We start from the raw sequence: 113,378 nt of genomic DNA, 5'->3' as shown, positions 1-113,378 counted from the left end.
CTCCCGGCTCGTGCCGGGCCGGATCGTGGGACAGCCCGACAAGAGCCAGGTCCTCGCCGAGGAGTGGTACGCCAACCACGGCGTCGAGCTCGTCGCCGACCAGCGCACGGGCCGGGTCCTGTACGCGGCCATCGGCCCCCGCAAGACACTGCGCGCGCCCGGCGAGGACAAGGACGCGGCGGTGCTCCTGGACAGCCGGAAGATCGCCTTCACCCCGGCCACGCAGCGCGGTCAGGTGGCGCTGGCGGAGGACGACAACGACCGGCTCACACTGCTCGGCACGACGCTGCCGCTGGTGGCGGGTGGTCTTGGCGTGCTGCTCGTGGCGGCAGGGCTCGTGTTCGTCGTACGGGGCAGGGGTGGCAGGCCGGAGCCGGAAGGGTCGGAGCGTCCGGATCCCGATACGTCCCCGACGACCCTGGAAACGTCCACGATGTGACGGTACGTCAGTCGAATACGGACCGAAACTTGTCACGCGGGTGAGTAGCCGCATCGAACAGCGGGGCGAAAACTGTCCCTCCCCACCCCGTGCACAAGCTCCGCACAGCCTCGGCACCGTACCTCCCAGTACACCCAAGTACGCCTGAACACCCGCGTACGCCCGACGAGTTGGAGCACCCATGCCCCAGCACGTGCCCCTCCCGCTGCGCGCCACGGCCCCACCCGGCGCGCGGCATCCGCGACACGACCCCCCACACCCGCGCCGCATCGTGTTCCTCGCCCACCGCGACCTCGGCAATCCGGCCGCGGGCGGCTCCGAGCTCCTGGTCGACCGGCTCGCCGAAGGGCTGACCCGCCAGGGCCACCAGGTGACGCTGCTGTGCGGCGGCCCGGCGGCCTACCGCGACTACCGGGTCGTCTCCGCCGGCGGCGAGCACGCCCACTACCTGCGGGCGCGCTCGGCCTTCACCCGCCAGGTCGGCGACTGCGATCTGCTCGTCGAGGTCTGCAACGGGATGCCGTACCTGGCCCCGCTGTGGCACCGCGGCCCCACGATCTGCCTGGTCAACCACGTCCACACGGACCTGTGGCGGATGCGACTGCGCGGACCGCTCGCGCCCGCCGCCCACCTCGGCCGAAGACTTGAGCACTGGGCGCTCTCCGGGGCCCAGCGCCGCAATCTGCTCGTGGCCGTCTCGCCGTCGACGGCGCACGCGCTGCACGCCATCGGCGTGGACCAGGACCGGATCCGCCTCGTGCCGAACGGCGTCGAGGAGCCGGGCCCGGCCGCGGACCGCTCCCCCGACCCGATGTTCCTGGCGATGGGCCGGCTCGTCGAGTACAAGCGGATCGACCTGCTGCTGCGCCTGTGGGAACGGGTGCGTCCGGTGACGGGCGGCCGGCTCGTGATCGTCGGGGACGGCCCCGAGGCGTCGCGGCTTCGCCAACTGGCGGGCGAGGGAGTCGAGTTCACGGGACATGTCTCCGAGGCCGAGAAGCACCGGCTGCTCTGCGAGGCCTGGCTGCTGCTGCATCCCTCCGCGGTCGAGGGCTGGGGCCTGGTCATCACCGAGGCGGCGGCGCGCGGCACACCGGCGGTCGGCTTCGACGTGCCCGGCGTGCGCGACTCCGTCGAGGACGGCGCCACCGGACTGCTCGCGCGCGGCGAGTCGGCCTTCGCGGCGGCCTGGTGCACGCTCACCCTGTCCGGGCACCGCCGCGAGCTGATGGGCAAGGCGGCCCAGGAGCGGGCCGCGGGCTACCGCTGGGCGCACACGGTGCGGCAGTTCTCCGCGGTGGCGGCGGAGGCGGTGGGGGCCCGTGTCTGAGCCCCGGCGCCCGAGGGGCCGCACACGATGACGGCGGAGAGCGTGCGTGCCAGACGTCGCCGGGCGGACGGGAGTCCGGCGACGGGGCCCGGGGAGGTCCGTGGGCGAGCCGGCTTCAGGGATCCGTCGCCGGCCCGCTCGCTCGCGCTCTTCCGGGCGTTCCTGCGCGAGCAGCGCGACCCCGAGACGTGCTACGCGCTGCTCGCACGGGACGCCGCCGACCAGGTGGAGGCGTACGGGAAGGTGGCCGGGAAGGTCGTCGTGGACGTGGGCGGCGGCAGCGGGCACTTCACGCGCGAGTTCCGGGCGCGCGGCGCGCAGGCCCTCCTCTTCGAGCCGGACACCACCGAGCTCGGCCAGGATCCGCCGGCCGGCACGGTGGTCGCGGACGGCTATCTGCTGCCGCTGCCCGACGCGTCGGCGGACGTCACGTTCTCCTCGAACGTCCTGGAGCACGTCGCCGACCGCGACACGTTCGTGAGCGAGCTGGTCCGGGTCACCCGGCCCGGCGGCCTGGTCTACATCGCGTTCACCAACTGGCTCTCCCCGTGGGGCGGTCACGAGTGGGCGCCCTGGCACTATCTGGGCGCCGACCGCGCGCAGGCTCGCTACCGGCGGCGTACCGGCCGCGCGCCCAAGCACACCCTCGGCGAGAACCTCTTCGCCCATCACATCGGCCCCACCCTGCGCCATGTGCGCGCCCGCGACGACGTGTCGGTCGTCGCGGCGCGCTCCCGCTACTGGCCGTTCCTCGCGCAAGCGGTCACGCGGGTCCCCGGCGTGCGCGAGTTCGCCACCTGGAACCTCCTCCTCATCCTCAGGCGGTGTGCCCCATGACGACCATGGTCCAGGCTCCACCCGCCGCGGCGACGCACCCGGAGCCCGAGCCGGCTCCGCGTACGCGCCGCTGGCTGTTCGCGTTCTGGGCCGTGTTGTTCGTCGCGTTCTGCGCGGCGTCGCCGGGTCGTGCGACGTTCGAGACGAAGCTCGGCGTCTCGCAGGACCCCTGGAAGTTCCTCGGTGACCTCGGGGAGCTGTGGCACGACAGAGCCGGCTTCGGCGGGATCTCCGACCAGTACATCGGCTACGCGTTCCCGATGCTGCCGTACTACGGCCTGACCGACCTGCTGCAGGTCCCGGCGTGGCTGGCCGAGCGGCTGTGGATGTCGATCGTCGTGACCGTCGCCTTCTGGGGCGCCCTGCGCCTCGCCGAGCGCCTCGGCGTCGGCACCTCGGGCAGCCGGCTGCTCGGCGCGGTGGCGTACGCGCTGTGGCCGACGTTCACGATCGTCGTCGGCTCGACGTCGGCGGCGGCGCTGCCGGGCGCGTTCCTGCCGTGGGTGCTGCTCCCGCTCACCAACCCCCGTACGACGGCCCGCATTTCGGCGACCCGCTCGGCGCTCCTCATCCCGTTCATGGGCGGCGTGAACGCGTCGTCGACTCTGGCGTCCCTGCTTCCCGTGGGCCTGTATCTGCTCTCCCGGCCACCGTCCGTCCGCAAGCGCCGCCAGATCGCGTGGTGGCTCCCCTCCGTGGTCCTGGCGACGGCCTGGTGGACGATCCCGCTCGTCCTGCTCGGCATCCACGGCGAGAACTTCCTTCCCTTCGTGGAGAGTTCGCAGACCACGACGGAGACCATGTCCGCGACGGAGACGCTGCGCGGATCCGGGAACTGGGTGGCGTATCTGCACCTGGGCGACGCCTGGCTGCCCGCCGGCTGGGCCGTGGCGACGTCGGTGGTCGTCATCGTCTGTTCGGCGCTCGCCGCCGCGCTCGGCCTCGCCGGCCTGGCGCGCCGCGACATCCCGGAGCGCCGCTGGCTGCTGCTCACGGTGATGGCGGCGGTCCTCATCACCCTTGCGGGGTACGGGGGTTCGCTCGGCGCACCCTTCCACGACACGGTGCGGTCGTGGCTGGACGGGGGCCTCGCCCCGTTCCGCAACGTCTACAAGTTCCAGACGGGCCTGGCACTGGCCCTCGTGCTCGGCATCGTCCATCTCGTGGGCGTGGCGGCGAATCCGCGCGGCGCCCGCCCGGTGCGCGGGAGGCGGTACGCCACGCTGATCGCCGCGATCCTCATCGTGCCGGGCCTCGCCTGGCCGTACCTCAACGGCTCGATCCTGCAACCGGGTTCGTTCCAGAAGCTCCCCACCTACTGGGAGACGACGGCCCACTGGCTGAAGAAGTACTCGCCGGACTCCCGCGCCCTCGTCGTCCCCGCGACCGCCCACGGCATCTACACCTGGGGCTCCCCCATCGACCAGCCGCTCGACGTGCTCGCCGACTCCCGCTGGGCGCAGCGCGACTACGTCCCGTTCGGCACGCCCGGCAACCGGCGCGCCATGGACGCCGTCGAACAGGCCCTGATGAGCGGCACCCAAGTACCGGGTCTCCAGGACTACTTGAGCCGCTCGGGCCTGCACTACGTGGTGGTCCGCGGCGACCTCGACCCCGACCAGCTCGGCTACGTCCCCACGGCCACGGTCAAGCGCACGCTGACCGAGTCGGGCTATGAACGGGTGACCGGGTTCGGCCCCCAGGTCACGGGCGGCCGCATCGCCGAGAAGACGCCGGTCCAGATCGAGGGCCTCTACCCGCGCAGCCGCGCCGTCGAGATCTACGGGCCGCGCGACGCCTCCGACCGTCCGGGCCAGGCGGGCCTGCTCCCGGTCGGGAACACGGCGGAGGTCAGCGGCGGCCCCGAGGCGCTGCTCCGGCTCTCCTCCGACCCGTCCTTCCTGAACCGCCCCGCCGTCCTGACCGGCGACAACCACCCGGGCATCGGCAACCCCGCCCTGCGGATCGCCGCCGACGGCCTGCGCCGCGCGGACACCCGCTTCGGCCTGGTCAACACCAACACCTCGTACCCGTACACACCGACGGAACGCAACAGCCCGAACGCCTCCGAGAACCCGGGCGAGCCGCCGAAGCAGATCCTCCCGACCGACGGCGTCACCCACCAGACGACGGCCGACATCCAGGGGGCCCGCTCGGTCACGGCGTCCTCCAGCGGCAACTGGCTGCTGCACCTCCCCCAGTTCGACCCGGTCAACGCCTTCGACAAGGACCCCGACACGGCGTGGGCGGAGGGCGCCCCGGACTCCGCCAAGGGCGAATGGGCGCGCATCGACTTCTCCCGGCCGACGCGGATCCCCGCCACGATCCGCCTGACCCCGCTGCCGCAGGACAACGTGCGGGCGGCCCCGACCCGCGTACGTATCGAGACGGACAAGGGCTCGACGACGGCCAACATCCAGCCGAACGGCAAACGCCAAGACATCAAGTCCCCTGCGGGTACGGCGAATTGGCTGCGCGTGACGATCCTCGACACGCAGCGCGCCCGCCCCGGACTGACCGGCGCCGGATTCACGTCCATCGACATCCCCGGCGTCCGGGCGACCCGCGCGCTGCGCCTCCCGGCCGACTCCGAGCGGGCCGACCAGTACTCCTTCCACCGCGCCACGAGCGACGGCGGCCTCACCCTCACCGACACCGAGCGCGCCCTGAACCGCGTCTTCACGACGACGGGCGAGTCCACGTACGGCTTCGAGGCGAAGGCCGCCCCCACGCCAGGACCCGCGCTCGACAAGCTCCTCTACGACCTGGCCCCCGACCAGCGCCGCAAGATGACGGCGAGCGCGGACTCCACGGCCGAGCTCGGCCTGAACACCACGCCCCGCAACCTCACCGACGGCGATCTGACGACGGCCTGGATCGCGGGCGACGACCCCACGATCCACCTGCGCTGGCCGGACAAGCAGCCCGTCTCCACCCTCGTCCTCGCCGGGGCCGGCGGCCTCACCACCCGCCCCGAGAAGATCGAGATCAGCAGCCCGGACGGCGCGGCGGTCGCCGGCGTCGACGAGAACGGAGTGGCCCGCTTCGACCCCATCACCACGAACCGCCTCGACATCACCATCACGAAGGCGGCCCCGCTCAAGGTCCACAACCCGGTCGCCGACAAGGACCTGCAACTCCCCGTGGGCCTGACCGAGGCCTACATCCCGACCCTCGACGCCTACCGCGTCGAACAGCCCACGCCCGAGCGCAGGTTCAGCCTCCCCTGCGGCAAGGGCCCGACGGTGACGATCGACGGCACCCGCCACCGCACCTCCGCGAGCGGCACCCTGCGCGCCCTGACGGAACGCCGCCCGGTCACAGTGAAGCCGTGCGGCGACGCCCTGGACCTCCCCGCCGGCCCGCACACCCTGAAGACCTCACCCTCCGGCCCCCTCTCCCTCACGGACATCACCCTCACGAACACGACGGCCACCACGGAGGCGGCGCCCACCGTCCGCGGGCTCACGATCCGCGACTGGCTCGGCGACCGCCGCGAAGTACGGGTCGCCGCGGGCGAGGCGACGTACCTGACCATGTACGAGAACGCCAACGACGGCTGGGAGGCCACCCTCGACGGCAAGAAGCTGTCCTCGCTGCGCCTCGACGGCTGGCAGCAGGCGTGGCTGATCCCCGGCGGAGCGAGCGGCACGGTCAAGCTCTCCTACGCCCCGGCCGGCACGTACGATATCGGCCTGTTCGCGTCCGGCGCGGCGATCCTGGCGCTCGGCACGCTGTGCCTGTGGCGCAGGCGGGACACGGAACAGACACCCCCCGCGCCCCCGCCACCCCCCGGCTGGATCATCGGCACGGCCCTCCTCACGGCCATCGGCATCGTGATCGCGGGCCCCTGGGCAGCCCTGGTCCCGGCCCTCGCCCTCCTCGCCTGGAAACGCCACGCACTCCTGGTGCCGATCGCGTTCGCGGCGATGGCGGCGGCGGGCGCCGTGGCGGCGACGGGAGCGGGCGAGCCGGTCCGGGAGGGCGCGGGCGCCTACAGCACAGCAGCCCAACTCCTGGCGCTGCTGGCCCTGTTCGCGGCACTGGTGACCACAAAATCAGCCCCGCCGGCGTTTGAGGCGCGGGGTCCGGGGCAGAGCCCCGCGTCCGCAACCCCTCGGGGCGAAGCCCCACCGACGGGACGGGAAGGGGAGGAAGGGGCGACTCCCCCGGACCACACCCCCAAGCAACCACCCACCGGGAGCGCACCATGACCGCCCTGGACCGCCCCACCCGAGGCAACCGGACCACCCGGATCCCGTTCCCCACGGTCGACGAAGTCTCCCGTCACTGCCTCCAGGACCGCGAACCGGAAACCGTCCACATAGAGATCCACCTCACCGGCACCCTCGACCCCACCCGCCTCAGCCACGCCTTCACCGAAGCCCTGCACCGCCACCCCCGGATCCTCATGCGCGAGGCCCCCCGCCGCTGGTACAGCAGCCGCTACGAGTGGGAACTGACACCGGCCCCGGACACCCCGCCCGTCTCCGTCCCCGCCCGCACTCCGGACGCCCTGCACCGGGCACGCACCCGCTCCCTCGCCGAGGCCCCACCGCTCGACGCGTCCCCACCCGTACGCCTGGAAGCGGTGGAGGACCCGCTCACACACACCACCGTGCTGTTCCTCACCATCAACCACACGGCCCTCGACGGCCCCGCCTGCCTGCGCGTCATCGCCACCGCGGCGGAACTGTACGGAGGCCGCGACAACTCCCCACCCCCCGGCGGCGCACCGCAACCACCTCCCCCGCCACCGGAGGCCCAGCCGTCCCCCTGGTCCCGCCCCGCCCGCGTGGCGACCGGCACCCCGGAACCCCGCCCCGGCAACGGCCTCCTGGTCACCGAGCTCTCCGTGCCCCGCCGCCCCAAGGGCGCCCCGTACACGGTCAACGACCAGCTGATGGTGGCCACGGCCCGCACCATCGCCGACTGGAACGAGGAGCACGGCACCCACCACACCCGCCGCCCCCTGCGCGTCACCATGCCGGTGGACGACCGTCCCCGCGACACGACGATGCCCATCGGCAACGGCACCCGCCTGGTGGAAGTCGCCCTCACCCCGGCCGAGTTGAGGTTGCCGACCGCCGACCTCCTGCGCCTCACCGCCACCCGTACCGCCGCCCTGAAGTCCGAGCCACGCCCCCAACTCGGCCACGGCGCCGCCCTGTTGACCAGCCCGTACGCCCCGGTCGCCTGGCGCGCCGCCGCCACCCGCGCCCTGCGCGCGGCGGCGGCCCCGTGGACGTCGACCACCTTGCTCAGCAACATCGGCCGCGTCCCGTACCCGCTGGACTTCGGCGACGGCGGCCGGGCCCGCGCCGTCTGGTTCTCCGCCCCGGCCCGTATGCCGCGCGGCCTCACCTTCACGACGGCGTCCACGGCAGGCCGGCTCCACCTGGCCCTGCGCTGGTCCCGCACCCTGCTCGGCCCCGGCGACGGGGCCCGCCTGCGCGACCTGTTCGAGCAGCACCTCCACGCGACGCAGGAGGAGGCACCATGACCACGCACCCCGAACTCGTGGCTTCACCAAGGGACTTGAGGGACTTCTACGAGAACCCGGCCGTCCCGGTGGCCTCCGGCACCCCCCGCACCCGCCGCCAGGCCCGCATCCTCGCCACCGCCCTGTCCGGCACCCGTAACGCGACCGTCCTGGACATCGGCTGCGGCGACGGCACGGCCGCGGCCACCACAGCCCTCCTCCTCCCCGGAGCCGCCGGCCACCGCCTCATCGGCATCGACTGGTCCCAGGACGCGCTGCGGCGCGCGGCCCGCCGCGTCCCCCGCGTCGTACGCGGCGAACTCACGGGCCACGGGCTGCCGTTCGCGGAAGCGTCCGCCGACGCGGTCCTGCTCTCCGAGGTCGTCGAGCACCTCGTCGACCCCGACGCGGCGCTCGACGAGATCCGCCGCGTCCTGCGCCCGGGCGGCCACCTGATGCTGTCCACCCCGAACCTGGCCGCCTGGTACAACCGGGCGCTGCTCCTCGCCGGAGTGCAGCCCGTCTTCTCGGAGGTCAGCCTGCGCGCGATCCACGGAAGGCCGGGCACCGAGGTCGTGGGCCATCTGCGCCTCTACACGCCGCGCGCCCTGAAGGAGTTCGTCGCCGCGTCGGGCTTCGATGTCGTACGCCTCGCGGGGGCACCGTTCCACGGAGTGCCCCGCCCGCTCCGCCCCCTCGACCGGCTCGCCTGCGCGGCCCCGTCCCTCGCCTCGATCCTTCTCCTGCACGCGCGAAGGACGTGAGGGGCGATGCCCGCCGTGGCATGGGGAGTCGGCGCGGCACTGCTCGCCAACACGCTCTACAGCGTCGGCTTCGTCCTGGAGAAACGTGCCCTCACCAGCCTGCCCGAAGTGAGCGTGCGCCGCCCCGCCCATCTCCTGCGCCAGGTGGTGACGAGCCCGCTGTGGCTGGCCGGATCCATCGCCCTGGCCTCCGGCTTCGGCGCCCAGCTCGCCGTCTACCGAACGCTTCCCATCGCCGCGGCCCAGGGCATCTTCGTCTCCGGCCTGGTGCTGCTCCTGCTCCTGTCGGCCCGGCTCCTCGGCGAACACACCTCGGGCCGCGAGCGCTACGCCATCGCCGCGATCCTGGCGGCGCTGCTCATGGTGGTGCTCTCGCTCCAGCAGGACGCCAACGCGGTGGGGCACACCTCCCCCGCACCCCTCATCCTCCTGGTGTGCGTGCCGTCACTGGCGGCGGGCCTGTCCCTGTACGCCGCCGCGGAGCGCCGCGCGCGGCACCGCCACCGGCTCCCGACCACAGGCGTCGAGTACGGGGTCGCGGTGGGCCTGCTCTACGGGGTCAGCTCGCTCGCCATCAAAGGCGTGTCGGGCGTTCTCCCGGACATCCCGGCCCTGTTCGCCTCCCCGTACCCGTATCTGCTGATGTGCACGGGCGCGTTCGGGCTCGTCATGTCGCAGGCGGCCCTGCAACGCTGCCGCGCCTCGCTGATCGTCCCGGTGTGCACCACGGTGACCTGCCTGTTCACGGCGGTCCTCGGCACGCTCGCGTTCGGCGAGTCGCTCCCCCACGAGCCGGTGCGCCTGACGCTGCGCGTGACGGGCACGGCCCTCGCCGTCGCCGTGCTCCTCCTGATGCCGAAACACGACGCCCCCACACAACCCGACCAGGAACCAAGGGAGTTGCTCCCGAATGAACCCTGACGACCCGCTGCTCAAGCTCCTCGCCTGCCCGCTCGACAAGGGCCCGCTGCTCCTGCTGCCCACGCCGGAAGGGGACGCGGGCGACTGCCTCTACAACCCCCGGCTGCACCGCCGCTACCCCATCGTCGACGGCATCCCGCAGCTCCTCCCTTCGTCCGGCGAACAGGTCCCAGAGGGCGAGCACGAGCAGCTCCTGCAACGGGCAGAGCAGGCGAAACGGGCGCTCCCATGACGACCATCGCCGCCCGCATCGCGCCCTGGCTGCCCGCCCGGCTGACCGCGGCGACGGCCCGCGCCCTGTACCCGCGCTTCGAGCCCGAGCTGACCCGGCTCGCCGACATGCTGCCCGCCGGCGGTTCCTGCGGCACGGCGGTGGACGTCGGCGGCTGGTACGGCCCGTGGACCCACCGCCTCGCCGGCCCGGCCCGCCGCGTGATCACCCTCGAACCGGTCCCGCACCTGGCCCGGGTGCTCGCCGCGTCCGCGCCGGCGAACGTGCGGGTCGTCCGGGCGGCCGCCAGCGACCGCCCCGGCACGGCCCCGCTGTGGCAGCCGCCGCACGACGAGCGCGGCGAACGCGGGGTGTCCTCGCTCGTCCGCCGCGACGACCTGCACGCGCCGACCGGCCGCACGGTCCCCTGCGTCACGCTCGACGAACTCGCGCTCCACGAGGTCGACTTCATCAAGGTCGACGTGGACGGGGCGGAGCTCCGGGTGCTGCGCGGCGCCCGCGCCCTGCTCGCCCACGACCGACCCGCCCTCTTCATCGAGCTGGAGACCCGCATCCAGCCGATCGCCCCGGTCGTCGACCATCTGCGCGCCCAGGGCTACGAAGGCTGGGTCCTGCCGTCCGCCGGCGCCGACACCGACTGGCTGCCCCTGCCCTCCTACGATCTGGCGGACCATCAGCGCGGCACCGCCCACATCGCCTCGCAGGGCCTGCTGCGCCGGGCCCTCACCCCGTCCGGGCGCCGCCCGCGGTACGTGAACTCGGTCCTGTTCCTGCCGGACGGGCGGGCCCCCGGCGGCGTACGCCACCATGGAACGCATGCCCGCACGCCCCGCTGACCCCTTCACCCCGCTGGACTTCCAACTGGTCCTGCTGCGCCGCATGGCCGACCACAACCCGGAACTGGTGGAGACCGCCCGCGCCGACCTCGGCGTCTCCGTCGCCGAGATGCGGGAGGCGAACCGCCGCTGGCAGGCGAAGCTGCACTCCCGCCACCCGCGGGCGGCGGTCTCCCGCTACCGGTCCGTGCTCGGCGCCCCGGAGCGCACCCTGCTCCGCAAGGTCGGCGACCTGGAGTGCGAGGCGCTGCTGTGGCCGGTGCCGCTCTGGCCCGACCTGCGCTTCGAGGTGCTGCTCGCCCCCACGGGCGGGATCTGGAACGAGTGGCTGATCCGCACCCCCGGCACCCCGGGCCCACCCCTGCGCACCCTCGCCGACCTGACGCCCTGGTCCTGCACGGTGGACGAGGCGGCCCGCGCCTTCGCCCCGGCCCGCCCCCTCGAAGGCTCGGCGCCCACCCGCTGGGGCCTGGCGTTCCGCGCCCCGGACGAGGCGGGAACGCCCCGCGAGGTGCGGGCGGAGTTCACGTGGGGGCTGCTCCAGCGCTGGTACGAGGCGTAGAAGCAGCCAAGAAGATAAACGAACGCCAAAAGCGAACAGGGGCGCAGTTGTTCCCTTGAACAGGTGATCGTCGCCCAGAAGTTTGCGCCGCGAGCCCGCGACGAACGATGCTTACGGAGCGCAAGCAACGGGCTGCAGACCGTAGCGACCGCATCGCGATGCACATCTCAAGTCCCAAGTCCCCTATGCACTTTGCATCACCAATGCACTTTGCATCATCGCTAGGAGAACGCGTCACATGAACGTCATCACCGACATCGTCGCCGGCCTCGCCCACTTCCTCGGCTGGCTGGTGTAGCACCGTCGGACACCGAAGCGGCGCCGTCTCCCACGTCCCACGGGAGGCGGCGCCCCGGTGTTTGTGGACCGCTCCAGACCCGCCCGGCCTACTCCAGCGAGCGACCTCCCGCGCGCGACCGCAGGATGCCAGAAGGGTCGCCGCCCGGCGAGCCCACCACGGTCCGCGCTCTCGGGAGGATCTGCCATGACCGCCAGTCTGGAGCAGCTGCGCCGCTGCCACTTCGCCGTCGATCTGGGTGCCGCGCGCACCCGCGTGTACGTGAAGGGCGCGGGCCTCGTCGTCGATGAACCGAGCGCGGCGGCGGTCAACACCCGCACCGGCGCGCTGATCGCGGTCGGCGAGTTCGCCGAGAAGATGACAGGCCGCACCCCGCACTACATCCGCGTCGTGCGCCCCGTCTCCGGCGGCACGGTCGTCGACATCGAGATGGCCCAGCGGATGCTGCGCCACCTGCTCGGCGACAAGCTCCGCCGCACCCTTCGCCGCAAGCCCCGCCTTCGCGCGGCGGCCGCCATCCCGCACGACGCGGACCCGCTGGCCCAGCGCGCGGCCGTCGAGACCCTCATCGGCCTCGGGGCCCGCCGCGTGGAGCTGGTCGACACCCTGATCGCCGCCGCGGTCGGCTGCGGCCTCCCGGTGGAGCAGCCCGAGGCCACGATGATCATCGTCTGCGGCGCGGCCACCACCCAGATCGCGGTCCTCTCGCTCGGCTCGATCGTGACGGCCGCCCGCATCCCCGTCGGCGGCGACGCCATCGACCACGCCGTCGTCCAGCACCTGCGCCAGCACCACGCGCTGATGCTGCCCTCCCAGTCCGTACGCCCCCTGCAGGTCGCCCTGAGCGGCAACGGCCTCACCCCGCAGGGCCCGGAGCAGACCGAGATCCACGGCCGCGACGTGGCAACGGGCCTGGCCCGCTCGGTGCACGTGGACACGGCCGCCGTCCGCAGCGCGATCCACACCCCGCTGACCGCCGTCCTCGACGGCATCGGCAGGGTGCTGCGCGACTGCCCGCCCGACCTGGTCGCCGACCTCGCGGAACGCGGCATCATGATGGTCGGCGGCTCCGCCCTGCTGCCGGGGCTCGACCAGATGCTGCGGGCCGCGACGGGCGTCCCGGTGCACATCGCCGAACGCCCCGACGTGTGCGCGGTGCGGGGCCTCGGCGAGATGCTGGAGGGCCGGATCCAGCCAATGGCCCTGAACCCGCTGGCCGACTGACCGAAACACCGAATGGCCCGTCACGGCTTCCGTGACGGGCCATCAGCTTGCGTACGAGCCGGTCGCATCGTTTCTGCGCCACGTACATGCGGTGGGGCGGGTGGGACTCGAACCCACGGCCGACGGATTATGAGTCCGCTGCTCTAACCGGCTGAGCTACCGCCCCGTTTCGGCGTGGCGCGTACAAGTGTGCGCGCCGTCTGCCGCAGCATAGCCGCTCATACGATCTCCTGCCTCGGATGGTCCGGCTCTGCACGACCATGAGGACTCCCCTGTCGCGCCGGTGGTTCCACCGGGCAAGAAAAAGCCCTCCGGAGCGGACTCCGGAGGGACTTGTTCACAGCTCTCCCGACTGGACTCGAACCAGTAACCTGCCGATTAACAGTCGGCTGCTCTGCCAATTGAGCTACGAGAGACCGAGCTCCCCCGACTGGACTCGAACCAGTAACCTGCCGGTTAACAGCCGACTGCTCTGCCAATTGAGCTACAGGGGAATGACCTCGTTGCGTCGAACGAACCCACCTGGGTACTCGCCAGGCGGCGTGCGCTCGCTGCGACACATACATTAGCGCAAGGAGGGGGGTGCTCCGCCAATCGGTACCCCTCAGGTGATCAACAAGTTCCACGATGACCGCACCGACCACGAAGCCTCGCTACGGAAAGGGTGGCCGACCATGCGCTATCGGCTCACATTCATCACCGGTCTGGCCCTGGGATACGTGCTGGGCACGCGGGCCGGCCGGGAGCGTTACGAGAAGCTGAAGAAGTCCGCGCGGGAGATCGCCCAGAACCCGGCCGTGCGCAATACGGCGGAGACGGCGGCGCAGCAGACGCGGAACGTCGCGGGCAAGGCCTTCCACTCGGTGAGCGAGAAGGTCGAGAGCAAGGTCCCGGACTCGGTCGCGGGCCGGGTGCGCACGCTGCGCGAGCGCGGCGGCCCCGCCGACGCCGCGGGGACGGACGACTGGGGCACCAGCAACACCTGACGGCACGGAAGCGTCCGGCGGTACGGCAGAATTTAGTCATGGGGATAGTCGCCGGGCTGGACAGTTCGCCCGAATTTACGCGCATAGTCGTTTGTGACGCCGACACCGGGGCCGTGCTGCGGCAGGGGTACGCCCCGCACCCGCTGGAGGCACCGGAAGGCGGCGGACGGCCGTCCGACGTGGATCCCCAGGCGTGGCTCCTCTCACTCGGCGAGGCCGCCGGCGGTGGGCTGCTGGAGAGCGTGCAGGCCATCGGGGTCTCCGCGCAGCAGAACACCGTGGTGCCGCTGGACGCGCAGGGCAACACCGTGCGCCCGGCCCTGGTCGGCGGGGACAAGCGGGCGCAGGTCGCGGCCGCGGACCTGGTCGACCGGCTCGGCTCGCGCGAGGCGTGGGCCGAGGCCGTGGGCACCGTGCCGCAGGCGGCGCTGCCGGTGACCAAGCTGCGCTGGCTGGCGCGGAGCGAGCCGGAGAACGCCGAGCAGGTGGCCGCCCTGATGCAGGCGCACGACTGGCTGGTGTGGCAGCTCCTCGGCCGGCCCGCGCGCCGCACCACCGACCGCGGCGGGGCCTCCAGCACCGGGTACTGGTCGGCGGCGAGCGCCGCGTGGCGGCCCGATCTGGTGGAGCTGGCGCTCGGGCACCAGGTGGCGCTGCCGGAGGTGATCGGCCCCGGCGAGGCGGCCGGGCGGACCCCGGAGGGCCTGGTCATCTCGGCCGGGACCGGGGAGACGATGGCCGCCGCGTTCGGCCTCGGCGTGCAGTCCGGGGACGCCGTGGTCTCGCTCGGGGCCTCGGGCTCCGTGATGGCCGTGCACCATGAGGCGCTCGTGGACGCGAGCGGCTCCATCACCTCGCTCGCCGACGCGACCGGAATGCACCTCCCGGTGGTCCATACGTCGAACGCGGTACGGGCGTTGCGGGGCACGGTCGAGATGCTGGGGCTCGACGGAGGCCTGGAGGAGCTGTCCGAGCTGGCCATGAAGTCGACGCCGGGCGCCCACGGACTCGTACTCCTGCCCTATCTGGAGGGCGAGAAGACGCCGAATCTGCCGCACACCGCGGGGACGCTGAGCGGGCTGAGAAGAGAGTCCATGAAGCCGGAGCATCTGGCGCGGGCGTCCTTCGAGGGCATGTTGTGCGGGCTCGCCGACGCCATGGACGTGCTGCGCGGCCGTGGCGTGGAGATCCGGCGGGTGTTCCTGCTGGGCGCCGCCTCCGAGTTGCACGCCGTGCAGAGCGTGGCGCCGGCCGTGTTCGGCGCGCAGGTCGTGGTGCCGCAGGCCGCGGACTACGCGGCGATCGGCGCGGCGCGACAGGCCGCGTGGGCGCTGAACGGGCAGCTGCCGCAGTGGCAGGGGGCGGCCGCGCAGGTCTTCGAGGCGGGCGACGAGCTGCCGGTGGGCAAGGCGGTGCGGCAGCAGTACCGGGCCGTGCGGGACCAGATCCACCCCGGCGCGTTCGCCTGAGGGACCCGGCCTCCCGGCGTTCCGGAAGCTCCGGGTCCGCCGATCCTTTGGGTGCTCTTGGTTAATTCGGTTGAGGTAACGCGGGTGGAGTGTTCGACGATGGGGGTCCATGCGTCGCCGTTTCGGCGACGGCGCGGATCGATCCCCCTCCCCGAACACCGCTCCGCCCACTACCGCCGACCACCGAGAGACCGAGCGTGCTCATACAACTTCTGCGGGCCTACCTCAGTCCGTACAAGAAACCCATCGGGCTACTGGTCCTGCTGCAGTTCCTGCAGACCTGCGCCTCGCTGTACCTGCCCACCCTGAACGCCGACATCATTGACAACGGTGTCGTGAACGGCGACACCGGCTACATCCTGGAGTTCGGCGCCCTGATGCTGGGCGTCACCGTCGCCCAGGTCGTCTGCAACACCGGCGCCGTCTACTTCGGCGCGCGGACCGCCGCGGCGGTCGGCCGGGACCTGCGGGCGGGGATATTCGACCGCGTGCAGTCCTTCTCGGCCCGCGAGGTCGGCCAGTTCGGCGCCCCTTCGCTGATCACCCGCACCACGAACGACGTGCAGCAGGTCCAGATGCTGGCCCTGATGACGTTCACGCTGGTGGCCTCGGCGCCGATCATGTGTGTCGGCGGCGTCGTGATGGCGCTCGGCCTGGACGTGCCGCTGTCGGGCGTGCTGCTCGCCGTGCTGCCCGTCATGGCGATCGTCCTGTCGCTGATCATCCGTAAGATGCGGCCGCTGTTCCGGTCCATGCAGACCAAGCTGGACACGGTGAACCGGGTGCTGCGCGAGCAGATCACCGGCAACCGCGTGATCCGTGCCTTCGTCCGCGACGACTTCGAGAAGGACCGGTTCGGAGCCGCGAACCGGGACCTGACGAACGTATCGGTCGCCACCGGCCGGATCATGGCACTGATGTTCCCGTTCGTGATGACGATCGTGAACGTCGCGTCGATCGCCGTGGTCTGGTTCGGCGCCCACCGCATCGACAGCGGCGGCATGCAGATCGGTGACCTGACCGCGTTCCTCGCGTATCTGATGCAGATCGTGATGAGCGTGATGATGGCCACGTTCATGTTCATGATGATGCCGCGCGCCGAGGTGTGCGCCGAGCGCATCCAGGAAGTGCTCGGCACCGATTCGAGTGTCGTGCCGCCGCGGCCCGAGGCGTCGGTGCGTGAACTGCGCCGCCACGGCCACCTGGAGCTGCGGGGCGCCGACTTCGGCTACCCGGGCGCCGAGGAGCCCATCCTGCGCGGCATCGACATCACGGCCCGCCCCGGTGAGACCACCGCGATCATCGGTTCGACCGGCAGCGGCAAGTCGACGCTGCTCGGCCTCGTACCGCGCCTGTACGACACCACGGCCGGGACGGTCTACGTGGACGGCGAGGACGTCCGCGGGATCGACCCGGCGCTGATGGCGAAGACGGTCGGGCTCGTACCGCAGAAGCCCTACCTGTTCTCCGGCACCGTCGCCACGAACCTGCGCTACGGCAATCCGGACGCCACCGACGACGAGCTGTGGCACGCGCTGGAAGTGGCGCAGGCCAAGGGGTTCGTCGGCAAGCTGGAGGGCGGGCTCGACGCACCCATCACCCAGGGCGGCACCAACGTCTCCGGCGGTCAGCGCCAGCGCCTCGCCATCGCGCGCACGCTCGTGCAGCGGCCGGAGATCTACCTCTTCGACGACTCGTTCTCCGCGCTCGACTACGCGACCGACGCGGCGCTGCGCCGGGCGCTCGGAGAGGAGACGAGCGATGCCACCGTGGTGATCGTGGCCCAGCGGGTCGCGACGATCCGCGACGCCGACACGATCATCGTGCTCGACGAGGGCCGCGTCGTCGGCACCGGACGCCATCACGAGCTGATGGCCGACAACGAGACGTACCGGGAGATCGTTCTCTCCCAGCTGACGGAAGCGGAGGCCGCCTGATGAGTGGGCCCATGGGGAGAATGGCGGCCGGTGCGCCCGGTTCGCGTTCGATGGACTTCAAGGGGTCCGGCAAGCGGCTCCTGAAGCGGCTCGCCGCACACCGCACGGCGGTCACCGGGGTGCTCGTCTCCGTCGTGATCAGCGTCGGCCTCTCGGTCGTCGGCCCGAAGATCCTCGGGCACGCCACCGACCTGCTGTTCGGCGGGATCATCGGCGGGCGGATGCCGGCCGGGCAGACCAAGGAACAGGTCATCGAGGGCCTGCGGGCCAAGGGCGACGGCGGGATGGCCGACATGCTCGGCAGCGTCGACTTCACACCCGGCCAGGGCGTCGACTTCACCGCGATCGGCGAGGTGCTGCTGCTCGGCCTCGCCGTGTTCGCGGTCGCCGGTCTGACGATGATGATCGGCACGCGGCTCGCCAACCGGACGATCAACCTGGCCGTGGGGCAGCTCCGCGCCGAGCTGCAGGACAAGCTGTCGCGGCTGCCGCTGTCGTACTACGACAAGCAGAAGCGCGGCGAGGTGCTGAGCCGGGCGACCAACGACATGGACAACCTCGGGCAGACGCTCCAGCAGACGATGGGGCAGATGCTCAATTCGCTGCTGACCGTCATCGGCGTGCTCGCGATGATGTTCTGGATCTCCTGGCTGCTCGCGCTGGTCGCCCTGGTGACGGTGCCGCTGTCGGTGTTCGTCGCGGCGAAGGTCGGCAAGCGTTCGCAGCCGCAGTTCGTGCAGCAGTGGCGGGCGACCGGCGCGCTGAACGCGCACATCGAGGAGATGTACACCGGCCACAACCTGGTGAAGGTGTTCGGCCGTCAGAAGGAGTCGGCGGAACTGTTCGCCGAGCAGAACGACGCACTGTACGACGCGTCGTTCAAGGCGCAGTTCAACAGCGGCATCATGCAGCCGCTGATGTTCTTCATCTCGAACCTGAACTATGTGCTGGTGGCCGTCGTGGGCGGCCTGCGGGTGGCCAGCGGCTCGCTGTCCATCGGTGACGTCCAGGCCTTCATCCAGTACTCGCGCCAGTTCTCGATGCCGCTGACGCAGGTCGCGTCGATGGCGAACCTGGTGCAGTCGGGTGTAGCCACGGCCGAGCGGGTCTTCGAACTGCTCGACGCCGAGGAGCAGTCGGCGGAGCCCGTGCCCGGCGAGAAGCCGGATCACCTGCGCGGGCACGTCGAGTTCGAGCACGTGGCCTTCCGCTACGAGAAGGACACCCCGCTCATCGAGGACCTGTCGCTGACGGCGGACCCCGGTCACACGGTGGCGATCGTCGGGCCGACCGGCGCGGGCAAGACCACCCTCGTCAATCTGCTCCTTCGGTTCTACGAGGTCACGGGCGGGCGCATCACGCTCGACGGCGTCGACATCGCGAAGATGTCGCGGGAGGAGTTGCGCGCCGGGATCGGCATGGTGCTCCAGGACACCTGGCTGTTCGGCGGGACCATCGCGGAGAACATCGCGTACGGCGCCCCGAAGGACGTCACCCGCGAGGAGATCGAGGAGGCGGCGAAGGCCGCGCACGCCGACCGGTTCATCCGGACGCTGCCCGACGGGTACGACACGGTGCTCGACGACGAGGGCACGGGGGTCAGCGCCGGTGAGAAGCAGCTCATCACCATCGCGCGGGCGTTCCTGTCGGATCCGGTGATCCTGGTGCTCGACGAGGCGACCTCCTCCGTCGACACCCGGACCGAGGTGCTGATCCAGAAGGCGATGGCGAGGCTCGCCGCGGGGCGTACGTCGTTCGTGATCGCGCATCGGCTTTCGACGATTCGCGATGCGGACACGATCCTCGTGATGGAGAGCGGGGCGATCGTCGAGCAGGGCTCGCACGAGGCGCTGGTCTCCGACGGTGGGGCGTATCAGCGGTTGTACGAGGCGCAGTTCGCGCAGGCGGTCGCGGAGGTGGACTGAATCTCTTGCCCCGCCGGCGTTGCGGTCTCGGGGCTCTGCCCCGGACCCCGCGCCTCAAACGCCGGCGGGGCTTGAATCGCTAGTCCAGGTAACCCCTCAACTGGTCCGCGAACGCGTGGTCGCGGAGTTTGTTCAGGGTTTTGGATTCGATCTGGCGGATGCGTTCGCGTGTGACGCCGAAGATGCGGCCGATCTCCTCCAGGGTGCGCGGGCGGCCGTCCGCGAGGCCGTAGCGGAGCTGGACCACCTTGCGTTCGCGCTCGCCGAGGGTGGAGAGGACCGCCTCCAGGTGTTCCCTGAGCAGGAGGAACGCCGCCGATTCCACGGGGCTCGTGGCGTCGCCGTCCTCGATGAGGTCGCCGAGCGCCACGTCGTCCTCCTCGCCGACGGGGGCGTGGAGGGACACCGGCTCCTGGGCGAGGCGCAGCACTTCGCTGACTCGCTCGTGCGGCAGGTCGAGGTGGGCGCCGACCTCCTCGGGGGTCGGCTCGTAGCCGCGCTCCTGGAGCATGCGGCGCTGGACGCGGACGACGCGGTTGATCAACTCGACGACGTGGACCGGGACCCGGATGGTCCGTGCCTGGTCGGCGAGGGCGCGGCTCATGGCCTGGCGGATCCACCAGGTCGCGTACGTCGAGAACTTGTAGCCACGGGCGTAGTCGAACTTCTCGACCGCGCGGATCAGGCCGAGATTGCCCTCCTGGACCAGGTCGAGCATGGTCAGACCACGGCCCACGTACCGCTTGGCGACGGAGACGACCAGGCGCAGGTTCGCCTCGATGAGGCGGCGCTTGGCCATCCGGCCCATGACCACCAACTTGTCGAGGTCCAGGGCCAGTTGCGAGTCGAGGTCGGGCGCGTGGGCGAGCTTCTCCTCGGCGAACAGACCCGCCTCGACGCGCCGCGCGAGATCCACTTCCTCGGCCGCGGTGAGCAGCGGAATCCGGCCGATCTCGCGCAGGTACTGACGGAACAGGTCCGAGGACGGACTGCCGCTGTCGGCACGGGCGGCGCGCACCCGCTCGGGCGGGTCCACGGACCCCTGGGAGCCGGCCGGTTCCTCCGGCTCGGCCTCGGGATGGTGCCCGACGCGGCTCTGCGTCGGCACCGAGGCCAGCACGTCGCCCTGCGGCACGGCACCCTTGGGCGCGGCTTCGGGGTCGGCGAGGGCCTGCGCTGTGCTGTCGCTCTGGGTGAGGGTCTGGGTCTGCACGGGGGCGACCTCCAAAGTGATCGCATCTGAGGCGTGCGGCCGGGGGGCGGGAACGACGGCCTCGCCGCTGTCCGTCCCGTACACGATGAGCGGAACCGCGGGGGTGTCGGACCCGTTGTCCGGGCTCCGGCCGCGCTCCGAGGACTCAGGCACCGCAATCCAGTGTGGAGTACGACACAGTGCCGCCACGAGGGGCGTGCGTTGACTTTTTGAGTCCAGTGCGTGACCGCGCGGTTACCGTGCTGGACGGTTACCCGCCCTTCCCCGATCCGAACGCGACCAAACACCCGGGGCTCCGCCCCGGACCCCGCGCCTCAAACGCCGGCGGGGCTTGATAGATCAAGCCCCGCCGGCGATTGACAGCTCTACCCCCTGCGTCGATCGAGCAGCATCTTTCAAGCCCCTGCGGCGATTGAGCAGCGGGGTCCGGGGCAGAGCCCCGTGGCCGAGGGACGGCGCGGCTACAGGGCTTCCGCGCCCCGCTCGTGGAGCGCTTGGCCGTACTGCTGGAGCACCCACAACTCGTTCTGTACCGCGGCCAGTTGGTGAGGGTCGCCGCCCGCGCCGAGGCGGGTGAGCGTGCCCTGGACGTCACGGATGCGGCGGTCGACGGCGCGCTTGCGCACGGTCACCAGCTGCTCCCCCGCGTACGCCTCGTCGACGGTCTTGCGGCGGATGGCCTCGACGGCGAGCTCCGTGACCATCGCCCGCACCGCGTCGTCGGGCGCCGCCGCGCGCACCGCGATCAGGTACTCCTGCGGGTCGTGGACGCCCTGCTCGGCGCCGCCCGCGTCCATGATGGCCTGGCGGACGGCGGCATACGGGTCGGCCGTGAACTCGTCGACGCCGTACGCGTCGAAGGCCGGGGACACCAACTGTGGGTACTGCAGCGCGAGTTTGAGCAGTTCGCGTTCGGTCGTGAACACCGGGTTGCGCAGGGTGAGCGCCGGTCCGCCGAAGGGGCGGGCCGAGGCGGCGGGGCCGGCCTGCGGACCACCGCGCCCGGCGGCGGGCGCGGGCCCGCGGCCACCGCGCTCGCGGGCCCAGCGGGCGAGCTGCCCCACCCGCTTGACCACGAACTGGGTGTCGAGGATGCCGAGCATGCCGGCGAGCTGGACCGCGACCTCGTGCTGCGAGGCGCTGTTCTTGATGCGGGCGACGACGGGTGCCGCCTCGTCGAGCGCGGAGGCGCGGCCCGCCGGGGTCTCCAGGTCGTAGCGGCTCACGATCTGGCGGAGGGCGAACTCGAAGAGCGGCGTGCGGGGTTCGACCAGGTCCGAGACCGCGTCGTCGCCCTTGGCGAGGCGCAGGTCGCACGGGTCCATGTTGTCCGGCGCGATCGCGATGTACGTCTCGGCGGCGAACTTCTGGTCGTCCTCGAAAGCGCGCAGGGCGGCCTTCTGGCCCGCCGCGTCGCCGTCGAAGGTGAAGATCACGCGCGCCGAGCCGTTGTCCATGAGGAGCCGGCGGAGGATCTTGATGTGGTCGCCGCCGAACGCCGTGCCACAGGTGGCGACGGCGGTGGTGACGCCGGCCAGGTGGCAGGCCATCACGTCCGTGTACCCCTCGACGACGACCGCGCGGGAGGACTTGGCGATGTCCTTCTTCGCGAGATCGATCCCGTACAGGACCTGCGACTTGCGGTAGATCGGCGTCTCGGGCGTGTTCAGGTACTTCGGTCCGTTGTCGTCCTCGCGCAGACGGCGGGCGCCGAAGCCGACGACGTCGCCGCCGATGTCGCGGATCGGCCACATGAGCCGTCCGCGGAAACGGTCGATGGGGCCGCGGTTACCCTCCTGCGAGAGGCCGGAGAGCAGGATCTCCTTGTCGCTGAAGCCCTTGCCGCGCAGGAAGCGGGTGAGGTGCTCCCAGCCCGCCGGGCTGTACCCGACGCCGAAGTGCTGGGCCGCCGCCTGGTCGAAGCCGCGCTCGGCAAGGAACTTGCGGCCGATCTCGGCCTCGGGTGACTCCAGCTGGTCGACGTAGAACTGCGCGGCGACCTTGTGCGCCTCGACCAGGCGGATGCGCTCGCCGCGCTGGTGGGTGGGGTTGTACCCGCCCTCCTCGTAGCGCAGCGTGATGCCCGCCTGACCGGCGAGGCGCTCCACCACTTCGGAGAAGGAGAGGTGGTCGACCTTCATCACGAATGTGATGGTGTCGCCGCCCTCCTGGCAGCCGAAGCAGTGGAACAGGCCCTTACTCGGGCTGACCTGGAAGGACGGGGACTTCTCGTCGTGGAACGGGCACAGACCCTTGAGGTTTCCGCCGCCCGCGTTGCGCAGCTGCAGGTACTCGGAGACCACGGCGTCGATCGGGACCGCGTCCCGAACCGCCTTCACGTCCTCGTCATTGATCCTGCCTGCCACGCGGCAAGTCTACGGGGACGGACTGACAGTCCCATCACGGCTCCAGAAGATCACTCAGCGGGACCGAGGGGTCCGAGAGGCGCTCGACGCCGGGCTTCGCCCCTGACCTGATCAGCCGCTGGATCGGCTCCGTGACGTCCCACACATTCACGTTCATCCCCGCGAGGACCTGCCCGTCCTTCAGCCAGAACGCGATGAACTCGCGCTTGCCCGCGTCCCCGCGCAGCACCACCTGGTCGTACGAGCCCGGGGGCGCCCAGCCCGAGTACTCCAGGCCCAGGTCGTACTGGTCGGAGAAGAAGTACGGCACGCGGTCGTAGGAGACGTCCTTGCCGAGCATGGCGCGGGCCGCGGCCGGCCCGCCGTTCAGCGCGTTCGCCCAGTGTTCGACGCGCAGCCGGTCGTCGAAGAGCGGGTGCTGGACCGCCGCCACGTCGCCCGCGGCGTAGATGTCGGGGTCGGAGGTGCGCAGCGTCGCGTCCACGGCGATGCCGCCGCCGTGCGCCCGGTCGGCGAGGTCGAGGCCCGCCGCCTCGGCGAGCGCGGTGCGCGGGGCGGCGCCGATCGCGGCCAGCACGTCGTGCGCCGGGTGCTCCTCGCCGTCGTCGGTGAGGGCGGCGAGGACCATGCCGTCCTGGCCGGTGATCTCGGTGAGCCTGGCGCCGAAGTGGAAGCGGACGCCGTGGTCGCCGTGCAGCTCGGCGAAGATCTGGCCGAGCTCGGGACCGAGCACGGAGTGCAGCGGCGTCGCCTCGGGCTCGACGATGGTGACCTCCGCGCCGTACTCACGGGCGGTCGCCGCGACCTCCAGGCCGATCCAGCCGGCGCCGGCGATCACCAGGTGTCCGTTGTCCCTGCCGAGCGAGGCCAGCACGCCCTTCAGTCGCTCGGCGTGGGCGAGGCGGCGCAGGTGGTGGACGCCCGCGAGGTGCGTGCCGGGGATGTCGAGGCGGCGCGGCTCAGCGCCGGTGGCGAGCAGCAGCTTGTCGTAGCGGACGACGGTGCCCTCGCCGAGCCGCACCGTCTTGTCCGCGCGGTCGATCGTGGTGACCGTCTGCCCGAGGTGCAGCTCGATGTCGTTGCTCGCGTACCAGGCCGGTTCGTGGACGAAGACGCTGTCGCGCTCCTCCTTGCCCTGGAGGTAGCCCTTCGACAAGGGCGGCCGTTCGTACGGGTGGTCCCGTTCGTCACCGATGAGGATCACCCGGCCGGTGAAGCCCTCCGCGCGAAGTGTCTCGGCGGTCTTGGCTCCGGCGAGCCCTCCCCCGACGATGACGAACGTCTGGTCCGCGTCGACCACTTGATGCCTCCTCATTGCCATGCCGTCATATGCGAGCGTCCCGCACGCAGCGTAATGCGGGAAGGGGGCGTGGCCCGATCAGGGCATCTTTTCGTCACGCCCAGTGGTCGCGTCTCCTTCCCGATGATGCCCGCCGCCGGTAAGCCGCGCGTGAAGTGAGCGGGCCGAGGCGTCGGTCAGCGAGGCGATCTGGTCGACGATCACCCGCTTCTTCGCGCGGTCGTCGGGCGCGGTGTCGAACAGGGCGCGGAACTGCGGGTCGAGTCCTTCGGGCGCGCGGGAGGTCAGCGCCTGCGCCAACTCGGCGACCACGATGCGCTGATCGGCCCGGAGCCGCTCCTGCTGGGGGCGCTGCATCACATACCGGTCGGCGACCGCCTTGAGCACCGCGCACTCGTACCGGGCGGCGCGCGGCACCACGAGCTCCGCCGCGTAGCGTGTCAAACGGCCCGATCCGTGTCTCGCGCGTGTCGCGCCCTCGGCGGCGAGGCAGAGACGCCCGATGAGCTGGCTGGTCGCGTCCTTGAGCCGGGCCTGGGCGACCGCCGTCCCGTCGTAGCCGTGCGGCCACCACTCCTGGTCGAGGAGGCGGTCGAGGGCGGCGGAGAGCTCGGCGGGATCCGTGCCCTCGGGGACGTAGCGCCCGATGGCGACCGCGAAGATGTCGGCGCGCTCGGGCTCGGCGTGCAGCACGTTCGGGTCCAAGTGGCCCGCGTGCAGGCCGTCTTCGAGGTCGTGCACGGAGTACGCCACGTCGTCCGACCAGTCCATGACCTGTGCCTCGAAGCAGGTGCGGTGGCCGGGTGACGTCCTTCTGATCCAGTCGAAGACCGGCCGGTCGTCCTCGTAGACCCCGAATTTGTGCGACTCGGGGTCGCTGGGGTGCTCGCCGCGCCCCCACGGGTACTTCGTCGCGGCGTCGAGCGCCGCCCGTGTCAGGTTCAGGCCCACGCTGGTCAGCTCGCCGGAACTGTCGTCGCGCACGAAGCGCTTGGGCTCGATGCGGGTGAGCAGGCGCAGCGACTGGGCGTTGCCCTCGAAGCCGCCGCAGTCCTGCGCCACCTCGTTGAGCGCCTGTTCGCCGTTGTGCCCGAAGGGCGGGTGGCCCAGGTCGTGCGAGAGGCAGGCGGTCTCGACGAGGTCGGGGTCGCAGCCGAGCGCGGCGCCCAACTCCCGCCCCACCTGGGCGCATTCGAGGGAGTGCGTGAGCCGGGTGCGCGGGCTCGCGTCCCAGTGCCTGCTGCGGGTGCCCGGCGTGACGACCTGCGTCTTGCCCGCGAGGCGGCGCAGCGCCGACGAGTGCAGCACCCTGGCGCGGTCGCGCTGGAACGCCGTGCGCCCCGGGCGCTTGTCGGGCTCGGGGGCCCAGCGCTCGGCCGCCGCCTCGTCGTACGTGTCGCTGCCTACGCTGTCTTCCATGGCCCGACAGTACGGGCGACCACCGACAACCGGGGCCCTGGACGGCTCAGACGGACGCGGTCCGCGCCATCGTGTCCGCCTCTGTGGCGTACGCCGTCGTGGCCGGCGCCCGGTCGTAGCGGTGCAGGACGAGGCGGGCCAGGGACGGGTGGGTGCCGAGCGGGGCGGCGGCGATGCCGGGCGCGGCCGCGGCGGTCTCCGTGGCGAAGCGGCCGGGGGCGGTGAAGTACGAGGCGACGGCGATCCGGTCGCGGCCGTGTGCGGCGAGGGACCGGGCGGCGGTGGCGACGTCGGGGGCGGTGGCGGAGGCGTATCCGGGGACGACGGGGACGCCGAGGCGGTCGGCGAGGAGACCGGCGGCGGCACGAATGTCCTGGGCGGCGCGGGGGTCGCGGGAGCCGGCGGCGGCGAGGACGACTCCGCTGCGGCGGCGGTCCCGGTCGGTGGCCCGCTCCGGCCAGCCGGCCTCGACGAGCCGGTCGTGGAGGGCCTCGACGAGCAGCGGGTGCGGGCCGAGGGGGTCGGCGACGCGGGTGAGCAGGTGTTCGGCGGCGTCGGCGGCCCGCGGCAGGTCGTGCTTGACGTGGTGGCCGCGGGAGAGGAGCAGCGGCACGAGAACGGCGCGGCCGGCGGGAAGCGCGGCGAGGGTGTCGCTCAGCAGCGGCTCGTTGAGTTCGATGTGGCCGAGGCGGACGGTGAGGCCGGGGCGTCGCTCGCGTATCCGCTCGACGAGTTCGGAGACGGTGGCCAGGGCCCGTGGGTCGCGGCTGCCGTGCGCCACGAGCACCAGGGCGGGCGGCTGCCGGCGCCCGTACCCGCGCAGCGGGGACACGTGGCTGAGCCTGCTGCCGAGCTGGTCGCTGATCATGGTGAGGAGTCCCGCCGTGCCGACTGTGTGATCCAGGTAGGTCGTGCCGTGGTCCATGGGGCCGTACGACTCGTCCGTCATGAACAGATCGTGCCGGGCGGGGGTTGCCGGGCTGTTGCGTAGCGGTGACGACTGGTTGCCGGGGGTTCACGGGGCGGGCCGGGGCCCGGTGAGCGCGCCCCGGCCGTGCGGTGTACCGGCACCGTGGCCGACGCCTGCCGTCATCGTTGCGCGGCACCGGGGTGCCGCCTTGCCCACCCTGCCGCCCAAGGCGGCAGATTGCCCAAGGCGGTGGCGGCCACATCAAGCCCCTGCGGCGATTGAGCAGGCCTTTCAAGCCCCGCACTTTCGACGAGAGCCAGCGGGGTCCGGGGCAGAGCCCCGATCTTTCCAGCCCCGCCGGCGTTTGAGGCGCGGGGTCCGGGGCGGAGCCCCGAGGCGTGGGCGGCGGGGGCGTGAACCGTCCGGGTGGCGGAGGCGTCTTAGGGCGCGCCCGTACGCGACCGACTGCCCAGGGGGCCCAGATGCATCTGCCACGCACCCGGAGGGCCCAGCGCAGGGCCGTGCAAACAGCCATGGCCACCTGCGTACTGGCCTTGCTGCCGGCGACCTGGCTGCACCTGTCCACCGGGGACCGGCTGCGTACAGTCGAAAACGCCCCGCCCACCGACGTAGCCGTCGTATTCGGCGCAGGCCTCTGGAACGGCGAACCCTCCCCGTACCTGGCCCACCGCCTCGACGCCGCAGCGGAGCTGTACCGCGCCGGAAAGGTCCACGTCCTCCTCGTCACGGGCGACAACAGCCGCGAGGAGTACGACGAACCGGACGCCATGCGCGCGTACCTGACCCGCCACGGGGTACCGTCCCGGGCCGTCGTCAGCGACTACGCGGGCTTCGACACCTGGGACTCCTGCGTCCGCGCGAAGAAGATCTTCGGCGTCGACCGGGCCGTACTGGTCACCCAGGACTTCCACGCGCGGCGCGCGGTGGCGCTGTGCGAGGCCGCGGGCGTCTCCTCGTACGGGGTCGGGGTCGCCGAACCGCACGACGTGACCTGGTACGCGGGCGGGGCGCGCGAGACGCTCGCGGCGGGGAAGGCGGCGCTCGACGTGGCAGTGCGCCCGGATCCGCACTTCCTGGGGCCCGAGGAGAAGGGCGTGCGCGAGGCCCTGGCCGCGACCTCACGCCGTCCGTAGGACGGCCGGGAGATGCTCGTTCCGGCTACGTAACCTCCAGGCGCGCCGACCGGCAACACACCCGCCGCACCCTCAAGTGCATGCTCAACACCACGGCGACGCCCACCCACTGCCCGTACTGCGCCCTGCAGTGCGGCATGAACGTGCTGCCCGGCAGCGAGGCCCCCACGGTCGAGGGCCGCGCGGACTTCCCGGTCAACCAGGGTGCGCTGTGCGGCAAGGGGCAGAGCGCCGCGTCCGTGCTCTCCTCCCAGGTGCGGCTCACGGAGCCGCTCGTGCGCAGCCCCGTCACCGGTGAGCTGACACCCGCCTCCTGGGAGGAGGCTCTTGACAGGGTCGCGGACGGGCTGGCACGCGCGCGTGCCGGACACGGAGCGGACGCCTGCGGCGTGTTCGGCGGTGGCGGCCTGACGAACGAGAAGGCGTACGCGCTCGGCAAGTTCGCCCGCATCGTGCTCGGCACGTCGCAGATCGACTACAACGGCCGGTTCTGCATGTCGTCGGCGGCGGCCGCCGGGCAGAAGGCCTTCGGCCTGGACCGGGGGCTGCCGTTCCCGCTGGAGGACATTCCGCGTACCGGATGCGTGATCCTGGTCGGCTCGAACCTCGCCGAGACCATGCCGCCCGCACTGCGGTACCTCTCGGAACTCAAGGCCAACGGCGGCACGTTGATCGTGATCGACCCCCGCCGCACCCGCACCGCGGACCAGGCGGACCTGCACCTGGCACCCCGCCCCGGCACGGACCTGGCGCTCGCGCTCGGGATGCTGCACCTGGTGGTGGCGGACGGCCGCGTGGACGAGGAGTACGTACGGGAGCGTACGCAGGGCTGGGCGGAGGCCCGGTCGGCGGTGATGGCGCACTGGCCGGAGCACGTGGAGCGGGTCACGGGTGTGCCGGTGCCCCAACTGCGCGAGGCGGTCCGCATGTTCACGGCCGCCGAGCGGGCGATGGTCCTCACCGCGCGCGGGCCCGAGCAGCAGTCCAAGGGCACGGACACGGTGGGCGCGTGGATCAACCTGGCGCTCGCGACCGGCCGGCCGGGCCGCCCGTTCTCCGGCTACGGGTGTCTGACCGGCCAGGGCAACGGGCAGGGCGGCCGCGAACACGGCCAGAAGGCGGACCAGCTGCCCGGCTACCGCAAGCTCACGGATCCGGCGGCCCGGGCGCATGTGGCGGAGGTCTGGGGTGTGGAGCCGGACGCGCTGCCCGGTCCGGGACGGTCGGCGTACGAGCTGCTGGACGCGCTGGGCGGTGACATCAGGGCGCTGCTGCTGATGGGCTCGAATCCGGTGGTCTCCGCGCCGCGGGCGGCGCATGTCGAGTCCCGGATCCGCTCGCTCGACTTCCTGGCCGTCGCCGATGTCGTCCTCTCCGAGACCGCCGAACTGGCCGATGTGGTCCTGCCGGTGACGCAGTGGGCCGAGGAGACCGGCACGGTGACGAATCTGGAGGGAAGGGTGCTGCTGCGGCAGCGCGCCCTGACACCCCCTTCGGGGGTGCGTACGGATCTGTACGTGCTGCAGGAGCTGGCGGCTCGGCTCGCGCCCGGCCTGGAGAAGGGTTTCCCGACGGACGCGCGGGAGGTGTTCGACGAGTTGCGGCGGGCGTCGGCGGGCGGGCCCGCGGACTACTCCGGCATCAGCTACGACCGGCTGGCCGAGGGCGAGGGCGTCTTCTGGCCGTGGTCCTCGGACGACGCGGCCGCCGACGCCGACGGCACCGGTACGCCGCGGCTCTTCCTCGAACGGTTCGCCACGGAGGACGGGCGGGCGCGGTTCGTGCCCGTGTCGCACCGGCCCGCGGCGGAGGAGCCGGATGCGGAGTATCCGCTGTATCTGACGACGGGGCGGGTCGTGGCCCAGTACCAGTCCGGGGCCCAGACGCGGCGCGTGCCGGAGCTCAACAAGGCGGCTCCCGAGGCATTCGTGGAGCTGCATCCGCGGTTGGCCGGGCGGCTCGGGATCACGCAGGGCGACGCGGTCGCGGTGACGTCGCGCCGCGGCCGGGTCGAGGCCCCGGCCCGCGTCACCTCCACGATCCGGCCGGACACCCTCTTCATGCCGTTCCACTGGCCGGGGGCGGGGCGGGCCAACACGCTGACGAACCCGGCCCTCGACCCGACGTCCCGCATGCCGGAATTCAAGGTGTGCGCGGTACGGGTGGAGCGGGTCAAGTAAGCCCCTCCGGCGTTTGAGGAGGCGGGGTCCGGGGCGGAGCCCCGATCTTTTGAGCCCCGCCGGCGTTTGAGGCGCGGGACCTGGTCACCCCTGGCCACTCCTTCACAGCTCCGACACCGTGGATCCATGGACTCCGCTTGTCATGGCCCCCTAAAACTGAATCAGTGTCAGGAATTTGCCGGTCGCCTCACCGTCCCCACGGAGCCGCCTGATGAGACCCGTACGGACCATCACCACCCTGGCCACCCTCCTCGCCGCCACCCTCGCCCTCGCCCCCGCCGCGACGGCGGCCCCCGCCTCCGCCGAGGCCACCTCGGTACGGGACGTGATCACCGACCCCGACGGGGCCCGGCACATCCGCTACGACCGTACGTACGGCCAACTCCCCGTCCTCGGCGGAGACTTCGTCGTCCACGAGGCGGCGGACGGCACGTACGAGGGCACCGACCGCGCCGTCCCCGGCAGCGTCTCCGTCCCCAGCACCACACCCCGCCTCTCCGCTCCCAAGGCCGCGGACCTCGCCACGACGCTCCTGCGGGACGTCAACCCCGGCACTCTGCTCCGCAGCCTCAAGGCCAAGCCGCAGCTCGTCGTGGACGCGCTGCACGGCAGCCCCAAGCTGGCCTGGCGGACGACGGCCGCGGCGAAGGACCCACTCGGCAACCCCACGGCCCGTACGGTCCTCACCGACGCCACCACCGGCGCGACGATCGACTCCTGGAACAGCCTCGAAAGCGCCACGGGCGACGGCCGATCCCTCTACTCCGGCACCGTCCCCCTCACCACCACCCGCGCCTCCTCCGGCGGCTACCAGCTGAACGACGCCACTCGCGGCAACACCTACACCGGCGACGCGGGCAACAAGACCGACACCTGCGTCCTCGGCATCTGCCTGGAGCGCGCCCCCGCCAAGGTCTACACGGACGCCGACAACCACTGGGGCACCGGAAAGGCGGCGGACCGGAGCACGGCCGCCGTGGACGCCCAGTACGGCACGGACCAGACCTGGGACTACTACAAGGACGTCCACGGCCGAATAGGCATAGCCGACGACGGCAAGGGCTCGTACAACCGCGTCCACTACGGGAAGGACTACAACAACGCCTTCTGGGACGACAACTGCTTCTGCATGACGTACGGGGACGGCGACGGCAAGACGTTCGGCCCGCTGGTCGCCCTCGACGTCACGGGCCACGAGATGTCCCACGGCGTGACCTCGTCCACCGCGGCCCTCACCTACTCCGGCGAGTCCGGCGGCCTCAACGAAGCCACCTCGGACATCTTCGGCACGCTCGTCGAGTTCCACGCGAACAACGCCTCCGACCCCGGCGACTGGCTCATCGGCGAGAAGATCGTCAAGCCCGGAGCGGACGGAAAGACCTCGGCCCTGCGCTACATGGACAAGCCGAGCCGGGACGGGAAGTCGGCGGACTGCTGGAACAAGAACGTCGCCGGCCTCGACGTGCACTACTCCTCCGGCGTCGCGAACCACTTCGCGTATCTGCTCGCGGAGGGCAGCGGCCCGAAGACGGTCGGCGGCGTCCGGAACGACAGCCCCACGTGCGACAAGTCGAAGCTCGCCGGGATCGGCAAGGAGAAGCTCGGCAAGATCTGGTACCGGGCGCTGACCGTCTACATGACGTCGTCGACGGACTACAAGGGCGCGCGCACGGCGACGCTGAAGGCGGCCAAGGACCTGTACGGGTCGGGCGGCAAGGAGTACGCGGCGGTGGCGGCCACCTGGTCGGCGGTGTCCGTGAACTGATGGGGCATCACTCGCGTGCCAGCTCCGTCACCCGGTCGCACGCCTCCCCGCTCTCCTTGGGCACTTTCCGGCGGGCACGCCGGTGACCTGCTGGAACGTACCCGTCGGACCGTCAGGAAAGGGGCTTTGGCAGGCCTCCTGACGTCACATCAGGAGGCGGCCCGCCGCAACTGGTACTTGTCTCGACCTTGGCAGGGCGCGCCCGACGCCCGCGAAGGAGCTTGGACGATGCGCGTGCGCAGGGGCATGGGCCGACCGCTGGCCGCGGCGGCGTTCCTCACCACCGCGGCCGCCACGGCAGTACTCGCCGTCGGCGCCCCCGCGACCGCCGCGCAGGGGGGCCTGGAGGTCTACCCGGCGACGGCCTCCCCGGGCGACCGGGTCACGGTGGACACCACCGCGTGCGCCGCGAGCGACACGGCGACGGGTGACGCCAGCGCGGTCGGCGCGGGCACGTTCACGCTGGCGCCGGACACGGGCGCCCCGGCCGCGCCGAACGCCACGGGGCGGTTCCGGGTCCCGGTGTCCGCGCAGCCGGGGACGTACGAGATCGTCGCGAGGTGCGCGGGCGGTCCCGAGGTGACGGGTGACCTCATCGTCTCCGTGACCGGCTCGGGCGCGTCCGTGGCCCAGCTTCCCAAGGGCCACGTGGACACGGGCGTCGGTGGCGCACTCGGTCCCGAACCGACGCGGACTTCGACGGGAGTGGCGGCACTTGCGCTGGCCGCGGCGGGCGGCACGTGGCTGCTGCACCGCAGGGCACGCGGCGACCGTCTCTGAACCTGGGGCAGCTCCCCCGCATCCCCGCCCGCCCCTCGAAGATCTGCGAGGCCCCCCAACCCCATGCGCAATCCCGAGCGCCCCGGCATGCGCATTCGCGCCACGAACCGCTTGAACGCCGCCATGGGAGCGACCACCGCCCTGGCCCTCGCCGCCGGCGCCTGGCTCCTGGCCGGCGGGACGGAGGGTCACCCGCCGCCCCAGCCGTCCGCCGCGCAGGCCCACGTCGACCGGGCACGCGAAGCGCCCGCCGCCGCTCCCCTGGCCCCGTCCCCGCCGGACCGCGTCCGCATCCCGTCGATCGGGGTGGACGCCCCGCTGATGGGCCTCGCCCTGACCCGCTCCGGCAGCCTCGACGTACCTCCGGCCGACCGGAAGAACCTCGCGGGCTGGTACGAGTCGGGCACCAAGCCCGGCGAGACGGGTACGGCGGTGGTCGCGGGCCACGTCGACAACGCGCGCGGCCCGTCCGTCTTCTACGCCCTGGGCTCCCTGAAGCGCGGCCGCACCATCGAGGTGGCGCGGCGGGACGGTTCGGTGGCGGTGTTCACGGTGGACGCGGTCGAGGTCTACGACGCGCAACACTTCCCCGACACAAAGGTCTACGGCACGTCCCGCCGCCCCGAACTCCGGGTGATCACGTGCGGCGGCCCGTACTCCCGCAAGACGGGCTACCAGGGGAACGTGGTCGTGTTCGCCCACCTCACCGGAAGCCGCCCTTAGCCCTCAACCGGTGAACAGTCCCTGGGCCTCCGACACATGCACGGCCCGCTCGGCCCATACCGTCAACTGGTCGCCGTCCGTGCACGCCATCACGCGTTCACGAACGTCGTCGGGCACGGGAATGCCCCGCCACTCCAGAATCCGCAGGGTCATCTCGGCCCGATCCTCGATGCGGCCTTCCTCTCGGCCTTCCTCTCGGCCTTCCTCGCGCCCCTCTTCGCGCAGGCCCTCGGCGACGGGGTTCCGGAAGAAGTAGTTCTTCGTTGCCATCAGGTTCCTCCAGATGTCTCTCGCCTGCTTGCTTGCCAGACCCGACTCCACGAACTGCGCGAACATCGCCGCACTGTCGGGGTCGATGGTGTCCAGGACCCGCGCGAGCATGTCCAGTATGTCAGCGCAGCGCTTGCCGCGGGCGTGGACGATCGCCGAGAAGACGGCGAGCGACGGGTCCTCCATCGCCTGCTTCTCGTCCGTGATCAACGGGACGTTGTCGGGCCCGAGGACCAGCGGACGCACCACGGCCGTCGGGAACTCGGACAGGCCCAGCCGGATGGGCTGCGCCGCCCAACGCGCCGTCGCACGGCTCTGCGTGAGCACGAACAGCACGGGCTGCAACTGGTACTTCGCGTACAGGTGGGCCACGTAGTAGGCCCAACTCGCGGGCTTCTTCTCGTCCTTCTTGCCCTGCGCCTCATAGGCGAACAGGAAGTTGCCCTCATCGGTGTCCACCCGCATCAGGGTGTCCACTCTGCGCTCCACCGGATCGATCTCGGTGAGGTCCGTATCGAGTACCGCGATGTCACGCGCCTCCGGAAACGGCACGTGGAACAGGCGCTGGAAGTTGCGCACCATCATCGCCGTTTCCTTGCGGAAAAAGTGGTGCATCGTCTCGTGCGAGGAGCTGACCATCGTTACGCCGCCGCCAGTTCGCACCACACGTACTTGCCCCGGTTCGCCCCGTGCCCCAGCGGGTGCCAGCCCCACCCATCGGCGCAGGCCCGTACGAGCACGAGGCCCCGCCCCTCCTCCGCCTCGGCACCCGACGCGTTCGCTCCCGGTGGCTCCGGTGGCTCGGGGTCGGTGTCCCACGCACCGAGGCGCAGCACCCCGCCCGCGCAGCGCAACCGCAACGCCGCCGGCCCCTTCGTGTGCCGCACGGCGTTGCCGACCAGCTCGGCGACGAGCAGCTCCGCGACATCCGCCAGGCGGATCAGGCCGTGCATGGTGAGGATCAGTCGCAGGGTGCGGCGGCAGATCGGTACGGCGCGGGGGTCGTTGGGGATGTAGAGGCTGTACTCCCACGGTTCGGTTTCGGGCATGGGGCATCAACTCCGTTGAGATGGGGCGGGTTGGTGTACGGCGGGCGGTGGCATGCCGCGTCCGCCATGGCAGGTCAGAGCGGTGCGCTTCCGACTCCGCTGCGATTCACAGCGTGTACGTTGCGTCACTGACGGTAGAGCTTAGATTTAAGGTCCCGCAAGCCAGTCACGTAATGTCCCCCTGAACGGGTTGCCCTGACGGGCGAGTTGGATCGAGGAGCGGCGATGGGTACCAAGCGCGAACCGACAGCACGGCAGTTGCGACTCGCGGTCGAATTGCGCCGTCTCCGCGACGCCGCGGACCTCAGCGCACGGGAGGCCGCGGCCCTGCTCGGCGTGAACTCCGTTCAGATCAGCCAGATCGAGGCAGGCACCTCAGGCGTGAGCGACCAGCGCCTGAGGAGCCTCGCGGCGCACTACTCCTGCACGGACGGCAAGTTCGTCGACGCGCTCGCCGCCATGGCCACCGACCGGACGCGCGGCTGGTGGGAGGAGTACCGGGGCCTGCTACCCACAGCCTTCCTTGACCTGTCTGAGCTGGAACACCACGCCGCCTACCGGTGGGACGTCGACTTCCTGCACGTCCCCGGCCTCCTCCAGACAGAGGCTTACTCACGGGCGCTCTTCGCACGCCGGGTCCCAGAACTTCCCGAGGCGGACGTCGAGTTGCGTGTGCGGCATCGAATGCAGAGGCGCACCGTCATCGAAGCCGTGCACGCCACCCCCTACGAAGTCCTCGTCCACGAGGCAGCTCTGCGGATCCGGGTCGGTGGTCGCGCCACCTCGCGGGCCCAACTCGCACAGATCCTGGAGCTCTCCGCAGAAGACCACGTCACCGTACGAGTCATCCCCTTCGATCTGGACGAATTCGCCGACATCACAGCCGACATGGTCTACGCGGGAGGCCCCGTCCCGAAGCTGGACACAGTGGTGCGCGATGGCCCCCATGGCGCAATCTTCGTGGATTGCGAAGCGCAACTGGGCGTCTTCCGAACACTCTTCCGTAGAGTGGAGGCGGTATCACTCACCCATGAGCGGTCGCGCGACTTGATCCACCGCCTGGCCAAGGAACTGTGAGGCATCCCGTGAACACCCCCAATACCTGGCGGAAGTCCTCCTATTCAGGAAGCGGCGACGGGAACGCCTGCGTGGAAATCGCGGACGCCCCCACCCACATCTCCATCCGCGATTCCAAAGATCCGGCCCGAGGCGCCCTCACCTTCCCCACGGGCGCCTTCGCCACCTTCGTCGACGCCCTCAAGAGCCGCGACCGCGCCGTGCCCAAAGACCTGTGAGGCACACCGTGACTGTTCCCGACAACTGGCGGAAGTCGTCCTACTCCGGCGGCGGCGACGGCAACAACTGCGTGGAGATCGCCGACCTCCACCCCCGCGTAGCGATACGCGACTCCAAGGCCCCCACCCGCGGCGCGCTCACCTTCCCCGCCCCCGCGTTCACCGCGTTCGTGGCCGCGCTCACGCCACCCACTGCTCGTACGCCATCTTGACCACCAGCGCGCACACCACCGTCAGCAGCACCACCCGTACGAATCCCGCTCCCCGCTTGAGGGCCGTATGCGCGCCCACCATGCCGCCCGCCAGGTTGAACACCGCCATCAGACCCGCGAGTTGCCAGTACACCTGACCCTTCCAGGCGAACATCGCCAATGCCCCGGCGTTGGTGCAACAGTTGACGATCTTCGCCGTGGCGGAGGCCGTCACCAGGTCCAGGTGGAGGATCGCGGTCAGGGCGAGGACGAGGAACGTGCCGGTGCCCGGGCCGATCAGGCCGTCGTAGAAGCCGATACCGAGGCCGGCGAAGCCGATCGCCGCCCAGATCCGGCGGGGCGAGGCCGGGACGGCGGTCGGCGCCGTGCCGAACGACGGGCGGAAGATCACGAACGCGCCCACCGCCACCAGCACCACCATCACGACCGGTTTGAGGACCTCCGTGCTCATGCCCGTCGCGAGCAGCGCCCCGCCGGTCGACCCGATGAGGGCGGCCGTGCCGATGCGCACCGCGAGGCGTACGTCGACGGGGGCCTTGCGGGCGTACGTGACGGCCGCGCCGGTCGTGCCGACGATGGCGACCGCCTTGTTCGTGCCGAGGGCGTGGCCCGCCGCTGCGGAGTTCGGTAGACCGAGGAGGAGGGCCGGGAGCAGGAGCAGTCCGCCGCCGCCCACCACCGCGTCGACCCAGCCCGCCGCGAGCGCGGCGATACACAGCACGACGACGGTGGTCAGGGATATGTCAGGCATGATCGGGACTCTACGGATCCGCCGCCTGCACGGCCCACGGCCCCCTGGAAGGCTGAGGTTGATCTGAGGGTTCCGTACCGGTATGTGGGACGGACCGGTCCGGAGCCGGGGGCGCCGCCGGGGCGACCGTCAGCGCGAGGCACGTAGCGACCAGGGCGCTGGCCGAGGCGAGCCCGGCCATGGCCCTGCGGCGGGCCTGGATCGTGGGGGCGTGTGCGGTGCGGGTGGGTCTGGTGTGGCGGCCCATGAGGGGTGTCTTCTCTTCTCCGAAATCCGAAATCAGAAAGGTGCGGGGCACGGTCAGTACGTGAAGGACTCCGCGTGGATGCGGGTCTCGGGGACGCCCGCCCTCACCAACGCAGCCGTCGCCGTCTCCGTCATCCCGGGCGGTCCGCACAAGTACACGTCGTGGGCGGCGAGTTCGGGCACCAGGGCGCGCAGCGACTGCGGGGCGAGCGGATCGAAGGACGTGCCGGAGGAGCCGAGGAGGTAGTGCAGGGACGCGCCCCGACTCCGCGCGATGGACTCCAACTCGTCGCGGAGCACCAGGTGTTCGGTGCTGCTCGCGCGGTAGAGGAGCGTGATGTCCCCCGGGTCGCCGGGCAGCGTCTCGAACAGGGCCCGCAGGGGTGTGATGCCCACTCCCCCGGCCAGCAGCAGCACCTTCCGCCGCGTACGGCGGTGCGCCGTGAGCGCGCCGAACGGGCCGGTCGCGACCACCCGTACCCCAGGACGCAGCCTCCGCACCCTGCGCGTGTGGTCGCCGACCGCCTTCACTGTGATCCGGACGTGGTCCCCGTCGACCGGCGCCGACAGGGAGAAGGGGAGCGCCGTGTGCCACAGCCGCCGCGTCAGGAACCGCCAGCGGAAGAACTGGCCCGGTTCCGCGCGCAGCCGCCCCAGGTCGGTGCCGCGCATCAGGACCGAGGCGACGCCGGGGCCCTCCTGCCGTACGTCGACGATCCGCAGCCGGTGCCGCAGCGCCTGCCGCACCGGCACGACCAGCCGGTACCAGACCAGCAGTACGGCGACGGTGGCGTGCAGCAGTGACCACAGCCCGAGACCGAGCGGACCGGACGCGATGTCGGGGCCCGCGAGCTGGTGCGCGAAGGCCAGCGCCGCGGCGACGTACGTCAGCAGGTGCAGCCCCCGCCACGTGCCGTGCCCGACGCGGCGGCGGACCGCGCGGGCGCTGCTCACGCCGACCGCGGCGAACAGCGCGGTGCCGGCCGCCGCGGCGGCGAGCGCCGGGTAGCCGAGCAGCTCGGCGACGGTGCCGAACAGGTCGGTTCCGGTGTGCGCCGCGTAACCGCACAGGGCGAGCAGGACGTGGGCGGCGCACAGGGTGAGGACGTGGCGGCCGCCCCGCGCGTGGTGGCGCGCGAGCCGGTCGGCGCCGATGCCGTGCTCGACGGCGGGCACCCGCGCCATGAAGAAGAGCATGACCAGGATCCCGTACCCGGCGAGCAGGCCGGTGAGGTGGGCGCCGGTCGTGAACAGCGCGTCGATCCGGGCCGACGGGCGGATCTGCGCCATCCACAGCGCGGTCACGAGCAGCGCGCCCGCACGGATCCCGGTCCGCAGCTGGTACGGGGTGAGCCGGGCGGGCGCGGCGGGCCGTACGCGGGGTGCCCTGCGGGGGCGCGGAGGGATCGGTGGCGCCTTGCGGCGCGGCTCGGTCTGTCTGCGGTAGGCCGACAGTGCGGGGTGGCGGGGAAGTTCGGAATCGGCGGCCTGGATCGTCACGCCCGCACACTAGGCTCAAGCGAGGCTGGATTTCGGCTGGTCAGGGGCCTCTCGCCGATCCTTAAGGCTCCCTTGAGGACAACCTGAACACGGATTAAGCGCCAGCCGTCGGGCCCGCCCTCACCCAGGCGTCGGCCGGGCCGAAACTCCCCGCGGAGGCCGCGACGGCCCCGGCCCCGATGCCGTCGCCGCCGAGGACGCCACCCGACACCGTCCCCCGCCCGCCCACCCGTTACCGTCACACGCCCGGAGGGCCCGGGCTTCACCGGACGCCCACCCGCCCCTCACACCGGCTCACCGCGCACGCTGAGCCCACCGTTCCTCACGGGAAACCATCGGGACGCCACCGGGAAACACCCGCCCCGCAGTCTGCGAAGCATGACCGCACCGTACGAGCACGACGACGCCACGACCGGCCAGGGCCCCGGCCCCGGCCGCGTCGTCGTCATCGGCACCGGCCTCGCCGGCACCCGTATCGCCCACCGCCTGGGCGAGCGGGCCACGCTGATCGGCGAGGAGACGCACGCCCCGTACAACCGCGTGCTGCTCGCCGAGGTGCTGGCCGGGACGTACGCCCCCGAGGTCATCGAGCTGCCCCGCGCCACAGGACCGCACCTGCGCACCCGCGCCGTCCGGATCGACCGCGAGCGGCGGCTCGTGCAGTGCGAGAACGGGGACGAGGTCGGATACGACACCCTCGTCCTCGCCACCGGCTCGAACCCCGTACTGCCTCCGCTGCGCGGACTGTTCGCGCCGGACGCCACCGAACTGCCGGGCGGCGTCCACGCGTTCCGCACGATGGACGACTGCCTGGCGCTGACCGAGGCCGTCACCGATGGCACCCGCGCCGTCGTCATCGGCGGCGGCCTCCTCGGTGTCTCGGCGGCCCGCGCGCTCGCCCGGCGCGGCGCGCAGGTCGTCCTCACCCAGCAGTCCGAGCGCCTCATGGAGCGCCAGCTCGACCCGCGCTCCTCCGAACTCGTCCGCCGCCACCTCACCGCGCTCGGCGTGGAGATCCACACCGAGTGCCGGGTGCGCGGCGTCGGCGTCGTCGACGGACACGTACGCCGCGTCGAGCTGCACGACGGGTACGTGCTCGGCACCGACGTCACCGTCCTCGCCTGCGGGGTCCGGCCGCGCACCGGTCTCGCGCAGGCCGCCGGGCTCGACGTCCGCAAGGGGATCGTCGTCGACGACGCGCTGCGCACCAGCGACCCGCACATCCGCGCGGTCGGCGACTGCGCCCAGCACGCCGGCACCGTCTACGGTCTCGCGACGCCCGCCCTGGAGCAGGCCGACGCGCTCGCCGACGTCCTCACCGGCAGCGAGGACGCCGCGTACACCGGCACCCGCACCCTGACCCGGCTCACCCTGCCGCACGAGGCGGGACCGCTGGACCTCGCCGCGTTCGGCGAGACGGAGGCACTGCCCGGCGACGACGTCGTACAGCTCGCCGACGCCACCCGCGGCACGTACCGGAAGGTCGTCGTGCGCGGCGACCGTCTTGTCGGCGGGGTGCTCGTCGGGGAACTGGCCACGGTCGGCGCGCTCGCACACGCCTGGGAGTCCAACGAATCACTGCCCGCCGACGACGCTGTCGGCGCGCCTCTGCTGCACCTGCTCACCCACGACGGAGGCCTCTGACATGGCGACCTCAATGCCCACCCTCGTACTCGTCGGCCACGGCATGGTCGGGCAGCGTTTCCTCGAAGCCGCCGCCGAGCGCGGGCTCACCGGGACGCACCGAGTGGTCGTCCTGTGCGAGGAGCCGCGTCCCGCCTACGACCGCGTGCACCTCACCTCGTACTTCTCGGGCACCACACCCGAGGAACTCTCCATGACGGACCCGGAGTTCATCGAGAAGCACGGCATCGAGCTGTACGTCGGCGATCCCGCCGTGGTCGTCGACCGCGAGTCCCGTGTCGTGCACGCCCGCTCCGGGCTCAAGGTCCCCTACGACACGCTGGTGCTGGCCACCGGCTCGTACCCCTTCGTCCCGCCGGTGCCCGGCAAGGACGCGACCGGCTGCTTCGTGTACCGGACGATCGAGGACCTGTACGCGATCGAGGAGTACGCCAAGAACAACGCGACAGTCGGCGCCGTCGTCGGCGGCGGGCTCCTCGGCCTTGAGGCCGCGGGCGCGCTGCAGGGTCTCGGACTCGCCACGCACATCGTCGAGTTCGCGCCGCGGCTGATGCCGGTGCAGGTCGACGAGGGCGGCGGCGCGGCCCTGCTGCGGACCATCTCCGACATGGGACTCGACGTGCACACCGGCGTCGGCACCCAGGAGGTCGTCACGGACGCCGAGGACGCCGTGCGCGGCATGAAGCTGTCGGACGGCAGCGAACTCGCCACCGACCTCGTCGTCTTCTCCGCCGGCGTCCGCCCCCGCGACCAGCTCGCCCGCGACATGGGCCTCACGGTCGGCGAGCGCGGCGGCATCACCGTCGACGAGCGGTGCCGCACCAGCGACCCGGACGTCTTCGCGATCGGCGAGTGCGCGCAGGCCTCGGACGGGCGGGTGTACGGACTGGTGGCCCCCGGCTACGAGATGGCGCTCACGGTCGCCGACACCATCGCCGAACAGGACGCGTCCTTCACCGGCGCCGACCTCTCCACCAAGCTGAAGCTGCTCGGCGTCGACGTCGCCTCGTTCGGCGACGCGCACGGCGCCACCGACGGCTGCCTCGACGTCGTCTACTCGGACTCGCGCTCGGGCACGTACAAGAAGCTCGTGATCGGCGGCGAGGGCGAGATCCTCGGAGGCATCCTCGTCGGCGACGCGGAGGCCTACGGGACGCTGCGCGCGCTCACCGGGACCGTACCGCCGATCGCTCCCGAGCAGCTGGTCCTCCCGGCCGGTGCCGGCGCGCCCGCCCAGCTCGGCCCGGAGGCGCTGCCCGACGACGCCGTCATCTGCTCCTGCCACAACGTGACCAAGGGCGCGATCTGCGAGCACACCTCGCTGCCCGAGGTGAAGAAGTGCACCAAGGCCGGTACGGGCTGCGGGAGTTGCGTCAAGCTCATCGGCCAGCTCCTGCCGAAGTCCGGTGACGACGGGCTGTGCGGCTGCTTCAAGCACACGCGCTCGGAGCTGTACGAGATCGTGCGCGTCAAGCGGATCACGACGTACGCGCAACTCCTCGACGAGCACGGCCGGGAGGGCGCGCGCGGCGGCGAGGGCTGCGAGATCTGCAAGCCGACCGTCGGCTCGATCATCGCCTCGCTCGCCCCGTCGATCGGCGCGGACGGCTACGTCCTGGAAGGCGAGCAGGCGGCGCTCCAGGACACCAACGACCACTTCCTCGCCAACCTCCAGAAGAACGGCTCGTACTCGGTCGTGCCCCGGATCCCCGGCGGCGAGATCACGCCCGAGAAGCTCATCGTGATCGGCGAGGTGGCGCGCGACTTCGGCCTCTACACGAAGATCACAGGTGGCCAGCGCATCGACCTCTTCGGCGCGCGGGTCGACCAACTGCCCATGATCTGGGCCCGGTTGGTCGACGCCGGCTTCGAGTCCGGGCACGCGTACGGCAAGTCTTTGCGCACCGTGAAGTCGTGCGTCGGGCAGACCTGGTGCCGCTACGGGGTGCAGGACTCGGTCAAGATGGCCATCGACCTGGAACTGCGCTACCGGGGCCTGCGCTCGCCGCACAAGCTGAAGTCGGCGGTCTCCGGGTGCGCCCGGGAGTGCGCGGAGGCCCAGTCGAAGGACTTCGGCGTCATCGCCACCGCCAACGGCTGGAACCTGTACGTGGGCGGCAACGGTGGCATGACACCTCGTCACGCCGACCTGCTGGCCCAGGACTTGAGCGACGCGGAGCTGGTCCGCCTGATCGACCGGTTCCTGATGTTCTACATCCGCACCGCCGACCGCCTGGAGCGCACCTCGGTCTGGCTGGACCGGATCGACGGTGGCCTCGACCACGTACGGGACGTCGTCGTGCACGACTCGCTCGGCATCTGCGACGAGCTGGAGGCGCTGATGCGCGAGCACGTCGCGCACTACCGCGACGAGTGGTCGGAGACCATCAACGACCCCGAGCGCCTGTCCCGCTTCGTCTCCTTCGTGAACGCCCCCGACACCCCGGACCCGACGGTCCGCTTCATGCCCGAGCGCGACCAGATCAAGCCCGAGCTGCCGCTGATTCCCCTGGCCTCCATGGAAGGACTGGCTGTCCGATGACCATCGCCCCTGAACTGACCACCCTCGTACAACTCGACGTGGACGGCGAGCTGGTGGCCGTGTGCGAACCGTCCCGCCTGAGCTCGGGGCGCGGGGTCGCCGTCCTGCTCCCCGACGGCCGACAGGCCGCGGTCTTCATGGACCGCACGGGCCACGTCTACGCGATCGACAACACCGACCCGTTCACCGGGGCGTCCGTGCTCTCGCGCGGGCTGCTGGGCTCGGCGGAGGGGCGGCCGTTCGTCGCCTCGCCCCTGCTGAAGCAGCGGTTCGACCTGGAGACCGGGCGGTGCCTGGACGACGACGGGGTCGCCGTCAGGACGTACGCGGCGCGTTGAGACTGGCAGTGACATCAGTCACAGAGAAAACACAGGGATAGAGAGCAACTTTCACAATCCGTCCGTATTTCATCCCCAGTAAGCGCAGAACACCGCTCACACCCGGACAGAAAGCCCCGCACGGGCGCCCTCGAACCGCCTTAGGATCTCGGCCTCAGCGCTTACACGCGCCTTACTCCGATCCGAACAGAGGGCGTCCCGTGCAGATCCGTCAGATTCTCGCGACAGCCGCAGTCGCCGCCGTGACCGCTCCGGTGGCGCTGCTGTCCGTCTCTCCGGCGTACGCCGGGACCAGCTCCACCGTGCAGAGCCAGGAGCAGTCCTCCATAGCCGAGTTGAAGCAGGCCGTGAAGGAGGCGAAGAAGGCGTACAAGGCGGCGCTGGCCGCCAAGGACGAGCTGATCCAGGAGCTCAAGGACACCGAGCTTCCGACGAATCCGGTCAAGGCCGCCCTCGACAGCGCGCAGAAGGCGGCCGACGAGGCCGCGACGGTGAAGACCACCGCGGACGAGGCCGTCAAGACGGCGCAGGCGAAGCTGGACGCGCTCAAGGCCGACGAAGCCGCCACCGCCGAGGAGAAGGACGCGGCCCAGAAGGCGCTGGACCAGGCCACCACCGCCGCGACGGACGCCGACGCCACCAAGACGGACGCCGACGCCAAGCTCACCAAGGCCACCGAGGCCTACAACAACCTCCGGATCGGCATCACGAAGAAGATCTCCCAGGCCGACAATGACATCGAGGCCGCCCGCACCGCGCTGAAGACCGCCAAGAAGGCCCTCGCCGACGCGAAGGACGAGGAGCCCGGCCCGGTCGACCCCGCGGACCCCGGCTGCACGGACGGCACCGACCTCAAGGCGAGCCTCTCCGGACTGCCCTCCAAGATCGCCGCCGGCTCCTCGGTCGACTTCAAGCTGCGCCTGACCAACACCACGAAGAAGACCCTCGACGAGGTGCTGCCCTTCGTGGCCGTGGGCGCGGTCGACAAGAGCGGCGAGAAGGACATCTCCAGCAAGCTGCACCTCAAGTCCAAGCAGGACGGCGCCTGGAAGACCGTCGACCAGGAGAGCTACGCGGGCGAGTTCACCAACGTGAAGGCCGGTGCGCACGTCGACCTGCCGCTGCGCCTGACGATCGACCGCTCCACGCCGGCCGGCTACGGCGCCAGCCTCGCCGTGGGCGAGTACTTCAACCAGGACGAGAGCTGCGGCACGAGCGACCTCGCCGTGTACGAGTTCACGATCAACCCGGTCGGCGCCGGCAACTCCGACACCCCCGCCGGTGAGGGCAACAAGCCCAAGCCGCAGGGCAGCGCCTCCCCCGTGGCGAACTCCGGCTCGGGCAACGGCTCCGCCGACACGGACGGCTCCCTCGCCACCACCGGCTCCTCCTCCGCCCTGCCGACGATCGGCCTCGCGGGCGGCGCCGCCGTGCTGCTCGGCGCCGGCGCGGTGTACGTGGTGCGCCGCCGCAAGGCCGACGCCAACAGCTGAGGCCTGCACCACCGATGACCGACGGCGGACCCGCGCCCCTGCTGGAGGGGGCGCCGGTCCGCCGTCTTCATCGACCCTGTCGGCCGGCCGTCCTCAGCGGTCGAGCCGGTCGAGCGCCTTGAAGTCCACACCGGTCAGCTGCTCCGACGCGGCCCACAGCCGCTCCCCCGCCGCGTCGTCGACCGTCCACGACGCCCGCCAGGACTTGACGGGGGCACCGCGCCACATCGCCACGCGCGGGCCGTAGAAGTCGTCGGGGCGCACATCCGTGGCCGTGGCCGCGCGCAGCGTCGGCAGTGCCCCGACTGCTGCGGGCTGCCCGAAGAACCGGTTGCCGACCTCGTAGAACCGCTCCATGCCCTTGCGGCCCTCCATCTGGGCGCTGCGCGCCTGCAACTCCGTGGCCGCGTAACCGGGGTGCGCGGCGGCCGCCACCAGGTCCGCGTCCGCCGCTCGTACCCGCCGCGCCAGCTCGTGCACGAACAGCAGGTTGGCCGTCTTGGACCGCCCGTAGGCGACCCAACGCCCGTACTTCCGCTCGCTGTTGAGGTCGGCGATGTCGATGTTGGCCAGGGCGTGCAGCCCGCTGGAGACGGAGACGACGCGGGGCGCGGGCGCCGCGAGCAGGGCCGGCAGCAGCAGCCCGGTGAGCGCGAAGTGCCCCAGGTGGTTCACGCCGAACTGGGTCTCGAAGCCGTCAGCGGTGCGGCCGTACGGGAGGGCCATCACGCCCGCGTTGTTGACCAGGAGGTCGAGCGGGCTGTCCTGGCGGGCCTCGGCGAAGGCCCGTACGGAGGCGAGGTCCCCGAGGTCGAGCGGCGCGAACTCGGCCCGCGCTCCGGGGACTTCGGCCGTGAGGCGGTCCAGGGCCGCGGTGCCGCGCGGCTCGCTGCGGCAGGCCAGCACCACGTGGGCGCCCGCGCGGGCCAGTTCGCGTGCGGTGACGTAGCCGATGCCGGTATTGGCTCCGGTGACCACCGCCGTACGGCCCTGCTGGTCGGGGATGTCGGTCGCGCTCCAGCCGCTCATGGGTCGGCTCTCCTTCGGGGGGACGTCGCCTGTGGGGGATGTGGGGGATGTTGGAGTTACCGAAGGGTACGCACCCGTGGAAAAGGGCGGCACCCCCCGCACAGGGGTGCCGCCCTTTCCTGGATACGTAGACGTGGATACGCAGACGTGACTGCGCGGACGTGACTACGTGGATACCGGGGCCGCCGCGAATCGGTGAGGGTCGGGGACTCGCGGCGGCCCCGGAGTTCAGAGCCCGTCAAAGGGGCTCGGGCCGCCGGTCAGCGGTGGTCGCTGCCCGCCGAAGTGGACGCCGCTCGGCCCGCCTCCAGGCGGGCGACCGGGATACGGAACGGGGAGCAGGAGACGTAGTCGAGCCCGACCTCGTGGAAGAAGTGGACCGACTCCGGGTCGCCGCCGTGCTCGCCGCAGACGCCGAGCTTGAGGTCGGGCCGCGTGGCACGGCCCGCCTCGACGGCGGACTTCACGAGCGAGCCGACGCCGTCCTTGTCGATCGTCTCGAACGGCGACACCCCGAAGATGCCCTTCTCCAGGTACGCCGTGAAGAAGCTCGCCTCCACGTCGTCGCGGCTGAAGCCCCAGACCGTCTGCGTGAGGTCGTTGGTGCCGAAGGAGAAGAACTGCGCCGCCTCGGCGATCTGCCCGGCCGTGAGGGCGGCGCGGGGCAGCTCGATCATGGTGCCGATGGCGAGCTTCAGCTTGACGCCGTGGCTCTCCTCGACCTCCGCGATGACCTGGTCGGCCTCCTCGCGGACGATCTCCAGCTCCTGGACGGTGCCGACGAGCGGGATCATGATCTCGGCGCGCGGGTCGCCCTTGGCGTTCTTGCGCTCCGCCGCGGCCTCGGCGATGGCGCGGACCTGCATGGTGAACAGGCCGGGGATGACGAGGCCGAGACGGACACCGCGCAGACCCAGCATCGGGTTCTGCTCGTGCAGCCGGTGCACGGCCTGGAGCAGGCGCAGGTCGTTCTCGTTGTTGTCCTTGCGGGACTCGGCGAGCGCGACGCGCACCGACAGCTCGGTGATGTCGGGGAGGAACTCGTGCAGCGGCGGGTCGAGCAGGCGGACGGTGACCGGGAGGCCGTCCATCGCCTCGAAGAGCTCGACGAAGTCCTGCTTCTGGAGCGGCAGGAGCTGCTTCAGGGACTCCTCGCGCTCGGCGTCCGTGTCGGCGAGGATCAGCTTCTCGACCAGCTCGCGCCGGTCGCCGAGGAACATGTGCTCGGTGCGGCACAGGCCGATGCCCTGCGCGCCGAAGCGGCGGGCGCGCAGCGCGTCCTCGGCGTTGTCGGCGTTGGCCCGTACGCGCAGGCGGCGTACTCGGTCCGCGTAGGCCATGATCCGGTGCACGGCGCCCACGAGTTCGTCGGCGTCGTCGGCGCCGGCGTGCATCCGGCCTTCGAAGTACTCGACGACCGGGGAGGGCACGACGGGCACCTCGCCGAGGTAGACCTTGCCGGTGGAGCCGTCGATGGAGACGACGTCGCCCTCCTCGACGACGGTCTCGCCGATGGTCATCCGGCGGCGCTTGGTGTCGACTTCGAGGTCCTCGGCGCCACACACGCACGTCTTGCCCATGCCGCGCGCGACGACGGCGGCGTGCGAGGTCTTGCCGCCGCGACTCGTCAGGATGCCCTCGCAGGCGATCATGCCGTCGAGGTCGTCGGGGTTGGTCTCGCGGCGGATCAGGATGACCTTCTCGCCGGAGCGCGACCACTTGATGGCGGTGTACGAGTCGAAGACCGCCTTGCCGACCGCCGCGCCCGGAGAGGCGGCGATGCCGCGGCCGAGCAGGTCGACCTTCGCCTCGTCGTCGAAGCGCGGGAACATCAGCTGCGCGAGCTGCGCGCCGCTGACCCGCTGGAGGGCCTCGGCCTCGTCGATCAGGCCCTGGTCGACGAGCTGCGTCGCGATCCGGAAGGCGGCACCGGCGGTGCGCTTGCCGACGCGGGTCTGGAGCATCCACAACTGGCCGCGCTCGATGGTGAACTCGATGTCGCAGAGATCCTTGTAGTGGTTCTCCAAGGTCTCCATGATCTGCATGAGCTGGTCGTACGACTTCTTGTCGATCTGCTCCAGCTCGGCGAGCGGCACGGTGTTGCGGATGCCCGCGACGACGTCCTCGCCCTGGGCGTTCTGCAGGTAGTCGCCGTAGACGCCCTGGTGGCCCGAGGCCGGGTCGCGGGTGAACGCGACGCCCGTGCCGGAGTCCGCGCCGAGGTTGCCGAAGACCATCGAACAGACGTTGACCGCCGTGCCCAGGTCGCCGGGGATGCGCTCCTGGCGGCGGTACAGCTTGGCCCGGTCGGTGTTCCACGACTCGAAGACCGCGTTTATGGCGAGGTCCATCTGCTCGCGCGGGTCCTGCGGGAAGTCGCGCCCGGCCTCGGTCTTGACGATCTTCTTGAAGCGCGTGACGAGCTTCTTGAGGTCGGCGGCGTCCAGGTCGGTGTCGACCGCGACCTTCTTGGCGGCCTTGGCCTTCTCCAGAGCGTCCTCGAAGAGCTCGCCGTCGATGTCCAGGACGGTCTTGCCGAACATCTGGATGAGGCGGCGGTACGAGTCCCAGGCGAAGCGGTCGTCGCCGGCCTGCTTGGCGAGGCCCTGCACCGACTTGTCGGAGAGACCGATGTTGAGGACGGTGTCCATCATGCCCGGCATGGAGAACTTCGCGCCCGAACGGACCGACACCAGAAGGGGGTTGTCGGCCTGGCCGAGCTTCTTCCCCATCTTCTTCTCGAGCGCGTCGAGGTGCTGGGAGACCTCGTCACGGAGTGCCACCGGCTCCTCGCCGCTGTCGAGGTAGACCTTGCAGGCCTCGGTGGTGACGGTGAAGCCGGGCGGGACCGGAAGCCCCAGGTTGGTCATCTCGGCGAGGTTGGCACCCTTGCCGCCCAGCAGGTCCTTGAGGTCCTTGTTGCCCTCGGTGAAGTCGTAAACGAACTTCGCTACCTGAGGATCCTTGTTCTCCGACACGTGTCTCGACTCCTCGAGGCTCGGTGGCTGCCCTGACGGCGAGGAACATACCCAGATCCAAGGCCTGTGGGTACGTCCACTCAGCTGTCATACGGGCGTAACCACCCGTCCGCCAGGAGATCGAAAGCGCTGGACGGTAGGCGCCCCCTCCACCCTTGCCTTCATTATTTGAAGACACTACTCCCGTAGACCCGGCTTAACGCTCACATGAGCGCGCTCTGCTCGTTTGTGCGTTCAGATCATAAATGATCGAACAGTGGCACTGAGTGCCACGACTTGGAGAAGTGCAGACGGGTTTCAACTGCTCGTTTGAGCGCAACCCCGATCAGAGGTGGCGAGAATCACGCCGCGAAAGAGGGCTCCTGGACGCCCCTGTCCCAACATGCGGACGCCGCAGGGGCTTGTAGATCAAGCCCCTGCGGCGATTGAGCAGCGGGGCCCGGGGCAGAGCCCCGCGACCGCAACCCCGCTGCCGCGCAACGAAACGAAGGGTCACCCCCCGGACGTGTCCAGTTCCGCATCCTCGGAGAGCCCCGCACAGTCGTACGGGTCCTTCAGCCACCCGTCCGGCAGGACCACCCGCCCATTGCCCGACGTACGCCCACGCGGCCCGTCGGCCCCCGCCGGCCACCCCTGGTCGAGGTCCAACTCGTCGAGCCCGGAACGGAGTTCCTCCAGCGACGACGTGGTAGCGAGCCGCTTGCGCAGCTCACCCCCGACCGCGAAGCCCTTCAGGTACCAGGCCACGTGCTTACGGAAGTCGATGACGCCGCGCGCCTCGTCGCCGATCCACTCACCGAGCAGCGAGGCATGCCGCACCATCGCGTCGGAGACGACCCGCAGCGTCGGCCGGACCCGCTCCTCGCGGCCCTCGAACGCCGCCACCAGGTCCGCGAACAGCCACGGCCGGCCGAGGCAGCCGCGTCCCACGACGACCCCGTCGACCCCGGTCTCGCGGACCATGCGCAGCGCGTCGTCCGCCGACCAGATGTCGCCGTTGCCGAGCACGGGGATCTCCGGGACGTGCTCCTTCAGGCGCGCGATCGCGTCCCAGTCCGCCGTGCCGCCGTAGTGCTCCGCCGCCGTACGACCGTGCAGCGCGATCGCCGTGACGCCCTCCTCGACGGCGATCCGGCCCGCGTCGAGGAACGTGATGTGGTCGTCGTCGATGCCCTTGCGCATCTTCATCGTGACCGGCAGGTCACCGGCGCCCGACACGGCTTCCTTCAGGATCGCGCGCAACAGGTTCCGCTTGTACGGGAGCGCGGAGCCGCCGCCCTTGCGGGTCACCTTCGGGACCGGGCAGCCGAAGTTCAGGTCGATGTGGTCGGCGAGGTCCTCCTCCGCGATCATGCGGACGGCCTTGCCGACGGTGGCCGGGTCGACCCCGTAGAGCTGGATGGACCTGGGCTTCTCACTCTCGTCGAAGTGAATGAGCTGCATGGTCTTCTCGTTGCGCTCGACCAGCGCCCGCGTCGTGATCATCTCGCTGACGAAGAGGCCCTTGCCACCGCTGAACTCCCTGCACAGTGTGCGGAACGGCGCGTTCGTGATCCCTGCCATGGGGGCGAGGACCACCGGCGGCTGCACGTGGTGGGGGCCAATGTTCAGAGCGGACATCTCAGGGCTCTCCGGGACGGACGACGGGGTGGGGGCAAGCATCCATTGTCCCTCACTCCCCGCTCAGCCCGTCACGGCCGGCGGAGCCGCCAGTTCCTCCAGGCGCCCGACGGCCTCCTCGTCGGCGGGAACGTACGTGACCAGGCGGTACGCGCTGTTCTCCGGCGAGAGCCACAGGTTGCGGTGCTCCAGGCGCAACAGTCCCACCTCGGGGTTCTGGTACCGCTTCACGTGCGGCACCATCGGCGCGACCTCGTGCCGCTCCCAGATCGCGCGGAACTCCGCCGACACCTCCAGGAGGCGGGCCACCCGCGCCTTCCAGGCGGGTTCGGCGACATGCTCGGCCATCGACGTGCGGTACTTGGCGGCCAGGTCGCGCAGCATCTCGTCGCGGTCGAGGAACTGCTCGCGCCACCGGTCGCTCATGGCGAGCAGCCACATGCAGTTGCGCTCGTCGGGGGCGAGTTCGGCGGGGTCGCCGAAGACGTCGGCATAGGGACGGTTGGAGGCGAGCACGTCGTAGCGGGCGTTCTGCAGGGCCGCCGGGTAGGGCGCCAGGGTCTCCATGAGGCGCAGCATCGTCGGCGTGACGGCCGGGCAGACGGTCTCCGCGTGCGGGTCGGTGGTGCCCGCGAGCGCGAAGGCGTGGGAGCGCTCGGTCGGGTCCATCTGGAGGGCGCGGGCGATCGCGTCGAGAACGCCGGGCGAGACGTTGATCGCGCGGCCCTGCTCCAGCCACGTGTACCAGGTGACCCCGACCGCGGCGAGATGCGCGACCTCCTCGCGGCGCAGGCCGGGGGTGCGGCGGCGGGCGGTGCGCGGCAGCCCGGCCCGCTCCGGCGGGATCCGCTCGCGGCGGCTGCGCAGGAACGCGGCGAGTTCGGTGCGGCGCGGATCGTCGGAGACGGGGCGGGTCGACATGCCACCAGCTTGCCCCCACCCTCATCCGGTTGCCAGGTACTGCCTGTAACAGGATGCGGAGACTCTGGTACCAGGCTGGGCGCCCGGCGATGGTCGACCCATGACGACCCTCACCACCGCCGCGCCTCCGGCACAGGACACCCCCCGGCTCGGCCACGTCGGCCTGCTCACCGTCCTCCTCGGCGCCGCCCTGCCGATGATCGACTTCTTCATCGTGAACGTCGCCCTGCCCAGCATCGAGCGCGACCTGAACGCCTCCCCCGCCGGCCTGGAGATGGTCGTCGCCGGTTACGCGGTCGCGTACGCCGTGCTGCTCGTGCTCGGCGGCCGGCTCGGCGACACGTTCGGGCGCAGGCGGCTCTTCCTCGCCGGGGTCGCCGCCTTCGGGCTCACCTCGCTGGCCTGCGGGCTCGCACCGGGTGTGTGGACGCTGGTCGGCGCCCGGGTCGCGCAGGGCGCCGCGTCCGCGCTGATGCTGCCGCAGGTCCTCGCCACCATCCACGCCACGACGACCGGGGCGCGGCGGACGCGTGCGGTGTCCCTGTACGGGTCCGTGAGCGGCGTCGGCATCGTGCTCGGGCAGGTGGCGGGCGGTCTCCTGGTGGCCGCCGATGTGTTCGGCACCGGCTGGCGCGCGGTGTTCCTCGTGAACGTGCCGGTCGTCGTCCTCGCCCTGCTGCTCGGCGCCCGCGCCGTACCGGACAGCCGCGCCGAGCGGCCCGCGCGCGGCGACCTCGCGGGCACGGGGCTGCTCGCCGCGTCACTGACCGCGCTGCTGCTGCCGCTGACGGAGGGGCGGGCGACGGGCTGGCCGGTGTGGTCGGTGGTGTCGCTGGTCGCGGCGCCGTTCCTGGTCCTGGCGTTCGTGGCGGTGGAGCGGCGGGCCGAGCGCTCCGGCGGGAGCCCGCTGCTGCCGCCCTCGCTGGTGGCGGCGCCCGCGGTGCGGCGCGGTCTCGTACTCGGTCTGCCGATCTTCATCGGGTTCGCGAGCTGGATGTTCGTCAGCGCCGTCACCCTGCAACAGGGCTTGCGCTACGGCCCGTTGGAGGCGGGTCTGACGCTGGTCCCGATGGGCGTGGCGCAGTTCGCGGCGTCGACGCTCGCGCCCCGGCTCGCGGCGCGGTTCGGCTCGCGGACGCTGGTACTGAGCGCGGTGTCGCACATCGCGGGGCTCGCCGTGTTCACCCTCACCGCGCTGTGGGTGCCGTGGGACCGGATCACGCCGCTGATGCTCGCGCCGGGGTTCGTCCTGACCGGCCTCGGCACGGGTCTCCAGCTCCCGCTCTACTACCGGATCGTCCTCGGCGCGGTGCCTGCGGCGCGGGCGGGGGCGGGCAGTGGGCTCGCGGCGACGGTGCAGCAGGCGTGCCTCGCGGTGGGGGTGGCCACGCTGGGTTCGCTGTTCCTGGCGCTGGTGCCGGGGGCCGGGATGCGGGTGGCGCTTGCGGTGGTCCTCGCGGTCCAGGCGGTCGGCCTCCTCGCCCTCACCGCCCTGACCCTCCGCCTACCACGCGCCCTCGCCTGACGCGACTGCCACCTCGGGGCCCGCCTCAAAAGATCGGGGGTCCGGGGCGGGGTACCGTCCGCCGGGGGACTTCCCGTGCTCGCTCCACAGCACATCCGGATACCGTCGTACACATGCCCGATGCACGACAAACCCTGACCCACCGCCGGCGGATGCTCGTTCTGGCGATCTGCTGCATGAGCCTGCTGATCGTCAGCCTCGACAACACCGTCCTGAACGTCGCCCTCCCCTCCATGGCGAAGGACTTCGACGCCACGCTCTCGGGCATGCAGTGGACGATCGACGCCTACACGCTGGTCCTCGCCGCGCTGCTGATGCTGGCCGGTTCGACGGCCGACCGGATCGGGCGGCAGAAGGTCTTCAAGATCGGCCTCATCGTCTTCACGGCCGCGTCCGTGGCCTGCTCCCTGGCGCCGAACCTGGAGTCCCTGGTCGCGTTCCGGATGCTCCAGGCCGTCGGCGGCTCGATGCTCAACCCGGTCGCGATGTCGATCATCACGAACACCTTCACCGACCCGCGCGAACGGGCCCGTGCCATCGGCGTGTGGGGCGGCGTCGTCGGCATCTCGATGGCGGCGGGTCCGCTGGTCGGCGGGCTGCTCGTGGACTCGGTCGGCTGGCGGTCGATCTTCTGGATCAACCTGCCGGTCGGCCTCGCGGCCCTGCTGCTCACCATCCGCTACGTCCCCGAGTCCCGCGCCCCGAAGGCCCGCCGCCCCGACCCGGTCGGCCAGTTGCTGATCATCGCGCTGCTCGGCTCACTCACGTACGCGATCATCGAGGCGCCCAGCGCGGGCTGGACGTCCGTGCGGATCCTCGTCTTCGCGGCGGTCGCCCTCGCCTCGCTCATCGGCATCCTGATCTACGAGCCGCGCCGCGAGGAACCCCTCATCGACCTGCGGTTCTTCCACTCGGCGCCGTTCAGCGGCGCCACCGTGATCGCGATCTGCGGCTTCGCGGCGCTCGGCGGCTTCCTCTTCCTGTCGACGCTGTACCTCCAGGACGTACGTGGCCTGGACGCGCTGCACGCGGGCCTGTGGATGCTGCCGATGGCGGCGATGACGCTGCTCTGCGCCCCCCTGTCGGGCCGTCTCGTCGGCAACCGGGGGCCGCGGCTCCCGCTCCTCGTCGCTGGCGTGATGATGACGGCGAGCGGTGTGCTCTTCGCCGCGTTCGACGCGGAGACCTCGAACACGACCCTCTTCATCGGCTACGTCCTGTTCGGCATCGGCTTCGGCTTCGTGAACGCCCCGATCACCAACACGGCCGTCTCCGGAATGCCGCGCGCCCAGGCGGGCGTCGCGGCGGCGGTCGCCTCCACCAGCCGCCAGATCGGCCAGACCCTCGGCGTCGCGGTGATCGGCGCGGTGCTCGCGTCGGGCGTCGCGGAATCCTCGTACGCGAAGGCCTTCGTCGGGGCCAGCCGCTCCTGCTGGTGGATCATCGCCGGGTGCGGTCTCGCGGTCCTGGTACTCGGCGCGCTGACCAGCGGGCACTGGGCGCGGGAGACGGCGCGGCGGACGGCGGAACGTCTCGAGGACGCGGAGGACGCGGCCGTCACGAAGGCGGCCACGGGCTCATGATCGGGCGGCGGCCGCCAACTCCCTGAGCGCTTCGAGGCGTTCACCGGTCACGGCGTCCGCGGGTGTGTACGTGACCATGCGGGCGCCGTAGTCCCGGCCGAGCCACAGGTCGGTGTGGACGACGGAGAGCGGCCCCACGTACGGGTTGTGGAAGTGCTTCACCTTGCTGGGCACGGACTGCACCACCTCGTGCCGCTCCCACAGCTCGCGGAACTCGGCCGACTCCTCGAGGAGCCGCTTGAGGACCAGTTTCCAGGCGGGCTCGGCGAGATGCTCCGCCATGCCGGAACGGAACTTGGCGGCCAGGACCCGCAGCACGCCGTCGAGGCCCATGATCGCCGAGCGCCACTCCTCGTGCGTGAAGGCGAGCAGAATCCAGTTGCGGTCCTCCGGCGGGATCGCGTCGAGGTCGCAGAACAGCATCCCGTACGTGCGGTTGTAGGCGAGGATGTCGTAGCGGCTGTTCTGTACGCAGGCGGGGACGGGCTCCAACCGGTCCATCAGGTCCAGCAGTTCGGGCGTCAGCGTGGCGCAGCTCGCCGCCGGTGTGGGGTCGATGGCGCCCGCGAGGCCGAACAGATGGGCCCGCTCGCTCGCGTCGAGCCGCAGCGTCCGGGCGAGCGCGTCGAGGACCTGCGCGGAGACCTGGATGTCGCGGGCCTGCTCCAGCCACGTGTACCAGGTGACCCCGACCGCGGAGAGCTGCGCGACCTCCTCGCGGCGCAGCCCCGGGGTGCGGCGGCGCCGCCCGCGCGGCAGGCCCACGTCCTCGGGCGTGATGCGCTCGCGGCGGCTGCGCAGGAACCCGGCCAGTTCGTGCCGCCGGATCTCGCCGGGCTGCCCGCCCCGCACATCCCGGACCTCGTGCGCCATGGTGGTCATGCCTCCAGGCTGCACCCTGGGGGCAGTGGCGCGCACCCTGTTTCCAGGTAGAGGTTCTACCAGGATAAGAACACTCTGGTACCAGTCTGAGCGGCGGCGCACGCTCGGTGCCATGACGACCCACACGCAGTCCCCGCCGGTCGCACCACCCGTGCCGTCCGGCACCGGCGTCTCCCTGTCCGGCCCCGGCCTGTTCACCGTGCTGCTCGGCGCGGCGCTGCCCCTCATCGACTTCTTCATCGTCAACGTCGCCCTGCCCACGATCGACCGCGACCTGTCCGCGAGCGAACCGGTCCTGGAGCTGGTCGTCGCCGGGTACGGCATCGCGTACGCCGTGCTCCTCGTCCTCGGCGGGCGGCTCGGCGACCTGATCGGCCGCCGCCGGCTCTTCCTCGCCGGCATGGCCGCCTTCGGCCTCACCTCGCTCGCCTGCGGGCTCGCCCCGACGGCCTGGACGCTGGTCCTCGCACGGGTCGCGCAGGGCGCGGCGTCGGCCGCGATGCTCCCGCAGGTCCTCGCCACGATCCAGGCCACGACGGCCGGGCCGCGTCGGGCCAAGGCGATGAGCATGTACGGGGCGACGGCCGGCCTGTCGATGGTGGCGGGCCAGGTCCTGGGCGGCGTACTCGTCTCGGCGAACCTGTTCGGCTCGGGCTGGCGCTCGGTGTTCCTGGTGAACGTGCCGGTCGTCGTCGTGGCCCTCGTCCTCGCCGTCCGCACGGTCCCCGAGACCCGCTCGGCCCGCCCCGAACCCGTCGACGTACCCGGCACGGTGCTGCTCGCCCTCGCCCTGACGGCGCTGCTCGCCCCGCTGACCGAGGGCCGGGCGGCGGGCTGGCCGCTGTGGACGTGGCTGTCGCTGGCCGCCTTCCCGTTCCTCGCGTACGCCTTCCACGCGGTGGAGCGCCGGGCCGACCGAGCGGGGCGGACGCCGCTCGTCCCACCGTCCCTCCTTCAACTGGTGTCACTGCGGCGGGGGTTGATGATGGTCGTGCCGTTCTCCATCGGCTTCAGCGGGTTCATGTTCGTGATCGCGGTGGCGCTGCAGCAGGGCGAGCGGCTCAGCGCGACCTCGGCCGGGCTCGCCCTGGCCCCGATGGCGGCGGTCTTCTTCCTCGCCTCGCTCGCCGGTCCGCGACTCGTGGCCCGCTGGGGCACGCGGGTCGTCACCGCGGGCGGCCTGCTCCAGGCGGCGGGGATCGCGCTGATCGTGCTGGCGGCCCGACAGAGCTGGCCGGACCTCGGCGTGCTCCAACTGCTCCCGGGCGCGGCGCTCGCCGGGGCGGGCCAGGCGCTCCAACTGCCCATCCTCTTCCGGATCATCCTGTCCGAGGTGCCGACGGCGCGGGCGGGCGTCGGCGGCGGCGTCATGACGACCACCCAACAGGCGTCGCTGGCCCTGGGCGTGGCCACACTCGGCACGCTGTTCCTCTCCCTGGCCTCGTCCCAGGGCATGCGCGACGCCCTCATCACGACGCTGCTCGTGCAGCTCGCGGCGGTGGCGCTGACGGTGGGGCTGAGCCTGCGGCTGCCGCGGCGGATCGCGTGAGAGTCGGAATCGCGCCGCATGACACGCACGACATGACGGCCGCACGACACGCACGCATGACAACTGACAGATATTGAAATCTGTCAGTTGTCATGCGACGCTGGAGGTACCGCACTCACCCGAAGGAGCACCCATGACCACCGCCCTCCCCACCCGCACCCTCGGCACCACCGGCCCCCGCACCGCCGCCCTCGGCCTCGGCTGCATGGGGATGTCCGCGCTGTACGGCGAGGCCGACCGGGCCGAGTCCATCGCCACCGTCCATGCTGCGCTCGACGCCGGGGTCACGCTCCTCGACACCGGCGACTTCTACGCGATGGGCCACAACGAGATGCTGCTCGGCGAGGCCCTGCGCACGGCCCCCGCCGCGGCCCGGGAGAACGCGCTGACCAGCGTGAAGTTCGGCGCCCTGCGCGGCCCGGACGGCGCGTGGAACAGCTACGACGCCCGCCCCGAGGCCGTGAAGAACTTCGCCGCGTACTCGCTGCAGCGCCTCGGCGTCGACCACATCGACATCTACCGGCCCGCCCGCCTCGACCCCGAGGTGCCGATCGAGGAGACGGTCGGCGCCATCTCCGAGCTCGTCGAGCAGGGCTACGTACGGCACATCGGCCTGTCCGAGGTCGGCGCGGACACCATCCGCCGGGCGGCGGCCACGGCTCCGATCTCGGACCTCCAGATCGAGTACTCGCTCATCTCGCGCGGCATCGAGGACTCGATCCTGCCCACCACCCGCGAGCTGGGCATCGGCATCACCGCGTACGGCGTGCTCTCGCGCGGCCTGATCTCCGGACACTTCACCCGTGACCGCGAGCTCGGCGCGGGCGACTTCCGTGCCTTCAGCCCGCGCTTCCAGGGCGAGAACCTCCAGCACAACCTGGACCTCGTCGACCAGCTCCGCAAGATCGCCGAGCAGAAGGGCGCGAGCGTCGCGCAGATCGCGATCGCGTGGGTGGCCGCGCGTGGCGAGGACATCGTGCCGCTGGTCGGCGCCCGGCGCCGCGACCGCCTGACCGAGGCGCTCGGCGCACTCGACGTCACCCTGGACGCCACCGACCTCGCCGCCATCGAGGAGGCCGTGCCCGCGGACGCCGCGGCCGGCGACCGTTACCCGGCGGCCCAGATGGCACACCTCGACAGCGAGCGCTGATCAGCGCCGGGTAACTTCGTAGCCATGGCCCCCGAGACCCTGACCCCCGAGCGCATCCTCGCCGCGACCGAGGACGTGCTGCGCAGGCACGGCCCCGCGAAGGCGACGGTCGTCGACGTGGCCCGCGCGCTCGGGGTCAGCCACGGCTCGGTGTACCGGCACTTCCGTACGAAGGCGGAGCTGCGCGACGCGGTCACCAAGCGCTGGCTCGACCGGACGACGGGCGTGCTCGGAGAGGTCGTCGCGGCCGACGAGCCGCCCGCCGCCAAACTCCACCACTGGCTCGCGACCCTCTTCGAGGCCAAGCGCCACAAGGCGGGCGACGACCCGGAGCTGTTCGCCACGTACTCCGTCCTGACGGACGAGCAGGGCGGCGCGGTGCACGCCCATGTCGCCGAACTCACGGACCAGTTGACCGCGATCCTCCAACAGGGCGTGGACTCCGGCGAGTTCGACATCCCCGATCTTCCGGCGACGGCCCGCGCCGTCTTCGAGGCGACCGCCCACTTCCATGACCCGGTGTACGCCCCGGAGTGGTCGAACCCGGACACCCGACCCGCGTTCGACGCGCTGGTGGCGCTACTCCTCCGCGGCCTGACGACCACCTGAGCGACACCGCCGCCCGCGACGCATCGCGCACTTCAAGTGTGCGCTCTCGGCCATGCTTTGCGAACACTTTCGACACAATCGGAAGGCCGCCGTCGGCGTGCACCGTCACGAGAACAGCGTGCACCAGCAGTAATACCGTTGGCCATGGGTCAAGTTCGGCCGGGAGCCCCCTCCAAACATCTGACCGAATCCATATTGCTGCCACTGTGATGTTTTCGCGGCCGCTCGTACTCTCCGAACGAGGGCGGGACCGCGCACCGCGTCCCCCCTCGGCTTCCGGACCGTACGGAAGCAGCGCCCCGGCCCCCGGCGCGGCACCGCGTGCACCGACGCGACCACGCAGAGGATTCGGTTGGACACCCCCACACGCACATCAGTTGGCCTCGCCCGAGTCGATGTCACCGAGGGCCAGTTCGGCCCACACCACCTTTCCGGTAGGCGTCGGCAGCACACCGACGGCGGAGGCGTAGACCGAGACCAGGAACAGGCCCCGGCCTCCGGTCCCGAGGAAGTCCGGTGGCTCCGTGGGGATGACCACGAGCCCGGGGGACGTGTCCGTCACCTCGAGGCGGACACCACGGGCGGTTCGACCGATGGCGAACTCGAAGGTGCTGTCGCCGCAGTGCCGCACATTGCTGCACAGCTCCGTCGCCACGAACGAGGTGTCGTACACGAGCTCGTGCAGGCCCCAACACCGCAGGCGCGCGCCGATGATCCGGCGGATCTGCTCCAGGCGGTGCGGGCTGTACTCCATACGGATCGAGCACGGCTGATCGAGCACCTCGATCACATCGATCTCGTCCGTCGACTGGTCCGGCATTACCCCTCCGGGGGTCACATGGCGGTGAACTCGCTTGTGGACAAAGGGCGTTGCATGCCCATCCTGGCGCCGAAACTATGCCTTAGGCAAGTATTACGCATGAGTCACCATATTGATGGGGTGAGTAGGCATATGACAGTTGTGTGGCCTGAAGGCGCGGGACATCATGTGCCCATGCCCCAGAGCGAGATGCCCACCATGCGCAGCCGTCGCCTCGGAGCCGAGCTGCGACGACTGCGCTCCGAAGCCGGCCTGAAGGTCAACGACGCGGCACTGGCACTCGAATGCGGGCAACCGAAGATCAGCCAGATCGAGACGGGAAAGCGGGGCATCCGCCAGCTCGACCTGACGACTCTCCTCAACCTGTACGGCGTTGAGGACGACCGGCAGCGCACCAATCTCAAACGGCTCGCCCGCGACATCCACCAAGTGGACTGGTGGTCGGGCCAAGGGCCGCTGCTGAGCGACGACTTGCGCGACTACCTCACCCTTGAGGCCGATTCCTCACTCGTGCGCTCCTTCGAGCCCTCGGTACTGCCAGGGCTTCTGCAGACGGAGGCGTACATGCGCGAGATATTCACCGTGGGTGCGGAGGAGGACCGCGTCGAACCTCTTGTGATGACTCGAATGAGGCGCAAGGATCTGCTCGACGGACCTGCGGAATTCCGCCTGAGAGTGGTCATCGACACACCCGCACTGCACCGCATCCCCGGCCCGAGGGGATTGATCCGTCAGCAGTTTGAATACCTGATGGAAACAGGTGAGTTGCCCAATGTCACCATTCAGGTCCTGCCATTGGACATCACCCTGCCCCTCGCGCAGTACGCTCCGTACACGCTGTTCACGATGCGCGGTGAACCGCCCGTACAGGTCGCGTGGCTGGAGCACATGACCGGCGGCACGCTCCTCGAGCAGCGCCCCGATGTAGAGATGTACGCAAAGGCCTGGGACGACCTGACGGCCGCCGCGCTGTCCCCTGCGCAGTCCCGCCGGTACATCAGTGACCGAATCAAGCAAGAAAGCGGGTCGTGATGCCCCCCACCTACGCCCCCACCGCATCGCTCGTCGAAGTCGGGTCAGCGGTCTGGCGAAAGAGCACGTTCAGCGGCGCGTCCAATGGATGCGTCGAGCACGCCGAACTCACCTTGGGCCGGCGCGCGGTCCGCGACACGAAGCACCGGGAGTTCGGCGCGATCGTCTTTGACTCCTCGGCGTGGCACGCATTTGTTTCAAGCATCAACTCTGGGGTTCTGCCGCTATGAGCACGAGCACCACGGACAGCATTTCGTCCGGAATCGAGCAGGCGCCTGAGAAGGAGTGGCTCTACGCGCTCGACATCTCCGAGGCGCAATGGCTGAGTGCGCCGGGCGGCACCGCCCGGGGCGGCCCCGTGGAAGTCGCCGCGCTCGGCGGCGGCGCGGTGGCCCTGCGCAATCCGGCCGACCCTCGGGGGCTCGTGCTGCGCTTCACGGCCCGCGAGTGGGAGGCGTTCAAACTCGGCGCGCTGCACGGCGAGTTCGACTGAGAACGAGAACGCCCCGGCCCGCCGTGGAAACGGTGGGCCGGGGCGTTCTCGTGCGCCGAGTGCCGGTCAGCAGCCGACCAGGCGGCTGGCCAGGTAGCCCTCGATCTGGTCGAGCGAGACCCGCTCCTGCTTCATGGTGTCGCGCTCGCGCACGGTCACCGCGTTGTCGTCGAGCGTGTCGAAGTCGACCGTGACGCAGAACGGCGTACCGATCTCGTCCTGACGACGGTAACGACGGCCGATGGCGCCGGCGTCGTCGAAGTCGATGTTCCAGTTCTGCCGCAGCGCCTGCGCGAGGCCCTTCGCCTTCGGCGACAGCTCCGGGTTGCGGGACAGCGGGAGGACCGCGACCTTCACCGGGGCGAGGCGGTGGTCGAAGCGCATGACGGTGCGCTTCTCCATCTTGCCCTTGGCGTTGGGCGCCTCGTCCTCGACGTACGCGTCCATCATGAACGCGAGCATCGCGCGGCCGAGACCGGCCGCGGGCTCGATGACGTACGGCGTGTAGCGCTCGCCCTTCTCCTGGTCGAAGTAGGAGAGGTCCTGGCCGGAGGCCTTGGAGTGCGCCGACAGGTCGTAGTCCGTGCGGTTGGCGACGCCCTCGAGCTCGCCCCACTCGCTGCCGCCGAAGCTGAAGCGGTACTCGATGTCAGCGGTGCGCTTCGAGTAGTGGGAGAGCTTCTCCTTCGGGTGCTCGAACCAGCGCATGTTCTCCTCGCGCATGCCGAGGCCCGTGTACCAGTTCCAGCGCTGCTCCATCCAGTACTCCTGCCACGCCTCGTCCTCGCCGGGCTTGACGAAGAATTCCATCTCCATCTGCTCGAACTCGCGGGTGCGGAAGATGAAGTTGCCGGGCGTGATCTCGTTGCGGAACGACTTGCCCGTCTGCGCGATGCCGAAGGGCGGCTTGCGGCGCGAAGTCGTCTGCACCTGGCTGAAGTTGGTGAAGATGCCCTGCGCGGTCTCGGGGCGCAGGTAGGCGACCGAGCCGCTGTCCTGCGTCGGGCCGAGGTGCGTGGAGAGCAGGCCGGAGAACTGCTTGGGCTCGGTGAACGTGCCCTTGTTCCCACAGTTGGGGCAGGAGAGGTCGGCGAGGCCGTTCTCGGGGAGCCGGCCCTTCTTCGCCTCGTACGCCTCTTCCAGGTGGTCCGCGCGGAACCGCTTGTGGCAGGAGGTGCACTCGGTGAGCGGGTCGGTGAACGTGGCGACGTGGCCGGAGGCCTGCCAGACCTCGGTCGCCAGGATCACGGACGAGTCGATACCGACGACGTCCTCACGCGAAGTGACCATGTAGCGCCACCACTGACGCTTGAGGTTCTCCTTCAGCTCGACGCCCAGCGGCCCGTAGTCCCAGGCGGCACGCTGACCACCGTAGATCTCGCTGCAGGGGTAGACGAAGCCACGGCGCTTGCTGAGGCTGACGATGGTTTCGATCTTGTCGGCGGCCACGGTGCTCTCTTCATTACGGCGACGGTGAGCGCGCTGGATACGCGCTCCGGGAGCGAATGCTTCAGGTTACCGGCGGGCCCACCCCCCGAACCAAATCGGTTCCCGGGACAGAGCCGGACCGAGCGTGACGAAGACCTCGGAGGTCGCCTTGTTGACAACCGTTTCCAGTTTTGTTGAAAATGACTGTCATGAACGTACGCCTCGCTCGCCGCCCCCTCCGCTCTCGCCGTCTGATACCCGTCGCCGCCGTCACCGCCCTCGGTCTCGGCGCCCTGACCGCGTGCGGCAGCTCCGCCGCACAGGACAAGGGGAGCGACGGCAAGCTGAGCGTCGTCGCGTCGTTCTATCCGATGCAGTACCTCGCCCAGGAGATCGGCGGCGACCACGTCGACGTCACGAACCTGACCGAGCCCGGCCAGGAGCCGCACGACCTGGAGGTCAGCGCCAAGCAGCGCGCCCAGCTCGAGGAGTCCGACGCCGCGGTCTACCTGAAGGGCCTGCAGCCCTCGGTGGACGAGGCCATCGACCAGTCGGACATCAAGACGAAGATCGACGCCGGCACCCTGACCTCCCTCGAGAAGCACGGCACCGAGGTCGACGGCCACGACCACGGGCACGCCGAGCACACCCACGACGAGGCAGCCGCCGACCCGCACATCTGGCTCGACCCGGTGAAGTACGCCGAGGTCGCCGAGGGCGTCGGCAAGGCTCTGGAGAAGGCCGACCCCGACCACGCGGCCGACTACAAGAAGAACACCAAGGCCCTGGTCGCGGAGCTGGACGAGCTGGACACCAAGTTCGAGAAGGGCCTCAAGGACACCAAGTCCTCGACCTTCATCACCACGCACGCCGCCTTCGGCTACCTCGCCGAGCGCTACGGCCTCACCGAGGAGGCCATCAACGGCCTGGACCCGGAGAGCGAGCCCAGCGCCGCCCGCGTCAAGGCGCTCCAGAAGACGGCCAAGGACGACGGCGTCTCCACCGTCTTCTACGAGACGCTCGTCAGCGACAAGACGGCCAAGACCCTGGCGAACGACGCGAAGCTCAAGACCGATGTGCTCGACCCGATCGAGGGCATCACCGACAAGTCCAAGGGCGAGAACTACATCGAGGTCCAGGAGTCGAACCTGGCCGCGCTGCAGAAGGCGCTGGGCACCAAGTGACCCCGGAGGAGGGCGACATGAGCCAACGGGAAGCCGTCGTCTCGCTGAGCAAGGTGACGGCCGAGCTCGGCGGGCGCCCCGTGCTGCGCGGCATCGACCTCACCGTGCACCGCGGCGAGGTCGTCGCCCTGCTCGGGGCTAACGGGTCGGGCAAGTCCACCGCCATCCGGGGCATCATCGGGCAGGTCCCGACCACCGGCGGCGGCATCGAGATCTTCGGCACGCCGCGGCGGCGCTTCAAGGACTGGGCACGCGTGGGCTACGTACCGCAGCGCACGACGGCCGCGGGCGGCGTGCCCGCGACGGTGTCCGAGGTCGTCTCCTCGGGCCGCCTCTCGCGCGCGAGGTTCGGCATCCTGCGCAAGGCCGACCGGGACGCGGTGACCCGCGCCCTCGAACTCGTCGGGATGGCGGACCGCGCGAAGGACTCCGTGGACGCGCTCTCCGGAGGCCAGCACCAGCGCGTGCTCATCGCGCGCGCCCTGGCCGCCGAGCCCGAGCTGCTGATCATGGACGAGCCGATGGCGGGCGTCGACCTGGCCAGCCAGGAGATCCTCGCCGCGACGCTGCGCACGCAGGTCGCGGCCGGCGCCTCCGTCCTCCTCGTACTCCATGAACTCGGCCCGCTGGAGCCGCTGATCGACCGCGCGGTCGTGCTGCGCGACGGCTGCGTGCTGCACGACGGCCCGCCCCCGGAGGCCGTCGGCCAGCACGCCCTGCCCGGCCACGACCACGTGCACCCGCACACCCCCTCGGACGCCGAACCGATCCGTACAGGACTGCTGAGCTGACTGACATGGAACTCCTCTCCTACGACTTCATGCGGCGGGCGCTGCTCGCCGCCGTCCTCGTCGGCATCACGGCCCCGGCCGTCGGCATCTACCTCGTGCAGCGCCGCCAGGCCCTGATGGGCGACGGCATCGGCCACGTGGCGATGACGGGCGTCGGCCTCGGCTTCCTGCTCTCGACGTCCCCGGTGTGGATGGCGACGCTGGTCTCGGTCCTGGGCGCCGTGATCATGGAGCTGATCCGCTGGTACGGGAAGACGCGCGGCGACATCGCGCTCGCGATGCTCTTCTACGGGGGCATGGCGGGCGGCGTCATGTTCATCAACCTGGCGCCCGGCGGCTCCAACGCCAACCTCAACTCGTACCTCTTCGGCTCGCTCTCGACGGTGTCGCAGGACGACGTCCTCGCCATCTGCCTGCTCGCGGCCTTCGTGGTGCTCGTGACGGTGGGCCTGCGCAAGCAGCTGTTCGCGGTCAGCCAGGACGAGGAGTTCGCGCGGGTCACGGGCCTGCCGGTGCGCGCCCTGAACCTCCTGATCGCCGTCACGGCGGCGGTCACGGTGACGGTCGCGATGCGCGTCGTCGGCCTGCTCCTGGTCTCCGCCCTGATGGTGGTGCCGGTGGCCGCCGCGCAGCAGCTGACCCGCAGCTTCAAGGCGACGTTCGTGATCTCGGTGGCGCTCGGCGTCGCGGTGACGCTCGGCGGCACCGCGACCTCGTACTACCAGGACGTGCCGCCCGGAGCGACGATCGTGCTCCTGACCATCGCGGCCTTCATCGTCCTCGCGCTGCTGTCGAAGCCGCTCGCCCGGCGCAGGGCGCGGGCCGTCCCGGCGCCCTCCGAGTGCCCGATCCCGGAGCAGGCGGCGGCCCCTTCCCTTCATGGATGACCCCCGCAATGCGCCGCCTGGCACAATGGCGGCGATACGTACGTGCAGGGATGTGAGGAGGAACCCGTGGCAGCCCCGGTTCGAGGCAGGTCGACCCGCCAGCGCGCGGCCGTGGCGGCGGCGCTCGACGAGGTGGTGGAGTTCCGCAGCGCCCAGGAGCTGCACGACGTCCTCAAGCACAAGGGCGACTCGGTCGGTCTGACCACGGTGTACCGGACGCTGCAGTCCCTCGCCGACGCGGGCGAGGTCGACGTCCTGCGCACCTCGGAGGGCGAGGCGGTCTACCGCCGCTGCTCCACCGGCGACCATCACCACCACCTGGTGTGCCGGGTGTGCGGCAAGGCGGTGGAGGTCGAGGGGCCGGCGGTCGAGAAGTGGGCCGAGGCGATCGCCTCCGAGCACGGATACGTGAACGTGGCCCACACGGTCGAGATCTTCGGCACGTGCGCGGAGTGCGCCGCAGGTTGAGCCGGGTGGGCATTTCAAGCCCCGCCGGCGATTGAGGCGCGGGGTCTGGGGCAGCGCCCCAGCGGCTCCGCGTGCTCAACGCCACGGGGCTCCGCCCCGGACCCCGGGGGGCCACCCCCCCCGGGGGGGGGGGGGCCGCCCCGCGGGGTGGGTTTGGCCCCCCCCCGCGCCCGGGGGGGGGGGGGCGGGGGCGGGGCCGGGGGCCCCCCCGCCCCGCCGGCGCGCGCGCGCCCCCCCCCCCCCCCCCCCCCCCCCCCCCCCGGCTCCGCGTGCTCAACGCCACGGGGCTCCGCCCCGGACCCCGCTGCTCAATCGCCGCAGGGGCTTGATGTTCCGCCGGAGGGGCTTGATTTGCCCACCCGCTGCTCAGGGAGTGGCAGCCCCTACTTACCCGCCTCCAACTGCAAAAGCACCTCGTTCGGAGTGGCCCCGCCGAACCGCCGGTCACGGGACGCGTACTCGACGCACGCGCGCCACAGGTCCCGCCGGTCGAAGTCCGGCCACAGCACATCCTGGAAGACCATCTCGGCGTACGCGCTCTGCCACAGAAGGTAGTTGGACGTGCGCTGCTCACCGCTGGGCCGCAGGAACAGGTCCACATCCGGCATGTCCGCGTAGTACAGGTACTTGGCGAAGGTCTTCTCGCTCACCTTCGACGGATCGAGCCGCCCCGCCTTCACGTCCTCCGCGAGCGCCTGCGCCGCATCGGCGATCTCGGCGCGGCCGCCGTAGTTCATGCAGAAGTACAACGTCAGCTTGGAGTTGTCCTTGGTCTGCTCCTGGGAGATCTCCAGCTCCTTGGCGACCGACTTCCACAGCTTGGGCATCCGCCCCACCCACCGCACCCGCACACCCAACTCGTCGAGCTGGTCACGGGTCTTGCGGATGAAGTCCCGGTTGAAGTTCATGAGGAAGCGGACCTCGTCGGGCGACCGCTTCCAGTTCTCCGTGGAGAAGGCGTACAGCGAAATCGCGCCGACGCCCATCTCGATCGCGCCCTGCAACACATCCAGGACGCGCTCCGCGCCGACCTTGTGGCCCTCGGTGCGCGGCAGGCCGCGGTCCTTGGCCCAGCGTCCGTTGCCGTCCATCACGATCGCCACGTGCTGGGGCACCAGCTCGCCGGGGATCTTCGGCGGCCGCGCGCCCGACGGGTGCGGTTCGGGCGCTGTGTACTCACGGCGGTTGCGTCCGAGGATTCCGCGACGTGCCATCTTCCGGGCCTCTCCCCTAGCTCAGTGCCAGCTCTCGCTAGCTTTTCTCTACGTAGCGCAGCGATCGCAGTCCGCGCTCAAGGTGCCAGTGCAGGTAGGCCGACACCAGCCCGTTGCCCTCCCGGACGAACCGTGCCTCGCACGTGTCCGCCGTCTCCCAGTCTCCGGTGAGCAGCGCACCGAGCAGGACGAGGGCCTGCGGTGAGGGTACGACGCTGCCCGGTACCCGGCAGTCGACGCAAACCGAGCCGCCCGCACCGACGGAGAAAAACCGGTTGGGACCGGGCATTCCGCACTTCGCGCAGTCACCGAAGGTGGGTGCGTAGCCGTTGACCGCGAGCGAGCGCAGCAGGAACGCGTCGAGCACGAGGCCCGGCGCGTGCTCTCCGCGGGCGAGCGTGCGCAGGGCGCCGACGAGGAGCAGGTACTGCTGCACCGCGGGTTCGCCCTCGTGGTCGGTGAACCGTTCCGCCGTCTCCAGCATCGCGGTGCCGGCCGTGTACCGCCCGTAGTCCGTCACGATGCCGCCGCCGTACGCGGCGATGGTCTCGCTCTGCGTGCACAGCGGGAGTCCGCGGCCGATCAACTCGCTGCCCCGCGCGAAGAACTGCACGTCGACGTGTGAGAAGGGTTCGAGGCGGGCCCCGAACTTGGACTTGGTGCGCCGCACACCGCGGGCGACGGCGCGCACGCGGCCGTGGTTGCGGGTGAGCAGCGTGATGATGCGGTCGGCTTCGCCGAGTTTCTGGGTGCGCAGCACGACGCCGTCGTCCCGAATGAGAGTCATCGCGCGCCCTCGCGCTTCTCATCGTCGTCGCGGAACAGGCTCATGCCTCTCATTGTCCCTTACGGACGGAGCCCGTTTGCGGGAACGGGGGCAGGGGTGCGGTCGGATCCGCCAGCCACGCGCGCCCGCGCGAGCGCACCGTCTCACTCAGGCCCCCGCTCAGGTCCGCCACCGTCACGGCCCGCAGCGACTCCCGCCAGGCCCGGTCCGCGTCGTACATGACCTGCGCCACTCCGCACGGACCCGTGCACCGCTCGGGCGGGATGGCGCACGCGCCGCGCTGCCGGATCTCGCCGCAGACGAAGGCGGGCGCGGAGCCCTCGACCGCCTCCACCACGTCGAGCACGGTGATGTCCTTCGGGTCGCGGGCGAGCCGGAACCCGCCGCGCGGCCCGGATGTGGCGGTCAGCACACCGGCGGAGGCAAGGGACTTGAGGTGCTTGGCGAGGTACGCCTCGGGCAGCCCGTAGTACCCGGCGAGCGTGGAACGGCGCACGGCGGCGCCGGGCGGCGCCTGCACGAGGAGCACGCAGCAGTGCACGCCCCACTCGACGCCCTGCGACAACTTCATGGGACCCGAGGCTACCCTTCCATCCACTTGATGGATATTCAATGTCCATGATACCGATGGGCCTCATGGCTGACATCCGGATCGGCACCACCATCCGCAGCACCCCCGAGCAGGAGGACGCCTCCGCCGGCCCCTCCCCCGCCGACCGCCGCATGCTCGCGGTCGCGCTCACCGCCACGTTCATGGGGAGCTTCGACCTCTTCGTCGTGAACGTCGCCACCGAGGCGCTCCGCGCGGACCTGCGCGCGAGCGACGCGGCGCTCGAACTCGTCGTGTCCGGCTACGCGTTCGCGTACGCGGCGGGGCTGATCACGGGCGGCCGGCTCGGGGACCGGTTCGGATACCGGCGGACGTTCGTGGCGGGCATGGTGGCGTTCACGGTGACGTCACTGCTGTGCGGGCTCGCGCAGGGGGCCGGGGAGCTGGTGGTGGCGCGGATGACGCAGGGGCTCTCGGCCGCGGTGATGGTGCCGCAGGTGCTGTCGCTGGTGACGGCCCGCTTCCCGGCGGCGCACCGGGGCCGGGCCACCGGCTGGAACGGGGCGGTCGCGGGCCTCGGGTCGATCGCCGGTCAGCTCCTCGGCGGCGTACTGCTTCAGGCGGACGCGTTCGGGCTCGGCTGGCGGGCGGTGTTCCTGGTGAACGTCCCGGTGGGGGTGGTGGCCTCGATCGCCGCGTGGCGGATGCTGCCGGGCCAACTGTCCGGCCCCCGGCGGCAGTTCGACGTGCCCGGCGCGCTGGGTGTCACCGCGACGCTGGCCCTGCTCCTGGTTCCGCTGTCACTCGGCCGGGACGAGGGGTGGCCGCTGTGGACGTGGTTGTGCCTGGCGGCGACCGCCCCCGTCGCGTGGGCGACGTGGCGGTGGCAACGAACCCTGCGAGCACGCGGCGGGGAACCGGTCCTCAACCCGGCCCTCTTCCGCAACCGTCCGTACCTGACCCTCGTCGCGGGCCTCGGCGCCTTCCAGCTCTACTTCGGCGCCTACATGTTCACGCTGGCGCTGCTGCTCCAGGCGGGCCTCGGCGCGAGCCCGCTCACGGCCGGCGCGGTGTTCGTCCCACAGGCGGTCACGTTCACCACGGGTTCGCTGCTCAGCGGGCGGCTCACGGCGCGGCACGGGGTGCGGTGGCCGGTGGCGGGCGGGGCGCTGGTGGTGGCGGGCCTGGCCCTCGCCGCGACCCAGCTCACGGTCTCCGCCGGGACGATCACCCCCTGGGCCCTGACACCCGCCCTCCTCGTCAACGGCCTCGGCAACGGCCTGCTGATGCCGCCGATCATCGGCGCGGCCCTGTCACGGGTGACACCCGGGACGGCGGGCTCCGCGTCCGGGATGCTCAACACGGCACAGCAGGCATCGAGCGCCCTCGGCGTCGCACTGCTCGGCACGCTGTTCTTCACGGTGTCCGGGGACGGACTGCACCGCGCGCCGGCCGGGCTGACGGCGGTGTGCGCGGTGTCGGTGGGACTGGTCGCGGTGGCGGCCGCGCTGATGTGGACGGCGGGACGGTGGGGCCAGAGGTCTGGTTGACCGGCGAGGGGCCCACGGCGATTGTCCAACAGGCTGTTGGACAACCGACTCCGGCCCGGCGCCAAGGCCGTCCGCTGCCCGCCTGGACTGCACGCTCAGGGCACCTCGCCGCGACTGCGCGCGTTCTCGTACGCCGTCGCGGCGCTCACCCGCTCCCCCGTCGTCGCCACGCGCAGCACGTCCGGCGGGCAGTCCCACTCGCGCCCGCCCCCGAAGGGCCGCAACTGTACGTACGGCCCCTCGTGCCCCATCACCCGTCCCACCTGACCCGTGCTCGTGTCGACCGCGTACGAACCGATCGGCGGTTTCATGGCGTTGCGCTCCTGTCGTCCGACCTTGCGAGGAGTACGGCGGCGAGCCGGGCCGCCGCGTCAACCGAACAACGCCCCAATTCCACCAAGGGACACGGGGCACTCCGTGCGATTGACCCGGGATCGAGGCCGAGCGAGGGCAGCACAATTCCCGCCCCGGCGAGTGCGGCTCGCAATGTCTCCACCATTTCCTCGGCTTCCTCCACGCACAGCGCGGCGTGCTTCGATTGTCCCGTCACGTGGCTCCCCTGCCTCATTGGATTTCACGCTTTGCGTCTCCACGGTGGGGCGTTGTCCCTACAGTGGGGAGAGGTCTGCGCACTACAACTGCGCGGCTTGACTTGGGGGTTGGCCATGGCCAAGGGTTCGCGCCAAGCGGCGTGGGAGTTCTTCGGGGTGGAGCTGAAACGGCGCCGCGAGGACGCGGGGCTGACCCAAGTGGAGTTGGGGATACGGGTATTCGTTTCCGGGGGCTACATCGGCCAATTCGAACAGGCAATTCGCAAGCCGCAGTTGGATGTAGCCCGCAGGATCGACGAGTCACTGCAAACCGACGGTATTTTCGAGCGGATGTGGCGCAGCTTGATCGACGACCATCGCTACGCGGGGTATTTCGTGGAGGTGGTCGAGCTTGAGCGCTCGGCCACAAAAATCTGCGAGTGTGCGACGAGCGTGGTTCCGGGCTTGTTGCAGACAGCCGGGTACGCGCGGGCCGTCACCCTCGCGGCAAACCCGTTCGTCACCGACGAGTACGTGGAGGAGAAGGTCGCCGCCCGCCAGGAACGGGCATGCATCCTCCGGGACGCTACACGGCCTGAGTATTGGGTGACGCTGCACGAGAGCGTGCTGCGCCCACCCGTGGGCGGTGCCGTCGCAATGGCCGAGCAGCTGGAGCACATCGCGGAGTTGATGCGGCAGCGGGTCGTGTGGATGGCGGTGATCCCGTACGAGGTCGGGGCGTACGCCTTGATGGCAGAGGACCTACGGCTCATGGAGTTCGATGACGCCCCGCCGGTCGCCTATACAGAGACCGCGTTTTCGGGAACGCTCATCGACGATCCGGCCGTGGTGAAGCGTGCGCAGCGCGCTTACGATCTGGTCAGGGGCGCCGCGCGACCACCGGAGGCGTCCCTGTCCTTGATCGAATCGGCGGCGGAGGACCACAGACGATGCGCGAGTACGACCTGAGCAACGCCCGCTGGCGCACAAGCAGTTACAGCAACGGCGAGGGCGGCAACTGCGTCGAGGTCGCCCACGGCTTCGTCGGCGCCGCCCGCTGGCGCAAGTCGACGTACAGCAACGGCCAAGGCGGTGACTGCCTCGAAGTCGCCGACGGAGTCCCCGGGATCGTGCCCGTCCGGGACTCCAAGGTCAGCGACGGCGACGTCGTGGTCATCGGCGCGGCCGCGTGGTCCGCGTTCGTTGCGGGAGCCAGGACGGCGCCCTGAGCCGGGCGGCACCCCGCGGAGCCTGGACGGCGACCCGAGTCAGGGCGCTCGCAACAGCCCTGGCAAAGGACCTCGCCCCGGCCATCAACGCACGCCCCCTGACGGGCAATTAAAGCCCCTGCGGCGATTGAGCAGCGGGGTCCGGGGCGGAGCCCCGTGACGTGGAGCGCGCCGCACCGTCGGGGCCCCGCTGCCCAACCGTCGGAGACGCTTCGCACAGCACCATCGCCAGATCGTCCCGCAGAGGCCCACCCGTGTGCGCGGTCACCTCCGCGTACAACTGGTCGAGGGCCTCCCACGGCAGGGCCCGGGACAGCGCCCCGTGGGCGCGCTCCAGGAGCGGGAACTCCGTGCCCTGCGCGTCCCGCGCCTCCACGAGACCGTCCGTGTAGAGCAGCAGCCGGTCACCGGACTGCAGCCAGTAGCGGGACTGGGCGGGCGCGCACCCGAGGCCGAGGGGCAGCGAACAGGTCACCGGCGTGAGGAACTTGGGGCGGGCGCCCCACCGCAGGGGCGGTGGGTGACCGCAGTTGACGAGCCTGACCTCGCCCGGCGCGAACTCGGCGAACACCGCCGTGACGAAGTCCTCCGGGCCGAGCACGGGGGCGATGCGGGCGTCGAGCCGCTCGGCTAGTTCCGTGAGGTCCGCGGTGACGTAGGCGAGGTCACGGAACCCGTCGGCGACCGCGGCGTTCACACACATCGTGTCGAGCCCGTGCCCGCGTACGTCCCCGGTGAACACCCGCAGCCCGTACGCCGTGTCCGCCACCACGTAGACGTCACCGCCGACCGTGGCCGAGGCGACCGCGCAGTGGTGGCGGGTGTGCACGTCGATGTCCCCGAACCGCGCCTCGATCGGGCGCAGAAGTGCCGCCTGGGCCGCCTGCGCGACCTCGCCGAGCCGGCTCAGGCCGGCCGAACGGGCCGCGGACGCGCGGGCGATGTGGATCGTCACGAAGCCGCCGACCAGCAGCACGCCGTACTCGAACGCGAGCTGCGGACCCGCGACGGCGTGCCCGACGACGCCCACCGTCACCGCGAGGGCCAGGGCCCACGCGGCCGTGGTGAGCGTGGCCCGCGTGCCGAGCCGCGCGCAGGCCAGGAGGGGCCCGATGAGCAGGGCCGCGACAGCGGGGTGGGCGGGGTGCCAGATGCCGGCACAGGCCGCCAGCGCGGCGCACAGGACGAGAAGGACGCCACACAGTATGCGGGCCCCCCACCGACTTCGTAACATCCCTCGACCTCGCCGCCCCTGACCAGCCCCGCCTGGATGAACGGCTCACTATGGCCCAAAGGGCCGACACCCACGCACCGTTGAATCGCACCGGACCGGTACGGACCGGAACTGGTCACTCTCCGTCGCCTTCCGTCGCTTTCCGTCCGGTATCCGGAGCCAAGGCGCGCAGTAAGCACTCACCTCGGCGGATCCCAGCGGTTCGGCACGCCGGACGGAGCAGACTGTGACCGTGGAGATGCTGCCCGTCGAGGCCACCCAGTTCATCGGCCGTGAGGCCGAACTCACGTACCTGGGACAGGAGTTGAGTGACCACCGGCTGCTCACACTCACCGGCGTGGGCGGGGTCGGCAAGACCCGGCTCGCCGCGCGCCTGGCCCTGCGCTCGGGCCCGCGCGTGGCCGACGCGGTGTGCTTCGTGCCGCTCTCCCCGCTGCGCGATCCGGCGCTGCTCGGCAACGTACTCCTGGAGGAGCTGCGGCTCGCCGACAACTCGAACGAGGCCGCCATCGACGTCGTCGCCCAGTGGCTCGCCGACAAGCGGGTGCTGCTCGTCCTCGACACGTGCGAGCACCTTCTGGACGACTGCGGCCGCCTGATCCGCAAGCTGCTCGACATCGCGCCGGGGCTTCACGTCCTCGCGACGAGCAGGCAGCCGCTGGGGCTCGCCGACGAGCACCGGTTCATGGTCGCGCCGCTGCCCGTCACGGCTGAGAGCGACGACGGGCGGCCCGGCGACGCGGTCGCGCTCTTCGCCGACCGGGCGGCGCTCGCTTCGCCCGGCTTCCGGCTCGGGCCCGGTGAGCGGGACGTCGCGGAGGCCGTCTGCCGCCGCCTCGACGGCATCCCCCTCGCCATCGAGCTGGCCGCCGCCCGGCTCGCCGAGCTCCCCCTGGAACGACTCGGCTCCCTGCTCGGCGACCGCCTGGACGCGCTGGCCGCCTCGGACGGACACCCCGGCCCCCCGCGCCACCGCACGCTGCGCGCCACCATCGGCTGGAGCCACGAACTGTGCACGCCGCTCGAACGGCTGCTGTGGGCGCGCCTGTCCGTGTTCACCGGCGGCTTCGATCCGGCGGGCGCACGGGTGGTGGGACACGGCGGGCCGCTCGGCGAGGGCGCGGTGGCCGAGGCGCTCTCCGGTCTCGTGGCCAAATCGCTGGTGCGGCGCAGGCCCGGCGGGCGCTACGACATGCTCGACACGGTCCGCGAGTTCGGGGCGTGGTGGCTGAAGCAGCTCGGCCCCGAGGAAGTGACGGAGGCGCGGCGCAGGCACCGGGACTTCCACCTGGAGCTGGCACGGCGGGCGGACGCGGGCTGGATGGGGCGCGAGCAGGAGCAGTGGTACGAGCGTCTCGTCACCGACCACCCCAACTTCCGTGTAGCGCTCGACTTCTGCCTGGAGACCCGTGACGGGCCGGCCGCCCAGCAGCTCTGCGGACACCTGTGGATCCTCTGGTTCCCCTGCGGCTTCGCCCGCGAGGGCCGGCGGTACGCGGAGGCGGCGCTGGCGCTGTCCGACCGCCCGGGGCCCGAGTATCCGCTCGGCCTGTGGGCCAGGGCGACGGCGGCGCTCTCGCAGGGCGACACCGAGACGGGGCTGAAGGTGGCCGGGATGTTCCGCGAGCGGACCATGCCGCACCCCTCCCCGGCCCAGGAGATGGCGGCGTCCTATCTGGAAGGTACGTCACTGTGCCTGATGGGCCGCCTGGCCGAGGCCGCGGACGTCCTCGACGCCGCCCCCGACACCCGTACGTACACCGGCCCCTATGAGGCCGCCTGGTTCGTGGCGACGGCCTGCCGCTCGCTCGTCCACGTCATGTCGGGCGAGTTCACGGACGCCGCCGTGGTGGCGGCCAGGCTGGTCGACGAGTGCGACCGGCGCGGCGAACAGTGGTCGCGCGCCTGGGCAAGCTGGACGGCGGCCCTCGCGGCGAACGGACAGGCCCGCCCCGACGAGGCGGCGCGGCACGCGCTCACCACCATCGCGGGCAAGTCCCGGTTCCGCGACCGGGTGGGCGTCGCCGTCGCGATCGACGCGCTGGCCGCCTCGCTGAGCACGCTCGGCGAGAGCCGCCGCGCGGCCAGGCTGCTCGGCATCGGCCAGCACGTGTGGCAGAGCCTGGGCCGCCCTCAGCTCGGCTCCCCCGACCTCGTGGCCACGCGGCACCGCACGGAGCAGCACATCCGGGAGACGCTCGGCGACTCCACGTACGAGTCGCAGTACGCGGCCGGCCTGGACATGGACACCGCGGACGGCATCGCCTACAGCCTGGCCACGGAAACCGGTGTCGACACCGCCTGACCGCGCCCCTGCCCCGCTACGCTCGCCCGCATGATCACAGGAGCGCACACGATCCTCTACTCCTCCGACGCGGACGCCGACCGGGCCTTCCTCCGGGACGTACTCGGCTTCCCCTACGTCGACGCGGGAGGCGGCTGGCTGATCTTCGCAGCCCCACCCGCCGAGATCGCGGTCCACCCGACGGAGGGCGCCCCCAAGCACGAGCTGATGCTGATGTGCGACGACGTGGAGCGCACGATCGCCGAACTGACGCAGAAGGGCGTCGAGTTCACGACCCCCGTCCAGGACCTCCGCTGGGGCCGCCTCACGTCCCTCCGCCTGCCGAGCGGCACCGACCTGGCCCTGTACGAGCCCCTCCATTCAAGCCCCTGCGGCGATTGAGCAGCGGGGTCCGGGGCAGAGCCCCGATCTTTTGAAGCCCCGCCGGCGCTTGAGGCGCGGGGTCCGGGGCGGAGCCCCGCGACCGCAACCACGGCTCAGCTGGGCGTCCGCGAGGCCGCGACCAACAACTCGCCCACCTCATCCGTGCACAGCATCAACGCGGCGCCCACCGTCCCGAGCACATCCCGCTCCCCCACCGAATACACCCCATCCGCCAAAGCGATCCTCGCCCCCTGAAGCAGAATCGATTCCCGCCCCGCCGGAGCAAGATGCTGCGCGAGCGGATCAAGCGCCTCGTGCAGCTCTATGGCAAGCCCCGCCCCCGCCCCGCACTGCTCGGCCACCCGCCCCGCATCGGTCATCAACGCCTCGACGAGCGCGGCCAGTTGCTCCTCGCAGGAGTCCTCGAACCCGGCCTCCCGCAACGTACCCACCGCGGACTCCAGCGCCAGCGGCGACGTACCGCCGCCCGCGAGCACCGCGAGCACCACCGTGTGCACGGCGTCCCGCAGCATCGCCGAGAAGCGGTGCGTGGTCGGGTGGTCGAGCGCGTCCGTGCCGAACCGGCCCTCGCAGGCCGCGCATTCGACGACCGGGCCCGCCTGCCCGCGCGGCACGACAGGAACACCGAGCAGCACCAACCGGCGTTTCCCGGTCCGCCGTTGGTAGTTGCGATCGCCGCCACACCCCGGACAGAAGAACTCACCGTCGCCCACGGTGGTCCATATGGTGTGCACCCCGAACACCCGCGAGAGCCCGGTCAGTCCCATGCGTCCATGATTCGGCAGCACGTCGCACACCTCCCGTCGTGGCGCCGCATCATCGCGGCGTTGGCGTGATGTTAGCCACATTGTTGATGCGGCGTCAGTACCTTGGTCACGCCGAGGTCACGGAACTTCTCGTTCCTGGCCTGGATACGACACGGCCCCGCACACCCACAAAAGGCGCACGGGGCCGAGAACCCGCAGGTCAACTACCTCAGCGGGTGGCCCGGTTGACCGCCGAGACAACCGCCTTCAGTGACGCACGTGTCGTATTCGCGTCGGTGCCGATGCCCCACAGAACCTTGTCCCCGATGGCGACCTCGATGTACGAGGCGGCGACCGCGGAGGCGCCCTCGCTCATCGTGTGCTCCTGGTAGTCCAGGAGACGGGCGTCGATGCCGATGCCCTGCAGGGCGTGGAAGAAGGCGGAGATGGGGCCGTTGCCGGTGCCCACCAGGACCTTCTCCTCGCCGTCCACCTCGGCCTCGACGGTCAGCGTGTCGACGCCGTCCGTGTCGGTCGTGGTCTGGCCCGTCTTGACCTGGATGCGGCCCCACGGGTTGTTCGGGTTCGGCAGGTACTCGTCCTGGAAGACGCTCCAGATGTCCTTCGGCGTGACCTCGCCGCCCTCGGCGTCCGTCTTCTGCTGAATGACCTTGGAGAACTCGACCTGCATACGGCGCGGCAGGTCCAGGTTGTGGCCGTCCTTGAGGACGTACGCGATACCGCCCTTGCCGGACTGCGAGTTGACCCGGATGACGGCCTCGTAGGAGCGGCCGACGTCCTTCGGGTCGATCGGCAGGTACGGGACCGCCCACTCGATGTCGTCGACGGTGACGCCCTTGGCGGCCGCGTCGGCCTCCATGGCGTCGAAGCCCTTCTTGATGGCGTCCTGGTGGGAGCCGGAGAAGGACGTGTAGACCAGGTCGCCCACGTACGGGTGGCGCGGGTGGACCTCCATCTGGTTGCAGTACTCCCACGTGCGACGGATCTCGTCGATGTGGGAGAAGTCGATCTGCGGGTCGACGCCCTGCGAGAACAGGTTCATGCCCAACGTGACCAGGTCGACGTTGCCGGTGCGCTCGCCCTGCCCGAACAGGCAGCCCTCGACGCGGTCGCCGCCCGCCATGACGCCCAGCTCGGCGGCGGCGACGGCGGTGCCGCGGTCGTTGTGCGGGTGGATGGACAGGCAGACGTACTCGCGGCGCGACAGGTTGCGGGACATCCACTCGAAGCGGTCCGCGTGGGTGGACGGCGTCGAACGCTCCACCGTGGCGGGCAGGTTGAGGATGATCTCGCGGTCCGGGCCCGGCTGGTAGACGTCCATGACGGCCTCGCAGACCTCCAGGGCGAACTCCAGCTCGGTGTCCGTGAAGATCTCGGGGCTGTACTGGTAGCCGAACTTCGTCTCCGGGCCCAGCAGCTTCTCCGCGTACTCCATGACCAGGCGCGTGCCGTCGACGGCGATCTGCTTGATCTCTTCCTTGGAGCCGCGGAAGACGACGCGGCGGAAGACCGGCGCCGTGGCGTTGTATAGGTGCACCGTGGCGTTCTTGGCGCCCTTCAGGGACTCCACGGTCCGCTCGATCAGGTCCTCACGGGCCTGCGTCAGTACGGAGATCGTGACGTCGTCCGGGATGGCGGCCGGGTCCTCGATGATCGAGCGTACGAAGTCGAAGTCCGTCTGCCCCGACGCGGGGAAGCCGACCTCGATCTCCTTGTAGCCCATCTTGACCAGCAGGTCGAACATCGCGCGCTTGCGGGCCGGCGACATCGGGTCGATCAGCGCCTGGTTGCCGTCGCGCAGATCCGTGGAGAGCCAGCGGGGGGCGGTGGTGATCCGCTTGCCGGGCCAGGTGCGGTCCGGGATGTCGACCTGGTCGTACTGGCCGTACTTGTGGATCGGCATGCTGCTGGGCTGCTGGCGGTTTGCCATGATGCGTGGGCTCCTCGGAGGTGGCCTTGAAGGCGGCCGACGGCGCAACACCAAACTCCGCGGGGAGGGAGCCGGCCTTGTCTACAGGCCCTCGCCGCGGCAGCTAAGGAGAAGCAGCCCGAATCGCATAGTGCTCCGCACCTTAGTCGAGTCCCGCCCGCCGCGAAGACCTGTATCAGTATGCGGGACCGCGGACAGGTAACGGGTAAGAGGTGATCAATACCTCTATTTCGCTAATCATGGTGGCAGGTAGTGACAGCGGCATCACCCGGTGCCAGATTGCCTCGCATGACCGCAAATCCAACGGGGAGCCCACAGGGGTTCGAACCCGTTTTCTGCACCATCGTTCCGCCCCACATCCTCGACAAGGCAGCTCAGAGCGAGGACTCCGCGATCGCCACCAAGGCGCGCCGCTCCCTGGAGCGCGACGCCTTCGAGCGCACGCAGCGCCGGTTGACGACCGTCATCGGCGCACCCTCCGTCGCCCCGCCCGCGGGCATCACGGGCCAGAAGCCGCACCGCACCATCTACGACGCCCGGCACCGCACGGAGCTGCCGGGGCGGAAGGTGCGCGGCGAGGGGGACAAGCCGGGCAAGGACGCGACCGTCAACCGCGCGTACGCGGGGCTCGGCGCGACGTTCGAGCTGTACATGGAGAAGTTCTCCCGCTACTCGATCGACGGCAACGGCCTGCCGCTGAACGCGACGGTGCACTACTCCGAGGACTACAACAACGCCTTCTGGAACGGCGAGCAGATGGTGTTCGGCGACGGTGACGGCGAGATCTTCCTCGACTTCACCATCCCCGTCGACGTCATCGGCCACGAGCTGACCCACGGCGTCACGCAGTACACGGCGAACCTGACGTACTTCGGTCAGCCCGGCGCCCTGAACGAGTCGGCGTCCGATGTCTTCGGCTCGCTGATCAAGCAGTACACGCTCGGCCAGACCGCCGCCGAGGCCGACTGGCTGATCGGCGCGGGCCTGCTCGCACCGCGCGTCACCGGCGTCGCCCTGCGCTCGATGAAGGCGCCCGGCACGGCATACGACGACGATGTGCTCGGCAAGGACCCGCAGCCGGCCGACATGGAGCACTTCGTGAAGACGGGCCGTGACAACGGCGGCGTGCACATCAACTCCGGCATCCCCAACCACGCGTTCTACATCCTGGCCGAGTCGCTCGGCGGGCACGCGTGGGAGCGGGCGGGCCAGATCTGGTACGACACGCTCACCGGCGGCGAGCTCAAGCAGGACTGCCTCTTCGTCGACTTCGCCAAGGCCACGGTGAAGGCGGCGCAGGCCCGCTACGGCGGCGGCGAGGAGTACCAGTCGGTGCTCAAGGCCTGGGAACAGGTCGGCGTTCCTACCCAGTAGGCGCGGGTTGGAGTAGACAGGAACCCATGCGTATTCACGTAGCGCGCACGGGCGGATTCGCCGGCATCGACCGGCACGCCGAGGTGAACACGGCGGGCCGGTCCGATGCCCACGAGTGGCACGCCCTGGCCGAGAAGGCGCTGTCCTCCGGCCGGACCACGCCCCCGATAGGCGTCCCCGACAGCTTCAGCTACACGATCACGGTGGACGACACCACGGTCTACTGCGCGGACCCCCGCCTGACGGAGGAGCAACGCAGGCTGATCTCCCGGGTGTTGAAGGAGGGCGCCTAGTTCTTCCCGCCGGGGCTCCGCCCCGTACCCCGCTGCTCAAACGCCGCAGGGGCTTGAGATGCCGCCGGCTACATCACCCCCGCATCCCGCGCCGTCCACACCGACGGGAAGATCGGGCGGAAGCCCAGTTCGTGGCGGATGCGGCCCGTCGACAGCACGCCGTGCCACGGGTCCGCGGCCTCCTTCTCGTACACCTCCGGGGGCACCGGGAGCCCGCCCAGCTGGAAGATGTCGACCGTGGTCACCGGGGCGTCGTCGGCGATGTTGTAGACGCCTGACGCGCCGGACGCGTACAGGAGGCGCCGCAGGGCCTGCGCCACGTCGACGTGGTGACCCATGTGGAGGCGCTGCGTGGCGGGCCAGGCCGGCGCCCACTCCAGCACGTTGTCCAGATGCGGGTCCCCGTCGCCGTACACGAAGGGCAGCCGTCCGATCCGCAGGTCGTCGAGCCCGTCCAGGTCGCGGAGTGCCCGCTCGGCCTCCCACTTGGACTGGGGATAGGCGCCCCACAGATGGCCGCCCGGCCGCGTCTCGTCGTCCTCGACCAGCGGCCTACCGCGGCCCGCGCCGTACACGAGACCGGTGCTGACCTGCACGAATCGCCGTACGCCAGAGGCCACCGCGGCCCGCCCCAGTTCGATCGCGGCGTCCCGGTTGACCGCCTGGGCCTCCTCGTCCGGCACCCCGCGGAAGGCCGCGGCAACGTTGATCACGGCGTCCGCCCCTGCCGTCGCCTTGCCGAGGGCGTCGGTGTCCCGCAGGTCGCCGACGACGACCTCGGCGCCAAGGTCCGCGAACCGCTCCCCGCGGGCCGCGTCCCGTACGAGCACCCGTACCCGGTCCCCCTGCGGGGCGCTCTGCAGCAGTCGCGGCACGAACCGCCGCCCGACCTGCCCCGTCGCGCCTGTCACCAGTGTCAGCATGGCTGCCTCCTCGATGTCGTAGCTGTCGTAGCCATGACCGAAGCCTGTGGCAGCGGCGTCCGCGGCGGGAGAGACGCGCTTGTCCAGGGACCGGCACTCCCTGGCTGCGCACTGGATCCGCCCGGCGACCCGAGCGATCCTGAAGAGGTGAACCGAGCCGAACTCGCCGACTTCCTGCGCCGCTGCCGCGCCCGCCTCAACCCGTCCGACGTCGGCATGGCCGCGGGCCCCCGGCGCCGCACGCCGGGCCTGCGCCGCGAGGAGGTGGCGCAGCTCACCGGGATGTCCACGGACTACTACACGCGGCTCGAACAGCGCAGGGGCTCGCATCCGTCGCGGCAGATGCTCACCGCGCTGGCCCGAGCGCTGCGGCTCACCGACACCGAGCGCGACCACCTGTTCCACCTGGCGGGCGAGGAGCCGCCGCGGCCGGGCGGTTCCTCGGGCCATGTGCGGCCGGGGCTGCTGATGATCCTCGACCGGCTGCACGATCTGCCGGCGAACGTGATCAGCGACTGGGGCGAGATGCTCGCGCAGAACACGATGTCGGTGGCGCTGACCGGCGACCACACGGGGACCAATCTGATCCGCCGCTGGTTCACCGACCCGGCGGGCCGCACCCTGGCCCCGCCCGAGAAGCACGAGGAGCACAGCCGGGCCCACGTGGCGAGCCTGCGGGCGGTCAGCGCGGCCCGCCCAGACGATCCGGGACCCGCCGCGCTCGTGGCCGAACTCCGGGCCGGGTCAAGGGAGTTCGAGGAGCTGTGGGCATCGCACGAGGTGGTGGTGCGCCGCCCGTCGCCGAAGCGGTTCCTGCACCCCGTGGTCGGCGCCCTCGACCTGGACTGCGAGGTCCTGGTCGGCGACGGGCACAGCCAGCAGCTCATCGTGCACTCGGCGCGGCCGGGCACGGAGACGTACGAGCGCCTGGAACTGCTGCGGGTGATAGGACTCCAGGACCTGTCACCCAGCGGCCAGTAGGCGGATCAGAAGCCGAGCTTGCGCAGCTGCCGCGGGTCCCGCTGCCAGTCCTTGGCGACCTTGACGTGCAGGTCCAGGTAGACCGGCGTACCGAGGAGCGCCTCGATCTGCTTGCGGGACTTGATGCCGACGTCCTTGAGCCGCTTGCCCTTCGGGCCGATGATGATGCCCTTCTGGCTGGGCCGCTCGATGTAGACGAACGCGTGGATGTCGAGGAGCGGCTTGTCGGCGGGCCGGTCCTCGCGCGGCAGCATCTCCTCCACCACGACGGCGATGGAGTGCGGCAGCTCGTCCCGTACGCCCTCGAGCGCGGCCTCGCGGATCAGCTCCGCGACCATGACCTGCTCGGGCTCGTCCGTGAGGTCGCCCTCGGGGTAGAGCTGCGGGCCTTCGGGCAGCATCGGGACCAGCAGGTCGGCGAGCAGGTCGATCTGCTGCTCACCGACGGCCGACACCGGCACGATCTCCGCCCACTCGATGCCCAGCTCCCTGCCGAGCTGGTCGATGGCGATGAGCTGCTCGGCGAGGGTCTTGCTGTCGACGAGGTCCGTCTTGGTGACGATGGCGACCTTCGGCGTCTTCTTGATCGACGCGAGTTCCTTGGCGATGAACTTGTCACCGGGGCCGAGCTTCTGGTCGGCGGGCAGGCAGAAGCCGATCACGTCGACCTCGGCCCATGTGGTGCGCACCACATCGTTGAGGCGCTCGCCCAGCAACGTACGCGGCTTGTGCAGGCCGGGGGTGTCCACCAGGATCAGCTGCGCGTCCTCGCGGTGCACGATGCCGCGCACCGTGTGCCGCGTGGTCTGCGGCTGGTCGGCGGTGATGGCCACCTTCTTGCCGACCAGAGCGTTCGTGAGGGTGGACTTGCCCGCGTTGGGGCGGCCGACGAAGCAGGCGAAGCCGGCGCGGTGCGCGGGCTCCGAGGAATTCGACGACTGGGACGGCTGGGTACGAGCGCTCATGGCGCCCATTGTCCCCGATGCCGGGGGTGCCGCAGCACAGTGAGGCCCCGGTAACCACCCGGCAACAAGAAACACGGCGGAAACCCGCGTGTGCGGTTCCGGAAACGCGGACCCGTGACGCTGATCCGCATGCCTGCCACGACCGTGCCCCTCGCCGCCCCGGCGCTCGACACCGGCGACACCGCCTGGCTGCTCGCCGCCACCGCCCTCGTGCTGCTCATGACGCCGGGACTCGCCCTCTTCTACGGCGGCATGGTCCGCACGAAGAGCGTCCTCAACATGCTGATGATGAGCTTCGTGTCGATCGCCCTCGTGACGGTGGTCTGGCTGGTCGCGGGCTACTCGCTCGCCTTCGGCGACGACGCCTTCGCGGGCCTGATCGGCGGCCTGGAGCACGTAGGCATGGTCGGCATCGGCCCGTCCGACGTCACCGGCACGGTGCCCACCTTCCTCTTCACGACCTTCCAGCTGACCTTCGCGATCCTCACCGCCGCGCTGATCAGCGGGGCGGTCGCGGACCGTACGAAGTTCGGGGCGTGGCTGGTATTCGTCCCCGTCTGGGCACTGCTCGTATACGTTCCCGTGGCGCACTGGGTATGGGGTCCGGGAGGGTGGATCGCGAACCGCCTGGGAGCCCTCGACTTCGCGGGCGGACTGGTCGTCGAAATCGCGTCGGGCGCGTCGGGTCTGGCCCTCTGCCTCGTTCTCGGCCCGCGCATCGGCTTCAAGAAGGACGCGATGCGCCCGCACAACCTGCCGATGGTGGTCATGGGCGCGGGCCTGCTGTGGTTCGGCTGGCTCGGCTTCAACGGCGGCTCGGCGCTCGGCGCGAACGGCATCGCCGCGGCCTCCATGTTCAACACCCTGATCGCGGGCTGCACGGGGCTGCTGGGCTGGCTGTTCGTGGAGCAGCGGCGGGACGGGCACCCGACGACGTTCGGCGCGGCCTCGGGCGCGGTGGCCGGACTGGTCGCGATCACCCCGGCCTGCGGCGTCGTGGGCGTGCCGGGAGCGGCGGCCGTCGGGCTCGTGGCCGGTGTCGTCTGCTCGTACGCGGTCGCCTGGAAGCTGCGTTTCCACTACGACGACTCCCTCGACGTCGTCGGCGTGCACTTCATCGGCGGTGTCGTGGGCACGGTCCTCATCGGCCTGTTCGCGACGTCCGCGATGACCGGGTCGCCGGCCAAGGAGGGTCTCTTCTACGGCGGCGGGTTCGGCCAGCTCGGCAAGCAACTGCTCGCGGTGCTGGTGGTCGCGGCCTACACCTTCCTCGTCACGTACGGGATCGCGAAGGCCATCGACAAGCTGATGGGCTTCCGGGCCGCGGCCGAGGAGGAGCTGACCGGGCTCGACCAGACGGCGCACGCGGAGAGTGCGTACGATCACGGCGTCCTGAGTGCCGCCCCCGTCGCCCGAAAGGTCGCGCCATGAAGTTGATCACCGCGGTCGTGAAGCCCTTCCGCCTCGACGAGGTCAAGACCGCGCTCCAGGAACTGGGCATCATGGGCCTGACCGTGACCGAGGCGAGTGGCTACGGCCGGCAGCGGGGGCACACGGAGGTGTACCGGGGCGCCGAGTACCAGGTCGACCTGGTGCCGAAGGTGCGGATCGAGGTCGTCGTCGAGGACGCGGACGCCGAGCCGGCGATGGACGCGATCGTGCGGGCCGCACGGACCGGGAAGATCGGCGACGGCAAGGTGTGGGCGGTTCCGGTGGACACGGTCGTCCGCGTCCGCACGGGCGACCGCGGCCCGGACGCGATTTAGCCTCCGGCCCTACGGGCTCCTTCAGCGCCGGTCCGGCACTTTAAGCCCCTGCGGCGATTGAGCAGCGGGGTCCGGGGCGGAGCCCCGTGCCGTTGAGCGGGCGGCACCGGGGGGGGGGGGGGGGGGGGGGGGGGGGGGGGGGGGGGGGGGGGGGGGGGGGGGGGGGGGGGCGGGGCGGGGGCGGCGGGGGCGGGGGCGGGGGGGGGGGGGCGGGGGGCGGGCGGGCCCCCCGCCGGGCGGCGGCGGGCCCCCGCCCCCCCCCCGGCGGCCCCCCCGCCCCCCCCCCCCCCGGGGGGGTGTGGCCCCCCCGGGGTCCGGGGCGGAGCCCCGTGCCGTTGAGCGGGCGGCACCGCCGGGGCTCTGCCCCGGACCCCGCGCCTCAATCGCCGGCGGGGCTTAAAAGATGCTGCTCAAGCGCCGCAGGGGCTTGATTTGCCCGCCGGAGGGGCTTGGAAGGCCTGCTCAAGCGCCGCGGGGGGCTTGAGGTGCCCGCCGGAGGGACGTAAAAGGGGCGATCGCCGGAGAGGCGGGGCGTGGGTCAGAGGCCCGCTTTAGCGCCGCAGATCGGCCACGCGCCCGGTCCCTGTTCGGCCAGAACCTTGTCGGCGACAGCCATCTGCTCCGACGGAGTGGCCTGGCTCGCCGCGGGCGCGTACTGCGTACCGCCGTACGCCGCCCACGTCGACGGAGTGAACTGCAGCCCACCGGAGAACCCGTTCCCCGTGTTCGCGGCCCAGTTCCCACTGGCCTCGCACTGGGCGACGGACTGCCACTGGGACGCCGACGCCCCGGTGGCCGCCGAGGCGTTGCCGGTCCCCGCGAGCACCAGCACCCCGCTGGCACCGGCAAGGACGGCGGCCGTGCCAAGACGACGAGTACGGGACATACGGGCGGCGGAGGGACGACGAAGCACGGCGGAGAACACGAAGCGGAACCTTTGTTTGGGGACGTGGTGGGTCGCCCGGCGCGGCGGCCGGTCGGTCGGCTGCCGCAGCGGGCGACCTCTCCACCGTGGGCCACGCCGAGCCCCCGTCCCATGGGCCGCCCGACCCACCGGCGCACCCTTCGGTCCCCCGCACCCGGCGCGCCCCGCCAGGACCAGCGCCCCGGGCCGAAGGTCCCACGGCCCGCTCCCCGCACCCCGTGCCCGCACACACGACGCCCGCCGCACCGGGCCTTCGGGCCTGATCAGCGGCAGGCGTGAGGGTATTCACACGGGTAGCGCGCACACAGCGGCGCTCACGCGGACAGCGTCTCCTTCACCGCGCCGTCGCCCCCGGCCAGGAACACCGGCGTACCGGCCCCGCCCAGGTCGCGTACGGCGGCGAGGTCCTCGGCCGGGAGCTCGTCGGACGCTGAGACGACAGCCGCCGCCTCCAGGGACTGCGCCCCGGACGCCACCGCCATCGCGACGGCCGTCTGCAACGCGCTCAGCTTCAGGGAGTCGAGGGCGACGGTGCCCGCGACGTAGGTGCGCCCGGTCTCGTCACGCACGGCCGCGCCCTCGGGCACGCCGTTGCGGGCCCGCGTGGAGCGGGCCAGGGTGACGATCTTGCGGTCCTCGGGGCCGAGGTCGGTGCTCTCAGTCATGGGGTGAGCATATGGAACACGCCCACCGGGGCATTCACCCGGCCACCGGGTACATCGCCCCGCGCCGCCCCTCCGGCGAGGCCAGCCACTCCAGCTTCGCGGCGGTGTCCGCCTCGGCCAGCGGGGTGTGCAGCACGACCGTGAGGTCGGGCCGTGCGGGGATCTTCATGGCGGTCGACTCCAGGTGCAGCAGCCCGGCCACGGGATGCGTGAGCTCCTTGCGGACCTGTCCCTGCGCCTTGATGTCGCGGCGCTCCCACAACTCCACGAACTCCGGGCTCACCGCCTTCAGTTCGGCGACGACCTCCTGGAACCCCTCGTCCTCGGGGCACTCCGAGCAGGCGGCGCGGAACTGGGCGACGACCGTCGCCGCGTTCTGCTCCCAGCTCTCGCTGCGGGCGCGGTAGAGGGAGTCGGTGAAGAAGTCGATGACGCAGTTCTGCCGGTTCTCCGGGCGCATCGCGAGGACGATCGCCGCCGCGTCGTTGTACATCACGCAGTTGTAGTACGCGTCCATGATGTGCGCCGGGAACGGCATCCAGGCGTCGATGAGCCGCTGCAGCCCGTCGCACATCTGCTGGTCGCCCGGATCCACCTCGTACGCGGGCGGGTTGAGCCCCGCGAGCACGTACAGGTGGCGCCGCTCCGCGCTGGTCAGCTTCAGGACGCGGGCCACGGCGTCGAGCACCTGCGGCGACACCGAGATGTCGCGGCCCTGCTCCAGCCACTGGTACCAGGAGGCGCCCACCCCGGCGAGCACGGCGACCTCCTCGCGGCGCAGTCCCGGCGTACGGCGCCGGGCGCCGCCGTCGGGCAGGCCCGCCTCGGTGGGCGAGACCCGCGCCCGCCGGCTCATCAGGAACTCCCGCAACTCGCTGAGCCGGTGCTTCTTGAGCGCTGCGCTCTCGGCCACGTACGACTCCCCCGGTTGTCTGGTGGTGCGACCACCAGCATAAGTTCCCACTCTCCACGCTTATTCCGGTCGTACGAAGCTCATGGCCATGGCGATCGACACCTCAACCCCGACGGCCACCACACAGGCCCCACCCTCCACCGCGCCCCGCCTCTCCGGCCGGGACAAGCTCGTCCTCTTCGTCCTGTGCGCCGCCCAGTTCATGGTGGCGCTCGACTTCTCCGTGCTGAACGTGGCGCTGCCGGTGCTCGGTCCCGACCTCGGTATGAGCACGTCCGCGCTGCAGTGGGCGGTGACCGCCTTCGCCCTGCCGTCCGGTGGCTTCCTGCTCCTCTTCGGCCGGATCGGCGACCTGTACGGGCGGCGCCGGATCTTCCTGACCGGGCTCGCCCTGTTCGGCGCGGCCTCGCTGCTCGCGACGTTCGCCTGGGACCCGGCGTCGTTCCTCACCGGCCGCGCGCTGCAGGGGATGGGCGCGGCGGCGATCGTGCCGACCGGCATGTCGCTGCTGACCACGACGTTCCCGGAGGGCCCGCAGCGGGACAAGGCGATCGGCATCTCCGGCACCCTGATGTCCCTCGGCTTCACCGTCGGCATGGTGGCCGGCGGGGTCCTCACCGACGCGCTCGGCTGGCGCTCCACGATGGGCCTGCTGACCCTGTTCGCCCTGATCGTGCTGCCGCTCGCGCCCGGCCTGCTGCCCGAGTCCCGCACCCCGGACCGCCCGCGCCTCGACGTCCCCGGCGCCGTCACGGTCACCGGCGGCCTGCTCGCCCTGATCTACGCGCTGTCCACGGCGGCGGAGGCCGGCTTCGGCCGCGCAGACGTCCTGATCACACTGCTCGCCGGTCTCGCCCTGCTCACCGCGTTCGGCTACGTCGAGTCCCGCAGCGCCCAGCCGCTGGTGTCGCTGCCGATGCTGCGCCGCCGCACCATCGCGTGGGGCAACGTGGGCGGCCTCGTCACCTTCTCGATGATGTCGACGATCGTCTTCGTCCTGACGCTGTACCTACAGGAAGTGCTGCACCTGTCGGCCTTCCGGACCGGCCTCGTCTTCGGCGTCCAGGGCGTCCTGTCGGTGGTCGCGGGGGCGTACACCCCGAAGGTCGTCGGCCGCTTCGGCGCCCGCCGCACGCTCGTCGGCTCGCTCGTCGGCCAGGGCGTGCTCATCTCCGCCCTCCTGGGCATCGGTACCAGCGGTGCCTCGGTCTGGCTCGCCACCGCCGCCGTGTCGCTGGCCAGTGCGTTCCACCTGGGCGCGATCATCTCGTACGGCCTCACGGTCACCTCGGGCGTGCCGAACGAGGAGCAGGGCCTGGCCACGGGTCTGGTCACCTCGACCCAGCAGGTCGGCATCACGGTCGGCATCCCGCTCCTCGGCGTCCTCGCGACGACGTCCACGGACCTGCTGACCGGGGCGCACACGGTGATCGCCCTGGCCGCGGCGATCACCCTGGTCGCGGCGGCGCTGGTGGCGCTGGGCCTGCGCACCCGACGCGGTTAGCACCTTAGGGCCTGTCGAGCCGCAGCCGCTCCGCCTTCGGCAGGCCCGCCACCACGAGGTCGTACGAGTCCTCGACGAGCTCCCGGACGACACGGTCCGGGAGCTCTTCGGACCGGTCGACGGTCACCGTGTTCCAGTGCCGCTTGTTCATGTGCCAGCCCGGCACGATGACGCCCTCGTACTCGCCACGCAGCCGCAGCGCGTCGTCGGGATCGCACTTGAGGTTGACGGTCAGGGGCCGCGCGTCCAGGTGCGTGAGGGCGAACATCTTCCCCAGCACCTTGAAGACCGAGATCTCCGGACTGAACGGAAAGTCCTCCACCGCCGCGTTGAACGACAGGCAGAAGGCCCGCAGCTCCTGAGGCGTCATCCGGCGCTCTCCCCCTGGCCGCCGACCGGCTCCGAGAGCACGGTCACGATCTTGTTCCGGCGGCCCGCGGCGGCCTCCGCTGTCAGCCGCAGCTCACGCCCGTCGGGCAGGGTGACCAGGGACGAGGCCCCGGCGATGGGCACCCTGCCGAGCGCCTTCGCGAGGAGTCCGCCGACGGTCTCCACGTCCTCGTCGTCGAACTCCTCGATGCCGTACAGCTCACCGAGGTCGCCGATGTCGAGCCGGGACGTCACCCGGAACCGCTCGTCGCCGAGCTCCTCCACGGAGGACACCTCGCGGTCGTACTCGTCGGTGATCTCGCCGACGATCTCCTCGAGGATGTCCTCGATGGTGACGATGCCCGCCGTGCCGCCGTACTCGTCGATCACGACGGCGACGTGCGTACGCAACTGCTGCATCTCGCGCAGCAGATCGCCCGCGTTCTTGGTGTCCGGCACGAACGTCGCGGGCCGCATCGCGGTGGACACCAACTCGGCCTCGGCGTCCCGGTTGATGTGCGTCTTACGGGCGAGGTCCTTCAGGTACACCACACCCACGACGTCGTCCTCGCTCTCCCCGACCACGGGAATCCGCGAGAACCCGGACCGCAGGGCGAGGGTGAGCGCCTGCCGGATGGTCTTGTACCGCTCGATGACGACGAGGTCGGTGCGCGGCACCATCACCTCCCGCACGAGGGTGTCGCCCAGCTCGAAGACGGAGTGCACCATGCGGCGCTCCTCGTCCTCGATGAGGGACTCCTTCTCGGCGAGGTCGACAAGCGCCCGCAGCTCGGCCTCGGAGGCGAAGGGGCCGCGCCGGAAACCCTTGCCGGGGGTGAGCGCGTTGCCGATCAGGATCAGCAGCGGCGGAATCGGGCCCATGATGCGGGCCAGCGGCAGCAGCACGTACGCGGCCGCCGTCGCGGTGTTCAGCGGATGCTGCCGCCCGATGGTCCGCGGGGACACCCCCACGGCCACGTACGACAGCAGCACCATGACCCCGATGGCGACGAGCAGCGCCTGCCAGGTCTCCCGGAACTGCTCCAGGCACGCGTACGTGACGAGCGCGGCGGCGGCCATCTCGCAGGCGACGCGCACCAGGAGCGCCACGTTCAGATAGCGCGTCGGGTCGGCGGCGACCTGCGAGAGCTTGGCGCTGCCACGCCGCCCGGACCGGGCGGCCTCCTCGGCACGGAAGCTCGACACCCTCGCGAGGCCGGCCTCGGCGCAGGCGGCGAGCCAGGCGATCACGACCAGCGCGACGGCCCCTGCGATCAGCGAAAAGCTCATGACACGGTCGGCGCCGGCGACGGCCCCGTCATCCCCTTCTCCGCACGCCAGCCGTCCACGATGCCCGCCTGGAGACCGAACATCTCGGCCTTCTCGTCGGGCTCCTCGTGGTCGTACCCGAGCAGGTGCAGCACTCCGTGCACGGTGAGGAGCTGGAGCTCCTCGTTCATGGAGTGCTGCGTGGGCGCGTCCTCACCCTGCTTCTTGGCGACCTCGGGGCAGAGCACGATGTCGCCGAGCAGCCCCTGCGGGGCCTCGTCCTCGTCCTTCATCGGCGGCCGCAGCTCGTCCATCGGGAACGACATGACGTCCGTCGGCCCCGGCAGATCCATCCACTGCACGTGCAGCTGCTCCATGGCGTCGCCGTCGACGACGATCACCGAGAGCTCCGACAGCGGGTGGATCCGCATCCGCGCGAGCGCGTAGCGGGCGATGTCGAGGATCGCCTGCTCATCGACCTCGGTTCCGGACTCGTTGTTGACGTCGATCGACATGGCGCTGGTGGACTACTTTCCTTGGTTTGCCCTGGGGCGGCCCTTGCGGGTGCCGTTCTCCGTACCGTTCTCGGAGTCGTACTTCTCGTACGCGTCGACGATACGGCCGACGAGCTTGTGCCGGACGACATCCTGGGACGTGAGCCGCGAGAAGTGCACGTCGTCGAGCCCCTCCAGGATGTCCTGCACCTGCTTCAGCCCACTCTTCGTGCCACCCGGCAGGTCGACCTGCGTCACGTCACCGGTGATCACGATCTTCGAGTCGAAACCGAGGCGGGTGAGGAACATCTTCATCTGCTCGGGCGAGGTGTTCTGTGCCTCGTCGAGGATGATGAAGGCGTCATTAAGGGTCCGTCCCCTCATGTATGCCAGCGGCGCCACCTCGATGGTGCCCGCTGCCATCAGGCGCGGGATCGAGTCCGGGTCGAGCATGTCGTGCAGGGCGTCGTAGAGCGGGCGCAGGTAGGGGTCGATCTTCTCGTAGAGGGTGCCGGGGAGGAAGCCGAGGCGTTCGCCTGCCTCGACCGCCGGGCGGGTCAGGATGATGCGGTTGACCTGCTTGGACTGGAGGGCCTGGACCGCCTTGGCCATCGCCAGGTACGTCTTGCCGGTGCCGGCGGGGCCGATGCCGAAGACGATCGTGTGCTTGTCGATCGCGTCGACGTAGCGCTTCTGGTTCAGGGTCTTGGGGCGGATCGTGCGGCCGCGCGAGGACAGGATGTTCTGCGTGAGGACCTCGGCGGGGGTCTCCTGGTCGTCCCCCTCGCCGTTCTGCGTCGCCTTCAGCATGGCGATGGAGCGCTCCACGGCGTCCTCTGTCATCGGTGCTCCCGTCCTCAGTACCAGCATCATCTCGTCGAACAGGCGCTGGATGAGGGCGACTTCGCCCGGTTGACCCGTCGCGCTGATCTCATTGCCCCGGACGTGGATGTCGGCCTCCGGGAAGGCCTTCTCGATCACTCGCAACAGCGCGTCCCCCGAGCCGAGGATCTCGACCATGGGGTGCTTCGGCGGGACGGTGAACTGTGCGCGGGCGCTGGATGGTGTCTGCGTCATGAGCCGGGCCGGTGGCCCTTGCGTCCTCCCCGTACGGGACATTCTCTGCGGTGTGTTCTGGGGTGTTGCCCTGCACCGCCAAGGGTACGGCGCGGGTACGACAACGCCGAGTGGGTTACGGATACGGCCGGGGCCGGTGCGGGTCCCGGCCGTACGAAGGTCAGGCGTCGAGCCGGATGTAGCGGCGGGTGCCGCGCGGGTGGAAGCCGACGCGCTCGTACACGCGCCGGGAGCCCTCCCCGCCGTACTCCAGCCACACCGAGGCGGCGCCGCGCTCGTGCAGCAGCACACGGGCCAGTTCGGCGGTGACGGCGCCTGCGATGCCCTGGCCCCGGTGGGCGGGGCGGGTGCCGACGCCGGCCAGTTCGGCGGTGCCTTCGGCGGGGGCGCTGCACTGGGCTCCGCCCGCGACCGAGCCGTCGGCGGCCCGTACGAGGCGGACGGCGCCGCCGTCCTCCTCGGTGCGCCGCAGCCGTTCGGCACCCTCGGGCGACGACTGGAACTCGCCGCTGAACGCCTCGGCGAGTGTCGCGTCGAGCGCGAGGTAGTCGTCTTCGCCGGTCGGGGCCTCGACGGCGGGCCGCGAAGGCACGACGAGCGTGTCCTTCGTGCACACGAGGTACGTGTGCTCGGCCTCCGGCGTGAACCCGGCGGCGGCGAGGGCGGCGGCTGCCTCGGGCGCGGCGTCCGGCTCGAACTCCAGGCGCGGGACGAGCCCCCGCTGCCGGAATCCGTCGATCAGGGCGCGTACGTCGGCGGGGGTGGGCGTGGCGCCGGGCAGTGGTGTCGCGTAGTTGACGTACGGGCTGGTGGTGGTCGGATCGAACCCGAGCACGAACCCGGCCGTCTCCAAGGCGTCGGCGCGGCGGCGCAGGTGGGCAACGGTGAAGCGCTGGACGTCGATGTCCATGGTGATGGTGGTTCCTCACGTGTAAGAGCGCACAGCTGACGGATGACGTGTGCGTGGGGCCGCCGTGAGGAGTGAGTCCCCGGAATCGAGGGGTCTCAGTGCGGACGACGGCCGCTGCGGGTCGCCGAGATCATGGGCTTCAGTCCCTGGGATCAGTGAGGTGATGGGCCGCCGGGCGGCGGCGGCAGTCAATCTCGCACGGCGACCGCGCCACCGACAAGGCATTTACGCCGAGGCGCCCGGTGGGGCCGTGCGGTCATGCCCCCGGCCACTCCGCCGCCCGAGCCCGACCGGCGGCCCACTCGGCTGAGCGCGGCACGCACCCCGGGAGGCCCAAGCCCCCGGAGGGGGCGGGTGGGTGGGAGATGGGCGGGGGCACCGGGCACAAGGGTCGCAAGAGACACAAGGGCCGCAACGGGCAGAGAGGCCACGCAGCGGGTGGCGGCTGGGCGGCAGGCCGAAGTCGATCGTTGGCACCGGCCACGTAACGGCTACGCCGACCGACCGGAGCCGATCGTCCGCCCCCGCCGCACCGGCCAGGCGTCCCCCTACGCCGAGCGTCCGAAGCCGATCGTCGGGACAGCCCGCCGCAGGGGCCAGGCCCGGGATGTGTCCGGGAGGAGGGGGGACAGGAAGGCGTAGCGGTCCAGGGCGGAGCGGTTCTGGTGGGTGTTCGAGCGGACCTCTTTCCACCAGACCGCGATCTCGGACCAGCCCGGCGCCGAGAGGGAGCCGCCGAACTCCTGGACCGAGAGGGCCGCGGTGAGGCCGGCGAAGGCGATGCGGTCGGCGAGCGGCCAGCCCGCCAGGGTTCCGGTGACGAAGCCGGCGACGAAGACGTCCCCGGCCCCGGTCGGGTCGAGGGCCTCGACCTCGATGGCGGGGACGGAGGCCGTTTCACCGGTCCGGCCGTCCACCGCGTACGCGCCTTCCGCACCGAGTGTGACCACGGCGACCGGAACGTGTTCGGTGAGCGCGTGCGCGGCGGCCCGCGGACAGGACGTACGGGTGTAGCGCATCGCTTCCTCGGCGTTCGGCAGGAACGCCTCGCAGTGCCGCAGGCCCGGCAGCGCCGCGAGGTCCCAGCGGCCGGTCTCGTCCCAGCCCACGTCGGCGAAGATCTTCGTCCCGGAGCGCGCGGCCGTCGCGACCCACGGCTCGTCGGCGCCGGGCACGAGCGAGGCGACGGCGGCACGCGCGTGCGGCGGACAGTCCGGCGCCGGCTCAACGGGCGGCGGCTCGTGCCCGTGGCTCACCATCGTGCGTTCGCCCTCGTACGCCATGGAGACGGTGACGGGCGAGTGCCAGCCCGGCACGGTCCGCGCGTAGCTGAGGTCGATGCCCTCGCCGTGTTCGAGGGCGTCCCAGCAGTACTCGCCGTAGTGGTCGTCGCCGAAGGCCGCGGCGAGCGAGGTGCGCAGGCCGAGGCGGGCGAGCGCCGTCGCCATGTTCGCGATCCCGCCGGGGCTGGACCCCATGCCGCGCGCCCATGACTCCGTCCCCCGCACGGGCGCGCTGTCGAGGCCGGTGAAGATGATGTCGAGGAAGACCGTGCCGGTGAGATAGACGTCGTAGGGCGGGTCGGCCGTCGTGCGCAGCGCCGCGAGGGGGTCCGTTCTGGGTCGTGTGGAGGTCACGTCGCGCTCCCTGAGTGGTACGGGTCCGGACAGTGTGCACGACCCGGTCCCGTGCCGCGGGGGACGACATCAACCTGTCACGAAGGGCCCCGGTGGCCGTGTGGCGCACGGATTACGATCGGCGCATGTCAGAGAGTGCCGGTACCGAGCCGCAGCGCGGCGTGCGCGAGGTGAAGTCGGCCGCCCGCACCGTCGACCTGCTCGATGTGCTCGCCGCCCGCGGTGACCGCCCGGCGCGCCTCCAGGAGCTCGCCGACGAACTCGCGGTGCCGCGCAGCTCGATGTACGCGCTGTTGCAGACGCTCATCGCGCGCGGCTGGGTGCGCACGGACGTGACGGGTTCGCTGTACGGCATCGGCATCCGCGCCCTGCTGACCGGCACCAGCTACCTGGACACGGATCCGTACGTGCGCTCCGTGCGCCCGTTCCTCGACGAGGCCTCGGACGCACTCGGCGAGACGATCCACCTGGGGCGCCTCGACGGCTTCGACGTCGCGTATCTGGCGACCCGTGAGTCGCACGAGTATCTGCGGACGTTTCGTCGCGTGGGGCGCCGCCTGCCCGCGAACGTCGGCGCGCTCGGCAAGGCGCTGCTCGCCGAACGCCCGGACGACGAGCTGCCGTCGGGCCCGTACGAGCGCAACACCGAGCACACCCGCACCACCCGCGAGGCGCTCGCCGCCGACCTCGCCGTGATCCGCGAGCGCGGCCACTCGGTCGACCGCGAGGAGGGTGTCGTAGGCATCGTCGGTTTCGGCTTCGCGCTGCGCTACCCCGACCGCGCCGCCCCGGCGCACGACGCCATCAGTTGCTCGGTGCCGGTGGCCCGGCTGACGCCGGAGCACGAGGAGCGGATCGTGGCGGTCATGCGCGAGACCCGCGCGAAGATCGAGGCGACGGCCCGCCGAGGGGCCTCCGGCGTCCCCGACTGGCGCTGAGCGCACACCGCCGCTCCACACAAAAAGGCCTCAGCTACCCGGCCGAACCACACACAAACCAAATGTGTCGCGCGTCACAGGACCCCGACTTCCATGCACCCCCCATGGGCTTGATACAAATTGGCGGCGCCCACGTCCCCGGTTCGGTCCCGTTCGCAAAGACGTCGCGCTCCCCAACTCCCCTGCCTTACCACCCCCTTGCCCAAAACAGCGTCCAAGGCGAGGGGCCCGTCCTCAGGAACGCCCGTGTCCTCGCGCACCTCCCGGCCCGCGCTCGTCGCCCTCTTCACGGCCGGCTATCTCGCCGCCTACCTGCTGCCCACCATCGTCGGCAGAGTCGCCGCCGACCTGCGGCTCTCCCCCACTCAGGCCGGTCTCATCGGCAGTGCGCTGCTGCTGAGTTCGGCCGCCGCGGGCTTCACGCTCGCGGCCCGCGTCGAACGGGTCGGCGCCCGCCGCGCGGCCCGCGCCGGACTGCTGCTCGCCGCTCTCGGATACGGCACCGCGGCCCTCGCCACCACCACTCCGCTGCTCGTCGCGGGTGCGATGGTCGGCGGCTTCGGTTCGGGCACGGCGACGGCGGTCGCGGCCACCGGGATCGCCGCCCAGAAGGATCCGCACCGCGCCTCGACGCTCGGCCTGCTGAGTGTGTCCGCACTCGCGTGCGCCCTGTACCTGACCATCCCGCGGATCAGCGAGGGCAGCGCCCTGCCGTTCGCGGCGCTCGCCGCCACCGCGCTCGCCGTGTGGCCCGCGACGCGCGCCCTCGCCGACCCGGCCACCCCGGACAACTGCGCGGCCCCGGCCCCCAAGTCCCCGCTCCCCCACGCCCGTTCGGGCCTGATCCTCGCGGTGACGCTGGTGTGCTGGTCGATGGCGCAGAACGCGCTGTGGGGCGTCAGCAGCCGCATCGGCACCGAGCAGGCGGGGCTGTCCGAGGTCGCGGTGGGTTCGGTCTTCGCGGTGGCGCTCGGCGTCGGGCTGCTCGGCGTGATCGGCGCGGGCGCGGTCGGCGTCCGCCTGGGCCGCGCGCTGCCCATCGGCGCGGGCACGGCCGCGATCGCCTGCTGCGTCCTGCTCAGCGCCCGCGCGGACGGCCTCGCGTCCTTCGCCACGGGTGAGATCGCCTGGAACACCCTCTACCCGGTGGTCCTGTCGTACGTCCTCGGGCTGGCGGCGTCGCTCGACCCGCGCGGCCGCTGGGCGGTCCTCATGGGCTCGGCGTCCTCGCTCGGCACCGCGTGCGGCCCGCTGGCCGGCAGCCTCCTGGCCCAGGCGACCGGCTTCCCGGTGATGGGTGTGGTGCTCGCCGTCGCGCTGCTGCTGCTCGCGGTGCCGCTCACGGCGGTGACCCTGCACACCGGTGGCCGCCCGCTGTTCGCGGGAGCGGTACGGCGCCACAGCGGCGCCCCGGTCGGCGCGGCGGTGCCGCCGTCGGGTGTGCTGGAGCAGCCGGTGGTCGAGCTGTTCGACATCGAGACGACGGTCGAGACGCCCGCGTACACGGCGTTCACGGCGGTGGGCCCCGACGGCGTCGAGCCGGAGCCCCGCGCACCGGCTCAGCCGGAGATGTCGTCCAGTTCGTACGCCTCGACCTCGGCGATGTAGCGCGCCCGGAGCGCTTCCTCCTTCTCGCTGCCGTCGAGGAAGGACGCCACGAACGAGTTGCGGGCCAACTCCCGCACTCGTTCGTGGTCGAGGGCCAGCGCCTCATGGACGGCGTGGAAGGTGTCGCCGACGTAGCCGCCGAAGTAGGACGGGTCGTCGGAGTTGACCGTGCACAGCAGCCCCGCGTCCATCATCTTGACCAGCGGGTGGTCCTCCAGCATGTCGATGGCGCGAAGCCGCACGTTCGACAGCGGGCACAGCGTGAGCGGGATCCGGTCCCGTACGAGGCGGGTCACAAGCTCAGGGTCCTCCAGGGACCGCAGCCCGTGGTCGACGCGCTCGACACCCAGCAGGTCGAGGGCCTCCCACACGTACGACGGGTCGCCCTCCTCGCCCGCGTGCGCGACCTTGCGCAGGCCGAGCGCGCCGGCGGCCTCGTACACCTCGCGGAACTTGGCGGCGGGGTTGCCGACCTCGGCGGAGTCGAGCCCGACGCCGACGATGCGGTCGAGGTACGGCTTCGCGGCCTCCAGGGTCTCCATCGCGGACTCGGCGGACCGGTCGCGCAGGAAGCACATGATGAGCTTCGTCGAGATCCCGTGCCGCTCCTCGCTGCGGGCGAGCGCCCGGTGCAGCCCCTCGACGACGGTGCCCATCTCCACGCCGCGCGCCGCGTGCGCCTGCGGGTCGAAGAAGATCTCGGCGTGCCGCACGCCCTGCTCGGCGGCGCGTGCGAGATAGGCGTCGGCGAGCGCCTCGAAGTCGTCCTCGGTGACGAGGACCGCCATCAGCGAGTAGTAGAGGTCGAGGAAGGACTGCAGGTCGGCGAAGAGGTACGCCTTGCGCAGTTCCTCGGTGTCGGCGTACGGCAGGGTGATGCCGTTGCGACGGGCGAGTTCGAAGGCGAGCTCGGGTTCGAGGGTGCCTTCGATGTGCAGGTGGAGCTCGGCCTTGGGGATGCGCGCGAGTGGTGCGAGTGACATCCGACCAGCGTACGCAGAGGTGGGACTCAGCGGCGCTTCGGCACGGGGACGCGGTCCAGGTCGCGGGCGACCGTCAGCTCCCCGTCGAACCCGGCGGCGCGGGCCTGGCGGGCGAACTCCTGGGGGTCGGTGTAGCGCTGGCTGAAGTGCGTGAGGACGAGGTGCCGCACACCGGCTTCACGGGCGACGCGGGCGGCCTGCGAGGCCGTCAAATGCCCGTGATCGGTGGCGAGTTGTACGTCCTCGTCGAGGAAGGTCGACTCGATGACGAGGAGGTCGCAGCCCTCGGCGAGCGCCTCCACGCCCTCGCACAGCCGGGTGTCCATCACGAACGCGACGCGCTGTCCGCGCCGCGCCTCGCTCACCTCGTCGAGCGTGACGCCCCGCAGGGAGCCCTCCTTCTGGAGCCGTCCGACATCGGGCCCCTTGATGCCGTGCGCGGCGAGCCGCTCGGGCAGCATGCGGCGCCCGTCGGGCTCGACGAGCCGGTAGCCGTACGACTCGACGGGGTGCGAGAGGCGCCGCGCTTCGAGCCGGTACGAGGAGGTGTCGGCGAGCACCGCTCCCTCCCCGGCCACCGGTTCCTCCGCGATGTCGACGGTCTCCCGGTACGCGGTGGAGTACCGCAGCCGGTCGAAGAACCGCTGCCCGGACGCCGGGTAGTGCGCGGTCACCGGGTGCGGCACCCGGTCCAGGTTGATGCGCTGGATGACGCCCGCGAGGCCGAGGGAGTGGTCGCCGTGGAAGTGCGTGACGCAGATCCGGTCGATGTCGTGCGCGGCCACGCCGGCGCGCAGCATCTGCCGCTGCGTGCCCTCGCCGGGGTCGAAGAGGATGCCTTCGCTGTCCCAGCGGAGGAGGTAGCCGTTGTGGTTGCGCTGCCGGGTCGGCACCTGGCTGGCGGTGCCGAGCACGACGAATTCGCGTACGGACATGAGGAATCGACTATCCGGGGGGCCACTGCAGGCCACGGCCGCCGAGGACGTGGGCGTGTGCGTGGAAGACGGTCTGGCCTGCGCCGCTGCCGGTGTTGAACACGATCCGGTAGCTGTCCAGCTTCTCTTCCTTCGCGACCTCGCCGGCCTCGCGCAGCACGTCGGCGGCGATTTCCGGTTCGGCGGCGGCGAGGGAGGCGGCGTCGGGGTGGTGGACGCGGGGGATGACCAGGACGTGGGTGGGGGCCTGGGGGTTGATGTCCCGGAACGCGACGGTGGACTCCGTCTCGCGGACCAGGGTGGCGGGGACGTCCCCCGCGACAATCTTGCAGAACAGGCAGTCGTCCATGTGGGTCCCCTCGGCGGTGGTGTGTCGTATGGCCGCATCGTATCGATGAGGCTGCCACGGAAGATCAAGCCCCTGCGGCGATTGAGCAGCGGGGTCCGGGGCGGAACCCCGATCTTTTAAGCCCCGCCGGCGATTGAGGCGCGGGGTCCGGGGCGGAGCCCCGTGGGCGTAACCACTACTCCCCCGAAACCCGCGGCAGCGTGGGCGGGGACTTGGCCGGGTTCTCGACCAGCGCGGCCAGCGCGATGCGGATCGCCTCGTCCAACTGCGGGTCACGGCCCGCCGCCGCGTCCTGGGGAGCCATCACCACCTCCACGTCCGGGTCCACCCCATGGTTCTCAAGCCCCCACCCGTAACCCTCCATCCACGTCGCATACTTCGGCTGCGTGACCAACGTCCCGTCCACCAGCCGGTACCGGCTGTCGATGCCGATGACGCCGCCCCACGTACGTACGCCCACGACGGGACCGATGCCGAGCGCCTTGATCGCCGCGTTGACGATGTCGCCGTCGGATCCGGAGAACTCGTTCGCCACCGTCACCACCGGCCCGCGCGGCGCGTCCATGGGATACGTGAAGGGGCGGCTGTCGCGCGGCAGGTCCCAGCCCACCACGCGGCGCGCCAGCTTCTCCACGACGAGCTGCGACGTGTGCCCGCCCCGGTTCTCCCTGACGTCCACGACAAGCCCGTCCCGCGCGACCTCCACGCTCAGGTCCCGGTGGATCTGGGCCCAGCCCGGCGCCTGCATGTCGGGGACGTGCAGATAGCCGAGCCGGCCGTCCGACCGCTCGTGGACGTACGCCCGCCGGTCCGCGACCCACGCGTGGTACCGCAGCGGTTCCTCGTCGTCGAGCGGCACGACGATCACGTGGCGCGGGTCGCCGCCACCGGCCGGCGAGACGGTCAGTTCCACCGGCTGGTCGGCGGTGCCGACCAGCAGCGGCGCGGGCCCGGTCACCGGGTCGACCGGCCGCCCGCCCACCGCGACGATCGCGTCCCCGGCGCGCACGGCGACACCGGGCGCGGTGAGCGGGGAGCGGGCGCGCGGGTCGGAGGTCTCGGACGGCAGCACCCGGTCGACCCGCCAACTGCCCTCCTCGTGACGGGAGATGTCGGCGCCGAGCAGCCCCTGCCGGCGCGCGGCGGAACCCCGCCCGCCCCTCGGCATCACATACGCGTGCGAGGTCCCCAGCTCACCCTGCACCTCCCACAGCAGATCGACGAGGTCGTCGTGGGTGGCGACCCGGTCGAGCACCGGTCGGTACCGGTCGAGGACCCCGTCCCAGTCCACCCCGTTCATGTCGGCGCGCCAGAAGTTGTCCCGCATGAGGCGTCCGGCCTCGTCGTACATCTGCCGCCACTCGGCCGTCGGGTCGACGGTCTGGCTGACCCTGGAGAGGTCGACGGTGATGTTCGTGTCGCTGTCGTCGTCGTGTGCGGGGCGCCGGTCGCTGGGGACCACCTTCAGGGCCTCGCCGGTCCACAGCAGCACCCGCTTGCCGTCGCCGCTGACCTCGAAGTGCTCGGCGTCGGGGCCGATCTCCTCGATGCGCTGCTGGACCAGGTCGTAGCGTTCCAGGCGGGTCTTGGGCTCCGGCGCGTCGAGACCGGCCCGGGAGTCGCCGAGCACACCGCGCACCGGGTGCCGCAGCCACAGCACGCCGTCCTTGGCCGTACGCAGCCCGGAGTAGCGCGCGGCCTCCACCGGGAACGGCACGATGCGGTCGAGCAGGCCCTCCAGGTCGACGCGGGTCGCGGGCGCGCCCTCGCTGTCCGGCGTCTCCTCTTTGTCAGGGGTGTCGAAGGGGCGGCCGTGCCGCTGTGGCCCGAACGGCGAGGGCGTCGTCGCGGCGAGCGTGATCAGGTGCGGGCGCGAGCCGCTGACGAACGCGAGGTCGAAGGCGTGCTCGTCGTAGACCGGGTCGAAGGAGCGCGCCGACAGGAACGCCAGGTGCTTGCCGTCGAGCGTGAACGCGGGCGCGTAGTCCCGGAACCGCAGCGGGGTCGCCTCGCTGACGGACAGGTCGGTGGCGTTGGCGAGCTTGAGCTGGCGCAGGTCGTGCGGTCCCGGGTGCGACCAGGCGAGCCACGCCGAGTCCGGCGAGAACGCGAGCCCGGTGGCGTTCCCGTCCTCGCTGCGGTCCACTTCCCGTACGTCGCCGCTGTCGCGCTCGACGAGCAGGATCCGGCCGTCGTGCGAGGCCACGGCGGCCCGGCCGCCGTCCGGCGCCACCGTCAGGGCGAGCACCCGGCCGAGCCGGCCCGCGCCGAGCCTGCGCGGTGCGGCGGCAGGGGCGGCGCCGGTGGCGGGCGCGAACTCCAGGGCGTCGTCGCCCTCGGCGTCCGTCACCCACACGACGTGTTCCTCGCCGTCCACGCGGAAGGTGTGCGGGAGCCGGGCCCGTACGCCCGGTTGGGCGGCGAGGGCGCGGGCGGGGCCCGCGCGGTGGGTCACCCAGTGCACGGCGCCGCGTACGTTGACGGCGCTGCCGCGGCCGGTGTGGTCGGGGGACGCGGCGCCGAACCAGTTCGCGGCGTCGACGGGCCGCGGCTGGAGATCGACGCGCTGGCCGCCGAGGCGGATGTCGAGCCGCCGCGCCTCCACGCCCTCGTCGAGGCCGTCGACGATCCACAGCTCACCGGCGCTCGCGTACACGACGCGCTCACCGTCGGTGGCGGCATGCCGCGCGTAGAAGCCCTCGACGGACGTGTGCCGTCGCAGGTCGGATCCGTCGGGGAGGGAGGAGTAGAGCGCGCCGACACCCTCGTGGTCGGAGAGGAACGCGACGCGGTCCCCCACCCACATCGGGCACTCGATGTTCCCGTCGAGTTCCGTGTGCAGGCGCCCGAACTCCCCCGCGCCCTCCCGGTCGATCCACAGCTTGCCCGCCGTGCCGCCCCGGTACCGCTTCCACCAGGCGGCCTCCCTGCCCATCGGCGCGGACAGCAGCAGCACCCGGTCATCGGGCCCGAACGCGACGCCGCCCACGGGCCCGTACGGCAGTGTCTCGGCGGGTCCGCCGTCCAGTGGTACGGCCCGCGCCCAGCTGCGGCGCAGCGAGGCCTGGCCGTGCGTGGTGGTGGCGAGCACCCGCCCGTCGGGGGTCCAGCCGCGCACGTTCGTGACCCAACTCCCCCAGTGCGTCAGGCGCTTGGCGGGGCCGCCGGCGACCGGGGCGATGTGCACTTCCGGTGCTCCGTCGCGGCGCGAGGTCCAGGCGACCGTCTCGCCGTCCGGGGAGAGCCGGGGGTGTCCGACGGGCACGTTGTCGGCGCTGACCCGCCAGGCGCGGCCGCCGTCGAGGGGTGCGGCCCACACGTCGTCCTCGGCGGTGAAGACCACCAACTCGCCGTGCGGGTGCGGGAACCGGAGGTACGCAGGAGTCGTCACCCGGCCCAGCCTAAATTTGGCCGCGGCCCACGTCAGCCGGTCTGATCACTTCCCCTTCACTTGCCCTGGAAAGTCGGCGGGGGCGCGGTCACCGTGACGGTCTCGGTCACGGTGCTCGTGGAGCCCGGTTGCGGCTCCTGTGGCTGCGGGTCCTGCGAGGGTTGCGGTTTCGGGTCCTCGGAGGGCGCCGGTTGCTGCGAGTCGTTCGGGGCCGAAGTACTGTCGTTCGCCGCGCAGTTGCCGAGAACGCCGTAGCTGAACCACACCTTGCCGTCGATGCGCGCGATGGTCTTCCCGCGCACACACTTGCCGGCGACGACCCCGTACACCCACCCCTGTACGTTGACGTCCTTGCCGTCCCTGGTCTTCCCCCGGCAGTCGACCTTCACCTCACTGGGCGCCGATTTACCGGAGGGCGTGGGCCCGCTGTACACGGCCGTGCAGCTGAGCCAGGCGACCTTGCCGTGCTGCCGGTTCAGCTCGGTGGTGGCCTGCTGGTCGGTGGTCGCCGCGGCCTCGGACGGGTTGAGGTCGCCCTCGATCGGCTGACACGCGACGCCCGTGGCGACGACGGCAGCGACGAGGACCAGCCCGCCGAACCCTCTCGATCCCCGCATGCACGGCAGAATGCCAGTGGACGTACAGGGTCGGTAGTGCGGTTGCAGCCACTGTGGGCGCAACCGGCGGACGGGACGGCTACCCCCAGCGCCCCGTCCGCCCCAGCAGCAACGCCACCGCCGCCGTTCCGGCCGTCGACGTGCGCAGGACGCTCCGCCCGAGCCGCATCGGGCGGGCCCCGGCCTCCTCGAACACCGTCAACTCCTCGGGCGATACGCCGCCTTCGGGGCCGACGACGAGCACGATCTCACCACTGGCCGGGAGTTCGGCGGAGGCCAGCGCCCCGCTCGGAGCGTCCCGGTCCTCGTGCAGCACCGCCGCGAAGTCCGCCCCGGCGAGCAGCCCGGCGACCTCCTTCGTCGTCGCGGCCTCCCCGACGACCGGAAACCGCACCCGCCGCGACTGCTTCCCGGCCTCCCGTGCGGTGGCCCGCCACTTGCCGAGCGCCTTGAGCCCGCGCTCGCCGCGCCACTGCGTGATGCACCGGGAGGCGGCCCACGGCACGATCGCGTCGACCCCCGTCTCGGTCATGGTCTCCACGGCGAGTTCGCCCCGGTCGCCCTTGGGCAGCGCCTGTACGACGGTGATCCGGGGCTGCTCGTCGGCCTCGACGTGTACGGGCCCCGCCGCCACTTCGAGCCGGTCCTTGCCCTCGCTGCCGGTGACGACGGCCTCGCACCACGAGCCGAGCCCGTCGGTGAGGGTCACCGTCTCCCCGGCCCGCAGCCGCTTCACGGAGACGGCATGGCGCCCCTCGGGCCCGTCGAGCACATACGCGCGGTCGCCGGGTACGGCCCCCTCGACGACGAATACCGGAGCGGTCATCGGGCGGCGCCCGGCTGCGTCAACGCGGCCCGGGCGGCGTCGAGTTCGGCGGCGAGCACCTCCACGAGCTGCCCTGCCGGAAGTTCCCGCGCGAGCCGGTGCCCCTGCCCCGCCCACAGCGCCATGCCCTGCGGGTCGCCGGCCTTGGCGGCGGCCTTGCGCAGCGGCGACGTCATGTGGTGGACCTGCGGGTACGCGGCCGGGGCGTAGGGGCCGTGTTCGCGCATGAACCGGTTGACGAGTCCGCGCGCGGGCCGTCCGGAGAAGGCACGCGTCAGTTCGGTCCGGTTGAACAGCGGATTGGTCATGGCCTGCTTGTGCGGCTCCGGCGCTCCGGACTCCGGGGTGACCAGGAACGCGGTGCCGAGCTGCGCGAGGTCGGCGCCGGCCGCGAGCACCGCGGCGATCTGCGCGCCGCGCATGATTCCGCCGGCGGCGATGATCGGCAGCCGGGCGGCCTCGCGCACCTGCGCGATCAGCGCAAGGAGCCCGACCCCGCTCCCGTCGGCCTCGGGGTTGTCCCGGTGCGTGCCCTGGTGCCCGCCGGCCTCGATCCCCTGTACGCACACCAGGTCGGCGCCTGCCTCCTGCGCGGCCTGCGCCTCCTCCACGGTGGTGACGGTGACGCCGACCTTCGTGCCGACGCGCTGCAGCGCCTGGACGACCGCGAGCCGCGGGCAGCCGAAGGTGAAGGTGACCAGCGGGACGGGGTCGTCGACGAGGATCGCGAGCTTGGCGTCGTAGCCGTCGTCGCCACAGCTGTCGGTCTCGCCGAGCGGGGTGCGGTACCAGGTGGCCTCGCCCGCGAGCTGGTTGCGGTAGACCTCGACGGCCGCCGGGTCGGCGTGCTCGGTCTGCGGCATGAAGAGGTTGACGCCGAAGGGCCTGCCGGTCAGCGCCCGCACCTGTTTGATCTCCTCGTACATCCCGTCGGCCGTTTTGTACCCGGCGGCGAGAAACCCGAGCCCGCCGGCGTCGGCCACGGAGGCGACCAGGGCGGGTTGCGAAGCGCCGCCCGCCATGGGGGCCTGCACGATCGGGAGGGGGCAGAGATCGGTCAGTGCGGAGGACATGCCCGCATCGTGCCACGTCCCCTCCGGGCGGCCGAATCGACGTCACGGGGCTCCGCCCCGGACCCCGCTGGCTCTCGTCATAAGAGCGGGGCTATAAATAGCCCCGCCGGCGTTTGAGGCGCGGGGTCCGGGGCGGAGCCCCGTGACCGTGACGAACGGGTGGCTCAACGGCCGTTGAACGCGTCCTTCAAGCGGGAGAAGAGGCCCTGCTGACCCGGCTGGAACTGCCCCGTGGGCCGCTCCTCGCCACGCAGCTTCGCTAGCTCCCTGAGCACCCTCTCCTGCTCCGGATCCAACTTCTGCGGCGTCATGACCTCGACATGCACGATGAGGTCACCACGGCCACCGCCCCGCAGATGCGTGACACCGAACCCGTGCAGCGGAACCGACTGACCGGACTGCGTGCCCGGCCGGATGTCGATCTCCTCCGTGCCGTCCAGCGTCTCCAGCGGCACCTTCGTGCCGAGGGCCGCCGCCGTCATCGGGATGGTGACCGTGCAGTGCAGATCGTCGCCGCGCCGCTGGAAGGTCGGGTGCGGGAGCTCGTGGATCTCCACGTAGAGGTCACCGGCGGGACCACCGCCGGGGCCGACCTCGCCCTCGCCCGCGAGCTGGATCCGCGTGCCGTTGTCCACACCGGCCGGGATCTTCACCGTCAGGGTGCGACGCGACCGGATGCGGCCGTCACCGGCGCACTCCGGGCACGGCGTCGGGACGACGGTCCCGAAGCCCTGACACTGCGGGCACGGCCGCGAGGTCATGACCTGGCCGAGGAAGGACCGCGTCACCTGCGAGACCTCACCGCGCCCGCGACACATGTCGCAGGTCTGCGCGGAGGTGCCGGGCGCGGCGCCCTCACCGCTGCAGGTCGTACAGACCACAGCCGTGTCGACCTGGATGTCCTTGGTGGTGCCGAAGGCGGCCTCGTCCAGCTCGACCTCGAGCCGGATCATGGCGTCCTGGCCACGGCGCGTACGGGACCGGGGTCCCCGCTGCGACGCCGTGCCGAAGAAGGCATCCATGATGTCCGAGAAGTTCCCGAACCCACCGGCGCCGAAGCCACCGGCCCCACCGCCTCCGCCGGCCTGCGACAGGGGGTCGCCCCCGAGGTCGTAGACCTGCTTCTTCTGCGGGTCGGAGAGCACCTCGTAGGCGGCGTTGATCTCCTTGAAGCGCTCCTGAGTCTTCGGGTCCGGATTCACATCCGGGTGAAGCTCACGCGCCAGCCTTCGGAAGGCCTTCTTGATTTCGTCCTGGGAAGCGTCGCGGCGCACGCCGAGTACGGCGTAGTAGTCCGTGGCCACTTACGACTCCGCCAGGATCTGTCCGACGTAACGTGCCACTGCGCGTACTGCTCCCATCGTTCCCGGGTAATCCATGCGGGTCGGGCCGACCACGCCGAGCTTGGCCACTGCCTCGCCGCCCGAACCGTAGCCGACCGACACCACGGATGTGGAGTTGAGTCCCTCATGGGCGTTCTCGTGACCGATCCGTACGGCCATGCCCGAATCTCCCAGCTCGCCAAGGAGCTTGAGGAGCACGACCTGCTCCTCCAAGGCTTCCAGAACGGGCCGGATGGTGAGGGGAAAATCATGTCCGAAGCGAGTGAGATTGGCGGTTCCGCCGATCATCAGCCGCTCCTCGGACTCCTCGACGAGCGTCTCCAGAAGAGTGGAGAGCACCGTCGAGACCGTGCCGCGGTCCTCCTGCCCGAAGGCCTCCGGCAGGTCCTGCACCAGCTGCGGTACGTCGGCGAACCGGCGGCCCGCGACGCGGCTGTTCAGCCGGGCCCGCAGGTCCGCAAGGGACGATTCGCCGAACGGCGCCGGGCAGTCGATCATCCGCTGCTCCACGCGCCCGGTGTCCGTGATCAGTACGAGCATCAGACGGGCGGGCGCGAGCGACAGCAGCTCGACATGGCGCACCGTGGACCGGGTCAGGGACGGGTACTGGACGATCGCCACCTGCCGGGTGAGCTGCGCGAGCAGCCGCACGGTCCGGCCCACGACATCGTCCAGATCGACCGCGCCGTCCAGGAAGTTCTGCACGGCGCGCCGCTCGGGACCGGCCATCGGCTTCACGGCGGTGAGCTTGTCGACGAAGAGGCGGTAGCCCTTGTCGGTGGGGATGCGCCCGGCGCTGGTGTGCGGCTGGGCGATGAACCCCTCGTCCTCCAGGGCTGCCATGTCGTTGCGCACCGTCGCCGGCGAGACCCCGAGCTGGTGCCGCTCGGTGAGCGCCTTGGAGCCGACGGGCTCCTCGGTGCCGACATAGTCCTGGACGATGGCGCGCAGCACTTCGAGCCTGCGTTCGTTGAGCATCGGCGCACACCTCCAGAAACAGTCGCTGCGATCATCCTGCTTTGGCACTCCCTGTCGGCGAGTGCCAATCGTCCCCGGCTCAGTGTACGGCCGGTGGGTACGGGCCCGGCAAGAGCGCTAGCTTCGAGGTATGGAGTTCGCGCAGGGTATCGATTGGGCGTCGGTGGGGTGGGAGGGGATCGCGCCGAATGTGGGGCGGGTGCGGTTGCCGGGGCTCGACTGCACGAGCGGCCTCGTCGTGGGTGAAGATGCGGCGCTCTTGATCGACACCGGATCCTCACTCCGTGAAGGCGTCCGGCTGCGCGCCGACGCCCGCGCGCTCCTCGGTGCGCACCGGAGAGTGACCCATGTCGCACTGACCCACCCGCACTTCGACCATGTGCTCGGTACGGCCGCGTTCGCGGGTGTCGAGGTGTACGGGGCGGTGGGCATCGACGTCCTCTTCGAGCGCGGTGCCGAGGGGCTGCGCGCCGACGCCGTGCGGCACGGTATCGACCCGGACGCGGCGGCCGAGGCGGTCGACATCCTCGTCACCCCGCCGCACCGGGTGTGCGGCGAGTGGACGCTCGACCTGGGCGGCGGTCTGACGGTGCTGCTCGCGAACATCGGTCCCGCGCACACGGGCCACGACCTGGCGGTCCTGGTCCCCGGCAGCCCTTCCGGACCGGAGATCGTCTTCTGCGGCGACCTGGTGGAGGAGTCGGGCGAACCGCAGGCGGGTCCTGACGCTGCGCCCGGCCACTGGCCGGCGGCGCTCGACCGGCTCATCGATCTGGGCGGCGCGGACGCGGTGTACGTTCCGGGGCACGGTTCGACGGTGAATGCGGAGTTCGTCCGTGCGCAGCGCGCCACATTGGCGGCGCGTTTCGGCGTGTCGTAGCGGGGGGCCTGGGACTTCTCTTATCGTCCCTCGGATGCGCCAGTACTCTGCCGATCTGACACCCCCGTGGAAGCGGAACAAGCCGGCCCCCGAGGTGCCGGCCGAACCGGACCTCGTCGTCGAGGAGGTCACCACGGGTTTCTGCGGAGCGGTGATCCGGGTCGAGAAGACGGCGCAGGGGCCGACGGTGACCCTGGAGGACCGCTTCGGCAAGCTCCGGGTGTTCCCGATGGAGCCGCGCGGCTTCATGATCGACGGCAAGGTCGTCACGCTCGTACGTCCCTCGGGGCCGGCTTCGAGGGGCCCCGCCCGGAGCGCGTCCGGGTCGGTGGCGGTTCCAGGGGCCCGCGCGCGGGTGGCCCGGGCGGGCCGCATCTACGTGGAGGGCAAGCACGACGCCGAGCTCATCGAGCGGGTCTGGGGCCACGACCTGCGCATCGAGGGCGTGGCGGTGGAGTTCCTGGAAGGCGTCGACGACCTCCCGGCGGTCGTCTCCGAATTCGCCCCGGGCCCGGACGCGCGGCTCGGGGTCCTGGTGGACCACCTCGTGCAGGGCTCGAAGGAGTGGCGCATCGCGCAGTCGGTGACGAGTGAGCACGCGCTGGTCGTGGGGCACCCCTACATCGACATCTGGGAGGCGGTGAAGCCCTCGTCCGTGGGCATCGAGGCGTGGCCGCGGGTGCCGCGCGGCCAGGACTGGAAGACGGGCGTATGCCAAGCGCTCGGGTGGCGGGTGGCGAACACGGGTGAGGCCTGGCAGCACATCCTGTCGCGGGTCCACTCCTACAAGGACCTGGAACCGGCACTCCTGGGCCGCGTCGAAGAACTGATCGACTTCGTGACGGCCCCCGCGGCCTAACCCACGGGGCTCCGCCCCGGACCCCGCGCCTCAAACGCCGGCGGGGCTGTTATTAGCCCCTGCGGCGATTGAGCAGCGGGGTCCGGGGCGGAGCCCCGTGGCGTGGGGTCAGTCGACCAGGTCACGGACGACCGCGTCGGCCAGCAAACGGCCCCGCAGCGTCAGCACCGCACGACCCGCCGCGAACGGCCCCGGTTCCAGCAACCCGTCCCGCAGAGCGCCCCGCGCTGCCGCGAGCCCATCCGCCCGAAGCAGCTCCAACGGACAGCCGTCACGGAGCCGTAGCTCAAGAAGGATCCGCTCGACCCGGCGGTCCTCCTCCGCGAGGATCTCCCGCCCGGCCCCGGGCGACCGCCCACCCGCGAGCGCCGCCGCGTACGCCCCCGGATGCTTGACGTTCCACCACCGCACCCCGCCGACGTGCGAGTGCGCGCCGGGCCCGGCCCCCCACCAGTCGGCCCCGCGCCAGTACAGCTCGTTGTGGAGGCAGCGCCCGGCCTCGGACGTCGCCCAGTTCGACACCTCGTACCAGTCGAATCCGGCCGCGCCCAGCACCTCATCGGCGATCAGATAGCGGTCCGCGTGCACGTCGTCGTCGGTCATGGGGACCTCGCCGCGCCGGATCCGCCGCGCGAGCTGCGTGCCCTCCTCGACGATCAGCGCGTACGCGCTGATGTGGTCGGGCCCCGCCCCGAGCGCCGCGTCCAGCGTGGCCCGCCAGTCCTCGTCCGTCTCGCCCGGCGTGCCGTAGATGAGGTCGAGGTTCACGTGGTCGAACCCGGCCGCCCGCGCCTCCGCCACGCATGCCTCGGGCCGCCCCGGCGTATGCGTACGGTCGAGCACCTTCAGGACGTGCTGCCGGGCGCTCTGCATGCCGAACGAGATCCGGTTGAAGCCGCCTGCCCGCAGCTCCGCCAGGTACGCCGGGTCCACCGACTCCGGGTTCGCCTCGGTCGTGATCTCCGCGTCGTCCGCGAGCCCGAACTCGTCGCGGATCGACCCCATCATCCGTACGAGATCGGCGGCGGGCAGCAGCGTGGGCGTGCCGCCTCCGACGAAGACGGTGCGGACCGGGCGCGGGTCGTCGCCCAGGACCTTCCGCGCGAGGCGCACCTCCTCCACCAGCGTCTGCGCGTAGTTGTCACGGGACGCGAGCACGCCGCCCGTGCCACGCAGCTCGGTGGCCGTGTACGTGTTGAAGTCGCAGTAGCCGCAGCGCGTGGCGCAGTACGGGACGTGCAGGTAGAAGCCGAGGGGTCGGGATCCGGCCCCGGCGAGGGCGGACGCGGGCAGCGAACCGTCGTCGGGCACGGGCTCACCATCGGGAAGTGCGGAAGGCATGCCCCCATTGTCCCGCCTCGCGGAAACTCCTGAGCGCACCCGCCCTAGGGTCCTTCTGACGGATCTTGCTGGAGTCGCGGGCCCTGGCACGCACATCTGCTGCGTTGTCGTCGGTTGCCAACGCTCCGCGTTGACGCCCTCCTCCGCCTTGCAGCTGCACGCACCAGACCCCGCTTGCGGAGCCGAAAGGTGCGGCCTCCCGCATCCAGCCTGATCCGTCAGAAGGACCCTCCCCCTCACTGCGCCTGGAGCACCAGCAGCGCCAGGTCGTCGTCCGGCGGGCTGTCCCCGAAGGCGTGCACGAGCCGCCGGATCCGCTCCGCGAGCAGCGGCGCCGTCAGGCCCGCGCACCCGGCGAGCGCCTGCGCGAGTCCGTCCCCGTCGTCGAACTGGAGGGCCCCGCGGCGCCGCTCCGTCACCCCGTCGGTGACGCCGAGGAGCGTGTCCCCGGTGCCCATCACGAACGTTTCGCTTGTGTAGTCCGGGTCGTCGACGACACCGAGCAGCACCTGCGGGGTGGCCGCGGCGGCGACCTCCCCGCCGGGCCGCATGAGCAGCGGCAGCGGATGCCCGGCGGAGGCGATGGTGCAGAGCACGCCGTCCTCGGTGGGGGTCAGCTCGCCGTAGAGGAGCGACAGGAAGCGGGAGGTGGAGCCCTCCGGTGGCACGCCCCGGCCGTCGGCGGCGGCGAGCGCGCGGGCCGCGGCGTCGGAGGCCTCGGTCGCGTCGTCGAGCAGCAGCCGGTTGAGCCGGTCGAGGACCTGCGAGACCTGGTACTCCTCCCGCGCGAGCAGCCGCAGCCAGGGGCGTACGAGCCCGATGACGACGGCGGCCTCCGGCCCCTTTCCCTGGACGTCGCCGAGCGCGAAGCACCAGCGTCCGGCGCCGGCCGGGAACACGTCGTAGAAGTCGCCGCCGGGGCCGCCCGCCTCCTTCGGCTCGTACACGAGGGCGGTCTTGACGCCGGGGATCTCGGCCATGGACGTGGGCAGCAGGCCGTTCTGCAGGATGCGGCTGATGGTGGCCTGCCGGGTGAAGCGGCGGGCCGCGCTGACGGCGAGGGCGACGCGCCTGCTGAAGTCCTCGACGAGCCCGGTGACCTCGTCGGGGAAGCGGTGCAGCCCGGCCCGCCCGATCAGCAGGATGCCGAGCGCGCGGCCGCCCGCGGAGAGCCGGTAGGCGACCGAGGCGCCGGTGTCCTGGGTTCCCGGGCCGCCCTGTCCGTCGAAGGGCCAGGGCACGGGGACGGCGCCGGAGAGCCGGTCGGGCAGCCGCGGGGGTTCCTTCTCCAGGAGCCCGCGGAGCTCCTCGATGCGGTGTTCGTGGGTGTGCCAGACGCGGGCGAGCCGGGGCAGCTGCATCGGTCCCGCGCCCAGTACGTCGTGTTCGACGACGCCCGGCAGGCCGCGCCCCTCCTCCTCGTAGAACCAGATGGCGCACCAGTCGGCGAGCCGCGGGACGAGGAGCTGGCCGACGAGCGCGGCGACCATGTCCTCGTCGAGCTGTCCCGCGAGCAGGTCGGAGGCCTCGGCGAGGAAGGAGAGCGCGCCGCGGTTGATCCAGTCCTGGTCCTGGGGGGCGCGCCGGGACGCGGGTGCCAGGATCTCCGCGGCGCGCAAGCCCCTCTGCAGGCTGCGCACGCGGGCCGGGGTGTCGGGAATCTCCGCGGCGGCCGGCGGGGCGTCGGCGGGGACGCGGGCCCAGACCGTCTTGGTGCCGTGACCGTAGGTGATGCCCCACAACTCGGCGAGGGAGGCGACGAGTTGGAGGCCGCGACCGTATTCGGGGGTCTCCGGTGAGCGGAAGGCCCGGTCGTTGCGGACGGCGCGGGCCGGGTGCCGGTCGGTGACCTCGACGACGAGTCCCGCGGTGGCGCTGCCGTCCGGTGCGGCGCCCTCCAGGCGGCACAGGAGGTCGACTCCGGTGCCGGCGTGCACGACGGCGTTGGTGACGAGTTCGCTGAGTACGACGGTCGCGTCGTCCATCAGGCGTCCGTCGAGGGTCAGGGACACGGAGAGTTCGGGCAGTTCGGTCCAGTCGGCGAAAGCAGCGCGCAGGAACCGGCGGGCGGCAGCGGGCGCGAGCGGGTTCCCGGGCAGCGACGTGCGCGCGACGATCGGCTCCCCGGTCGGCTGCTCGGGCGCGGCCGGGGCGCCGAGAGCGCTCTCCCGCTGAATCGGAATGGAACCCACGTTTCGGCTCCTGCGTAGTTGTGGCAAAGACGCCTCAGGCGACACCCACAGAGTGACAGACTGACCACGCCCATAAGCGTGGAGTTACCTAAGTAGGCCGCTATGAGTGAGAACAGTGGTATGCGTGCACCTCAGAAGGGCTACGGTGACGAAACCATCCGTGCGAGCGATCTCCGGCCGTTGCTGGCCGCACTGACGGCTGCCCGGGACGGCACGTTCACGCATGTACCGATCGCCGGTGACGGGATCGTCGGTGAGCTCGGCGCGACATTCAACCAGCTCGCGGACCGCAGCGTGCACTTCAACACCGAACTCGCGCGGGTGCGGCGGGAGATCACCCGGCACGGCCGGCTCGACGAGCGCCTGGAAGCGAGCCCGGGGCAGGGCGCCTGGGTGACCCGGGTCGGCGACGTGAACACCATCGTCGACGCGCTCGTCGCGCCCACCGCGAACGCCACGCGGGTGCTGGAGGCGGTGGCGGGCGGTGACCTGACCCAGCGTGTGGACCTGCACGACGGCACTCGCCAACTCCGGGGTGACCTGCGGCGGTTGGGGCGTTCGGTCAACAAGATGGTGGACCAGCTCTCCCTGTTCACCGGCGAGGTGACCCGGGTGGCCCGCGAGGTGGGAACCGAGGGCCGGCTCGGCGGGCGAGCCAAGGTGACGGGCCTGTCCGGGAGTTGGCGCCATGTGACCGAGGCGGTCAACACCATGGCGTCACGGCTCACGGCGCAGGTGCGGGACATCGCGCTCGTGACGACGGCGGTGGCGCGGGGCGACCTGACGCGCACGGTGACGATCGAGGCGACGGGCGAGCTGCTCGAGCTGAAGCTGACCGTGAACACGATGGTCGACCAGCTCTCCGCCTTCGCCGACGAGGTCACCCGCGTCGCCCGCGAGGTCGGCACCGAGGGCCAACTCGGCGGCCGCGCCCAGGTCCGGGGCGTATCCGGGGTCTGGAAGGACCTCACCGACAACGTCAACTTCATGGCGTCGAACCTGACCTCCCAGGTCCGCAACATCGCCCAGGTCACGACCGCCGTGGCCGACGGCGACCTGAGCCAGAAGATCACGGTCGACGCCCAGGGCGAGATCCTCGAACTCAAGTCGACGATCAACACGATGGTCGACCAGCTCTCCGCCTTCGCCGACGAGGTCACCCGCGTCGCCCGCGAGGTC

The 113,378-nt window shown here is 71.4% G+C and carries 100 protein-coding genes and 3 tRNA genes (1 of these 103 only partly in view); 55 read left to right on the top strand and 48 right to left on the bottom strand.

What is annotated here, in order from left to right; all coding sequences use genetic code 11:
- From ACIRHA_RS35310 to ACIRHA_RS35260, 11 genes are all read left to right on the top strand, one after another.
- Positions 1–439, top strand: partial view of a DUF3068 domain-containing protein gene (locus ACIRHA_RS35310; protein ID WP_403854347.1) — the 3' end only. Its footprint begins 572 nt before the window's first position; only the last 439 of its 1,011 coding nucleotides appear in the window; its start codon lies off the left edge, out of view; the stop codon is at positions 437–439.
- A gap of 181 nt (positions 440–620) precedes the next feature.
- On the top strand, positions 621–1,769 hold the full coding sequence (locus ACIRHA_RS35305) for a glycosyltransferase family 4 protein (protein ID WP_403854345.1): 1,149 nt from the start codon (positions 621–623) through the stop codon (positions 1,767–1,769).
- A gap of 27 nt (positions 1,770–1,796) precedes the next feature.
- Positions 1,797–2,606 carry a class I SAM-dependent methyltransferase gene (locus ACIRHA_RS35300; RefSeq protein ID WP_403854343.1) on the top strand — a complete coding sequence of 270 codons (810 nt, stop codon included), beginning with the start codon at positions 1,797–1,799 and terminating at the stop codon, positions 2,604–2,606.
- Complete coding sequence (locus ACIRHA_RS35295) at positions 2,603–6,820, top strand: alpha-(1->3)-arabinofuranosyltransferase family protein (RefSeq protein WP_403854341.1); 4,218 nt, start codon at positions 2,603–2,605, stop codon at positions 6,818–6,820. Before ACIRHA_RS35300 ends, ACIRHA_RS35295 begins: the two co-directional genes overlap by 4 nt.
- Complete coding sequence (locus tag ACIRHA_RS35290) at positions 6,817–8,109, top strand: condensation protein (protein WP_403854339.1); 1,293 nt, start codon at positions 6,817–6,819, stop codon at positions 8,107–8,109. Before ACIRHA_RS35295 ends, ACIRHA_RS35290 begins: the two co-directional genes overlap by 4 nt.
- Complete coding sequence (locus ACIRHA_RS35285; RefSeq protein WP_403854337.1) at positions 8,106–8,852, top strand: methyltransferase domain-containing protein; 747 nt, start codon at positions 8,106–8,108, stop codon at positions 8,850–8,852. Before ACIRHA_RS35290 ends, ACIRHA_RS35285 begins: the two co-directional genes overlap by 4 nt.
- Before the next feature lie 6 nt (positions 8,853–8,858).
- The gene (locus tag ACIRHA_RS35280; RefSeq protein ID WP_403854335.1) at positions 8,859–9,773 is read left to right on the top strand and encodes a hypothetical protein; all 915 of its coding nucleotides are present in this window, start codon (positions 8,859–8,861) and stop codon (positions 9,771–9,773) included.
- Positions 9,763–10,005 (top strand): Trm112 family protein, encoded by a 243-nt coding sequence (locus ACIRHA_RS35275; RefSeq protein WP_403854333.1) that lies wholly within the window; start codon positions 9,763–9,765, stop codon positions 10,003–10,005. The genes ACIRHA_RS35280 and ACIRHA_RS35275 overlap by 11 nt, the downstream gene beginning before the upstream one ends.
- Positions 10,002–10,841 carry an FkbM family methyltransferase gene (locus ACIRHA_RS35270; RefSeq protein ID WP_403854331.1) on the top strand — a complete coding sequence of 280 codons (840 nt, stop codon included), beginning with the start codon at positions 10,002–10,004 and terminating at the stop codon, positions 10,839–10,841. Before ACIRHA_RS35275 ends, ACIRHA_RS35270 begins: the two co-directional genes overlap by 4 nt.
- A complete protein-coding gene (locus tag ACIRHA_RS35265) occupies positions 10,813–11,403 on the top strand; it encodes a hypothetical protein (RefSeq protein ID WP_403854329.1) in 591 nt (196 codons plus the stop codon). Before ACIRHA_RS35270 ends, ACIRHA_RS35265 begins: the two co-directional genes overlap by 29 nt.
- 484 nt (positions 11,404–11,887) lie before the next feature.
- On the top strand, positions 11,888–12,925 hold the full coding sequence (locus ACIRHA_RS35260; RefSeq protein ID WP_403854327.1) for a rod shape-determining protein: 1,038 nt from the start codon (positions 11,888–11,890) through the stop codon (positions 12,923–12,925).
- Positions 12,926–13,017: 92 nt separating this feature from the next.
- On the opposite strand, the gene ACIRHA_RS35255 is transcribed toward ACIRHA_RS35260, so the two are convergent.
- From ACIRHA_RS35255 to ACIRHA_RS35245, 3 genes are all read right to left on the bottom strand, one after another.
- Positions 13,018–13,091: transfer RNA gene (locus ACIRHA_RS35255), tRNA-Ile, on the bottom strand.
- A 177-nt stretch (positions 13,092–13,268) separates the two neighbouring features.
- A tRNA-Asn gene (locus ACIRHA_RS35250) sits at positions 13,269–13,341 on the bottom strand.
- Between the two features lie 5 nt (positions 13,342–13,346).
- A tRNA-Asn gene (locus tag ACIRHA_RS35245) sits at positions 13,347–13,419 on the bottom strand.
- Between the two features lie 180 nt (positions 13,420–13,599).
- On the opposite strand from ACIRHA_RS35245, the gene ACIRHA_RS35240 reads away from it, so the two are divergent.
- The 4 genes from ACIRHA_RS35240 (at position 13,600) to ACIRHA_RS35225 (ending at position 19,242) form a co-directional block, all read left to right on the top strand.
- Complete coding sequence (locus tag ACIRHA_RS35240; protein WP_403854325.1) at positions 13,600–13,911, top strand: YtxH domain-containing protein; 312 nt, start codon at positions 13,600–13,602, stop codon at positions 13,909–13,911.
- 38 nt (positions 13,912–13,949) lie between these two features.
- Positions 13,950–15,380 (top strand): FGGY-family carbohydrate kinase, encoded by a 1,431-nt coding sequence (locus ACIRHA_RS35235; RefSeq protein WP_403854323.1) that lies wholly within the window; start codon positions 13,950–13,952, stop codon positions 15,378–15,380.
- A gap of 197 nt (positions 15,381–15,577) precedes the next feature.
- A complete protein-coding gene (locus ACIRHA_RS35230) occupies positions 15,578–17,317 on the top strand; it encodes an ABC transporter ATP-binding protein (protein ID WP_403854321.1) in 1,740 nt (579 codons plus the stop codon).
- A complete protein-coding gene (locus tag ACIRHA_RS35225) occupies positions 17,317–19,242 on the top strand; it encodes an ABC transporter ATP-binding protein (protein WP_403854319.1) in 1,926 nt (641 codons plus the stop codon). Before ACIRHA_RS35230 ends, ACIRHA_RS35225 begins: the two co-directional genes overlap by 1 nt.
- 79 nt (positions 19,243–19,321) lie before the next feature.
- On the opposite strand, the gene ACIRHA_RS35220 is transcribed toward ACIRHA_RS35225, so the two are convergent.
- From ACIRHA_RS35220 to ACIRHA_RS35200, 5 genes are all read right to left on the bottom strand, one after another.
- The gene (locus ACIRHA_RS35220; RefSeq protein WP_403854317.1) at positions 19,322–20,608 is read right to left on the bottom strand and encodes an RNA polymerase sigma factor; all 1,287 of its coding nucleotides are present in this window, start codon (positions 20,606–20,608) and stop codon (positions 19,322–19,324) included.
- 308 nt (positions 20,609–20,916) lie between these two features.
- Positions 20,917–22,821: a DNA primase gene (dnaG, locus tag ACIRHA_RS35215; RefSeq protein WP_403854315.1), complete on the bottom strand. Its 1,905-nt coding sequence runs from the start codon at positions 22,819–22,821 to the stop codon at positions 20,917–20,919.
- Between the two features lie 34 nt (positions 22,822–22,855).
- A complete protein-coding gene (locus ACIRHA_RS35210; protein ID WP_403854313.1) occupies positions 22,856–24,121 on the bottom strand; it encodes an NAD(P)/FAD-dependent oxidoreductase in 1,266 nt (421 codons plus the stop codon).
- Positions 24,122–24,199: 78 nt separating this feature from the next.
- Positions 24,200–25,540 carry a deoxyguanosinetriphosphate triphosphohydrolase gene (locus ACIRHA_RS35205; RefSeq protein WP_403854311.1) on the bottom strand — a complete coding sequence of 447 codons (1,341 nt, stop codon included), beginning with the start codon at positions 25,538–25,540 and terminating at the stop codon, positions 24,200–24,202.
- Between the two features lie 46 nt (positions 25,541–25,586).
- The gene (locus ACIRHA_RS35200; RefSeq protein ID WP_403854374.1) at positions 25,587–26,465 is read right to left on the bottom strand and encodes a sirohydrochlorin chelatase; all 879 of its coding nucleotides are present in this window, start codon (positions 26,463–26,465) and stop codon (positions 25,587–25,589) included.
- Positions 26,466–26,932: 467 nt separating this feature from the next.
- On the opposite strand from ACIRHA_RS35200, the gene ACIRHA_RS35195 reads away from it, so the two are divergent.
- From ACIRHA_RS35195 to ACIRHA_RS35175, 5 genes are all read left to right on the top strand, one after another.
- Positions 26,933–27,604 carry a vancomycin high temperature exclusion protein gene (locus ACIRHA_RS35195; protein ID WP_403854309.1) on the top strand — a complete coding sequence of 224 codons (672 nt, stop codon included), beginning with the start codon at positions 26,933–26,935 and terminating at the stop codon, positions 27,602–27,604.
- 80 nt (positions 27,605–27,684) lie between these two features.
- Positions 27,685–29,784, top strand: coding sequence for a molybdopterin oxidoreductase family protein (locus tag ACIRHA_RS35190; protein WP_403854307.1), 2,100 nt, complete (start codon positions 27,685–27,687; stop codon positions 29,782–29,784).
- 211 nt (positions 29,785–29,995) lie between these two features.
- Positions 29,996–31,549, top strand: a complete 1,554-nt coding sequence (locus ACIRHA_RS35185; protein WP_403854305.1) for a M4 family metallopeptidase — start codon at positions 29,996–29,998, stop codon at positions 31,547–31,549.
- A gap of 228 nt (positions 31,550–31,777) precedes the next feature.
- Entirely contained in the window at positions 31,778–32,329 is a 552-nt protein-coding gene (locus ACIRHA_RS35180; RefSeq protein ID WP_403854303.1) for a hypothetical protein, read from the top strand.
- A gap of 87 nt (positions 32,330–32,416) precedes the next feature.
- Complete coding sequence (locus tag ACIRHA_RS35175; protein ID WP_403854372.1) at positions 32,417–33,052, top strand: class F sortase; 636 nt, start codon at positions 32,417–32,419, stop codon at positions 33,050–33,052.
- Positions 33,053–33,055: 3 nt separating this feature from the next.
- Here the strand turns inward: ACIRHA_RS35175 and ACIRHA_RS35170 are convergent, their stop codons facing one another.
- Positions 33,056–33,961 carry a hypothetical protein gene (locus tag ACIRHA_RS35170; protein ID WP_403854301.1) on the bottom strand — a complete coding sequence of 302 codons (906 nt, stop codon included), beginning with the start codon at positions 33,959–33,961 and terminating at the stop codon, positions 33,056–33,058.
- A 2-nt stretch (positions 33,962–33,963) separates the two neighbouring features.
- The gene (locus ACIRHA_RS35165; protein ID WP_403854299.1) at positions 33,964–34,371 is read right to left on the bottom strand and encodes an ATP-binding protein; all 408 of its coding nucleotides are present in this window, start codon (positions 34,369–34,371) and stop codon (positions 33,964–33,966) included.
- A gap of 225 nt (positions 34,372–34,596) precedes the next feature.
- Here ACIRHA_RS35165 and ACIRHA_RS35160 point away from each other — a divergent pair, with 225 nt between their 5' ends.
- The 3 genes from ACIRHA_RS35160 to ACIRHA_RS35150 are packed head-to-tail and all read left to right on the top strand — an operon-like array spanning position 34,597 to position 35,878.
- On the top strand, positions 34,597–35,448 hold the full coding sequence (locus tag ACIRHA_RS35160; RefSeq protein ID WP_403854297.1) for a helix-turn-helix domain-containing protein: 852 nt from the start codon (positions 34,597–34,599) through the stop codon (positions 35,446–35,448).
- An 8-nt stretch (positions 35,449–35,456) separates the two neighbouring features.
- Complete coding sequence (locus tag ACIRHA_RS35155) at positions 35,457–35,666, top strand: DUF397 domain-containing protein (RefSeq protein WP_403854295.1); 210 nt, start codon at positions 35,457–35,459, stop codon at positions 35,664–35,666.
- A gap of 8 nt (positions 35,667–35,674) precedes the next feature.
- Complete coding sequence (locus ACIRHA_RS35150) at positions 35,675–35,878, top strand: DUF397 domain-containing protein (protein WP_403854293.1); 204 nt, start codon at positions 35,675–35,677, stop codon at positions 35,876–35,878.
- Here ACIRHA_RS35150 and ACIRHA_RS35145 read toward each other — a convergent pair.
- Together ACIRHA_RS35145 and ACIRHA_RS35140 are read right to left on the bottom strand one after the other, a co-directional pair.
- Positions 35,847–36,629, bottom strand: coding sequence for a sulfite exporter TauE/SafE family protein (locus ACIRHA_RS35145; RefSeq protein ID WP_403854291.1), 783 nt, complete (start codon positions 36,627–36,629; stop codon positions 35,847–35,849). The genes ACIRHA_RS35150 and ACIRHA_RS35145 overlap by 32 nt on opposite strands.
- A gap of 300 nt (positions 36,630–36,929) precedes the next feature.
- A complete protein-coding gene (locus tag ACIRHA_RS35140; protein WP_403854289.1) occupies positions 36,930–38,375 on the bottom strand; it encodes a ferric reductase-like transmembrane domain-containing protein in 1,446 nt (481 codons plus the stop codon).
- Between the two features lie 378 nt (positions 38,376–38,753).
- Between ACIRHA_RS35140 and ACIRHA_RS35135 the strand changes: the two genes are divergently transcribed.
- The 4 genes from ACIRHA_RS35135 (at position 38,754) to ACIRHA_RS35120 (ending at position 44,392) form a co-directional block, all read left to right on the top strand.
- The gene (locus ACIRHA_RS35135) at positions 38,754–40,019 is read left to right on the top strand and encodes an NAD(P)/FAD-dependent oxidoreductase (protein WP_403854287.1); all 1,266 of its coding nucleotides are present in this window, start codon (positions 38,754–38,756) and stop codon (positions 40,017–40,019) included.
- 1 nt (position 40,020) lies between these two features.
- On the top strand, positions 40,021–42,561 hold the full coding sequence (nirB, locus tag ACIRHA_RS35130; RefSeq protein WP_403854285.1) for a nitrite reductase large subunit NirB: 2,541 nt from the start codon (positions 40,021–40,023) through the stop codon (positions 42,559–42,561).
- Positions 42,558–42,899, top strand: a complete 342-nt coding sequence (gene nirD / locus ACIRHA_RS35125; RefSeq protein WP_403854283.1) for a nitrite reductase small subunit NirD — start codon at positions 42,558–42,560, stop codon at positions 42,897–42,899. The genes nirB and nirD overlap by 4 nt, the downstream gene beginning before the upstream one ends.
- Before the next feature lie 200 nt (positions 42,900–43,099).
- Positions 43,100–44,392, top strand: coding sequence for an LPXTG cell wall anchor domain-containing protein (locus tag ACIRHA_RS35120; protein ID WP_403854281.1), 1,293 nt, complete (start codon positions 43,100–43,102; stop codon positions 44,390–44,392).
- 93 nt (positions 44,393–44,485) lie between these two features.
- Here ACIRHA_RS35120 and ACIRHA_RS35115 read toward each other — a convergent pair whose 3' ends face one another.
- The 4 genes from ACIRHA_RS35115 to ACIRHA_RS35100 form a co-directional block, all read right to left on the bottom strand.
- Positions 44,486–45,421, bottom strand: coding sequence for an oxidoreductase (locus ACIRHA_RS35115; protein WP_403854279.1), 936 nt, complete (start codon positions 45,419–45,421; stop codon positions 44,486–44,488).
- 260 nt (positions 45,422–45,681) lie between these two features.
- On the bottom strand, positions 45,682–48,399 hold the full coding sequence (gene ppdK, locus ACIRHA_RS35110) for a pyruvate, phosphate dikinase (RefSeq protein WP_403854277.1): 2,718 nt from the start codon (positions 48,397–48,399) through the stop codon (positions 45,682–45,684).
- 492 nt (positions 48,400–48,891) lie between these two features.
- Positions 48,892–50,019 carry a tRNA dihydrouridine synthase DusB gene (gene dusB / locus ACIRHA_RS35105; RefSeq protein WP_403854275.1) on the bottom strand — a complete coding sequence of 376 codons (1,128 nt, stop codon included), beginning with the start codon at positions 50,017–50,019 and terminating at the stop codon, positions 48,892–48,894.
- Between the two features lie 63 nt (positions 50,020–50,082).
- Entirely contained in the window at positions 50,083–50,940 is an 858-nt protein-coding gene (locus ACIRHA_RS35100; RefSeq protein ID WP_403854273.1) for a helix-turn-helix transcriptional regulator, read from the bottom strand.
- A 100-nt stretch (positions 50,941–51,040) separates the two neighbouring features.
- On the opposite strand from ACIRHA_RS35100, the gene ACIRHA_RS35095 reads away from it, so the two are divergent.
- Both ACIRHA_RS35095 and ACIRHA_RS35090 read left to right on the top strand, forming a co-directional pair.
- A complete protein-coding gene (locus ACIRHA_RS35095; protein ID WP_403854271.1) occupies positions 51,041–52,465 on the top strand; it encodes an MFS transporter in 1,425 nt (474 codons plus the stop codon).
- Between the two features lie 113 nt (positions 52,466–52,578).
- The gene (locus tag ACIRHA_RS35090) at positions 52,579–54,048 is read left to right on the top strand and encodes an MFS transporter (RefSeq protein ID WP_403854269.1); all 1,470 of its coding nucleotides are present in this window, start codon (positions 52,579–52,581) and stop codon (positions 54,046–54,048) included.
- On the opposite strand, the gene ACIRHA_RS35085 is transcribed toward ACIRHA_RS35090, so the two are convergent.
- Positions 54,043–54,930 carry a helix-turn-helix transcriptional regulator gene (locus ACIRHA_RS35085; protein WP_403854267.1) on the bottom strand — a complete coding sequence of 296 codons (888 nt, stop codon included), beginning with the start codon at positions 54,928–54,930 and terminating at the stop codon, positions 54,043–54,045. The two genes, ACIRHA_RS35090 and ACIRHA_RS35085, sit on opposite strands and share 6 nt — an antisense overlap.
- A gap of 112 nt (positions 54,931–55,042) precedes the next feature.
- Here ACIRHA_RS35085 and ACIRHA_RS35080 point away from each other — a divergent pair, with 112 nt between their 5' ends.
- From ACIRHA_RS35080 to ACIRHA_RS35070, 3 genes are all read left to right on the top strand, one after another.
- Complete coding sequence (locus ACIRHA_RS35080; RefSeq protein ID WP_403854265.1) at positions 55,043–56,479, top strand: MFS transporter; 1,437 nt, start codon at positions 55,043–55,045, stop codon at positions 56,477–56,479.
- A 133-nt stretch (positions 56,480–56,612) separates the two neighbouring features.
- Complete coding sequence (locus tag ACIRHA_RS35075; RefSeq protein WP_403854263.1) at positions 56,613–57,629, top strand: aldo/keto reductase; 1,017 nt, start codon at positions 56,613–56,615, stop codon at positions 57,627–57,629.
- 24 nt (positions 57,630–57,653) lie between these two features.
- Positions 57,654–58,238: a TetR family transcriptional regulator gene (locus ACIRHA_RS35070; RefSeq protein ID WP_403854261.1), complete on the top strand. Its 585-nt coding sequence runs from the start codon at positions 57,654–57,656 to the stop codon at positions 58,236–58,238.
- A gap of 373 nt (positions 58,239–58,611) precedes the next feature.
- Here ACIRHA_RS35070 and ACIRHA_RS35065 read toward each other — a convergent pair whose 3' ends face one another.
- On the bottom strand, positions 58,612–59,058 hold the full coding sequence (locus ACIRHA_RS35065; protein WP_403854259.1) for an ATP-binding protein: 447 nt from the start codon (positions 59,056–59,058) through the stop codon (positions 58,612–58,614).
- Positions 59,059–59,232: 174 nt separating this feature from the next.
- On the opposite strand from ACIRHA_RS35065, the gene ACIRHA_RS35060 reads away from it, so the two are divergent.
- Genes ACIRHA_RS35060 through ACIRHA_RS35050 form a run of 3 tightly spaced genes read left to right on the top strand, consistent with a single transcriptional unit; the run spans position 59,233 to position 60,583 of the window.
- Positions 59,233–60,090: a helix-turn-helix domain-containing protein gene (locus ACIRHA_RS35060; protein WP_403854257.1), complete on the top strand. Its 858-nt coding sequence runs from the start codon at positions 59,233–59,235 to the stop codon at positions 60,088–60,090.
- Complete coding sequence (locus tag ACIRHA_RS35055) at positions 60,090–60,320, top strand: DUF397 domain-containing protein (RefSeq protein WP_403854255.1); 231 nt, start codon at positions 60,090–60,092, stop codon at positions 60,318–60,320. Before ACIRHA_RS35060 ends, ACIRHA_RS35055 begins: the two co-directional genes overlap by 1 nt.
- A complete protein-coding gene (locus ACIRHA_RS35050; protein ID WP_403854253.1) occupies positions 60,317–60,583 on the top strand; it encodes a DUF397 domain-containing protein in 267 nt (88 codons plus the stop codon). The genes ACIRHA_RS35055 and ACIRHA_RS35050 overlap by 4 nt, the downstream gene beginning before the upstream one ends.
- A 66-nt stretch (positions 60,584–60,649) precedes the next feature.
- Here ACIRHA_RS35050 and ACIRHA_RS35045 read toward each other — a convergent pair whose 3' ends face one another.
- Positions 60,650–62,032, bottom strand: coding sequence for a glycine--tRNA ligase (locus ACIRHA_RS35045; RefSeq protein WP_403854251.1), 1,383 nt, complete (start codon positions 62,030–62,032; stop codon positions 60,650–60,652).
- Between the two features lie 188 nt (positions 62,033–62,220).
- Between ACIRHA_RS35045 and ACIRHA_RS35040 the strand changes: the two genes are divergently transcribed.
- The 4 genes from ACIRHA_RS35040 to ACIRHA_RS35025 all read left to right on the top strand — a co-directional run bounded on the left by ACIRHA_RS35040 (position 62,221) and on the right by ACIRHA_RS35025 (position 65,341).
- Positions 62,221–63,195 carry a metal ABC transporter substrate-binding protein gene (locus ACIRHA_RS35040; RefSeq protein WP_403854249.1) on the top strand — a complete coding sequence of 325 codons (975 nt, stop codon included), beginning with the start codon at positions 62,221–62,223 and terminating at the stop codon, positions 63,193–63,195.
- Positions 63,196–63,212: 17 nt separating this feature from the next.
- Entirely contained in the window at positions 63,213–63,986 is a 774-nt protein-coding gene (locus ACIRHA_RS35035; RefSeq protein ID WP_403854247.1) for a metal ABC transporter ATP-binding protein, read from the top strand.
- A 5-nt stretch (positions 63,987–63,991) separates the two neighbouring features.
- Positions 63,992–64,873 carry a metal ABC transporter permease gene (locus ACIRHA_RS35030; protein ID WP_403854245.1) on the top strand — a complete coding sequence of 294 codons (882 nt, stop codon included), beginning with the start codon at positions 63,992–63,994 and terminating at the stop codon, positions 64,871–64,873.
- A 66-nt stretch (positions 64,874–64,939) separates the two neighbouring features.
- On the top strand, positions 64,940–65,341 hold the full coding sequence (locus tag ACIRHA_RS35025; RefSeq protein ID WP_403854243.1) for a Fur family transcriptional regulator: 402 nt from the start codon (positions 64,940–64,942) through the stop codon (positions 65,339–65,341).
- A gap of 383 nt (positions 65,342–65,724) precedes the next feature.
- On the opposite strand, the gene ACIRHA_RS35020 is transcribed toward ACIRHA_RS35025, so the two are convergent.
- From ACIRHA_RS35020 to ACIRHA_RS35010, 3 genes are read right to left on the bottom strand one after another with little or no spacing between them, the layout of a single operon-like run.
- Positions 65,725–66,555: an isoprenyl transferase gene (locus ACIRHA_RS35020; RefSeq protein ID WP_403854241.1), complete on the bottom strand. Its 831-nt coding sequence runs from the start codon at positions 66,553–66,555 to the stop codon at positions 65,725–65,727.
- A gap of 37 nt (positions 66,556–66,592) precedes the next feature.
- Complete coding sequence (gene recO / locus ACIRHA_RS35015) at positions 66,593–67,342, bottom strand: DNA repair protein RecO (RefSeq protein ID WP_266719843.1); 750 nt, start codon at positions 67,340–67,342, stop codon at positions 66,593–66,595.
- Positions 67,343–67,391: 49 nt separating this feature from the next.
- Positions 67,392–67,913, bottom strand: a complete 522-nt coding sequence (locus tag ACIRHA_RS35010) for an RrF2 family transcriptional regulator (RefSeq protein ID WP_403854239.1) — start codon at positions 67,911–67,913, stop codon at positions 67,392–67,394.
- 65 nt (positions 67,914–67,978) lie between these two features.
- Between ACIRHA_RS35010 and ACIRHA_RS35005 the strand changes: the two genes are divergently transcribed.
- A complete protein-coding gene (locus tag ACIRHA_RS35005) occupies positions 67,979–69,442 on the top strand; it encodes an MFS transporter (RefSeq protein ID WP_403854237.1) in 1,464 nt (487 codons plus the stop codon).
- A 95-nt stretch (positions 69,443–69,537) separates the two neighbouring features.
- On the opposite strand, the gene ACIRHA_RS35000 is transcribed toward ACIRHA_RS35005, so the two are convergent.
- On the bottom strand, positions 69,538–69,753 hold the full coding sequence (locus ACIRHA_RS35000; protein WP_403854235.1) for a hypothetical protein: 216 nt from the start codon (positions 69,751–69,753) through the stop codon (positions 69,538–69,540).
- Between the two features lie 354 nt (positions 69,754–70,107).
- On the opposite strand from ACIRHA_RS35000, the gene ACIRHA_RS34995 reads away from it, so the two are divergent.
- Both ACIRHA_RS34995 and ACIRHA_RS34990 read left to right on the top strand, forming a co-directional pair.
- Positions 70,108–70,941, top strand: a complete 834-nt coding sequence (locus ACIRHA_RS34995) for a Scr1 family TA system antitoxin-like transcriptional regulator (protein WP_403854233.1) — start codon at positions 70,108–70,110, stop codon at positions 70,939–70,941.
- Complete coding sequence (locus ACIRHA_RS34990) at positions 70,923–71,201, top strand: DUF397 domain-containing protein (protein WP_403854231.1); 279 nt, start codon at positions 70,923–70,925, stop codon at positions 71,199–71,201. Before ACIRHA_RS34995 ends, ACIRHA_RS34990 begins: the two co-directional genes overlap by 19 nt.
- 109 nt (positions 71,202–71,310) lie before the next feature.
- Here the strand turns inward: ACIRHA_RS34990 and ACIRHA_RS34985 are convergent, their stop codons facing one another.
- A complete protein-coding gene (locus ACIRHA_RS34985) occupies positions 71,311–72,435 on the bottom strand; it encodes a PP2C family protein-serine/threonine phosphatase (RefSeq protein WP_403854229.1) in 1,125 nt (374 codons plus the stop codon).
- Positions 72,436–72,661: 226 nt separating this feature from the next.
- Between ACIRHA_RS34985 and ACIRHA_RS34980 the strand changes: the two genes are divergently transcribed.
- On the top strand, positions 72,662–74,740 hold the full coding sequence (locus tag ACIRHA_RS34980; RefSeq protein ID WP_403854227.1) for an ATP-binding protein: 2,079 nt from the start codon (positions 72,662–72,664) through the stop codon (positions 74,738–74,740).
- A gap of 30 nt (positions 74,741–74,770) precedes the next feature.
- Positions 74,771–75,121: a VOC family protein gene (locus ACIRHA_RS34975; RefSeq protein WP_403854225.1), complete on the top strand. Its 351-nt coding sequence runs from the start codon at positions 74,771–74,773 to the stop codon at positions 75,119–75,121.
- 95 nt (positions 75,122–75,216) lie between these two features.
- On the opposite strand, the gene ACIRHA_RS34970 is transcribed toward ACIRHA_RS34975, so the two are convergent.
- Positions 75,217–75,912, bottom strand: coding sequence for a TerB family tellurite resistance protein (locus ACIRHA_RS34970; RefSeq protein ID WP_403854224.1), 696 nt, complete (start codon positions 75,910–75,912; stop codon positions 75,217–75,219).
- Positions 75,913–76,099: 187 nt separating this feature from the next.
- Positions 76,100–77,821 (bottom strand): 2-isopropylmalate synthase, encoded by a 1,722-nt coding sequence (gene leuA, locus ACIRHA_RS34965; RefSeq protein WP_403854222.1) that lies wholly within the window; start codon positions 77,819–77,821, stop codon positions 76,100–76,102.
- Positions 77,822–78,109: 288 nt separating this feature from the next.
- Here leuA and ACIRHA_RS34960 point away from each other — a divergent pair, with 288 nt between their 5' ends.
- Positions 78,110–79,195: a M4 family metallopeptidase gene (locus ACIRHA_RS34960; RefSeq protein ID WP_403854220.1), complete on the top strand. Its 1,086-nt coding sequence runs from the start codon at positions 78,110–78,112 to the stop codon at positions 79,193–79,195.
- 26 nt (positions 79,196–79,221) lie between these two features.
- Positions 79,222–79,488, top strand: coding sequence for a protealysin inhibitor emfourin (locus ACIRHA_RS34955; protein WP_403854218.1), 267 nt, complete (start codon positions 79,222–79,224; stop codon positions 79,486–79,488).
- A gap of 68 nt (positions 79,489–79,556) precedes the next feature.
- On the opposite strand, the gene ACIRHA_RS34950 is transcribed toward ACIRHA_RS34955, so the two are convergent.
- Entirely contained in the window at positions 79,557–80,411 is an 855-nt protein-coding gene (locus tag ACIRHA_RS34950) for an NAD-dependent epimerase/dehydratase family protein (protein WP_403854216.1), read from the bottom strand.
- Between the two features lie 147 nt (positions 80,412–80,558).
- On the opposite strand from ACIRHA_RS34950, the gene ACIRHA_RS34945 reads away from it, so the two are divergent.
- A complete protein-coding gene (locus ACIRHA_RS34945; RefSeq protein WP_403854214.1) occupies positions 80,559–81,392 on the top strand; it encodes a helix-turn-helix transcriptional regulator in 834 nt (277 codons plus the stop codon).
- 5 nt (positions 81,393–81,397) lie between these two features.
- Here the strand turns inward: ACIRHA_RS34945 and era are convergent, their stop codons facing one another.
- Positions 81,398–82,366 carry a GTPase Era gene (gene era, locus ACIRHA_RS34940; protein WP_403854212.1) on the bottom strand — a complete coding sequence of 323 codons (969 nt, stop codon included), beginning with the start codon at positions 82,364–82,366 and terminating at the stop codon, positions 81,398–81,400.
- Positions 82,367–82,486: 120 nt separating this feature from the next.
- On the opposite strand from era, the gene ACIRHA_RS34935 reads away from it, so the two are divergent.
- Together ACIRHA_RS34935 and ACIRHA_RS34930 are read left to right on the top strand one after the other, a co-directional pair.
- Complete coding sequence (locus ACIRHA_RS34935; protein ID WP_403854210.1) at positions 82,487–83,788, top strand: ammonium transporter; 1,302 nt, start codon at positions 82,487–82,489, stop codon at positions 83,786–83,788.
- Positions 83,785–84,123 carry a P-II family nitrogen regulator gene (locus ACIRHA_RS34930; protein WP_403854208.1) on the top strand — a complete coding sequence of 113 codons (339 nt, stop codon included), beginning with the start codon at positions 83,785–83,787 and terminating at the stop codon, positions 84,121–84,123. Before ACIRHA_RS34935 ends, ACIRHA_RS34930 begins: the two co-directional genes overlap by 4 nt.
- A 538-nt stretch (positions 84,124–84,661) precedes the next feature.
- On the opposite strand, the gene ACIRHA_RS34925 is transcribed toward ACIRHA_RS34930, so the two are convergent.
- From ACIRHA_RS34925 to ACIRHA_RS34915, 3 genes are all read right to left on the bottom strand, one after another.
- Complete coding sequence (locus ACIRHA_RS34925) at positions 84,662–85,009, bottom strand: transglycosylase family protein (RefSeq protein WP_403854206.1); 348 nt, start codon at positions 85,007–85,009, stop codon at positions 84,662–84,664.
- Positions 85,010–85,362: 353 nt separating this feature from the next.
- Positions 85,363–85,713: a cytidine deaminase gene (locus ACIRHA_RS34920; protein WP_403854204.1), complete on the bottom strand. Its 351-nt coding sequence runs from the start codon at positions 85,711–85,713 to the stop codon at positions 85,363–85,365.
- A 34-nt stretch (positions 85,714–85,747) separates the two neighbouring features.
- A complete protein-coding gene (locus ACIRHA_RS34915) occupies positions 85,748–86,569 on the bottom strand; it encodes a helix-turn-helix transcriptional regulator (RefSeq protein ID WP_403854370.1) in 822 nt (273 codons plus the stop codon).
- A 145-nt stretch (positions 86,570–86,714) separates the two neighbouring features.
- On the opposite strand from ACIRHA_RS34915, the gene ACIRHA_RS34910 reads away from it, so the two are divergent.
- Entirely contained in the window at positions 86,715–88,130 is a 1,416-nt protein-coding gene (locus ACIRHA_RS34910; protein ID WP_403854202.1) for an MFS transporter, read from the top strand.
- Between the two features lie 4 nt (positions 88,131–88,134).
- Here ACIRHA_RS34910 and ACIRHA_RS34905 read toward each other — a convergent pair whose 3' ends face one another.
- The 6 genes from ACIRHA_RS34905 to ACIRHA_RS34880 form a co-directional block, all read right to left on the bottom strand.
- Complete coding sequence (locus ACIRHA_RS34905; RefSeq protein ID WP_403854200.1) at positions 88,135–88,500, bottom strand: MmcQ/YjbR family DNA-binding protein; 366 nt, start codon at positions 88,498–88,500, stop codon at positions 88,135–88,137.
- Positions 88,497–89,789, bottom strand: coding sequence for a hemolysin family protein (locus ACIRHA_RS34900; protein ID WP_403854198.1), 1,293 nt, complete (start codon positions 89,787–89,789; stop codon positions 88,497–88,499). The genes ACIRHA_RS34905 and ACIRHA_RS34900 overlap by 4 nt, the downstream gene beginning before the upstream one ends.
- Positions 89,786–90,283 carry an rRNA maturation RNase YbeY gene (gene ybeY / locus ACIRHA_RS34895; protein ID WP_403854196.1) on the bottom strand — a complete coding sequence of 166 codons (498 nt, stop codon included), beginning with the start codon at positions 90,281–90,283 and terminating at the stop codon, positions 89,786–89,788. The genes ACIRHA_RS34900 and ybeY overlap by 4 nt, the downstream gene beginning before the upstream one ends.
- Positions 90,284–90,295: 12 nt before the next feature.
- Positions 90,296–91,339: a PhoH family protein gene (locus tag ACIRHA_RS34890; protein ID WP_403854194.1), complete on the bottom strand. Its 1,044-nt coding sequence runs from the start codon at positions 91,337–91,339 to the stop codon at positions 90,296–90,298.
- 160 nt (positions 91,340–91,499) lie between these two features.
- Complete coding sequence (locus tag ACIRHA_RS34885) at positions 91,500–92,249, bottom strand: GNAT family N-acetyltransferase (RefSeq protein WP_403854192.1); 750 nt, start codon at positions 92,247–92,249, stop codon at positions 91,500–91,502.
- Between the two features lie 548 nt (positions 92,250–92,797).
- The gene (locus tag ACIRHA_RS34880; RefSeq protein WP_403854190.1) at positions 92,798–93,886 is read right to left on the bottom strand and encodes a carbohydrate kinase family protein; all 1,089 of its coding nucleotides are present in this window, start codon (positions 93,884–93,886) and stop codon (positions 92,798–92,800) included.
- A 125-nt stretch (positions 93,887–94,011) separates the two neighbouring features.
- On the opposite strand from ACIRHA_RS34880, the gene ACIRHA_RS34875 reads away from it, so the two are divergent.
- Together ACIRHA_RS34875 and ACIRHA_RS34870 are read left to right on the top strand one after the other, a co-directional pair.
- On the top strand, positions 94,012–94,824 hold the full coding sequence (locus ACIRHA_RS34875; protein ID WP_403854188.1) for an IclR family transcriptional regulator: 813 nt from the start codon (positions 94,012–94,014) through the stop codon (positions 94,822–94,824).
- 246 nt (positions 94,825–95,070) lie between these two features.
- A complete protein-coding gene (locus ACIRHA_RS34870; RefSeq protein ID WP_403854186.1) occupies positions 95,071–96,432 on the top strand; it encodes an MFS transporter in 1,362 nt (453 codons plus the stop codon).
- Here the strand turns inward: ACIRHA_RS34870 and ACIRHA_RS34865 are convergent.
- The 9 genes from ACIRHA_RS34865 to hrcA form a co-directional block, all read right to left on the bottom strand.
- Positions 96,384–97,415, bottom strand: coding sequence for an adenosine deaminase (locus ACIRHA_RS34865; protein ID WP_403854184.1), 1,032 nt, complete (start codon positions 97,413–97,415; stop codon positions 96,384–96,386). The two genes, ACIRHA_RS34870 and ACIRHA_RS34865, sit on opposite strands and share 49 nt — an antisense overlap.
- A 26-nt stretch (positions 97,416–97,441) precedes the next feature.
- Entirely contained in the window at positions 97,442–98,350 is a 909-nt protein-coding gene (locus ACIRHA_RS34860) for a ribonuclease Z (RefSeq protein WP_403854182.1), read from the bottom strand.
- Positions 98,351–98,360: 10 nt separating this feature from the next.
- Complete coding sequence (locus ACIRHA_RS34855) at positions 98,361–98,699, bottom strand: histidine triad nucleotide-binding protein (protein WP_403854180.1); 339 nt, start codon at positions 98,697–98,699, stop codon at positions 98,361–98,363.
- Between the two features lie 175 nt (positions 98,700–98,874).
- Positions 98,875–102,090: a PDZ domain-containing protein gene (locus tag ACIRHA_RS34850; protein ID WP_403854178.1), complete on the bottom strand. Its 3,216-nt coding sequence runs from the start codon at positions 102,088–102,090 to the stop codon at positions 98,875–98,877.
- A gap of 56 nt (positions 102,091–102,146) precedes the next feature.
- Positions 102,147–102,707, bottom strand: a complete 561-nt coding sequence (locus ACIRHA_RS34845; RefSeq protein ID WP_403854176.1) for a hypothetical protein — start codon at positions 102,705–102,707, stop codon at positions 102,147–102,149.
- A 79-nt stretch (positions 102,708–102,786) separates the two neighbouring features.
- Entirely contained in the window at positions 102,787–103,533 is a 747-nt protein-coding gene (locus tag ACIRHA_RS34840) for a 16S rRNA (uracil(1498)-N(3))-methyltransferase (protein WP_403854174.1), read from the bottom strand.
- Entirely contained in the window at positions 103,530–104,606 is a 1,077-nt protein-coding gene (locus tag ACIRHA_RS34835; protein ID WP_403854172.1) for a nitronate monooxygenase, read from the bottom strand. The genes ACIRHA_RS34840 and ACIRHA_RS34835 overlap by 4 nt, the downstream gene beginning before the upstream one ends.
- A gap of 164 nt (positions 104,607–104,770) precedes the next feature.
- Entirely contained in the window at positions 104,771–105,910 is a 1,140-nt protein-coding gene (gene dnaJ / locus ACIRHA_RS34830; protein ID WP_403854170.1) for a molecular chaperone DnaJ, read from the bottom strand.
- Positions 105,911–106,927: a heat-inducible transcriptional repressor HrcA gene (gene hrcA, locus ACIRHA_RS34825; protein ID WP_403854168.1), complete on the bottom strand. Its 1,017-nt coding sequence runs from the start codon at positions 106,925–106,927 to the stop codon at positions 105,911–105,913.
- A 130-nt stretch (positions 106,928–107,057) separates the two neighbouring features.
- Between hrcA and ACIRHA_RS34820 the strand changes: the two genes are divergently transcribed.
- Together ACIRHA_RS34820 and ACIRHA_RS34815 are read left to right on the top strand one after the other, a co-directional pair.
- Positions 107,058–107,807 (top strand): MBL fold metallo-hydrolase, encoded by a 750-nt coding sequence (locus tag ACIRHA_RS34820; RefSeq protein WP_403854166.1) that lies wholly within the window; start codon positions 107,058–107,060, stop codon positions 107,805–107,807.
- Between the two features lie 34 nt (positions 107,808–107,841).
- Complete coding sequence (locus ACIRHA_RS34815) at positions 107,842–108,666, top strand: DUF3097 domain-containing protein (protein WP_403854164.1); 825 nt, start codon at positions 107,842–107,844, stop codon at positions 108,664–108,666.
- 108 nt (positions 108,667–108,774) lie between these two features.
- On the opposite strand, the gene hemW is transcribed toward ACIRHA_RS34815, so the two are convergent.
- Positions 108,775–110,007, bottom strand: a complete 1,233-nt coding sequence (gene hemW / locus ACIRHA_RS34810) for a radical SAM family heme chaperone HemW (RefSeq protein ID WP_403854162.1) — start codon at positions 110,005–110,007, stop codon at positions 108,775–108,777.
- A 236-nt stretch (positions 110,008–110,243) separates the two neighbouring features.
- Entirely contained in the window at positions 110,244–112,199 is a 1,956-nt protein-coding gene (locus ACIRHA_RS34805) for a SpoIIE family protein phosphatase (protein WP_403854160.1), read from the bottom strand.
- Between the two features lie 102 nt (positions 112,200–112,301).
- On the opposite strand from ACIRHA_RS34805, the gene ACIRHA_RS34800 reads away from it, so the two are divergent.
- Positions 112,302–113,378 (top strand): HAMP domain-containing protein (locus ACIRHA_RS34800; protein WP_403854158.1); only part of this gene is annotated, 1,077 nt, incomplete at its 3' end.

The organism is Streptomyces sp. NPDC102360 (assembly GCF_044766085.1).
Lineage (GTDB): Bacteria > Actinomycetota > Actinomycetes > Streptomycetales > Streptomycetaceae > Streptomyces.
This window is presented reverse-complemented; position numbering and strand designations above follow the sequence as displayed.

Coding starts and splice junctions, on each gene's coding strand:
- ACIRHA_RS35285 (WP_403854337.1), top strand. CDS start 8,106: ATGACCACGCACCCCGAACTCGTGGCTTCACCAAGGGACTTGAGGGAC.
- ACIRHA_RS35165 (WP_403854299.1), bottom strand. CDS start 34,371: ATGCCCGAAACCGAACCGTGGGAGTACAGCCTCTACATCCCCAACGAC.
- ybeY (WP_403854196.1), bottom strand. CDS start 90,283: ATGTCGATCGACGTCAACAACGAGTCCGGAACCGAGGTCGATGAGCAG.
- nirB (WP_403854285.1), top strand. CDS start 40,021: ATGGCGACCTCAATGCCCACCCTCGTACTCGTCGGCCACGGCATGGTC.
- hemW (WP_403854162.1), bottom strand. CDS start 110,007: ATGCCTTCCGCACTTCCCGATGGTGAGCCCGTGCCCGACGACGGTTCG.
- ACIRHA_RS35005 (WP_403854237.1), top strand. CDS start 67,979: ATGGCTGACATCCGGATCGGCACCACCATCCGCAGCACCCCCGAGCAG.
- ACIRHA_RS35280 (WP_403854335.1), top strand. CDS start 8,859: ATGCCCGCCGTGGCATGGGGAGTCGGCGCGGCACTGCTCGCCAACACG.
- ACIRHA_RS35290 (WP_403854339.1), top strand. CDS start 6,817: ATGACCGCCCTGGACCGCCCCACCCGAGGCAACCGGACCACCCGGATC.
- ACIRHA_RS35195 (WP_403854309.1), top strand. CDS start 26,933: ATGCATCTGCCACGCACCCGGAGGGCCCAGCGCAGGGCCGTGCAAACA.
- ACIRHA_RS34885 (WP_403854192.1), bottom strand. CDS start 92,249: ATGGACATCGACGTCCAGCGCTTCACCGTTGCCCACCTGCGCCGCCGC.
- ACIRHA_RS35050 (WP_403854253.1), top strand. CDS start 60,317: ATGAGCACGAGCACCACGGACAGCATTTCGTCCGGAATCGAGCAGGCG.
- ACIRHA_RS35170 (WP_403854301.1), bottom strand. CDS start 33,961: ATGGTCAGCTCCTCGCACGAGACGATGCACCACTTTTTCCGCAAGGAA.
- ACIRHA_RS34955 (WP_403854218.1), top strand. CDS start 79,222: ATGCGTATTCACGTAGCGCGCACGGGCGGATTCGCCGGCATCGACCGG.
- ACIRHA_RS34985 (WP_403854229.1), bottom strand. CDS start 72,435: ATGTTACGAAGTCGGTGGGGGGCCCGCATACTGTGTGGCGTCCTTCTC.
- ACIRHA_RS35275 (WP_403854333.1), top strand. CDS start 9,763: ATGAACCCTGACGACCCGCTGCTCAAGCTCCTCGCCTGCCCGCTCGAC.
- ACIRHA_RS35085 (WP_403854267.1), bottom strand. CDS start 54,930: ATGACCACCATGGCGCACGAGGTCCGGGATGTGCGGGGCGGGCAGCCC.
- ACIRHA_RS34820 (WP_403854166.1), top strand. CDS start 107,058: ATGGAGTTCGCGCAGGGTATCGATTGGGCGTCGGTGGGGTGGGAGGGG.
- ACIRHA_RS35030 (WP_403854245.1), top strand. CDS start 63,992: ATGGAACTCCTCTCCTACGACTTCATGCGGCGGGCGCTGCTCGCCGCC.
- ACIRHA_RS34910 (WP_403854202.1), top strand. CDS start 86,715: ATGGCGATCGACACCTCAACCCCGACGGCCACCACACAGGCCCCACCC.
- ACIRHA_RS35055 (WP_403854255.1), top strand. CDS start 60,090: ATGCCCCCCACCTACGCCCCCACCGCATCGCTCGTCGAAGTCGGGTCA.
- recO (WP_266719843.1), bottom strand. CDS start 67,342: ATGACTCTCATTCGGGACGACGGCGTCGTGCTGCGCACCCAGAAACTC.
- ACIRHA_RS34860 (WP_403854182.1), bottom strand. CDS start 98,350: ATGTCCGTACGCGAATTCGTCGTGCTCGGCACCGCCAGCCAGGTGCCG.
- ACIRHA_RS34930 (WP_403854208.1), top strand. CDS start 83,785: ATGAAGTTGATCACCGCGGTCGTGAAGCCCTTCCGCCTCGACGAGGTC.
- nirD (WP_403854283.1), top strand. CDS start 42,558: ATGACCATCGCCCCTGAACTGACCACCCTCGTACAACTCGACGTGGAC.
- ACIRHA_RS34920 (WP_403854204.1), bottom strand. CDS start 85,713: ATGACTGAGAGCACCGACCTCGGCCCCGAGGACCGCAAGATCGTCACC.
- ACIRHA_RS34925 (WP_403854206.1), bottom strand. CDS start 85,009: ATGTCCCGTACTCGTCGTCTTGGCACGGCCGCCGTCCTTGCCGGTGCC.
- ACIRHA_RS34990 (WP_403854231.1), top strand. CDS start 70,923: ATGCGCGAGTACGACCTGAGCAACGCCCGCTGGCGCACAAGCAGTTAC.
- ACIRHA_RS35095 (WP_403854271.1), top strand. CDS start 51,041: ATGACGACCCTCACCACCGCCGCGCCTCCGGCACAGGACACCCCCCGG.
- hrcA (WP_403854168.1), bottom strand. CDS start 106,927: ATGCTCAACGAACGCAGGCTCGAAGTGCTGCGCGCCATCGTCCAGGAC.
- ACIRHA_RS35135 (WP_403854287.1), top strand. CDS start 38,754: ATGACCGCACCGTACGAGCACGACGACGCCACGACCGGCCAGGGCCCC.
- ACIRHA_RS35060 (WP_403854257.1), top strand. CDS start 59,233: ATGCCCCAGAGCGAGATGCCCACCATGCGCAGCCGTCGCCTCGGAGCC.
- ACIRHA_RS34875 (WP_403854188.1), top strand. CDS start 94,012: ATGTCAGAGAGTGCCGGTACCGAGCCGCAGCGCGGCGTGCGCGAGGTG.
- ACIRHA_RS35185 (WP_403854305.1), top strand. CDS start 29,996: ATGAGACCCGTACGGACCATCACCACCCTGGCCACCCTCCTCGCCGCC.
- ACIRHA_RS35010 (WP_403854239.1), bottom strand. CDS start 67,913: ATGAAGTTGTCGCAGGGCGTCGAGTGGGGCGTGCACTGCTGCGTGCTC.
- ACIRHA_RS35035 (WP_403854247.1), top strand. CDS start 63,213: ATGAGCCAACGGGAAGCCGTCGTCTCGCTGAGCAAGGTGACGGCCGAG.
- ACIRHA_RS34935 (WP_403854210.1), top strand. CDS start 82,487: ATGCCTGCCACGACCGTGCCCCTCGCCGCCCCGGCGCTCGACACCGGC.
- ACIRHA_RS34975 (WP_403854225.1), top strand. CDS start 74,771: ATGATCACAGGAGCGCACACGATCCTCTACTCCTCCGACGCGGACGCC.
- ACIRHA_RS35100 (WP_403854273.1), bottom strand. CDS start 50,940: ATGTCGACCCGCCCCGTCTCCGACGATCCGCGCCGCACCGAACTCGCC.
- ACIRHA_RS35225 (WP_403854319.1), top strand. CDS start 17,317: ATGAGTGGGCCCATGGGGAGAATGGCGGCCGGTGCGCCCGGTTCGCGT.
- ACIRHA_RS34840 (WP_403854174.1), bottom strand. CDS start 103,533: ATGACCGCTCCGGTATTCGTCGTCGAGGGGGCCGTACCCGGCGACCGC.
- ACIRHA_RS35145 (WP_403854291.1), bottom strand. CDS start 36,629: ATGCCTGACATATCCCTGACCACCGTCGTCGTGCTGTGTATCGCCGCG.
- ACIRHA_RS35160 (WP_403854297.1), top strand. CDS start 34,597: ATGGGTACCAAGCGCGAACCGACAGCACGGCAGTTGCGACTCGCGGTC.
- ACIRHA_RS35295 (WP_403854341.1), top strand. CDS start 2,603: ATGACGACCATGGTCCAGGCTCCACCCGCCGCGGCGACGCACCCGGAG.
- ACIRHA_RS34915 (WP_403854370.1), bottom strand. CDS start 86,569: ATGAGCCGGCGGGCGCGGGTCTCGCCCACCGAGGCGGGCCTGCCCGAC.
- ACIRHA_RS34855 (WP_403854180.1), bottom strand. CDS start 98,699: ATGGACGACTGCCTGTTCTGCAAGATTGTCGCGGGGGACGTCCCCGCC.
- ACIRHA_RS34950 (WP_403854216.1), bottom strand. CDS start 80,411: ATGCTGACACTGGTGACAGGCGCGACGGGGCAGGTCGGGCGGCGGTTC.
- ACIRHA_RS34900 (WP_403854198.1), bottom strand. CDS start 89,789: ATGAGCTTTTCGCTGATCGCAGGGGCCGTCGCGCTGGTCGTGATCGCC.
- ACIRHA_RS35235 (WP_403854323.1), top strand. CDS start 13,950: ATGGGGATAGTCGCCGGGCTGGACAGTTCGCCCGAATTTACGCGCATA.
- ACIRHA_RS35020 (WP_403854241.1), bottom strand. CDS start 66,555: ATGGCACGTCGCGGAATCCTCGGACGCAACCGCCGTGAGTACACAGCG.
- ACIRHA_RS35305 (WP_403854345.1), top strand. CDS start 621: ATGCCCCAGCACGTGCCCCTCCCGCTGCGCGCCACGGCCCCACCCGGC.
- ACIRHA_RS35070 (WP_403854261.1), top strand. CDS start 57,654: ATGGCCCCCGAGACCCTGACCCCCGAGCGCATCCTCGCCGCGACCGAG.
- leuA (WP_403854222.1), bottom strand. CDS start 77,821: ATGGCAAACCGCCAGCAGCCCAGCAGCATGCCGATCCACAAGTACGGC.
- ACIRHA_RS35175 (WP_403854372.1), top strand. CDS start 32,417: ATGCGCATTCGCGCCACGAACCGCTTGAACGCCGCCATGGGAGCGACC.
- ACIRHA_RS35200 (WP_403854374.1), bottom strand. CDS start 26,465: ATGGACCACGGCACGACCTACCTGGATCACACAGTCGGCACGGCGGGA.
- ACIRHA_RS34815 (WP_403854164.1), top strand. CDS start 107,842: ATGCGCCAGTACTCTGCCGATCTGACACCCCCGTGGAAGCGGAACAAG.
- era (WP_403854212.1), bottom strand. CDS start 82,366: ATGGGCGCCATGAGCGCTCGTACCCAGCCGTCCCAGTCGTCGAATTCC.
- ACIRHA_RS34960 (WP_403854220.1), top strand. CDS start 78,110: ATGACCGCAAATCCAACGGGGAGCCCACAGGGGTTCGAACCCGTTTTC.
- ACIRHA_RS35000 (WP_403854235.1), bottom strand. CDS start 69,753: ATGAAACCGCCGATCGGTTCGTACGCGGTCGACACGAGCACGGGTCAG.
- ACIRHA_RS35240 (WP_403854325.1), top strand. CDS start 13,600: ATGCGCTATCGGCTCACATTCATCACCGGTCTGGCCCTGGGATACGTG.
- ACIRHA_RS35115 (WP_403854279.1), bottom strand. CDS start 45,421: ATGAGCGGCTGGAGCGCGACCGACATCCCCGACCAGCAGGGCCGTACG.
- ACIRHA_RS35065 (WP_403854259.1), bottom strand. CDS start 59,058: ATGCCGGACCAGTCGACGGACGAGATCGATGTGATCGAGGTGCTCGAT.
- ACIRHA_RS35190 (WP_403854307.1), top strand. CDS start 27,685: ATGCTCAACACCACGGCGACGCCCACCCACTGCCCGTACTGCGCCCTG.
- ACIRHA_RS35180 (WP_403854303.1), top strand. CDS start 31,778: ATGCGCGTGCGCAGGGGCATGGGCCGACCGCTGGCCGCGGCGGCGTTC.
- ACIRHA_RS34845 (WP_403854176.1), bottom strand. CDS start 102,707: ATGCGGGGATCGAGAGGGTTCGGCGGGCTGGTCCTCGTCGCTGCCGTC.
- ACIRHA_RS35205 (WP_403854311.1), bottom strand. CDS start 25,540: ATGGAAGACAGCGTAGGCAGCGACACGTACGACGAGGCGGCGGCCGAG.
- ACIRHA_RS34835 (WP_403854172.1), bottom strand. CDS start 104,606: ATGTCCTCCGCACTGACCGATCTCTGCCCCCTCCCGATCGTGCAGGCC.
- ACIRHA_RS35300 (WP_403854343.1), top strand. CDS start 1,797: ATGACGGCGGAGAGCGTGCGTGCCAGACGTCGCCGGGCGGACGGGAGT.
- ACIRHA_RS35260 (WP_403854327.1), top strand. CDS start 11,888: ATGACCGCCAGTCTGGAGCAGCTGCGCCGCTGCCACTTCGCCGTCGAT.
- ACIRHA_RS35040 (WP_403854249.1), top strand. CDS start 62,221: ATGAACGTACGCCTCGCTCGCCGCCCCCTCCGCTCTCGCCGTCTGATA.
- ACIRHA_RS34865 (WP_403854184.1), bottom strand. CDS start 97,415: ATGTCACTCGCACCACTCGCGCGCATCCCCAAGGCCGAGCTCCACCTG.
- dusB (WP_403854275.1), bottom strand. CDS start 50,019: ATGTCCGCTCTGAACATTGGCCCCCACCACGTGCAGCCGCCGGTGGTC.
- ACIRHA_RS35270 (WP_403854331.1), top strand. CDS start 10,002: ATGACGACCATCGCCGCCCGCATCGCGCCCTGGCTGCCCGCCCGGCTG.
- ACIRHA_RS35090 (WP_403854269.1), top strand. CDS start 52,579: ATGCCCGATGCACGACAAACCCTGACCCACCGCCGGCGGATGCTCGTT.
- ACIRHA_RS34890 (WP_403854194.1), bottom strand. CDS start 91,339: ATGACGCAGACACCATCCAGCGCCCGCGCACAGTTCACCGTCCCGCCG.
- ACIRHA_RS34905 (WP_403854200.1), bottom strand. CDS start 88,500: ATGACGCCTCAGGAGCTGCGGGCCTTCTGCCTGTCGTTCAACGCGGCG.
- ACIRHA_RS35265 (WP_403854329.1), top strand. CDS start 10,813: ATGGAACGCATGCCCGCACGCCCCGCTGACCCCTTCACCCCGCTGGAC.
- ACIRHA_RS35075 (WP_403854263.1), top strand. CDS start 56,613: ATGACCACCGCCCTCCCCACCCGCACCCTCGGCACCACCGGCCCCCGC.
- ACIRHA_RS35080 (WP_403854265.1), top strand. CDS start 55,043: ATGACGACCCACACGCAGTCCCCGCCGGTCGCACCACCCGTGCCGTCC.
- ACIRHA_RS34995 (WP_403854233.1), top strand. CDS start 70,108: ATGGCCAAGGGTTCGCGCCAAGCGGCGTGGGAGTTCTTCGGGGTGGAG.